Origin of the sequence: Enterobacter cloacae complex sp. SYL003 (assembly GCF_049236925.1) — a bacterium.
In the GTDB taxonomy this organism is placed as follows: domain Bacteria; phylum Pseudomonadota; class Gammaproteobacteria; order Enterobacterales; family Enterobacteriaceae; genus Enterobacter; species Enterobacter intestinihominis.
The window spans coordinates 1-114,013 of sequence record NZ_JBMKJK010000006.1; the positions used below are offsets into that span (position 1 = coordinate 1).

Genomic DNA, 114,013 nt, shown 5'->3' on the forward strand with positions numbered 1-114,013 from the left:
CGGAGATGGAGAATACGTCTTCGATTGGCAGCAGGAATGGCTTGTCAATCGCACGCTCTGGTTCTGGGATGTAAGAATCCAGGAAGCCAGCCAGTTCGATGATTTTCGCTTCCCACTCTGCGTCGCCTTCCAGCGCTTTCAGCGCGGAACCACGAACGATTGGGGTATCGTCGCCTGGGAAATCGTACTGAGACAGCAGTTCACGAACTTCCATCTCTACCAGTTCCAGCAGCTCTTCGTCATCAACCATGTCGCATTTGTTCAGGAACACGATGATGAAAGGAACGCCTACCTGACGACCCAGCAGGATGTGCTCACGAGTCTGAGGCATAGGGCCGTCAGTCGCAGCAACAACCAGGATCGCGCCGTCCATCTGCGCAGCACCGGTGATCATGTTTTTAACATAGTCGGCGTGGCCTGGGCAGTCTACGTGTGCGTAGTGGCGAGTCGGGGTGTCATACTCAACGTGAGAGGTGTTGATGGTGATACCACGAGCTTTTTCTTCTGGTGCGTTATCGATCTGATCGAAAGCACGAGCAGCACCGCCGTAGGTTTTAGCCAGTACGGTAGTGATTGCAGCGGTCAGCGTTGTTTTACCATGGTCAACGTGGCCGATAGTACCGACGTTAACGTGCGGTTTTGTACGTTCAAACTTTTCTTTAGACATCGATTGTCCCTCTAAGACACGGATAAATCGGTGATATCACCACATCAACCAGGCGAAAATGCCTGAACTGTTGAATACATTTACATTGAAACAGAGAGAAAGGGAGGGAGAAGTGAAGTGGTGCTGATACCCAGAGTCGAACTGGGGACCTCACCCTTACCAAGGGTGCGCTCTACCAACTGAGCCATATCAGCACGTATTGGAGCGGGCAGCGGGAATCGAACCCGCATCATCAGCTTGGAAGGCTGAGGTAATAGCCATTATACGATGCCCGCATCCTGAAACTCGGCTACCCAGTTCTTTCTGTAACAAAAAAAGAGATTTCTCTCTTTTCTGTTCGAGCTGGTCAATTTTTCCAACCAGCTCCGGCGGCGTTGACGCTGCCAGAAAGTGGTGGTGGGGGAAGGATTCGAACCTTCGAAGTCTGTGACGGCAGATTTACAGTCTGCTCCCTTTGGCCGCTCGGGAACCCCACCGGACTTGATGGTGCCGACTACCGGAATCGAACTGGTGACCTACTGATTACAAGTCAGTTGCTCTACCTACTGAGCTAAGTCGGCATCAAGTAGCGCGCATTCTATGGAGACCTGCGCAGTCATGCAACTAAAAAATTGCATAAAACGTTCTTTCGCTCACATTTTATTCGAAACCAGGGCTAACCGCTGTAAATTCATCCGCTCGCGATTAAAAATCCAACATGAACGCCTGATTTCGGCACGCTATAGCCCCGGGTGATGCCTGCCCGGTTAAGCATCGCTTTCCCATATTTTTTCTTATTATTCCTCTCATCTGGTGTTAACCTCCTGCCCATTGTCCAAAATTAACTATGTGATGAGCCCGCACCCGCCGTTTCGTGATGGTTCACAGAAGCATGCTTATGAGCAAAAAAGAGCAAACGTTAATGACGCCCTATCTTCAGTTTAACCGTAGCCAGTGGGCAGCCCTGCGTGACTCCGTCCCTATGACACTGACGGAAGGTGAAATCGCACGGCTAAAAGGGATAAACGAAGATCTCTCCCTGGAAGAGGTGGCAGAAATCTATCTCCCCCTCTCTCGCTTGCTTAACTTTTATATCAGCTCCAACTTGCGTCGTCAGGCCGTACTGGAACAGTTCCTCGGCACGAACGGTCAACGTATTCCTTATATCATCAGTATTGCGGGCAGCGTGGCAGTGGGTAAAAGTACCACCGCGCGCGTGCTACAGGCGCTGCTGAGCCGCTGGCCGGAACACCGCAGCGTGGAGCTGATCACCACCGACGGCTTCCTGCATCCCAATGAGGTGTTGAAAGAACGCGGCCTGATGAAGAAGAAGGGCTTCCCGCTCTCTTATGATATGCACCGCCTGGTAAAGTTTGTCTCTGATTTAAAATCGGGCGTGCCGAACGTTACCGCACCGGTCTACTCGCATCTGATCTACGACCGCATCCCGGATGGTGACAAAACGGTGGTGCAGCCCGACATCCTGATTCTGGAGGGCTTAAACGTACTGCAAAGCGGGATGGATTACCCTCACGATCCGCATCACGTGTTTGTCTCTGACTTCGTCGATTTCTCAATTTATGTGGATGCGCCTGAAGATCTGTTGCAACGCTGGTATATCAACCGCTTCCTGAAGTTCCGTGAAGGGGCGTTCACCGACCCGGATTCTTACTTCCACAACTACGCTCAGCTCTCTGAAGAAGAGGCTATCAACGTGGCGACCGGGCTGTGGAATGAGATCAACTACGTCAACCTCAAAGAGAACATCCTGCCGACGCGCGAACGTGCAAGCCTGATCCTCACCAAGAGTGAGAAACACGCCGTTGACCAGATTCGTTTACGGAAGTAGATCTCAGACGTAAAAAAAAACCGGCTAATCGCCGGTTTTTTCCTTTATGCATGCGGCTTTTCGCCGTTTTCATCCTGATCGACCGCGAAGCAGGCCACCAGCTGTCCGCCATAATCTTTCAGTTGTGGCTGCAACTGCGTACACGGACCGAAGCGGCGACGGCAGCGAGCGTTGAACGCACATCCCGGCGGCGGGTTAAGCGGGCTTGGTAACTCGCCGGTCAGCTTAATGCGCTCACGGCGGTCATCCGGGTTCAGTCGCGGCGTCGCAGACAGTAGTGCCTGAGTATATGGATGACGCGGGTTATTAAAGATCTGATCTTTCGTCCCCTTCTCTACGCAGCGTCCCAGATACATCACCATCACCTCATCGGCAATGTGCTCAACCACAGACAGGTCATGGGAGATGAAAACGTACGACAGCCCAAGATCCTGCTGTAAATCCATCATCAGATTCAGCACCTGCGCACGCACGGATACGTCGAGCGCCGAAACCGGTTCATCGGCAATCACCACGTCCGGGTCGAGCATCAGACCACGGGCGATGGCGATACGCTGACGTTGACCGCCAGAGAACATATGCGGATAGCGATCGTAATGCTCGGTTTTCAGGCCCACCTTCGCCATCATCGCCAGCGCTTTTTCACGACGCTGCTCTTTGCTCAGGTTGCTGTTGATCAGCAGCGGCTCTTCCAGAATCTGCCCCACTTTTTTTCGCGGGTTCAGCGAACCATACGGATTCTGGAACACAATCTGGATTTTCTGACGTCGCAGTTTCTGCGCCTGCGGATCGTGCTTGAGCAGATCCTGGCCCTGATAGTAAAGCTCGCCGCCAGTCGGAACTTCAATCATCGTTAACAGACGGCCCAGCGTGGACTTCCCACAGCCAGATTCCCCTACCACCGCCAGCGTTTTTCCGCGTTCGAGAGTAAAGGAGACACCATCCAGCGCTTTTACCAGGCGCTCAGGAGCAAAGAGGCCCTTCTTCACCGGGTAATGTTTTTTCAGGTCGATGGCCTGCAACAGCATTTGTTGCGTACTCATAGTGTTGGCCTCCCGGCATCATCGAGTGGGTAGTGGCATTTCGACTGACGTCCGTCAGCTAACAGGTTCAGCTCCGGCTCGTCGACGCGGCATTTATCCGTCGCATACGGGCAGCGCGGGTTAAGCAGACAGCCCTGAGGACGGTCATATTTACCCGGTACCACCCCCGGCAGCGAGGCCAGACGCGCTTTATCCTGCGCGAACTCCGGCAGCGCGCGCAGCAGCGCCTGCGTATAGGGATGACGCGGGGCCCGGAAGATATCGTGTGAACTCCCGGTCTCCACCACCTGGCCTGCATACATCACAATGATTTTGTGTGCCGCTTCAGCCACCAGCGCCAGATCGTGCGTAATCAGCACCAGCGCCATATTCTCTTTCTGCTGCAACTCCAGCAGTAGCTCAATAATTTGCGCCTGAATGGTCACGTCCAGCGCGGTTGTCGGTTCATCGGCAATCAGCAGTTTTGGACGACAGGCAATGGCCATCGCGATCATTACACGCTGACTCATCCCACCGGACAACTGGTGCGGATAAACGTCCAGACGCGATGCCGGATCGGGTATACCCACCTGCGTCAGCAGGTCAATAGCGCGCTGGCGACGGGTTTGCTTGTTACCGCCCTGGTGCACCTTAATGGCTTCCATAATCTGGAAACCCACGGTGTAACACGGGTTCAGACTGGTCATCGGGTCCTGGAAGATCATCGCCACTTCCGCTCCCACCAGTTGGCGGCGCTGTTTTTCGGAAATGCGCTGCAGATCCTGACCATTGAACTCCAGGCTTTCCGCCATTACGCGGCCGGGATAGTCAATCAGCCCCATGATTGCCAGTGAACTCACTGACTTACCGGAACCGGACTCCCCAACGATACCAACCACTTCGCCCTGATTTACGCTATAGCTGATGCGGTCCACAGCACGAAACGGTGTGCCTTCATCGCCGAAGTGCACCGATAATTTATCTACATTTAATAACGCCATCTCGTGCCTCTTACTGCTTCAGTTTGGGATCAAGTGCATCACGCAGACCATCACCCATCAGGTTAAATGCCAGCACCGTCAGCAGAATCGCCAGACCCGGGAAGGTGACGACCCACCAGGCGCTTTGTGCGAACTGCAACACGTCGGAGAGCATGGTGCCCCATTCCGGTGTTGGCGGCTGCGCACCCATGCCAAGGAAGCCAAGAGCGGCCATATCGAGAATGGCGTTAGAAAAACCGAGCGACGCCTGAACAATCAGCGGTGCAAGGCAGTTAGGAAGAATATTGACGAACATCTGGCGCATCGCCCCCGCACCCGCCACTCGAGATGCCGTCACATAATCGCGGTTCACCTCGACCAGCACGGCCGCACGGGTTAATCGGACATAGTGAGGAAGCGCAACGAACGTTAGCGCGAGCGCGGCATTGCCTATCGAAGGACCAAAGACCGCGACCAGCACCAGGGCCAGCAGAAGGCTTGGCAATGCCAGCATGATATCGACGATACGCATGATAACGTTATCAACGATGCCGCCGAAGTAGCCCGCCACCAGACCAAGCACAACGCCCATGATCAGCGACAACACCACCACGAGACAGCCAACCAGCAGAGAGAGGCGCGCGCCGTACATCAGACGAGACAGCACATCGCGGCCAACGTCATCAGTACCGAGCAGGTGCGTCAGGCTACCACCTTCCTGCCAGGCCGGTGGCGCGAGCAGCGCATCACGGAACTGGTCCGCGGGGTTATACGGCGCAAGGAAGTTCGCAAACACCGCAATCAGGATCATGATGGAAACATATACCAGCCCGACGACCGCGCCTTTGTTGCGCTTGAAGTAGTGCCAGAATTCCTGCATCGGCGTCATTGGCACCGGTGCGGTAACCGCTTTATTTTGAGTAACTTGTGACATGATGGCCCCTTACTTCTTATGACGAATACGCGGGTTCACCACGCCGTACAGCAAATCGACCAGCAGGTTGACGAGGATAATCATCGTCGCGACCAGCAATACACCGCCCTGCACAACCGGATAGTCACGGCGTTGCAGCGCATCAATTAGCCAGCGTCCAAGGCCTGGCCAGGAGAAGATGGTTTCGGTCAGGATCGCCCCGGCCAGCAGCGTACCGACCTGCAAACCGATAACGGTCACCACCGGCAGCATGGCGTTACGCAGGGCATGAATGATGATGACGCGCATACGGGTCAGACCTTTAGCGCGGGCAGTACGAATATAATCTTCGCCCAGCACTTCCAGCATGGAGGAACGAGTCATACGCACGATCACCGCAAGTGGGATGGTGCCAAGCACCATTGCAGGCAGGATCATGTGCGCAACCGCATCAATGAAGTTGCCCTCTTCGCCCCAGATCGCCGTATCAATCAGCATAAAGCCGGTTAACGGGTTGGTGTCGTCAAGGAAAACCATATCGCTGACACGTCCGGAGACCGGCGTCAGGTTCCACTGCACCGAGACCAGCATGATCAGCATCATGCCCCACCAGAAGATAGGCATGGAGTAGCCGGTCAGTGCCAGGCCAACGGCGGTGTGGTCGAAAATAGAGCCACGCTTAACGGCAGCCAGCACGCCGACGGGAATCCCCACCGCGGTCGCGAAGATCATGGCGCAGATGCCGAGTTCCAGCGTCGCCTGGAAACGCGGCACGAACTCGTCCCACACCGGAAGACGGCTTTTCAGTGAAATCCCTAAATCGCCGTGTAATACGCCCCAGATGTAGTGGAGGTACTGCTGCCACATCGGCTTATCAAGGCCGAGTTCAGCCAGCAGTTGCGCATGACGTTCAGGGGAGATACCACGCTCGCCCGCCATAATCATCACCGGATCACCCGGGATCATATGGACGAAGGCAAAAGTGAGAAGGGTGATACCGATAAACGTCGGGATAACCAGTCCCAGACGTCGGAGGATGAACTGCAACATAACCCGGATTCTCTCTGATGACGCACGCTCAGTAGCGTGACGTCTGTATTGCTCACAAATGTAAATTCCCTCTCCCTTCGGGAGAGGGTTAGGGTGAGGGGATGCATGCACGCCCCTCACCCCTGCCCTCTCCCACAGGGAGAGGGAGAACACCCTACTTATTATTCAACAGACACGTTTTCGAAGTGGTGTTTGCCCAGTGGATCGACCACGTAGCCCTTCACTTCTTTACGCACTGGCTCGTACACGGTGGAGTGAGCAACAATCAGCGCCGGAGCCTGATCGTGCATGACAACCTGCGCTTGCTTGTACAGTTCGATACGTTTGTTGTGATCATCGGTCGCACGCGCCGGCTGGATCAGGTCTTCAAACGGCTTGTAGCACCAGCGAGAGTAGTTGGAACCGTCTTTCGCTGCCGCACAGCTGAACAGGGTCGCGAAGAAGTTGTCCGGATCCCCGTTGTCGCCGGTCCAGCCCATCATGACCGCCTGGTGTTCGCCCGCTTTGGCGCGTTTCAGGTACTCGCCCCACTCGTAGGTCACAATTTTGGCCTGTACGCCAATCTTCGCCCAGTCAGCCTGAACCATTTCCGCCATACGACGTGCGTTCGGGTTGTAAGGACGCTGTACCGGCATCGCCCACAGCTCAACGGTGAAACCTTTATCCTGGCCCGCTTCTTTCAGCAGCGCTTTCGCTTTCTCAGGATCGTAGGTGTAGTCCTTAATGTCGTCGTTATAGCCCCACATGGTTGGTGGGATCAGGTTCTTGGCCGCAACGCCAGCGCCCTGGTAAACGGCTTTGATGATCGCTTCTTTGTTCACCGCGTAGGTCAGCGCCTGACGCACTTTCACGTCATCGAACGGTTTCTTCTCGGTGTTGAAGGAGAGATAACCCACGTTCAGGCCCGCCTGCTCCATCAGGTTGATATTTTTATCCTGCTTCATGCGCGCGATGTCAGCCGGGTTTGGATACGGCATCACCTGACATTCGTTTTTCTGCAATTTTGCGTAACGCACGGATGCGTCAGGCGTGATGGAGAAGACCAGACGGTCGATCTGCGGCTTGGTGCCCCAGTAGCCCGGGAAGGCTTTATACAGAATACGGGAATCTTTCTGGTACTGAAGCAGCTGGAACGGGCCGGTACCGATTGGGTTCAGGTCCACTTTTTCCGGCGTGCCGGCTTTCAGCATGTTGTCCGCGTACTCTTTAGAGAGAATAGAGGCGAAGTCCATCGCCAGGTCAGCGAGGAATGGCGCTTCCGGACGCGTCAGCACGAACTGAACGGTTTTATCGTCCACTTTTTTCACTTCAGCAATCAGGTCTGGCAGACCCATCCCTTCGAAGTATTCATAGCTGCCGCCAGACACTTTATGGTACGGGTTCTGGGCATTTTTTTGACGGTCGAAGGAGAACACTACGTCGTCGGCGTTAAAGTCGCGCGTAGGTTTGAATTCTTTGCTGTCCTGCCACTTCACGCCCTGACGCAGGTGGAAGGTATAGGTTTTACCGTCTTCGCTGATATCCCACTTTTCAGCCAGGCCAGGAATCACTTCCGTGGTGCCGGTTTTAAATTCAACCAGACGGTTATAGATCGGTACAGAGCTTGCGTCGTAAGTCGTACCAGAGGTAAAGAGCTGTGGGTTGAAGCCTTCCGGAGAGCCTTCAGAACAGTAAACCAGGGTTTTTGCCTGTACGCTTGCTGCGACGGTCATGGCCACCAGGCTCAGACCAAGCTTCAGCATCCCTGACTTCTTCAAGGAAATACTCATTATTGTGCTCCAATGTGATGTTTTGCTTTGTTGTGTTACGCCGCCTGACCTTTATTTATTTTTTACCCGGTCCGGTCGGTGATGCCCGAGGGCGTTAAAAGGGATAGAGAATCCTTTCAGAAGAGCGTTTGAGTTGCAGCGCAGATCCTCCCTGAAATGCCCCTCGTGCCCTACAATCTGTCAACAGAATGTGAAAACGTCAATACAGGTGGCGGGGATTTACGTGGAGTGTGAGAAACCGCAAACAAAGATTAAAAAAACTCTGAGTGCCAGTTTTCAGCAGAGAAATTTATGCTACTCGCCATGTTGCAGCACAAACCCCTCCCTATTTCGCAACACCCAGTGATTAAGTTTTATTCAGAATGGGTAAATTTTCTTACAGAATGGTGATTATCTGAGCACTAAATACCGCGAACGTTAAAACGCACAGCGAAAAATGCTGAGGTTATCCATAAGCAACGCGAAAAAAGATCAAACTATATATAAAAAAATACAATGGATTATGTCACAAAACCGCAAGCAGGCAGGGGGAAGCAGGGCTAAGGGGTATTTTGAGGACTCGGGTGGGGTAACGCGTTAATGCAAAAAGGGCTAACCTTGCGGTTAGCCCTTTTTAGAATGTGGTCGGCGAGAGAGGATTCGAACCTCCGACCCACTGGTCCCAAACCAGTTGCGCTACCAAGCTGCGCTACTCGCCGAATGCGGAGCGCATCTTACTGCTGAGGTGCGCCCTCGTCAATCCCTTATTTTCAAAAAGCCATTCAACTGGCGATATTCTCGCCAGACCAGCTACTGCGCGGCTTTTGTGGTGTTATCAGGGAGTTTACACCAGTTGTTGTTTTCGTTAATCCCACCGTTCGGTGAGGTATAGCCGAGACAGCCCATAATAGTGTCGTACAGCTCAACGTGACGGCGCGGTACCTTAATCTCTGCCTGCTGTTTCAGGTGGGCAAACATTTTGGCTTTGTCCGGGTTTTCCAGATACTTGTCCGACATCCACATGATCATCGGCACGCGGAACTGCTCTGGTGGCGCCAGCTTACGCGGCGTACCGTGTAAATGCTCTTTCTCGTTGATGGACTCGCCGTGGTCGGCCGCGTAGATCACAATCGCTTTCTTATCGCGAAGCTGGTCAATCACCCGGCTGAGGAAGGTATCCACATACAGAATCGAGTTATCATAGGCATTGATCAACTCCTGCTTGCTACAGTTCTTGTTAATGCCGACGCACTCAGGCGTCCATTTGGCGAAATCGCGCGTGTAACGCTGATAGTAGCTGTAGTGTGACCCTTTGGTATGCAGAACAATAAGGTGCTTACCCTGCGGATGGTTTTTCAGCGACTGTTCCATCTCAGAGAGCAGCAGCATGTCATCAACGTTCTTTCCGCGGTTACGCGGCTCGGCGCCAATCTGCTCGCGGTAGGCGATGTTATCCGCCATGGTGTTGGTGTAGAACCACATCTCACTTTGCATGGCGAACAGATCGGAGCTAAATCCAAGCTGCTTCAGAACAGCAAACACGTTTTGCTCTTTGAGAGTGCGCTGAGGGTTATCACTCGCACCGCCCTCGCGAACAAACATACAGCGCAACGAGAGCTTCGTGGCGGTATCGCAGGAGTAGCCGCGGTATGCCACCAGATTCTTTTCCTGCGCCAGTTTCGGGGTGGTATCGCGGTCATAACCGAGAATACCCATATGATCCCAGCGCGTCGTTTCGCCGATAACGAAGACCACGTAAGTATCATCCAGCCCGTCAGCCGGAGCCTGGTAGGTGAACTTTTTGGTCGGGTTAATCAGCGATTTCACATCGCTGGATTCGTCCGCCTGAGCCCAGGCATAAAGACCTAACGCCGACAGCCAGTTAGACGGCAGGTACGAGTTAGCCACCACGCCGCCGTAGCTTGGCATATCCACGCCTGTCGCTTTTTCGATCCGTTTTTGCTGCTTTTCCATCAGGCGAATAGGCGCCCATACCAGCAGACCCGCCAGAAGAACGACGGCGACGTTGCGGATGCGCTGTCCCCGGGTACGCAGCTGGCGTAACAGGGTGTAGCGACAGGTGTTACTCCAGATAAAGAAGAGCGGGATCAGGCAGGTCAGAATCGTCCACAGGATGAACCCTTGACCCACCACCTCTTTCGAGAGGTCGATGTCCGTGGTCATCACCGAGGCCACAATACCGTAGCCAATGACCACGTTCATGAATGTCATGTAATAGCTTGCAGCGGCGGAGATAATCACCACCAGCGAGGCCAGAATTTGCCATGTACGACGGCCAAAGAGAGAGAGCAGGCGTAACAGGAAGAAGGTCGCCAGAATTGAGCCAAACACTTCAATCGCGGCAAAAATTCCATTTCTTACAGTGAGGTGTTCGAAATAACCTTCCACTCGTCTGAACAGCACCGCGCCATTCAGAAACAAACCGATATAGACAGCCAGCATCAGACACAATCTTTGCTGGGTAAGAGACCTAATATATTTCATGCAAACAACCCTGGGGGAAGGGGTATAAAAACCCGCCGAATCTCAGTGAGAAAGCTGACAGAGTAAGTAGATGCGAGAGAAACCGTTATCAGAAACGTCTACAAGCGCGATAAGTAGACCACAGCAGGGAAGAAAAGTGGCAGCAGAGAATGTGAATCGATGAAGATTTTTACAAAATAGCAAGTCCGGAAGCGATTTAGAAATAAATAAAAGAGGCCCTGCGGCCTCTTTTCATCGCATCATACATGCGCTTCTTTATACAGTTCGCGCTGCGGCTGACGGATCGTGGTGGACAGCGCCAGCGAAATAATCAGCAAAGCGAATATCACGCAGAAGGTCACGTAGAAGCCGCCAAACAGCGAGGCAATCAGTGAACCGCAAATACTGCCGATACCGAAGCCGAGATAAATGACGCCGTAGTTTTTCGCCAGGTTGTTCAGGCCGAAGAACTCGCTCACCAGTGACGGGAAGACGGTAATAGTGCCGCCAAAGTTAAAGGCTACGCAGGCAATTGCTGCAAAGAATGTCGCCTCGTTCAGCGGAGCGAACAGCAGAGCTGCCATACCCACCAGGGAGATGACCTGCCCCAGCGTAATCACACGGATACGGGCGATTTTGTCAGACAGGATACCCAGTACCAGACGACCCGAGAGGTTAGCGATGGAGATGACCGTTACCGCGTTTGCCGCCGTCGCCGCGTCCAGTTTTACCATCCCCTGCGCGATATCTTTCGCCACACCGATGACATACAGACCGCTCATGCAGGCCGTCAGGAACATCACCGCCAGCATCCAGTACTGCGGCTTACGCATGGACTGAGCGAGGGTGAAATCGTTCTCCACCACGCCGTTAACGGTTTTCACTTCCTGCTGCGGCGCATCTTTCATCAGCGTGGCGCCGAAGAGGATCATTACCAGCACAATCACGCCCCAGATCATAAAGGTTTTCTCAAGCCCAACCGAGGCCAGCAGATGGGAGTCAATGAATTTGAACCCCAGGCTGCCCAGGCCATATGAACCAATGGCAAACGCGGAGATAAGCCCTTTACGCTCCGGGAACCACTTCACGCAGTTAGACAGCGTCAGCAGATAACCTGCGCCGTCCGCCAGACCCACCAGCACCCCGGCGCTTAGCCACAGCATCATCAGGTTGTTTGAATGTGCCGTCAGGAAGAAGCCCACGCCCAGCAGGATCCCGGAGGCCATGGTTACGCGCTTCACGCCGAAGCGCTCCTGAAGTTTGCCCGCCACGGAAGAGGAAATCGCTAATCCAAGGCTCAGCAAGCCGAAGGAGAATGCCACCTGGCTTATCGGTGCGCCGAGCTTATCGGACAGGGCGCTGTTAAACAGGCTCCAGGTATAGACCGAGCCCAGTGCGAACTGGGTAACGATGGTGCCGAAAAGCGTCAGCCAACGCGTGCGGTTATAAGTTGATGTGTTCATGGCAGTGTCCTGCAAGAGAAATTAAGGAAGTTCGCTGAGGACACGATAAACAAAACCCCAAAACGCCAGGGGTAAAACGGCACGAAATGCAGGAGATACGGAATGAAATGCCTGGAAGCGGGAATGAATGACCTTGCCGGAAAAGAAAACGCTTAAAGGTGAGTGACCACTATCACCACAGCCCGCGCCGTTATTGTATTAAATATGTTACCGCAGCGTTTAAAAAAGTAACAACCCTAAAATTTGGCGCTTAAGCCCAGGGTGTACAAATATTCTTCCTCCGACTGCTGGTTGTAGCTGATCTTCGCCCAGGGATGTAAATCACCATACTGCGTATCAACGCGCCACCCCAACGAGTTCACGCTGGCATGCCAGAGGGGATCGGTAAGCGGCTGCGTGGTAGTTACCTCACCAAATGCATTCACCGTTGCAGGGGGAGCGCCATCAGTGCGCCACGCCATGACGGGGCCGGTGGTAAAATGTCCCGCCACGGGAAAATTCCAGCCAACGCTCAGAACGGTTTCCGCATCTGAACCGGATGGGTCGTTCAGGGCAAAGCCCGCAGCATTCTGCGAATGGTTGATACGCTCCGCGAGAATATCTTCATAACGAGGTTGGTGATCGGCGTCCCATGTATAACGTTCCGTCGTATTACTTTGTGCATCTGAAACGATATATTCCTGTTGCCACGCAAAAGCGGTGTTACATATAAGCAGGCAGGCTGAGACACCCACCAGGCCAGAAGCAGCATGGCGACCACTGATTTTTTTTAACATCATCAAAGCGACTCCAGAAAGAGCCGAGTTCGGCGATATATGTCATTGTTCGAAGAGGTATTAGGGCGTATAGCCCTGTATTAACTATTGTCTCTTTAGCAAACACGTCAAGCCGGGCAGATTGAAATTTTTGCGTTTACCGTATCAGGAAGGGAGATGACCTATGCAACGTTGCGGCTGGGTAAGCCATGATCAGCTTTATATCGATTATCACGACAAGGAATGGGGCGTGCCGGAAACCGACGGTAAAAAACTGTTTGAAATGATTTGCCTTGAAGGCCAGCAGGCCGGGCTGTCGTGGATCACCGTTCTGAAAAAGCGTGAGAACTATCGCAAGGCCTTCCACCATTTCGATCCGGTTGCGGTGGCCGCCATGACCGACGAAGACGTGGAAAGGCTGGTTCTGAATACCGGTATCATCCGCCATCGCGGTAAAATTCAGGCCATTATTGGTAACGCGCGTGCTTATCTGGCGATGGAGCAAAACGGCGAACCCTTCTCAGCTTTTGTCTGGTCGTTTGTGGATAACGAGCCGAAGGTGACGCAGGCCGCCACGCTTGCAGAGATCCCAACGTCGACCCCCGCCTCAGATGCCCTGTCAAAAGCACTGAAAAAACGCGGCTTTAAGTTTGTGGGCACCACCATCTGTTACTCCTTTATGCAGGCCTGCGGGCTGGTCAATGACCATATTAAGGGCTGCTTCTGCCACCCGGAGGGCCACCATGATCCGCAAATGGCAAAGTGAGGATACCGCTCCGCTTTTGAGTCTGTGGCTGGAGAGCACCACCGAGGCGCATCCGTTTATCGACGCAAGTTACTGGCAAGCGAATGAAGCGGTAGTGCGGGATGATTACCTTCCCGCCGCCGAGACCTGGGTCTGGGAGGAAAACGGTACCCTGTGCGGTTTTATCAGCGTCATGCAGTTCCAGTTCGTGGGGGCGTTGTTTGTCGCCCCGGCGTTCATCGGAAGGGGGATCGGGCGTGCGCTGCTGAACTATGTTCAGCAGCACTACCCGTATTTAACCCTGGAGGTGTATCAGAAAAACGTGCGGGCGGTGAATTTCTATCATGCTCAGGGTTTTCGCATCGAAGACAGCGCCTGGCAGGATGATACCCAACACCCGACGTGGATCATGAGCTGGCAGGCGGATCAAATGCCGTAAGGGGAAGCGCCGGTCCCTCATATTTCTCCACCCATGCCAGCGCCGTATTCCCCGCACAGCCATTCCCCAGCTTCGAGCTGGGGAGATCTTTGGTCAGGACGTTTACGGCGCCGTTCTTACAAATACCGCCCTCGTCCAGCGCCAGATCCGGCCATGCTCCCTGATGAATGCAGAACACGCCTGGGCGGATCCCGTCACTCACCACGGCGCCAGCCAGCACCTGCCCGCGTGCGTTCCAGACGCGAACGAGATCGCCGTCGTTAATCCCCCGCGCCTTTGCATCGTCGCTATTCAGCGCGATCGGCTCACGACCCGCCACCGCATACTGCTCGCGCAGAGCCGAATAGTTAAGCTGGCTGTGCAGACGATGGGCAGGATGGGCAGACAGCAGCTGAAGCTGCCCCGGCTGCGCATTGCCATGCCATTCGTCCGGCTCCAGCCACGCCGGGTGCGGCGGACAGTCCGCGTAGCCAAAGCTGGCGATGCGCTCGCTGTGGATCACAATCTTCCCGCTTTCGGTTTTTAACGGGTTATTCTCCGGATCGCGACGGAAGTCAGCAAAGCGCACAAACCGCGCGTTCTGCTCGCTTTCCGGCATTTCGAAGAGTTGATTCGCTTCCCAGAATTCAGAAAATGGCGGCAGCGTCACGCCCTGCGCAGCCCCGCGCTGGCAGGCAATCTGGTAAAACGTTTCCAGCCATTGCAGATCCGTTTTGCCCTCGGTGAAACGCTCCCGTCCGCCCGCTTCCCATAATTCACTCAGGTCAGCAAAGACGTCATAATCATCCCGCGCTTCATCCCGGGGAGCCACGACGCGCTTCATCGGTACCATATGCTGGTTGCTGTAATCCCCCGTCATGGTGAGATCGTTACGCTCGAACGAGGTCGTGGCGGGCAAAACGATATCGGCATGTTTCGCTGACGCGGTCCAGAAGCACTCCGAGATCACCACCAGCTCCGGTTTCTGCCAGGCGCGGATCAGGCGGTTGGTATCCTGGTGATGGGTGAAGTTGGCCCCACCCGCCCACCAGACAAACTTAATATCCGGGAAATGGCGATCCTGACCGTTGTGCTGATAAAACCCGCCGGGGTTCTCCAGAGCTTCAACAATGCGTGCCACCGGAATTTTATCCACAGCGTCCACGCCACCCTGCACCGAGCCCTGCATGGACGCCAGCACCGCCGCTTTACGCGTCGGGTTGCCGCCGTTGGCAAAGTGATAGGAAAGGCCAAAACCGCCGCCGGGTGTGCCAATCTGCCCAAGCATCGCGGCGAGCGTCACCAGCATCCAGTGCTTCTGCTCGCCAAACTGCTGGCGCTGCATCCCCCATCCGGACATGAGCATCGTGACATGGCTATGGAATAACGCTGCCAGTTCGCGGATTTTAGCGGCATCAACGCCGCAAATCGCCGCAGCCCACTCTGCGGTTTTGGCGATACCGTCGGTTTTGCCCGTCAGATAGTCGGCAAATTTATCGAACCCCGTTGTGCAGCGCGTCAGAAATTCCGTGTCGTGCCAGCCGTTCTCCACCAGGGTGTGGGCGATACCCAGCATCATCGCCACGTCGGTGCCCATATGCGGCGCGATCCACTCGGCGCAGTCGCCGAAGAAATCAAGCGTTTCAGAACGCATCGGATCGATACAGATGATGCGCTTGCCGCTTTTGCGCAGCGCATCGAAGTAGGAAACGCCCTGCTCGTCGGACGCATTCCAGGCAATTTTAAGGGTATTGAGCGGGTTGGCGCTCCACAGCACCACCACCTCTGTATGCTCCAGCACCAGCGGCCAGCTGGTCTGCTGCTGATAAACCTCATTCCCGCCCACGACATACGGCATGATCGCCTGCGCCGCGCCGGTCGAGTAATCACCCAGATGGCCGGTATATCCTCCAGCCAGGCTCATATAGCGTTGCAGCAGGGTTGCGGCCTTATGCAGCACGCCGTTTGAGCGCCAGCCATAGGAGCCGGCAAAAATGGACGACGGGCCATAGCTGTCGCGGATGCGTTTATGCTGCGTATGGATCAGCGCCAGGGCATCGTCCCAGCTCACGCGCACGAACTCATCCTGCCCGCGAATACCTTGCGGTTTATCCGGTGACGCCAGAAAGCCTTTACGCACCATCGGCCAGCGTACGCGAGTTTTGCTATGTACCTGATCGCGAACGACGGTCTGTAAAGAGTTGAGATGGCGCGAAGGCAAAGCCCCGCGAGACGACAGCACGGTGTCGCCATCGGTTTCGACCAGCATCGGCCCCCAGTGGGCGGCGGTCAGAATGGTTTTTGTTGAGGTGCTCAAAGCGTGCGCTCCTGGTTGCGTGCAGGTATGACGGCCTTTCATTGAGGCAGTTTATCGTTTGTGACAAATTTCAGAGTTATACACTGAATTTTCTCCGTATTCGGACGTCATAATCCACTGCCACGTCCGTCGTGGCAAAGAATAAAAAGGATTAAGGAAATAAGATGAAAAAACGCGTACTCGTTATTGCCGCTCTGGTGAGCGGTGCTCTGGCTGTTTCAGGCTGCACAACCAACCCTTACACCGGCGAACGCGAAGCGGGTAAATCCGGCATTGGCGCGGGTATTGGTTCCCTGGTGGGCGCTGGCGTTGGCGCACTCTCCTCCTCCAAGAAAGATCGCGGTAAAGGTGCGCTGATTGGCGCAGCGGCAGGCGCAGCCCTGGGCGGCGGCGTGGGTTATTACATGGATGTGCAGGAAGCAAAACTCCGTGACAAAATGAAAGGTACAGGCGTGAGCGTGACGCGCAGCGGTGACAACATCATCCTGAACATGCCAAACAACGTGACCTTTGACAGCAGCAGCGCGACGCTGAAACCCGCAGGCGCGAACACCCTGACCGGCGTGGCCGCGGTGCTGAAAGAGTACAACAAAACTGCCGTGAACGTGATTGGCTACACCGACAGTACCGGCAGCCAGGATCTGAACATGCGTCTGTCGCAGCAGCGTGCCGATTCCGTGGCCAGCTCGCTGATCACCCAGGGCGTAGAAGCGAACCGCATCCGCACCAGCGGCATGGGTCCGGCTAACCCGATCGCCAGCAACAGCACGGCGGAAGGCAAAGCGCAGAACCGCCGCGTTGAGATTACGTTGAGCCCTGTGCAGTAGGTAAAAGCAAAACGGCAACCCTGTTGCCGTTTTAGTGTTTGCGCCCTCTCCCGTGGGAGAGGGTTGGGGTGAGGGCATCAGACCGCCACCCGGCAAATTGCTTGATTCGTCAGATTTTCCCGCTAAGGTATTCTCACTAATTTCAGGGAAATCAGCGATGAGCAAACCAACCCGGGCCACCATCAGCGACGTGGCGAAAGCCGCCAAAACCGGTAAAACCAGCATTTCACGCTACCTCAACGGCGAGAAACACCTGCTTTCCGATGCACTGCTGGCGCGAATTGAACAGGCCATTGCCGATCTCGACTACCGTCCCAGCCTGATGGCGCGCGGCCTCAAACGGGGTCGTACCCGTCTGATTGGCCTCATCATCGCCGATATCACCAACCCTTACTCCGTTAACGTCCTCAGCGGCATTGAGGCGGCGTGCCGTGAGAAAGGCTTTACCCCGCTGGTCTGTAACACCAATAACGAAGTTGATCAGGAGTTGCACTACCTCGATCTGCTGCGCAGCTATCAGGTGGAAGGGATCGTGGTCAATGCCGTCGGGATGCGCGAAGAGGGACTGAATCGCCTGCAACAATCGTCGCTGCCGATGGTGCTTATTGACCGCAAAATCCCGGAATTTGCCTGCGATGTGGTCGGGCTGGATAACACCCAGGCGGCCACCACTGCCACCGAACATCTGATTGAACAGGGCTTCGAAGCCATTTTATTCCTGAGCGAACCGCTGGGTATGGTTAACACCCGCCGCGACCGCCTGGCTGCATTTCGTGCCACGCTGGCGCGATATCCCGGCATGATCGCCGAGAATGCCGAAATCCCCCTGCATGAAGCCGGGCAGCTGGATAATACCCTGCGCCAGTTCCATACCCGCCATCGGGGTATGCGCAAAGCGGTGATCTCCGCGAACGGGGCGCTGACGCTTCAGGTTGCCCGCTCGCTTAAACGCATTGACCTGCACTGGGGCAGCGACATCGGCTTACTCGGCTTTGATGAACTGGAGTGGGCAGAACTTGCTGGCGTAGGCATCACCACCCTCAAACAACCCACCTGGCAGATCGGCTATGCCGCGGTTGAACAAGTGGTTCGCCGCATTGAAGGCACCCGCGACGCCGTACGCGAGCAGGTGTTTTCCGGCGAGCTGATCGTTCGCGGCTCTACTGCCCGTTAATTTCCCCTTCGTGACAGCGATCATAAATTCAGCATCCCGATCTTTTCTTTGGAACCGGTTCCATCTAGCGTAATACTATCGATTACGCTCTGGAGTCAGGAAATGAGCAGGAAAATTATGGTGGTCACCGCCGCGTATGGTGCGGATCAGGTGCGACAGGCAGGCGGTCAACGGGCAATGCTTCCCGTTATTGCCGGCGCGGGAGCTGATGGCGTTGAAATCCGCCGCGAGCTCTTCAGCAACGACGAGTTAATGGCCCTGCCTGCGCTCGGCGAGTCCATTGAACTGCTGGGTTTACTGGCGTGCTACTCCGCCCCGGCCCCCCTGTTTATGCCCGATGGCACCCTCAACACAGATCTCCCGCGCTACCTTAGCGAAGCCAGCGCCCTAAACGCGCTGTGGCTTAAAGTCTCGCTGGGTCATTTCAGCGACAAACAGCCGCTTGAAGCCCTGCGCGCACTGCTGGATGAAAGCGGCATGACGCTGGTGGTGGAAAACGACCAGACCGACTGCGGTCAGCTCGCTCCGATGCAGCGCTTCAAAGCCGCCTGCCGGGTAATGGCGCTGCCGGTCACGCTGACGTTCGATATGGGCAACTGGCTGTGGGTTGGCGACTCCCCGGAAGAGGCTGCACGTCAGTTGGCTCCCGCCGTGAGCTACATTCATGTGAAGGCCGCGATCCCGCATAAGGCGCAATTCCGCGCCGTCGCGCCGGATCAGACCGATTCTCGCTGGCGGGATCTGCTTAATCAACTCCCTGCCGATGCGCCACGCGGTATCGAATTTCCGCTGGAAGGGACGGATCTCACCGCCGTCACCCGCCATTACGTCAACCTGCTGCGCGAGGAGTAAACCATGCACAAGACGCTGGATGTCATCACCATCGGCGAGGCCATGGCGATGTTTGTCGCCACCGAAACAGGCGAGCTGAGCGCAGTGGAGCACTTTATCAAACGCGTTGCAGGTGCTGAGCTGAATGTTGCTACCGGCCTTGCGCGGCTGGGGCTGAATGTTGGCTGGGTAAGCCGCGTGGGAAATGACAGCTTTGGCCATTTCGTACTCGACTCGCTGAAAAAAGAGGGCATTGATGGCGCAGGCGTGACTCTCGACGGACGCTTCCCGACGGGCTTTCAGCTGAAATCTAAAGTTGAAAATGGAACCGATCCCATCGTGGAGTATTTCCGTAAAGGCTCAGCGGCAAGCCATCTCTCCGTGGATGATTATCACGCCGCGTATTTCTCCTCTGCGCGCCACCTGCACCTGAGCGGCGTGGCGGCGGCACTCTCGGCCAGTTCGTACGATTTACTCGATCATGCCGCTTCGGCAATGAAAGCGCAGGGCAAAACGATCTCCTTTGATCCGAACCTGCGTCCGGTGCTGTGGAAAAGCGAAGCGGAGATGGTTGAGAAACTCAACCGACTGGCGTTTCAGGCGGACTGGGTACTGCCGGGGGTAAAAGAGGGAATGATCCTCACTGGCGAGAGCACGCCGGAAGGCATTGCTGATTTTTACCTCAACAAAGGAGTAAAAGCCGTGGTGCTGAAAACCGGTGCTGACGGTGCATGGTTCAAAACTGCCGACGGCGAGCAAGGCGCCGTCGCTGCGGTAAAAGTCGACAACGTGGTCGATACCGTGGGTGCGGGCGATGGGTTTGCCGTCGGGATCATCAGCGCCCTGCTGGAGGGCAAACCGCTGTCGCAGGCCGTGGCGCGAGGCAACAAAATTGGTTCGCTGGCGATTCAGGTGCAGGGCGACAGCGAAGGATTACCAACACGAGCAGAGCTCGGAATCTGAATTCCCCCTCCCTGTGGGAGAGGGCCAGGGTGAGGGCAGCAATCCGCACCAGATAATTAAGCCACCGTGTACCCTACAGACAACGGCGGCAACAACCTCAACAACAGAGGCAAGCCTATGAACAGTTCGACCAATGCAGTAAAACGCTGGTGGTACATCATGCCAATCGTGTTTATCACGTACAGCCTGGCGTACCTGGATCGTGCCAACTTCAGTTTTGCATCCGCCGCCGGGATCAACGAAGACCTCGGGATCACCAAAGGGGTTTCCTCCCTGCTGGGCGCCCTCTTCTTCCTGGGTTATTTCTTCTTCCAGATCCCCGGCGCGATTTACGCTGAACGCCGCAGCGTGCGAAAGCTCATTTTCATCTGCCTTATCTTATGGGGTGCCTGTGCATCGCTTACTGGCGTGGTGAATAACATTCCTGCTCTGGCGGCTATTCGCTTTATTCTCGGCGTGGTTGAGGCGGCCGTCATGCCAGCAATGCTGATTTACATCAGCAACTGGTTCACAAAATCTGAGCGTTCACGTGCCAATACGTTCCTGATACTCGGTAACCCGGTCACCGTGCTGTGGATGTCGGTGGTTTCCGGCTATCTGATCCAGTCCTTCGGCTGGCGCGAGATGTTCATCATCGAAGGGGTTCCCGCGATTATCTGGGCCTTCTGCTGGTGGGTGCTGGTGAAAGATAAGCCAGCCCAGGCAAAATGGCTTTCTGAAGACGAAAAAGCCGCACTCCAGGCGCAGCTGGATAAAGAGCAGCAAGGGTTGAAAGCGGTGCGTAACTACGGCGAAGCCTTCCGCTCCCGGAACGTTATTCTGCTATGCGCACAGTATTTTACCTGGAGTATTGGCGTGTACGGCTTTGTTCTGTGGCTGCCGTCGATTATCCGCAGCGGCGGTGAAAACCTTGGCATGGTGGAAGTGGGCTGGCTGTCATCAGTGCCTTACCTGGCTGCAACCATCGCGATGATTATCGTCTCCTGGGCATCGGACAAGCTGCAAAACCGTAAGCTGTTCGTCTGGCCACTCCTGCTGATCGCTGCTTTTGCCTTCATTGGCTCCTGGGCCGTAGGCGCGAACCACTTCTGGGCCTCGTATACGCTGCTGGTGATTGCGGGTGCGGCCATGTATGCCCCGTATGGTCCGTTCTTTGCCATCATCCCGGAAATGCTGCCGCGTAACGTCGCAGGGGGCGCGATGGCGCTGATCAACAGTATGGGTGCGCTGGGTTCGTTCTTTGGCTCGTGGTTTGTGGGCTATCTGAACGGCGCCACCGGCAGCCCTTCAGCTTCTTACATCTTTATGGGGGTGGCGCTTTTTGCCTCGGTATGGCTTACTCTGATCGTTAAGCCTGCTAATAATCAACAGCTACCCGTCGGCGCACGCCACGCCTGAATCCTTTTAAATCAACGGAGATTAGCATGAAGCCGTCCGTCATTTTGTACAAAGCACTGCCTGAAGATCTGCAAAAACGCCTGGAGGAACACTTTACCGTTACCCGGGTAAAGAACCTCAGCCCGCAAACCGTGGCACAGCACGCCGACGCGTTTGCCTGCGCCGAGGGCCTGCTGGGTTCAAGCGAAAAGGTGGATGCAGCGCTGCTGGAGAAAATGCCGAAGCTTCGTGCAACCTCAACCGTTTCTGTGGGCTACGACAATTTCGACGTGGATGCGCTTAACGCGCGCAACATCCTGCTGATGCACACGCCACATGCTCTGACGGAAACCGTCGCCGACACGCTGATGGCGCTGGTGCTCAGCACTGCTCGTCGCGTGGTGGAGGTGGCTGAGCGCGTGAAAGCGGGCGAATGGACGAAAAGCATTGGCCCGGACTGGTTCGGCGTGGACGTACATGGCAAAACGCTGGGGATTGTTGGGATGGGCCGTATCGGTCTGGCGCTGGCACAGCGCGCCCATTTCGGCTTCAACATGCCCATTCTGTATAATGCCCGCCGTCATCACGCTGAAGCTGAAGAACGTTTCAACGCCCGTTACTGCGAGCTTGATACGTTGTTGCAGGAAGCCGACTTTGTCTGCCTGATCCTGCCGCTGACGGATGAAACGCGTCATCTCATCGGCAGGGCGGCGTTTGAAAAGATGAAGAAATCGGCCATTTTCATCAACGCAGGTCGCGGCCCGGTGGTCGATGAGAAGGCGCTGATTGAGGCACTGCAAAACGGTGAGATCCACGCCGCCGGTCTGGACGTGTTTGAACAGGAGCCACTGCCGGTGGATTCTCCGCTACTGAACATGCCAAACGTCGTCGCCCTGCCCCACATCGGCTCTGCAACTCATGAAACACGCTACAACATGGCGGCGACCGCCGTGGATAACCTGATTGCCGCGCTCGGCGGTAAAGTGGATAAGAACTGCGTTAACCCGCAGATACAACAGTAGAAACGAAAAAACCCGCCAGAAGGCGGGTTTTTGAATTTTGTGCTACTGGGTTGGAAGCTTACAGGCTTACAACGTTACCAGCTGCTGGGCCTTTAGCGCCGCTTTCGATGGTGAAGGAAACTTTCTGACCTTCATCCAGAGATTTGTAGCCATCGTTCTGGATAGCAGAGAAGTGTACGAACACGTCTTTAGAGCCATCGTCAGGAGTGATGAAGCCGAAACCTTTATCAGCGTTGAACCATTTTACCAGACCAGTCATTTTAGCAGACATAGAAATTACCTTATTAACAAATATATTGTGCCTTCCGGCTTGATGGATTGCGTTACAGATTTTTAAGCGATGAAGGAAGGGTCACTACGAAGGGTATCTATGGATAACAATCTGGACTGCTTTACTAAACTGCTTTAGGTCTGTGTAACAAACCGACGAAGATAGTTATACCGATATGGTAGAAGAATGACAAGCGTTATTTTCATCATGCATAAAAAAACCCCGCCGAAGCGGGGGTTTTTCTTATTCCGTTGCAGCGACCGCTGCGCTCCAGGCCTGGCTAAAGGCCTGATGCTGGGACGCCAGCGGCCCTATCAGCGTATTGTACTGACTCGCCTGCTGGGAGGTCGGGAACTGGATACCGTTAGAGACGAAGCTCACCTGCGTACCCTGCTCATTAATAAAGTCACCCACCTGAACCAGCTGCTGAGTAAAGACTTGCGCCGCCGGGATCAGTGGTTGCAAGGCGTTTGACGGCTTGGTCACGACTTTCTCATACACCTGGTCATAAACCGGCTTGAGATCCTCGTCCTGCTTCAACGCGGAGCGCGACGCATCAGCCTGCATTTTGGCATTTTGCAACTGCTGGCTCAGCACCCCAAGGGCGCCGTTGGACTGGCGCAGCGGTTCGCGCTGGGTCATATAATCCTGTGGAACGCGAATGGCATTGACGCTATCCACGACCGGGCGAATGCCCGAATCCATCGCCTGGCTTACCTGCTGTGAATAGCCATACAGAATGGCGTAATCCGACACGAATGGACCAAACTGTTTTTTCTGATCCGCAGTCAGCGTTGGTAAACGCTCGCCGCTACGCATCACTGTATTCTGTAAAAAATCGATAAACGCTTTGCGCTGATCGCCTTCTTTATCGAAACACCCACTCAGGCTAACAACCATCAACAACGCCGCAATAGGCGCAAACCAGCGAGAGCAGGACTTTCCTGTCGCCATTTTATTACTCCTTTCACCCAAAAAGCGCACACCGGCACACGCGTGCCCAACGCTGACAAGGATAGTCCAGGTCAGCCTTGCAAGATAGAGTTTTCATGCAAAACGGGTATTGCCGTTTTTGTACTGACTATTTACAAAAAAATACCTGTGCATCCCTACATATGATTAATCAGGTAATTAGCATAACTATCCATATAGCTGAAACGGGTAAAGCGATCGTTATCGCACAATTAATCACAACCGTGACGATCCTGTGTTTGGTTTAAGGACTATTCTTAACATGCTCTCTGATGTTCATGATCCCGATGTGTGATTTATGAGGAGTTCTCAATGGAATTAAAAGATCCTGAGTTTGAGCTGCTGAGCAGCCTGGAACAGATTATTTTTAAAGATGTACCGCCGACAGTTACCCTGAATCAAAAGTCCAATCCTTTTAGTGAATTTGAGCGTTTACGCAAAGGGTCGGGCCTGAAAACAGATGAATTCGCAAGAGCGATGGGTGTCAGCGTAGCGATGGTGCTGGAGTGGGAGTCAAAGCGTGAAAAACCTACCCCAGCCGAGCTAAAGCTGATGCGCCTGATACAGGCAAACCCTGACCTTCGCAAGCAGTTAGCCTGATAAAGTTTGTTTGCCCCCGCCCTTGCGGGGGCTTGTGTTTAGAGGCTTTCACATCGCCATCCCGACTCTTCCCACACCAGCTCATGCGTCAGCTTTAATCCTGCTAAAAACGCTTCATCGTGCGACACCACCAGCAGCGCGCCGGGATAATCGGCCAGGGCCGCTTCAATGGCCTGAACGGAAGCCAGATCGAGGTGGTTGGTCGGCTCATCCAGAAGCAACAGCTGCGTTGCCGCTTCACGCCACAATACGCAGGCTAGCGCGGCCTTCAGGCGCTCGCCGCCGCTTAGATCGGCCAGTGGAAGTGTCACTTTCTCCGCGCCCAGCTGAAGCTGCGCTAAACGGGTACGCAGCGCCCCCTCTTCGAGCGGCGTATTGCCCAGGCTAAGGTGTGTCATCACCGACTGCGACAGATCCAGCCGGGAAAGATGCTGATCGAGATAAGCACATCTGACGGAGACCTTACAGGTTCCCGTAACAGGGGCGGTTTCGCCCAACATCACTTTCAACAGCGTGGATTTCCCACAGCCGTTCGGCCCGCGTAGCGCCACGCGCATCGGGCCATCCATTCGCCAGTTTATCGGGGAGACAGGCACGTGCGGAAGCACCAGTTCTTCCAGCACCAGCACCAGCACCTGTTTTCCCTCCGGGATTTCACTGCCCGGCAGGGTAAACATCACCGCGTTATCCTCTTCAACCCGCTCGCGTGCCTGGTTAACCGCAGCGTTCAGGGCATGATTTTGATCGCTATGCTTTTTTTTCCAGGAACCAATCCGCTCTTTCGCCGCCCCTTTGTATTTGACCCGTTCAAACGAGGCGATGTTAAGGCTGTCGACCGTGCGAAGCGTTTTGGCCGAACGACGCTGGCTGTCGTCATGTTCTTTATGCATACGGGCGCGGGTACGCTTGCGTTCGGTGGCAGCATGCTCCAGCGCGGCGCGGGCAGCCAGTTGCTCAGCATCACGCTGGGTTCGATAGTCAGCATAATTCCCGCCGTAGCTGCGCAAGCCCAACGCGCTCAGTTCAAGGATACGCGGTACCTGGGCCAGCAACTCACGGTCGTGAGAGGCCACCAGCACCCCGCCCTGATACCGGGAAAGCTGCTCGTAGAACCACACGCGGCCTTGCCTGTCGAGGTGGTTGGTCGGTTCGTCCAGCAGCAGGTAATCAGCATCCGCGGTGAATGCGCCGCACAGCAAGGCACGAATGCGCTCGCCGCCGCTTAGCTCTGCCGCGCGTTTGTTCGGCTCAAAAGCGGGAAGTTTTGCAGCGATAAAAGCCTGGCTTAGCCGTTCAGCCAGATCCCAGTAACCATCGAGCGTGTCGAGATCGTCGGGTTCATAATGACCGCCGTCGATGCGCGTGCGCGCCGCAAAGATCGCGTCGTAACCAAGCAGTCCGGCAAGAGTCGTATCCGCAGAAATATCCTGCTGCTGCGCCACATAGACGTGTGTACCAAAGCGCTCAACGTGACCGCTGGCGGGTTCATCAACCCCTGCCAGCAGACGCAGAAGGCGTGTTTTACCGCTGCCGTTGCGGCCAACCAGCGCACACACTGACGCATCCAGAGAAAGATTCAGTGGACCAAAAAGGATATCGCCCGTCGCAAACTGACAGGTGACCTGATGCAAAATAAAAGAGGGGGATTGCGCAAAATGAGCCATAAGCACTCCTGAATGAAATCAAAACATCCCCTGCCGACGCGATGCGTTGAGCAAGGATCGAAATTCATCAGTCGTGTTTGTTCATTTTTGGGGGGCGCTCCTGAGGGAGAAATTTAACGGGAACAAGAATAATGGCAATGCGCCGCTCATTTCAAGGTTAAATTTTCACCAGCGCTATTGCCCGAGCGTAAAAAACCCGCCGAAGCGGGTCTCACAATCAGATAAACGCAAACGCATCGCCAAACAGACGATCTTCCCGCGCGTCACGCTCATTGCAGAACAGGTCGCGGGCAATTTTCGCCATTTCAAAGCGACCGGCAATGTAGATATCGTGCCCGGCCAGCGTTCCGTGATCCTGCAATACCGCAGTCAGCACCGTACCGCTGCGCCCGCGCCAGCCCTCTTCCGGCTGCTCGACAACCGGCTCGATGCGCAGGTTTGGATGATTGACGCTCAGCGCTTCCAGCTCAGACAGATCGTAAAGGTGCTTCTCTTCACGGCCGCCCCAATAGATGGTGATATCGCGATTTGGATTACGCGCCAGCGCCGTCAACAGAATAGAGCGGACATAGGAGAAGCCTGTACCACCGGCAATCAGGATCAGCGGACGGTCTTCGTCTTCACGCAGCCAGGCCTCGCCGTGAGGAATATCGACCACGATTTCACGCTCTTTCAGGATGCGATCCATCACGGCCATCGCGTACAGGTTAAGCTCAGACGCACCAATATGCAGCTCAATAAATTCCTTCTCTGCTGGCGTTGAGGCCATAGAGAAAGGACGCTTATCACGCTCGTCCATCACGACCATCAGGTACTGACCGGCACGGAATGAGAATGCCGCTTCAGGAACCAAACGGACGCGATATACGGTGTCGGTAATAGCATCTACCGACGTCACTTTACAGCTTAAGGTTGTCATTCGCTCTCTCTGTCGGGAAGTCTATAGGGCTAAACGGTCTTATTCTGCCTTACCGTTATTCATTATGGCCAGCTCGTCCCAGATCGCGTCAATTCGCGCGGTCACGGCAGGATCTTTTTCGATCGGGCGACCCCATTCACGGTCGGTTTCGCCAGGCCATTTGTTCGTGGCATCCAGTCCCATTTTTGAACCAAGGCCGGAAACCGGCGAGGCAAAGTCCAGATAATCAATCGGCGTGTTTTCCACTAACACCGTATCACGCGCCGGATCCATACGCGTGGTGATGGCCCAGATGACGTCATTCCAGTCGCGGGCATTGACGTCATCATCGCAGACAATCACAAACTTGGTATACATAAACTGGCGCAGGAAAGACCATACGCCCATCATCACGCGCTTAGCGTGACCGGCATACTGCTTCTTCATCGTCACCACCGCCAGGCGATACGAACACCCTTCCGGCGGCAGATAAAAATCAACAATTTCCGGGAACTGCTTTTGCAGGATCGGCACGAACACTTCGTTCAGCGCCACGCCAAGTACCGCCGGTTCATCCGGTGGGCGGCCGGTGTAAGTTGAATGATAAATGGCATCTTCACGCTGGGTAATGTGCGTGACGGTGAATACCGGGAAGTTATCCACTTCGTTGTAATAGCCGGTGTGGTCGCCGTACGGTCCTTCGGGTGCCAGCTCGCCCTGTTCAATGTAACCTTCCAGCACGATCTCTGCGCTGGCTGGCACTTCCAGGTCATTGGAGATGCACTTCACCACTTCGGTTTTGGTGCCGCGCAGCAGCCCTGCAAAGGCATATTCAGACAGCGTATCAGGAACAGGCGTCACCGCGCCCAGAATGGTTGCCGGATCGGCACCCAGCGCGACGGAAACCGGGAAGCGTTCGCCCGGATGGGCCGCGCACCACTCCTGGAAATCCAGCGCGCCACCGCGGTGGGACAACCAGCGCATGATGAGCTTGTTCTTGCCAATCAGCTGCTGGCGATAAATGCCGAGGTTTTGACGCTCTTTATGCGGCCCACGCGTCACGGTGAGGCCCCAGGTAATCAGCGGTGCGGCATCTTCAGGCCAGCACTGCATGATGGGAATTTTGGTCAGATCAACCGCATCGCCTTCCAGCACTTTTTGCTGGCATGGCGCGCCGCGCAGGCGTTTGGTGGGCATATTCAACACCTGCTTAAACTGCGGCAGCTTGTCGAACAGGTCGCGGAACCCTTTTGGCGGCTCCGGCTCTTTCAGAAAGGCCAGCAGTTTGCCCACTTCACGCAGCGCCGTGACATCTTCCTGCCCCATGCCCATCGCCACGCGGCGAGGTGTGCCAAACAGGTTGCACAGTACAGGCATAGCGTAGCCTTTTGGGTTTTCAAACAGCAACGCCGGGCCGCCCGCGCGCAGGGTGCGGTCAGCGATTTCTGTCATTTCCAGATACGGATCAACAGGAAGCGTAATGCGTTTGAGTTCGCCCTGCTTTTCCAGCAGCGCCAGGAAGTCGCGTAGATCGTGGTATTTCATGCAGTTAATCATGGCCTCTCTGTAAGCGCTTCATTATACGGCGTAAGACCGCGTGATGCTGTAATTTTGTTAAATTAGCGTGAACTTCCACGACTTACTCTCTTTTTCGCCATTATAATCACCTTAGCGATCCCGCCAGGGTTTTGGTATGCTTGCGCCCCGAACAATGGGAAGAGTGATTATGCAGGCCTGGTATTTACTGTATTGCAAACGCGGGCAACTTCAGCGCGCACAGGAACATCTTGAACGTCAGTCTGTTAACTGCCTGACGCCCGTGATCACGCTTGAAAAAATGCAGCGTGGAAAACGCACGACCGTCAGTGAGCCTCTGTTCCCGAACTATCTGTTCGTTGAGTTCGACCCCGAAGTGATCCACACCACGACGATCAGCGCCACGCGCGGCGTCAGCCATTTTGTGCGTTTTGGTGCCCATCCGGCAAGAGTACCGTCATCGGTTATTCATCAGCTCTCTGTCTACCAGCAGCCTGAAGATATTACCGATCCGGAAACCCCTTATGCCGGGGACAGCGTGGTGATCACCGAAGGCGCTTTTGAAGGGTTACAGGCCATCTTCGCTGAACCAGACGGTGAAGCGCGTTCTATGCTGCTGCTCAACCTGCTGAACAAAGAGGTGTTGCAGAGCGTTAAAAACACCGATTTCCGCAAAGTTTAGAACTGCACGCCGAACAGACGACGCACGTTGTCATCGGTTTGGGCTGCCAGCCACTGCGCATCTTCCCCGCGCCAGTACGCCACTCGCTCAGCAATGTGTCCCAGATAAGCCGGTTCGTTACGTCGTGATGCCGGTTTGGGCTGCATATCCCGGGGCAACAGATACGGCGCATCCGTTTCCAGCAACAAACGATCGGCCGGGATTACGGATAACAGCTCGCGCAGCTCCAGCCCACGACGCTCATCGCACACCCAGCCCGTGATACCCAAGTAAAGCCCGCGGTTCAGGCAATCCAGCGCTTCCTGACGGGAGCCCGTAAAGCAGTGCAACACCGCGCCTGGCAGTTTCTCCAGCCAGGGGTCCAGTAGCGCCAGAAAACGTTCATGCGCATCGCGACAGTGCATAAACACCGGCATCCCCAGCTCTGCAGCCAGCGCGAGCTGGGCGGTAAATGCCTTCTCCTGCTCTTCAGGCGTCGAGAAATTACGGTTGAAATCAAGCCCGCATTCGCCAATGGCAACCACTTCTGGCGTAGCCGCCAGACGATGAAGCGCCTCAGCGCTTTCATGCGTCCACTGGCTGCTGTCATGAGGGTGCACGCCTGCGGTGGACCAGCAGTGTTGATAGCGTTGCGCCAGCTGCCGTGCCTGCTCACTCTCATGCAGATTTGTTCCCGTCAGTAACAGCCCGTTCACGCCGGCGGCAAAGGCGCGCGCCACCACCTCATCGCGGTCTTTCGCAAACTGGGCGCTGGTCAGGTTAAGCCCGATATCAAACATACGTATCCCCATATGACAACCGCCCTGACGGGCGGTTGGTTTTATTCTTTAGTGGTCTCTTCAGACGGCTCGTCTTCTTCGTCCCGGGTACGCCCCTTTCCGACGTAGAAACGAGCGAAGAATACGCCGACTTCAAACAGGCAGTACATGGGTATCGCCAGTAAGGTTTGTGAGAAGACGTCCGGTGGCGTTAACAGCATACCAACGACAAATGCCCCTACCAGGATGTACGGGCGCTTCTTACGCAGATCGTCAGGCGTGGTCACCCCCACCCAGCAGAGCAGGACAATCGCGACGGGCACCTCGAAGGCGACACCAAAGGCCATAAACAGCGCCATCACGAAGCTGAGGTAGCTGGCGATGTCCGTCGACACCTGTACCCCTTCCGGCGCGGTATGCGTCAGGAAGCCAAAGGCCAGCGGGAAGACAACGAAGTAGGCGAACGCCATACCGATATAAAACAGCAGCGAACTGGACACCAGCAGCGGAATAACCAGCTTGCGTTCATGCCTGTACAGCGCGGGTGCCACAAATGCCCAGACCTGATACAAAATGACCGGCGCAGAGGCAATCAACGACACCCAGAAGGTCAGCTTGATCGGGGTAAAGAACGGCGAGGCAACGTCCGTTGCAATCATCGTTGCGCCCAGCGGCATCTGCTTAATCAGCGGTGCGGAAACCACCTGATAGATATCGTTGGCAAAATAGACCAGACATAAAAAAATGAGGAAAACCGCAATAATGCAGTTTAACAGACGCTTACGCAGCTCAATGAGGTGCGTAATCAGCGGTTGAGTATCATCTACTGCCATGTTTACGCTTTATCACTCGACGAGGGGGATGATTCGGAAACGGGCGCGGCGGGTTTTACCTCAGCCGTTTTGACCACGGGCTCTTCCGGCGGCACCTGCTTTTTCACTTCGGGCTTCTGCGGCGATTGCTCTGGCGAAGCAGCCTGATGCTCCGCGCTGGAAGGCGTCACACCCTCGCGCTGCTCTTCGCTGCCCTTCACCACCGGATTATGGATGGTGTTTGCTTCATCACTCGCCTTCTCAGGATCGTTAACGCTGTATGAGCGCTTCATGGATTCAGCCGCTTCGCGCAACTCATCCATGGATGCTTTCAGCTCCGGCGTCAGGTTATCCATGCTCGCCTTTTCAACCTTTTTCAGGCTGTCCTGAAATTCCTGAAGCTTCAGTTCCTGCGCCAGCTCGTTCTGCACGGTCGTTGCCAGCGAACGGAGCGCACGCACCCAGCCCACGACAGTTTTTACCGCAACGGGTAAACGCTGCGGCCCCAGCACAATCAAACCAATCACAAAGACCAGCAGTAACTCACCAAAACCAATGTCGAACACGAATTACACCTGCTCTTTATCGTGACGTTTGGCCTCTTCCTTTTTGGCTTCGTCCTGCTTATCGGCGATAGATTTAGCGGTAAAATCAGCGTCCTGACCGCTTTTTTCCTGCTTATTCTCATCATCGCTCATGGCTTTCTTGAAGCCTTTGATTGACGCGCCCAGGTCGGAACCAATTGATCCGAGTTTTTTCGTGCCGAACAGCAGCACAACGATGACGGCAATGATCACTAACTGCCAGATACTGATACCACCCATGCGTGTTCCCCAGTGATAGATGATTAATTAGTCAGATCGCATTATACGTATGCAATCCCTCGATAGCGACGCTAATTCAGCGTGTTTTTTGCCAGCCAGCAAGCCAGACAACCACACCGGCAGCCATAATCCAGGCTGGCATCATTTCCCAGTCCGGACGATTGATCAACAGCAACGTGCCGCTTATCAGCAGCGTCGCGCCAATTCCGAAGAGATAGCGGGACTGCCCCTGACGCACGCGACTGGATTGAAGCTCGTGCGCGATTTTATCCATGCTGTGCTGAAGGTTCTTGCTCTGACGCAAACTGTCGTAAACCAGTTCAGGAATTTCTGGCATTTTTTCAATCCAGAACGGGCCTTTCTCTTTAAGCGAGCGAACCAGGGCTGGAATACCGACCTGATCCTTAATCCAGGATTCGAGGAACGGTTTCGCGGTTTTCCACAAGTCTAACTGAGGATAGAGCTGGCGGCCTACGCCCTCAACGTAAAGTAATGTTTTCTGAAGTAAAACTAATTGTGGCTGCACTTCCATATTAAACCGGCGTGCGGTGTTGAACAGGTTGAGCAGAACATGCCCGAAAGAGATCTCTGAGAGCGGCTTTTCAAAAATTGGCTCACAGACGGTACGGATCGCAAATTCAAACTCTTCCACGTTGGTATCTGGCGGAACCCAGCCTGAATCCACGTGCAGTTCGGCCACCTTACGGTAGTCGCGATTGAAGAAAGCGATAAAGTTCTCGGCGAGATAACGCTTATCCTCTTTATTCAGCGAGCCGACAATACCGCAGTCGATGCCGATGTATTTCGGATCTTCCGGGTGCTCATAGCTGACGAAAATGTTGCCCGGATGCATGTCAGCATGGAAGAAGCTGTCGCGGAAAACCTGAGTAAAGAAGACCTGCACGCCGCGCTCGGCCAGCAGCTTCATGTTGGTGCCCTGTTTTTCCAGCGCTACCACGTCCGAGACCGGGATGCCATAGATACGTTCCATCACCATCATGTTCTGACTGCAATAGTCAGAATAGACTTCAGGAACATACAGCATCGGGCTGTCTTCAAAGTTTCGACGCAGCTGAATGGCGTTCGCCGATTCACGCAGCAGGTTAAGTTCATCGATGAGCGTTTTTTCGTATTCCCGTACCACTTCCAGCGGACGCAGACGGCGGCCATCCGGCAACAGACGCGGCACCCAGCGAGCCAGGCGATAGATCAGCTTCATGTCCGCTCTGATAACCGGCAGGATATCCGGGCGAATCACCTTAATGACCACCTCTTTGCCATTCTCCTTCAGGCGCGCGGTGTGAACCTGCGCAATAGAGGCAGAGGCCAGAGGCTGAATGTCGAAATCATCAAACCAGGTCTCGATGGGGATATTGCCCATCGCTTCTTCGATTTGTTTCTTCGCTCTCTCTCCGTCAAACGGAGCGACGCGGTCCTGCAATAGCGCGAGCTGATCGGCAATCTGCGGCGGGAAAAGGTCGCGACGCGTTGAGAGCATCTGCCCAAACTTGATCCAGACCGGTCCCAGCTCCTGCAACGCAAGACGCAGGCGTGCGCCCAGCTCCTGATCCTTATGGCGATTCGGCATCCAGAACAGCGTGCGACGCCAAAGCCGAAGCGGCAGGGTAATACGCATTCTGGGGATAAGCTCGTCGAGCCCGTAGCTCAAAAAGGTGCGAACGATAAAATAGAGGCGCCGAATTTCACCAGGCGTCATTTGCCCTCCAGTTTTTCCAGCCGTTTGGTTAACGCATCAACTGCGCGCTCAACTGCCGCGGTCTCTTCTGCAAACCAGGCGACTTCTAAAGGCCCAGGCGCCATACGCCACTCTTCGGTCAGCACCTCGGCAGCATAGCGCTGTTGACGGAGCAGGCCTTTACGCAGGAAAGTGGAACCCGTGCGCAGCGTTTTGCTTATCCCTTCAGCCGCGATGTCGCCGATATAGGGCGCCAGCAGTTCCGCGGGGTCAAATTCAGCCTGATCGCTGAGTGCAACGAAGTTCTGTACCACCTGAATATCGCCCTCGACCTCCAGCTCACCGCTGCGAATAAGCGCCGTCATCTGCTGACGGTCACGCAGTTTTGGCAATACGCTCATGTGCGTAATCACCGAGCAGTCAGCCTCGCCTTCCCACTCCCCCAGAACGTCAAGCTGGCGTTCGCTGAAGACCAGCACAAGCGGCGTCGAGAACTCTTTTAAAACGATACGCAGCACCTTTCCGTTAAGCCGCTGACGTGCGGTTTTCAGCGCCGGGGCGCGATACAGAAAGGCATTCAGTACATTCTCGATGCCTGCGGTGACTAAGGGTTTAATGGGCACGGGAAACCTCCACTCAGAACTTGTAACCACGATGCAGCGCGACGACACCCGCCGTCATATTGAAGTATTCCACGTTTTCAAACTCCGCATCCTGCATCATCGCTTTCAGCGTGTCCTGATCCGGGTGCATTCGGATGGATTCGGCCAGATAACGGTAACTTTCTGCATCGTTTGCCACCAGCTCGCCGATGCGCGGCAGAACGTGGAAGGAATAGGCATCGTAAGCTTTGCTCAGCGGGTCGATAATTGGTTTAGAAAACTCGAGAACCAGCAGTCGGCCACCCGGCTTCAGCACGCGGTACATAGAGCGCAGCGCTTTATCTTTATCGGTCACGTTACGCAGGCCGAAGGAGATGGTGATGCAGTCGAACGTATTGTCCGGGAACGGCAGCGCTTCGGCGTTGGCCTGAACATATTCAACGTTGCCTACCACGCCGATGTTACGCAGCTTTTCGCGTCCCATTTTCAGCATGGAGTCGTTGATATCTGCCAGCACCACGCGACCGGTTTCGCCAACCAGACGGGAGAATTTAGCGGTCAGATCCCCTGTGCCGCCGGCTAAATCCAGTACCTTTTGTCCACGGCGCACGCCGCTGCAATCAATAGTGAAGCGCTTCCACAAGCGATGAATGCCAAATGACATCAAATCATTCATCACATCGTACTTCGCCGCCACGGAATGAAATACGTGGGCCACCATGTCAGCTTTCTGCGCTTTGGCGACAGTCTGAAAGCCAAAGTGCGTTGTGTCTTGTGAATCGTCAACCATCTCAGAGCCTGCTAATCAGTCAAATGTTCGTGAAGTGTAACAGATTGGGCGCATTTGCCCTACGTTTCAACCACCGCGAAAGAAACGCGCCGACTGCGCTTCGGGGGATAAACTCGCCGCTAACCCATTGTCTTCATTGCGGCTATTTTGCTCACCATCGCCTTCACGCAAACGAAACTCCTCGTCCTGAGCCGTAGCCTGCTCCACCAGTTCCGGATTAATCTCGCGTTTAACTTCCACCCCCAGGCTGCGAAACGCCTCCGCCTGCGCCAGCAAATTGCCGCGCCCGGAGGAGAGTTTTTTCATCGCCTGGCGGTAGTTATCCTGCGCGCGATCCAGGCTTTGCCCCACCGAGGACATATCATCCACAAACAGCCGCATTTTGTCGTACAGCTTGCTGGCGCGATCGGCAATCTGCTGCGCGTTACGGCTTTGGTGCTCATAACGCCACAGGTTGGCAATGGTACGTAACGCCACCAGCAGCGTGGTGGGGCTGACCAGCATAATGTTATTTTTCAGCGCTTCGGTGATCAGTTCGGGCTGTCTGTCGAGCGCCAGCAGGAAGGCAGGCTCAACCGGAATGAACATCAGCACATAATCCAGCGATCGCAGCCCCGGCAATTGTTGATAATCTTTTCTGCCCAGCAGACGGATATGGTTACGCACGGAGGCGATATGCTCCTGCAACGCTGTCTCGCGGATATAGTCATCTTCCGCGTTGAAGTAGCGCTCATAGGCCACCAGCGTCATTTTGGCGTCGATAACCACATCTTTGCCCTGCGGCAGACGAACAATGACATCCGGCTGCATTCGCGAGCGCGCATCGTTTTCAATGCTGACCTGCGTTTCGTATTCGTATCCTTCACGCAGGCCAGAGGCCTCCAGCACGCGCGTCATGACCACTTCGCCCCAGTTTCCCTGCGCTTTGTTATCACCTTTCAGTGCGCGCGTCAGGTTAACCGCCTCCTGAGCCATCTGCGCATTCAGCTGCTGGAGATTACGGATCTCATGCGCCAGCGTGTGGCGCTCGCGAGCCTCCTGACCAAAGCTGTCCTGCACCTGACGGCGAAAGCCGTCCAGCTGTTCACGCAGCGGCGTCAGAAGGCTGTTCAGGCTCTGGCGGTTCTGCTCATCCACGCGGCGATTGCTGTGCTCAAAAATGCGGTTCGCGAGGTTCTCAAACTGCTCGCTAAGACGCTGCTCGCTGTTGATCATCTGACGGATTTTGTCTTCGGCGTGCAGTTGGGTGGATTCAAGGCGGGTGGTCACTTCCCGGAGATCGGCCTCCAGCGAGGTGTTAATGTCGCGAAGATTGCGCAGTTCGTTATTGAGCAGTTCACACTCATCGCGCCAGTGGTCACACAGCGCAAGCTGTTGTTTCGTCGCGCTGAGTTCGGCGACGATCTCTTCGCGCTCTGCCAGCTGATCGGCTTTCTGCTGAGCATGTTGGTAGCCGCAAATGAGCCAGCCAATCCCCACGCTCACCAGCGCAACTACCGCATAAACCAGGATTGAGATATCCACAATGCCCCCTGCATCCACGTGTAACCCGCACAAAATAGAATTGTGCTGTATGAACGTCCAGTTTGAAAGGGTTTTCCTGCGAGGCGTTACGCAAAAAAGAAAGGCCGAGCATGTCGGCCTTTTAGCACTGAAGAGAGAATTAGATCAGACGGCGCGCCGCTTCAACCACGATTTTCACCGCATGGCTTTCAGTCTGCTTCATGGTTTCAGCGTTCGGGATCTCCTGCTGGGTACGGTTGACGATAACGCCCGCCACCATACCGGCACGCAGACCCTGGCTTGCGCACATGGTCAGCAGCGTCGCAGATTCCATTTCGTAGTTCATGACGCCCATCGACTGCCACTCTTCCATTGAGCCTTTGAAACGGCTCACCACGCGACCAGAGAAGGTGTCGTAACGCTCCTGGCCCGGGTAGAAGGTATCGGAAGATGCAGTGACGCCCACGTGGGTGGTGGCGCCCACGGATTTCGCCGCTTCAACCAGCGCGGTGGTGCATTCGAAATCAGCCACTGCCGGGAATTCCATCGGTGCAAAGTGCAGGCTTGCCCCGTCCAGACGCACGGATGCGGTGGTAACCAGCACGTCGCCCACGTTGATGTGCGGCTGAATGGCGCCTGTGGTGCCAATGCGCAGGAAAGTACGAATGCCCAGCTGTGCCAGCTCTTCAACGGCGATAGAGGTAGACGGGCCACCGATACCGGTAGAGCACACGATCACCGCTTTACCGTCCAGCTCTGCGCGCCAGGTGGTGAATTCGCGATGCGCTGCCAGCTTAACCGGCTTATCCATCAGCGCGGCGATCTTTTCCACACGCTCAGGATCGCCAGGGACGATAGCAAGCGTAGCCCCTTGTAAATCGTTTTTAGTGAGGCCGAGATGAAAAACATCAGACTTAGACATAGGTGACTCCTCTGTGGGTCGGTTTGTCAGAAGAAGTAAAACGGTACTTTACAGAAGCAATGTGCATTATTTCGTGACACACCTCACCATGAATGAAAATGATTGCAGTTAATTTCCATAAAATGGTGATTCACATCACATTAACAAGTTATATCGCCGGGTGCTGCACAAAAGATAGACGCTATAAGGCACTGTGGGTTGTTAACCTGGTGTCTATATTTATCTTTGCGCTAATCCATTCATTGGTACGGAGAATGCCATGACTGAAAAAACCGGTTTTGCACCAGCTGCGGCCCCGCATGCTTCAACCATCGTCTCAACCCCTGAAGAGGCCATTACCGCAGGCGAGACCTCCATTCCCTCCCAGGGAGAGAACATGCCAGCGTACCACGCGAGGCCAAAATCCGCCGATGGCCCGCTGCCCATCGTGATCGTGGTGCAGGAAATATTTGGCGTTCATGAACATATTCGCGACCTCTGCCGCCGTCTGGCGCTGGAGGGTTACCTGGCCGTTGCGCCGGAACTCTATTTCCGTCAGGGCGATCCGAATGATTACAGCGACATCCCGACGCTGTTCAGCAACCTGGTCAGCAAAGTGCCGGACGCGCAGGTGCTGGCCGATCTCGACCACGTTGCCAGCTGGGCAGCGCGCAACGGTGGCGACCCGCACCGTCTGATGGTGACTGGCTTCTGTTGGGGCGGACGCATTAGCTGGTTGTACGCCGCGCATAACCCGCAGCTAAAAGCGGCTGTGGCCTGGTACGGCAAGCTGGTGGGTGAAAAAACGCTGAATTCACCGAAGCAACCTGTTGATATTGCCACGGATTTAAATGCGCCTGTGTTGGGGCTCTATGGCGGTCAGGATACCGGGATCCCGCTTGATACGGTCGAGACCATGCGCCATGCGTTGCGCGCAGCAAACGCGAAGGCGGAAATTGTGGTGTATCCGGAAGCCGGGCACGCCTTTAATGCCGATTATCGTCCGAGCTATCATGCGGAATCGGCGAAAGATGGCTGGCAGCGGATGCTGACATGGTTTAGCCAGTACGGCGGGAAAAAAGCGTAAAAGCAAAAAGCCCGGTGGCGGCTACGCCTGACCGGGCCTACATTTCATCAAGCCTGACGCAAATTCTGCGCCGCCTGCACCATGTTCGCCAGCGCCGCGCGGGTTTCAGGCCAGCCACGGGTTTTCAGGCCGCAGTCCGGGTTTACCCAAAGACGTTCCGCCGGGATGCGCTGGGCCGCTTTTTGCAGCAGCGATTCAATCCACTCCACGCTTGGCACATTCGGGGAGTGAATGTCGTACACGCCCGGCCCGATTTCGTTCGGGTAGTCGAACTCTTCGAACGACTCCAGCAGCTCCATGTCTGAACGCGAGGTCTCGATGGTGATCACATCGGCGTCGAGCGCGGCAATGGAGTCCATGATGTCGTTAAATTCGCAGTAACACATGTGGGTGTGGATCTGCGTATCGTCCTTCGCGACAGCCGCGTTGAGGCGGAACGCCTCCACGCCCCACTGTAAGTAAGCATCCCAGTCGCTGCGACGCAGCGGCAAACCTTCACGCAGCGCAGGTTCGTCGATCTGAATGATGCCAATCCCGGCCGCTTCCAGATCCGCAACTTCATCGCGCAGCGCCAGGGCGATCTGTTTGGCGATGGTTTCCCGGGTTACGTCTTCACGCGGGAACGACCAGCAGAGAATGGTCACCGGACCCGTCAGCATGCCTTTTACCGGTTTGTCGGTCAGAGACTGGGCATACTTCGCCCACTCCACGGTAATCGCTTCCGGGCGGCTGACGTCGCCGATTACCACCGGCGGCTTCACGCAGCGGGAGCCGTAGCTCTGCACCCAACCGTTCTGGGTAAAGACAAACCCGTCCAGGTGCTCACCGAAGTATTCCACCATGTCGTTACGCTCGGCTTCACCGTGCACCAGCACGTCCAGACCTAAACGTTCCTGCTCGACAATCGCCTGTTTGATGTGTTCCGCAATACCGGTGCGGTAGTGATTCGCATCCAGATTGCCCTTTTTGAAGTCCAGGCGCAGGCTGCGGATCTCGGTAGTCTGCGGGAAGGAGCCGATTGTCGTGGTCGGCCACGCGGGCAGGTTAAAGCGCGCACGCTGGGCTTCGGCGCGCACTTCATACGGGCTCTGGCGCTGGCTGTCCCGGGCGGTGATGGCCGCCAGACGTTTTTCCACTGCCGGGTTATGCACGCGCGTCGAGTGACGGCGCGCCTGGATCGGAGCGCTCCAGTCGCTAATCGCTGCCGTGTCGCCGCTGTTCAACGCGTCGCGCAGCAGAGCCAGCTCCTCACACTTTTGCAGGGCGAAGGCAAACCAGCTTTTCACCTCAGGGTCGAGTCGGGTCTCCACGCTCAGGTCAATCGGGCTATGCAGCAGGGAACAGGAAGAAGCCACCCACAATTCACGTTTACCGACTATGTCTTTAATTTGTGCATATTTCTCGGTGAGATCGGCACGCCAGACGTTACGACCATTCACCAGACCGGCAGAGAGCAGCCAGTCCACTGGCAGACGCTTGTGCAACTCTGCTACATCGTCTTTGCCGTGAACGAGGTCAACGTGCAGACCCTGAACCGGCAGCGCGGTAATGGTTTTCAGGTTCGGCGTGACGCCTTCGAAGTAGGTGGTCAGCAGCAGCTTCACCTGCCCGGTGAGCGCGTTATACGCCGGTTTGAAGGCGTCCAGCCACGCCTGCGGCAGCTCAAGCACCAGCGCCGGTTCATCGATTTGCACCCACTGAATGCCGCGTTTGCCCAGCTCAATCAGCACCTGCTTATAAACCGGCAGAATGTCGTTCAGCAGGCTGAGGCGGTCGAACTGTTCGCCTTTCACTTTGCCCAGCCACAGGTAGGTTATCGGCCCCAGCAGCACGGGTTTCACCTGGTGACCCAGCGCCAGCGCTTCGTCCACTTCATCCAGAAGCTGGGTCCAGGTCAGTTTGAACTGCTGGCCTTTAACGAACTCCGGCACCATATAGTGATAGTTGGTGTTGAACCACTTGGTCATTTCCGCCGCTGCCGCTGGCTCACCCGTTGGCGCGCGGCCACGGCCGATGCGGAACAGGGTATCGATATCCACCGATCCATCGTTGTTCTGATGACGAGCCGGCACGTTGCCAAGCAGCAGGCTGGTGGTCAGAACATGGTCGTACCAGGCGAAATCGCCCACCGGCAGCAGGTCAATGCCCGCCTGTTTTTGCTGATCCCAGTGACGCGCGCGCAGCTCACGTCCCACCGCCAGCAGTTCTTCACGGGTGGCGTTACCTGCCCAGTAGCTTTCTTGCGCTTTTTTTAGCTCGCGACGCAGGCCAACGCGAGGGAAACCGAGAGTGTGAGTGCGGATTGTCATGGTATGCCCCTTGTGAAATTCGTTATTTAGACGTCCAGATGTTTACACATCTATAATTGGCAGGTACTGTATATTCCTCAAGCGCAAAATGTTCATGGCGAAGTGAAGGACTTTCATGATCGAGATAAAACACCTGAAAACGCTACAAGCGTTGCGGAACTGCGGTTCTCTTGCGGCGGCAGCGGCCACGCTGCACCAGACTCAGTCTGCCCTTTCTCACCAGTTCAGCGATCTGGAACAACGCCTCGGCTTTCGTCTTTTTGTGCGTAAGAGCCAGCCTTTGCGCTTTACGCCGCAGGGCGAAATTTTGCTTCAGCTGGCGAACCAGGTGCTGCCGCAGATTGCCAGCGCGTTGCAGTCCTGCAACGAGCCGCAGCAGACCACCCTGCGCATCGCCATTGAGTGTCACAGCTGTATTCAGTGGCTGACCCCCGCGCTTGAGAATTTCCGCCAGAAGTGGCCGCAGGTGGAGATGGACTTCAAGTCCGGCGTCACGTTTGATCCGCAGCCGTCGCTTCAGCAGGGTGAGCTGGATCTGGTGATGACCTCTGATATTCTGCCGCGCAGCGGTCTGCACTATTCGCCAATGTTTGATTTTGAGGTACGTCTGGTGCTGGCCCCGGACCATCCGCTGGCCGCCAAAACGCGTATCACGCCGGAAGATCTGGCAACGGAGACGCTGCTGATTTACCCGGTACAGCGCAGTCGTCTGGATATCTGGCGCCATTTCCTGCAACCCGCAGGCATCAGCCCACAGCTGAAAAGCGTGGATAACACGCTGCTGTTAATTCAGATGGTGGCGGCCAGAATGGGAATTGCGGCGCTGCCGCACTGGGTGGTCGAGACGGTTGAACGCCAGGGTCTGGTGGTTACCAAAACCCTGGGTGAAGGACTGTGGAGCCGGCTGTACGCCGCCGTGCGCGACGGCGAGCAGCGTCAGCCGATTACGGAAGCGTTTATTCGCTCAGCGCGGAACCACGCGTGCGACCATCTTCCGTTTGTGCGGAGCGCGGAGCGACCCAGCGGCGATGTACCCACAGCGAAGCCAGGATCACCGTTCCCCCAATAAGGAAACTCGGCCAGTGCGGCTGTTCCTGCCAGATGGCGAGGTTCACCAGTAGCCCCGCCGGCACGTGCACGTTGTTCATGATCCCCAGCGTTCCGGCGTCTACCTGCGTCGCGCCGTAGTTCCACATAAAGTAGCCCAGCCCCGAGGCCACCACGCCCAGCCAGACCAGAACGCTCCACTGCACGGTGGTGGTCGGCAGCTTTTGCGGGTTGCCGAGCATAAACCATGCCGCAATCGCGACAATCGCCGCGCCCATATAGAACCACGCAAACGCGTTATGCTGCGGCATCGGGCGGGTCTCCATCAGGCGTTTATAGCCCACCATCCCGATGGCGAAGCTGATATTGGCGAGCTGGACGAACATCAGCCCGGTCCAGAAGTGATCGCTCACCTTGTCATAGCGAATTATCGCCGCGCCAATGACTGCCAGCGCCGCGCTCAGCAGATATCCCCAGCGCAGGCGGCGCCTGCTGAGCAGGTCGTAAATCAGCGTGATATAGAGCGGCGTGAGCACGGTAAAGAGCAGAAATTCCGAGACGGAGAGGTAGACGTAAGCCCGGAAGCTGAACAGGTACATGATGCCGAGCTGCATTGCGCCTACCAGCATGTACAGCAGAATGGTTTTCAGCGATTGCCCGCGGGTACGCAGGAACGGCAGGAACACCAGCGCCGCCAGCCCCACACGCATCAGCACCGAAAAGTAGCTGTCGACCGATCCGGCAAGGTATTCGCCAATCAGGCTAAAGGAGAAGGCCCACAGGATAGTGGTGATAATGAGTAGCGCCACAATGCTTGTCTCTCAGAAAGAAGGAGAGGCATTGTAGCGAACTCTTTAGTTGACATCTGAACAATAAATAATCAAATGAAGATTATTCAAGGAACAGTTTGCGCAAATACTTAGGTACCGCGTTGTCTGCGTTGGTGCCAATCACTTCCAGCTCCGGGTGCAGATCTTTCAGGCGCTGGTGCGCGTTCTGCATGATGCAGCCTTTGCCCGCCATGGAGAGCATCTCGGCATCGTTCATGCCATCGCCGAACGCGATGCAGTCTTTCAGATCAAAGCCCAGACGCTTCGCGACCGCTTCCAGCGCGTGACCTTTGGACACCCCGCCCGCCATCACTTCCAGACAAGTCAGCGTGGAGAAGCTCACGTTCACGCGGTCTCCCCAGCGGGCGTTGATCGCCTGCTCCAGCGGAAGCAGCGCTTCGTGACTTTCGCAGGTAAAGAACACCTTGCTGATCCCTTCAGGATCCAGCAAACCCGGTTCATACAGGGAGTAGTTGAAGACGGCTTCCTTGAAGAAACGCATTTCGTCCGGGCGATGACGGTTCATAAACCACTCGTCGTCGCGATAAACGTTAGTGACGATATCCGGGTTGTTATGCACAATGCCGAACAAATCAGTGGCGATGTCGCGATCGAGATTGTGGGTAAAAATCAGGTTGCCGTCCGTGTCGTGTACGCGCGCACCGTTGGAGGTGATCATGTACGACTTGATCTCCAGGTTATCGCGGATCTGCCCCACGTCCACGTGGTGGCGGCCGGTGGCGAACACAAAGTTCACGCCACGGGCAGTCAGGAGTTTTAAGGTCTCTTTCGCATAAGGCGACAGGGTGTGGTCGGGGGAAAGCAGCGTGCCATCTAAATCAGATGCAACAACCTGGTACATAGGGATTTCAACCTCTGGTGGAAAACAATAATCAGTTATGCCTGTTGAAAAATTCAACAATGGCGTTGAGCGCGACTGAGCGCATAGCGTCCTTTTCAAAAAGGATCTCATGGTACGCACCGTTGATGACCAGCGGTTTACCCCCTTCACAGGGATGGCCCGCCGCGGCGCGAAGTTCACAATAGCGGTCATGCATGCGGTTATCCACCACACGCTCTTCTTCCGCCTGGATCAGAAGCGTCGGCGTGTCATCATCGCCTACGCCCGCCAGCACCTGCTCACCGGCATGAATACCTTCCCGCACCCAGTGCCAGGTGGGGCCGCCGACCCGTAGACGCGGTTCATCAGCATAAAAACGCAGGTTGCGGCGATAACGCTGCCGACTGTGGGTTAACACGTTGATGGCAAACGGCAACGCCCGCCAGCGTCCTGTTCCGATGGCATAGCCTTCACGAATGCGCTGATGGCCCTCAGCCCAGTCGAGAAGATGGCGCACCATCCAGTCAGGAAAACGAATCACAATGCCGTACATCGGCGCGGTCAGCGCAATGGCGTCGCACTGGTGCTTATGGCGCTGCAAAAACAACGTCGAGATCGCGCCCCCCATGGAGTGGGCAAGAATATAACGCTTGCGCCACGGTCCGGGCTGCACTTCCTGCTGCCAGAACGCGGCCAGATCGTCGACGTAATCGCTGAAGTTATCCACGTGGCCGCGATGGGTATCCGGCAGCATCCGGCCGGATAGCCCCTGCCCGCGATGGTCGATAATTAACACATCAAAGCCCAGATGGAACAGGTCATACGCCAGCTCGGCATATTTGATATAGCTTTCGATGCGCCCGGGGCAAACCACAATCACCCGGTCATTTTTTTCATCATGGAAACGAACGAAGCGTACCGGGATATCCCCGACGCCCATAAACTCATCTTCCTCACGCTGGCGCCAGAAATCGGTCAGCGGCCCCATGGAGAAAGCAGCAAATGCGTTTTCTCGTGTTTCCCAGTCCTTTTTCTGCTGAAACATTGGGTTTCCACCCCCCGTAATTCAGGGAATATCGTTTTTTTCGTCACCGGTCACAAAATGACTCAACAATAGCGTATTGTGGCATAAAAACAGACGATCCGGGAGTTTCAAATGACCTTCGAGTGGTGGTTCGCTTACCTGCTGACATCCATCATCCTCAGCCTTTCACCTGGCTCGGGCGCAATCAACACCATGACCACCTCCATTAATCACGGCTATCGCGGCGCGGCGGCGTCAATTGCCGGTTTACAGACAGGGCTTGGCATTCACATTGTGCTGGTGGGGATTGGTCTGGGCACGCTGTTCTCCCGTTCGGTGCTGGCCTTCGAAGTGCTGAAATGGGCTGGCGCAGCGTATCTTATCTGGCTGGGCATTCAGCAGTGGCGCGCCGCAGGCTCGATTGATCTGCATACGCTCTCCCGAACGCAAACACGCGGCCACCTGTTTAAGCGCGCGGTATTCGTTAACCTGACCAACCCGAAAAGCATTGTGTTCCTCGCCGCCCTGTTCCCGCAGTTTATCGTGCCGCATCAGCCCCAGGTGATGCAGTACGTGGTGCTGGGCGCGACCACCATAATTGTCGATATCATTGTGATGATTGGTTACGCGACGCTGGCGCAGCGAATTGCGGCGTGGATCAAAGGGCCTAAACAAATGAAGGCCCTGAACAAAGTCTTTGGTTCGCTGTTTATGCTGGTTGGCGCGCTGCTTGCGTCAGCGCGTCATGCTTAGCGAGAAATGATGAGATGAATGCCGAAGCCGGCGAACAGTGCGCCGGCAAAGCCGTCGATCCACTTCGCGATGCGCTGGTAGCCGCGACGCATCGCCGGTAAAGCAAACAGGCTTGCCACAACGGTAAACCAGGCGAACGTCTCAACAACGATTAGCAGGAAGATCCCCCAGCGCGCGCCCGCACCGACGTTATCCCCCACAAACAGCGAGAACACAGAGCCGAAGTAAATAATCGCTTTCGGGTTCGCCAGGTTAGTCAGCAGCCCTTTCACAAAGCTACGGCCACCCGTTGCCAGCTCAACCTTTGGCTCTTCCGGCTTTTTCTCTTCTTTCTTCAGCGCCCCGCGCAGCATCTGGTAGCCCATCCAGCACAGGTACAGACCGCCGCCAACCATGATGATGTTATGCAGCCACGCCATTTTCGCCAGGATCAGGTTCAGACCAAGCAGCGCAACCGCCGCCCAGACCATAACGCCCATGGTGATACCGAGCACACCCATCATCGCCTCTTTGCGGGAGCGGCTGACGGCCGTTTGTGACACGAAGAAGAAGTCAGGGCCAGGGCTCATCAGCGCAACGATGTGCACTAACGCCACGGTGAGAAATAGCATTAACATAATTAGCTCGCGGGGAAATAATGAAGTGAGTCATCATCCTGGCACTTTTTCGCCCGGCTGACTACTCCTCATCATCACCATCAGCGTGGGAACGGATAAGCGCCATAAACTCTTTACCAAAGCGCTCCAGTTTGCGCGTGCCGACGCCGTTGACGCTGAGCATCTCGCTGGCGCTGAGTGGCATTTGCTCGGCCATCTCGATCAGCGTCGCGTCATTGAACACCACGTATGGCGGGATGTTCTCTTCATCGGCAATGGCTTTACGCAGCTTGCGCAGCTTGGCGAACAGCTTGCGATCGTAGTTGCCGCCGTAGGATTTCTGCATCACGCGCGGCTTCAGGGCGACGACGCGCGGAACGGCGAGCTTTAGTTCAACCTCACCGCGCAGGACCGGTCGCGCCGCTTCGGTAAGCTGAAGCGCAGAGTGCTGAGCAATATTTTGCGTGGCAAAGCCGAGATGGATCAGCTGGCGGATGATGCTTACCCAGTGCTCGTGGCTCTGGTCTTTCCCGATGCCGTAAACCGGCAGCTTGTCGTGCCCCATGTCGCGGATACGCTGGTTGTTAGCCCCGCGCAGCACTTCGACGACGTAGCCCATCCCAAAGCGCTGGTTCACGCGTCCGATAGTCGAGAGCGCTTTGCGCGCGTCCATCAGACCGTCGTACTGCTTCGGCGGGTCGAGGCAGATATCGCAGTTGCCGCACGGCGCCTGACGCCCTTCACCAAAGTAGTTGAGCAGCACCAGACGGCGGCAGGTTTGCGCTTCGGCGAAGGCACCCATCGCGTTAAGCTTGTGGCGTTCGATATCCTGCAACTGCCCCTGCGGTTTCTCCTCGAGACAGCGGCGCAGCCACGCCATATCCGCCGGATCGTAAAACAGCATCGCTTCCGCAGGCAGGCCATCACGCCCGGCGCGGCCGGTTTCCTGATAGTAGGATTCGATATTGCGCGGGATATCAAAGTGCACCACAAAGCGCACGTTAGGCTTGTTGATCCCCATCCCGAACGCCACCGTTGCGACCACGATTTGCAGGTCGTCGCGCTGGAATTTTTCCTGAACGTCGGCGCGGATGTGGTTTTCTAACCCGGCATGGTATGCCGCCGCGCTAAAGCCGCGATTTTGCAGACGCGCAGCGGTGTCTTCCACCTTCGCGCGGCTGTTGCAGTAGATGATGCCGGACTTGCCGCGCTGCTCCTGCACGTAGCGCAGGAGCTGATCCAGCGGCTTGAACTTTTCCATCAGCATATAGCGGATGTTCGGCCGGTCGAAGCTGCTGACCTGAATATAGGGGTCTTTCAGCCCCAGCAGGCGAACGATATCCTGACGCGTGGTGTCATCCGCCGTGGCGGTAAGCGCCATAAACGGCAGCTCAGTGAAGCGCTGACGCAGCTGGCCGAGGGCGGCATATTCCGGGCGGAAATCGTGCCCCCACTGGGAGATACAGTGCGCTTCATCCACCGCCAGCAGCACCGGGTTCCAGTGCGCCAGGTGATCGAGGAAGTTGTCCAGCATCAGGCGCTCTGGCGCGATATACAGCAGGCGGATCTGCCCGGTGCGGCACCCGGCCATCACCTCTTGCTGCTGCTCGCGGGTTTGCGTCGAGTTAAGACAGGCCGCCGCCACGCCGTTGGCAAGCAGCTGGTCGACCTGGTCTTTCATCAGGGAAATAAGGGGGGAGACCACAACCGTCAGGCCATTAAGTACCAGCGCGGGCACCTGATAGCAGAGCGATTTTCCGCCGCCGGTCGGCATGACCACCAGGCAATCGCGGCCTTCCAGCACGGTTTCAATGATGGTTTCCTGGCCAGGACGGAACTGCTGGTAGCCAAAGGTTTCATGCAAAACCTGTTTAGCCAGCGATTCCTGATTCAATACTTCCGCCTGCGCCACGTTAACCCCATATGCCAGAAATGAAACAGGCGCTATTTTCAGCGCCTGAGAGAGAAACTTCAACGTTTAACGCAAAAACATTCGAGCAGCTTAGAAAATATCGTTCAGCATGACGCCCACACCAACGCGGGTCTGGTTGAAGTTATAGTCGATCAGCGATTCGCCATAACCGCTATACACCTGGGTATAGAGACGAACGTGTTTCGTCACCGGGTAGCTCAGGCCCAGCTCTGCGCCGCCGTAGCCGGTATTCCAGTTGTACTGCCCTTTGGCGCTCAGCACCGCGTCACCCAGCTGATAGCCCACTTTAAGCTGATAATAGCCCATGTATTTGGTGATATCCGGGTTGTCATCGGTGCTGCCCACCACGTACCACGGCTTCACTTCCACCATGAAATTGCCGTTCTGCGCCATCAGACGCGTATAGACGCGATTCCAGCTGCGTGAGGTTGGGTCGGAACGACCGTTGGAATCGTGGTTATAGCCCACCTCCACGTCGCGCAGCTTCCAGCCTGCAAACTCATAATCAGTGGCGAAACCGAGGAACAGCTGCGGTTCATAGTTGGTTTCGCGGAACGGTGAAGATTCCCCGCTGTTGGAGAGCTGCCACCATGATTTCTGCGTGTAAGATGCACCAAGCACCGAGTTCGGCCCCAGGATGCCGCGCCATAACGGGAAGGCCAGGCTGAGCTGGAACTTCACCTCATCTTTACGCGCATTGTCAGACCAGTTATAGGAACTTATCGCCTCTTTGTTGAGATCGCTGGTCTGGGTATAGATCACGTAGTTTGTGTCATAGGGGTAGAGCGTGAACGGATTATCATGCTCCTGAAGCATATTGGCGATGATGCTGCCCTGAACGGCAGGTTTATCATGCACTTCTTTGATCGTCGCTTCCTGCGCATATGCTGTGAGGGGCAGCGCAACCGCCGCCAGTAACCAACCCAGATACGTCCGCATCGGTGGTGTTCTCCTGAAATTGTGACATTTAATGAATAGTTTTGTCCGGGCATTCTACAGACTTCTGCGATAACTTCCGCTTCCTCGTTTCTTAAAGTGGCATTCCTTTATCCTGAAGCATAAAATCAACATTTTGTTAACAACAAGGATGCCACGTCAGATGTCAGCCACACTCACCGCCGAAGAAACCTTAAAGCTCGTGGGCGAGATTTTTGTGTACCACATGCCATTCAACCGTGCACTGGGTCTTGAGCTGGAGCGATACGAAAAAGACTTCGCTCAGCTGAGTTTCAATAATCAGCCAATGATGGTCGGTAACTGGGCACAAAGCATTTTGCACGGCGGGGTGATTGCCTCTGCGCTGGACGTGGCGGCCGGTCTGGTGTGCGTGGGCAGCACGCTGACGCGCCATGACACCATCAACGAAGATGAGTTACGCCAGCGCCTCTCGCGCATGGGAACCATCGATTTACGTGTCGACTATCTGCGTCCGGGACGCGGAAACCGCTTCACCTGCACCAGCAGCCTGCTGCGCGCCGGGAATAAAGTTGCCGTCGCCCGCGTTGAGCTGCATAACGAGGAGCAGGTTTATATCGCCAGCGCAACCGCCACTTATATGGTGGGTTGAGACGGCAAATTCGGGTAAAATTACTTCACTTTTTTGTAACGGATTTTCCCGATGGATGCTAAACAGACGCGGCAGGGCGTTTTACTCGCCCTTGCCGCTTATTTTATTTGGGGTATCGCGCCGGCGTACTTCAAGCTTATCGCCTATGTCCCGGCGGACGAGATCCTCACTCACCGCGTCATCTGGTCGTTTTTCTTTATGATTGCGCTGATGAGCATCAGCCGTCAGTGGTCAGGCGTCAAAACGCTACTGAAAACCCCGAAGAAGGTCTGCCTGCTTGCCCTCTCTGCGGTGCTGATTGGCGGAAACTGGCTGCTGTTTATCTGGGCGGTGAATAACCATCACATGCTCGAAGCCAGCCTGGGCTACTTCATTAACCCGCTGGTGAACATCGTGCTGGGGATGATTTTCCTCGGCGAACGTTTCCGCCGGATGCAGTGGGTGGCGGTGATTCTGGCCCTCTGCGGCGTGCTGGTACAGCTGTGGACCTTCGGCTCACTGCCGGTTATCGCCCTGGGGCTGGCGTTCAGCTTTGCCTTCTACGGCCTGGTGCGTAAAAAAATCGCCGTGGAAGCGCAGACGGGAATGCTGTTTGAAACCCTGTGGCTGCTGCCTGTCGCCGCGATCTACCTGTTCGGTATTGCCGACAGCGCCACCAGCCACATGGGCAGCAACCCATGGTCGCTGAACCTGATGCTGATGGCGGCGGGCGTGGTCACGACGATTCCCCTGCTGTGCTTCACCGGCGCGGCAACGCGTCTGCGTCTCTCGACGCTTGGCTTCTTCCAGTACATCGGCCCGACGCTGATGTTCCTGCTGGCGGTGGTGTTTTACGGCGAGGTGCCGGGTGCGGATAAGATGGTGACGTTTGCCTTTATCTGGGTGGCGCTGGCGATTTTCGTTGCGGATGCAATTTATACCCAGCGCAGGACTCGCAGAGGAATTTAGGTGCTTTGTAGGGCGGGTAAGCGCAGCGCCACCCGCCTGATTTTTACAACCAGTTCTTCCGCTTGAAGTACAGGTACGGCGCCAGCCCGGCGAGGATCATAAAGATAATCGCCCCCGGGTAGCCAAAGCTCCACTTCAGCTCCGGCATAAACTCAAAGTTCATCCCGTAGCTGGATGCCACCAGCGTCGGCGGCAGGAACACCACGGAAACCACCGAGAAGATCTTGATGATGCGGTTCTGCTCGATGTTGATAAAGCCCATTGCCGCCTGCATCAGGAAGTTGACCTTCTGGAACAGGGATTCGTTGTGCGGTAGCAGGGATTCAATATCGCGTAAGATCTCACGCGCCTGCTCCAGCTGACCGCCCGGCAGACGCGCCTTGCGAACCAGGAAGTTCAGCGCGCGCTGGGTATCCATCAGACACAAACGCACCTTCCAGCCGATATCTTCCAGCTCTGCAAGCGTGGACAACGCTTCGTCGTACTCATCGCCCTGATGGCCTTCCATGATCACGCGGCTCAGCTTTTCCAGGTCGCTGTAGATGTTTTCGATTTCATCCGCCAGCTGTTCGATTTTGGTTTCGAACAGATCCAGCAGCAGCTCATAGGCGTTACCGTCCATCATCGCCTGGCTGCGGGCGCGCATGCGGTAGAGACGAAACGCAGGCAGTTCACGCTCGCGCAGGGTGAACAGGCGGCCATCGCGGATGGTAAACGCCACGGTGGAGTTCCCCGCGTGGTCTTCGGCATCTTCGAAGAAGAAGAAGGAGTGAATGTGCAGGCCGTCTTCGTCTTCAAAAAAACGGGCGGATGCTTCGATGTCTTCCAGTTCCGGGCGTGTCGCCAGGCTTTGCCCCAGTTCAGATTGTACGCGAAGGCGCTCATCGTCGTCCGGCTCGACCAGATCCACCCATACGGCATCAATGAGGGGCTGTGACTCTTCGGCTTCAAGCCGAGTCAGTCGGTTATTTTCGAGTTGAAATGCGCTCAACATGACCGGGACTCCCAATGCAAAAAATATCGGACAGTTCGGTGGGCACACAGAAACAAATTGGGTTTCAGACCATTAAACAGCCTGACTCAGCGCGACGGGAATGATGCAGTCGCTGACAACCACTAAGGCCATCAGCAAGAGGAGATAGCCTTAGGAGTTGTTCCTGGATGACAGGGAATTGAGCCAGTATCTACTGGGTGTGTCCAAGGCGAATGTCCTCTTAGCGTAATCGTGCGCGCATGTTACGCCAGCAATAACTGTGGCGTCAACACGCAACGGAACGCTGAAGGGCATTAATTGACCTTCAACGTATAAGGCTAGCAGATTATTACAAAATAGTGATATTTTTCTGAAAGTTACACACTTTCCAGCTTGGCATAGGCTGCCACCAGCCATTTGATCCCCTGCCCCTGGAACGCGACCTGCAAACGGCTGTGCTCGCCGCTGCCTTCCAGATTGACGATGGTGCCTTCGCCAAACTTCGAGTGGCGCACGCGCTGGCCCAGCTTGTAACCGGTATCGGTTTCCGAGATTGGCGAGCCCATACGCTGATGACTGACCGGACGGCTGATGCTGGCGCGCAGGCGCACCTCTTCCACACACTCTTCCGGCAGTTCGCCGATAAAGCGCGACGGACGGTGATACACTTCTTTCCCGTACAGGCGGCGGGTTTCCGCGTAGGTCAGGGTCAGTTTCTGCATCGCACGGGTCACGCCCACGTAGGCCAGACGACGCTCCTCTTCCAGACGCCCGCCTTCATCCAGCGACATCTGGCTCGGGAACATCCCCTCTTCCATCCCGACGATGAACACCTGCGGGAACTCCAGACCTTTCGCGGAGTGCAGGGTCATCAGCTGAACCGCATCCTGCCAGGTATCGGCCTGCCCTTCACCCGCCTCCAGCGCGGCGTGAGAGAGGAATGCCTGCAACGGCATCAGGTCTTCGTCTTCTTCGTTGTAGCTGAACTGGCGCGTTGCCGTCACCAGCTCCTCTAAGTTCTCAATACGGGTCTGGCCCTTCTCGCCTTTTTCCTGCTCGTACATGGTGCGCAGGCCGGAATCTTTGATTACCCGGTCAGTCTGGACGTGCAGCGGCATGTCGGCCGTTTCCTGCGCCAGCGCGTCGATTAACTCCAGGAAGCGCTGCAATGCGCTGGCGGCGCGCCCGGCGAGTGCTTTTTCCTGTAACAGCTCGCGGCATGCCTGCCATAGCGTGAGCTGACGATCGCGCGAGGCCTGACGCACCACGTCCAGCGTACGATCGCCGATGCCACGCGTCGGCGTGTTCACCACGCGCTCAAACGCCGCATCGTCGTTACGGTTGGCAATCAGACGCAAATACGAGAGCGCATCTTTGATCTCCTGACGTTCGAAGAAGCGCATACCGCCATAAATTCGGTACGGCATGCTCACCTGCAACAGCGCCTCTTCCAGCACGCGCGACTGGGCGTTGCTGCGATAGAGAATGGCACACTGCTCCAGCGCACCGCCGTTCTCCTGCCAGGTTTTAATGCGGTTCACCACGAAGCGGGCTTCGTCGAGCTCGTTGAAGGCGCAGTAAATCGAAATCGGTTCGCCGTCGACGCCATCGGTCCACAGCTTTTTACCCAGTCGCCCGTTGTTGTTCTCAATCAGGGCGTTGGCCGCGCTCAGTATGTTGCTGGTAGAACGGTAGTTCTGCTCCAGACGGATGGTTTGCGCGCCGGGGAAATCGTTGAGAAAGCGCTGGATGTTCTCCACCTGCGCGCCGCGCCAGCCGTAGATAGACTGGTCGTCATCGCCCACGATCATCACCTTGCCGGTATCCCCGGCCAGCAGGCGGATCCACGCGTACTGAATGTTGTTGGTATCCTGGAATTCGTCCACCAGAATGTTGGTGAAGCGTTCACGGTAGTGTTGCAGGATATGTGGTTTGTTCAGCCACAGCTCGTGGGCGCGAAGCAGCAGTTCGGCGAAATCCACCAGACCGGCGCGATCGCACGCTTCCTGATAGGCCTTGTAGACGTTCTGCCAGGTCTGCTCGACCGGGTTACCGAAGCTCTGAATGTGGTGCGGACGCAGCCCTTCGTCTTTCTGACCGTTGATGTACCACATCGCCTGACGCGGCGGCCACTGCTTCTCGTCGAGGTTCATCGCCTTGATCAGACGTTTCAGCAAGCGCAGCTGGTCTTCGCTGTCGAGGATCTGGAAATCCTGCGGCAGGTTAGCGTCCATATGGTGCGCGCGCAGCAGACGGTGCGCCAGGCCGTGGAAGGTGCCAACCCACATGCCGCCCTGGCTGGTGCCCATTAGCTGTGCGATACGGTGGCGCATCTCCGCCGCCGCCTTGTTGGTGAACGTCACGGCCATAATCGAGTACGGCGAGCAGTTCTCCACGCTCTGTAGCCAGGCGATACGGTGAACCAGCACGCGCGTCTTACCACTGCCCGCTCCAGCCAGTACCAGCAGGTTTGTACGCGAGGCGGCAACCGCGTCACGCTGTTTGTCATTAAGGCTGTCGAGCAGGTAAGAAACGTCCATTGGCACCGTCACGTCATGTCGGGCGGGCAAATGTTTCCATTCGCCAAAACCCTGTTAATTTATACAGAACAATTGATGATTATATCAGCGTCGTGAGGGATGCCAACCGTGAAATTTCCACGTGCGGCAGAAGACGGCTATCCGGGGTAGTCATCAGATCGGCATTTTCCGGCTTGATCCAGCAGGCCTGCATGCCGCAGCGGATCGCCCCGGCGACGTCCGTGGTCAGGTCGTCGCCCACGTGCAGGATCTCACCGAGCGGCAAATCCAGTTTTTCCGCCGCCAGATGATACATATCGTTGAACGGCTTCGAGCGTCCGTGCGGGCCCGCGCGCAGCACGAACTGAAAATAGTTCCCCAGACCAAACAGTTCAGGCTGAGCGTTGCCGTTGGTAATGGCGACCAGCGGCCACTTTTCGGCGAGCTTCGCCAGCGTGTCGTGGGTCTCCTGCGGCACGTCGATTCGGCTGCGCCATTTGGCGAAGTTTTCCATGGCCGCTTCAGCACCCATGGCCGCGTCCTGCGCGCTCAGGCCGGCATTGAGCATCGCCTGCTCAACCGCACGGCGGCGCCATTCGGTCACGTCATGGTAAATTTCCGGCTCGGTTTCCCGCAGGGACTGACGCAGCTTCTGGAACTCTTTGTTCTGGATCGCTTTCAGCGCAGGATGGTAGTTTTGCACAAACGCCAGCGACTCCTGCTCGGTACGCAGGATCACTGGGCGGTTGTCGTAAAGGGTGTCATCAAGATCAAACGTCAGGGCTGAGATCTGACCGAGTGGGCGGTAAAAACGCATTATTTCCCCCGTTTGGCGCGTGGATGCGCCGCGTCATACACCGAGGCAAGGTGTTGGAAGTCTAAGTGGGTATAGATTTGGGTGGTCGACAGATTCGCGTGACCAAGCAGCTCCTGTACGCCGCGCAGGTCGCCGCTTGATTCCAGCATGTGCGTCGCAAAAGAGTGGCGCAGCTTATGCGGGTGAACGTGGCTGTTCAGCCCCTGCTTAATGCCCCACTCCGCAAAGCGCTTCTGCACGTTACGCGCCGAGATCCGCTTGCCGAGCTTCGACAGGAACAGCGCATCCTCTTCCGCGCCAAACAGACCGCGCAGATCCAGCCAGTGCTCAATCCAGGAAACCGCATTGCGGCCGATCGGCAGGCGGCGCTCTTTGCTGCCCTTGCCCATCACCCACACTTCGCCAGATTCCAGATCGAGGTGCTTTAAGTCGAGGTTCACCAGCTCAGAGAGACGCAGGCCCGCGCCGTACATCACCTCCAGCATCGCGCGGTCGCGCACGGCCAGCGGATCGTTAAGATCGATATCCAGCAGGCGGTTTACGTCGTCGACGTCGATATTTTTCGGTAGATGACGCGGGGCCTTTGGCGTGGCGATCCCTTTTGCCGGGTTGGCTTTCAGACCGCCCTGGCTGACCAGCCAGTCGAAGAAACTGCGCAGGGCAGAGAGCCGGAGCGCCAGGCTCGCCGGGCTTAAGTTTTTTTTACGGCTACGCACAACGAAGCCGCGAACCGTGGCGGCGTCACATTGTTGCCAGCTTTTCAGGCCGATTTCATCGGCAATCTGCATGATGGCATCAAGCTGACGCTGATAGTTGAGCAGCGTAATAGGGCTAAGCTGGCGCTCAACGCCCAGATAGCGCAGAAAACGGGTGACGTCAGTGGCGAGCAGTCCGTCCGTCATACGCGCTCAATCCAGCGCTCCAGCAGCTCAGGCAGCATCAGGGCGATCTCCTGCAACAGTTGCGTGCCCTGCCCCTGTTCATAATGATGCGCGTCGCGGCTGGTAAATAACATCACGCCCAGGTCACCATCGCGCCCCATCAGCGACATCGCCACCGAGCCGATAGCTTTGGCTTCCGGCAGCACCACCAGCAGTTCTGGCCCGTTAAGCGGCCCCAGATAGTGGTGCTCATTGCCCAGACGCTGAATGCGCAGCGGCTCAAACGCCTGACGGCTCAGCGCCAGATGGGTAAACCCGGACGGCGCGCCAATGCGCCAGCGGTCGGGAAAGAGACGGATCGTCGCGCCTGCCAGCCCCAGCTCGCGCGCCCAGCGGTGGAAGCGGTTGAGGAACTCTTCGAGACTGTGCGCGGAAGCCAGACGCGCCTGAAGGTGCAGAAGACGATAGAACAGGCTTTCGTTATTGCTGGCCTGCTCCATCAGCAGCGTCATGTTCTCTTCGAGCTGATTGATGTGGTTGCGCGAGCGCGCCATGTGCCATTCAACCAGCGACACGGTCTCGCGAACCGGATGCGGCACGCGCATCCTTTCGACGACGCGTGCATTGCGGATAAAAAACTCAGGATTGTGCAGCAGGTAATCCACAACAGCGCTGTCGTCCAGCTCCGTTACAGGTTCCCGCAGTTCTTCCCCTGGTTGCTTCATAGATGGATAAACCCGTCATAAACATGTGTCGCCGGGCCAGTCATGTACAGTGGATGACCCGCTCCTTTCCAGGCGATATCAAGACGCCCGCCCGGTAATTCCACGCGAACCTCTTCCGCCAGTAACCCCTGTGAGATACCGACGGCCACCGCCGCACAGGCACCGCTTCCGCAGGCCTGGGTTTCGCCCGCGCCGCGCTCGTAAACCCGCAGGCGAATGTGTTCACGCTTCACCACCTGCATGAAACCGATGTTCGCCCGCTCCGGGAAGCGCTCGTGGCTTTCCAGCACCGGGCCGAGCGTTTCAACCGCCGCAGTTTGCACATCATCTACCTGAATCACGCAGTGCGGGTTACCCATCGAGACGACGCCGCACAATACTGTCTGCTCGGCGGCACGCATAATATAGGTCTTTTCCGCTTTGTTGGCGCGAAACGGCACGGCAGCGGGTTCGAAGTTCGGCTCGCCCATGTTCACGCGCACCAGTTCGTCGTCGGTGACGCTGAGCACCATCCGGCCATTGGCGGTGCTGACGCGGATATCGCGCTTGTTGGTCAGCCCTTTCAGCCGAACAAAGCGGGCAAAACAGCGTGCGCCATTGCCGCACTGGGAAACTTCGCTGCCGTCGGCGTTAAAAATGCGATAGTGGAAGTCCAGGTCAGGATCGTAAGGCGGCTCCACCACCAGCAGCTGGTCAAACCCCACGCCCACGTGTCGATCCGCCAGGCGACGGATCAGTTCCGGGGAGAAAAAGACATTCTGCGTTACCGCGTCGACGACCATAAAGTCGTTGCCAAGGCCATGCATTTTAGAGAACTGCATCATTTGCTCCATTGCGCGGGTACAGAACGTAATTGTCAGAGATTGACCTGAGTCGGGCCGCCGTTATTGCCGCGATCGTTGGTATCCGGCGTAGATGACTCGATACCACTTTGCACTGGTTTTGTCGGCGGTGGTGCGTTTTTATCCTCTGGCGGGAAGTACAGTGGTCCCTTCAGTCCACAGCCGGTCAGGCTAAACAGAGTGACAAGAACGACAAGCGTTCGGAAGACGTTTTTCATGTAGAGGTTGCCCGTAAGTTCAAATCTGTTTCTATCATCGCAGGAGAAGACACAAAAGCAAGAGTTTGCCGCTTTCCTGCAACGGGAATTATTTAGCGTTATACTGCCGCCATCACGAAAAACAGGAATAAAACCATGAACGACAGTGAATTTCATCGCCTTGCCGATACCCTGTGGATGACCATCGAAGAGCGTATCGACGAGTGGGACGGCGACAGCGATATCGATTGTGAAATCAACGGCGGGATCCTGACCTTAAGCTTCGAAAACGGCAGCAAGATTATTATTAACCGTCAGGAGCCGCTTCACCAGGTGTGGCTGGCGGCGAAACAGGGCGGCTATCACTTTGATCTAAAAGGTGACGAGTGGATCTGCGACCGCAGCGGCGAAACGTTCTGGGATCTGCTGGAGCAGGCGGCGACCGCGCAGGCGGGCGAGGACGTGAGTTTCAGGTAGTTTTGTTGCCCGGTGGCGGCTACGCCTTAGCGGGCCTACAACGGCTCGAACCATAGTCCGGGTAAGCGTGAGCGCCAACCGCAACAGCAGCTCGGACCGTAGGCCGGGTAAGCGTGAGCGCCACCCGGCAACAGCAGCTCGGACCGTAGGCCGGGTAAGCGTTAGCGCCACCCGGCAACAGCAGCTCAGACCGTAGGCCGGGTAAGCGTTAGCGCCACCCGGCAACAGCAGCTCGGACCGTAGGCAGGGTAAGCGTTAGCGCCACCCGGCGAAAAGGGTCAGGAGAAATACTGCTGCAACAGCGGCGCAGTTTCCTGGTTAGCGGGCACCGCAGGGGTAATCGCCTGCGTACGGAACGGGATCACCTGCGCTCGTCCATCCACATTCACAATCTGGTAGAACTGCGGCAGGTTGAAGTTGATAAAGCTTGAGCCGTAGGTAAAGCGATCGTGCGAGGATGAATAGAACCGGCTGACGTCGCGCACCAGCTCCTCTTTGCTGCCTTCACAGTGGTGATACACCTCGGCACGGTTGGTTTCATCCAGAATGTAGATATTAAACCCGGCGTTATCGCCCGACTCCTCGAAGAAGAACTGAATAATCCCTTCACTCGCAAAGCCATCCACCACCTGCGGCAGCTTAACGTGGTTGGTTTCCACCTGAACCGACAGGCCATGCAGTTTGTTGTGTGAAATCGCGCCGTAGAATTCAATGGCGTTCTCCAGCTTCTGCACCGACACGTTCAGGCGCTCAAAGAACAGCCCCCAGGTCTGGCCGGAGACGCGCAGCGCTTTAAAGCGTCCGGTTTCATTCCGGGTGCTGGAAAGACGCAATTCGATGCACTCAGACACCAGCTGCTGCACGCGGGTACGAATCAGGCCGCGAAGGTGCTGGCTGTAGCAGAACACCTCCACGCTGTCCGGCGGCGCGGCGTCCTGGTGCATCTTGCCGAGGATCGTTTTCAGCGCCTCGATCATCGCCTGCTCGCCGTTAAAGTGCAGGGTACGCACTTCGTTCCACGAGTTGCGGTACAGCAGATCCACGCTGCCCACCAGGCAGTTTTGCTGCTCACCGAAGCTAAAGACGTCCAGCTTACGGAAGTCAAAGTGAACCACCTGATTGCGGAAGGCCGCCGTCGGGTCGTATTCCAGGTTGACGATGATCGCCAGATGGCGAATCTCACACGGGCTGTAGAGCGCTTTTGGCGTCGGCGCAGGCAGACGCAGTGGGAAGTGGTGCGAGACATCCGCCACCATCTCCTGCAATTTGGCTAAATCGACCACCTCGTTGCCCTTGATAAACAACCGGGTGCGTGAGGTGAGAAGGCCGTTAAACCAGGCCCAGGCCACCAGCTTGTTAAGGTAGCGGTTATACTCCAGCGGCTGATGGCTGATGATCGAATCCATGCTTGGCGCACGGTTGTACAGATACCACCCGGTGCGGTTTGCGCGGCCCGGCGGCACGTAGATAAAGGTCAGATTCGGTTCAGACAGGTCAGGCGAAATCTGTGGGTTCACCAGCGTTACCTTGCCCGGCAACGCTTCAAACGCGGCGTACAGTTTACGGGTCAGCACCCCGATATCCTGTGGGCTGGCAGAAACGCTAAGGTTGTTACGGCGGGCAAAGCGGATCAGGTTGCGGTAGCTCTGCATCATCGCATCAAGCAGCTCGTTGTGCGCCTCGCGCACCTGATCGATTTTCCAGTTGGCGCGGTTGTCAAGCATGGCGAGACGCGCTTCGTCCCATCCCCACTCTTTGACTAACTGGCTGACCACTTCGCGGCGCCAGCCAACGCAGGCGCGCTCGCGGCTCAGTTTTTCACAGACTTTGAGATAGAAACATCGACGCACCAGGTCAAGACGCGTGGCGTCATCAATGGCCGTCAGGTATTCGGTGACGCGTTCCAGCATCATGCAGTAGGCATCAAGCCCGTAGGAGACGATCTCCCCGTCGTGCAGACGCTGCTTAATGTCTTTCGCCAGCAGACGCGGGGTGGGGTATTCCCAGGAGTAGGCTTCCAGCAGCAGGGTTTTCAGCACCGCTTTGTACGGTGAATCAATGCTCTTATAGAGCTGCCAGAGGCTTGCACCAAAGTACTCTTCGGCGGACAGGGAGCTCAGACCGCCCAGATCCAGCCACTCGTTTGGCGTCAGTACGCCCTGCGAGTAAAGCGACATGACGTAGTCGTCATAATTCTCTTCTTCATCGCACGGCACCATATTCCACAGAATACGTTTTCCGGCCAGGCGAACCGCAGTACGGTAAAACTCATCCAGCAACAGAATGTGCTGAGTCGAGCCGCAGTCTTCACCACCCAGACTGCCGCTTTCGTTATGGCGGAAACGGTTTTCATCAATCAGGAAGAAGCTCACTTCCACGCCGAGCGACGCCGCCCAGCTCTCCAGCAGACTGCATTTACGCTGCAACAGCTGGCGCTCTTCATTGTCGAGCCAGGACTGATGGCAGACCCAGATATCCAGGTCAGAAGAACAACTTTGCCCAACCGATGACGTGCTGCCCATGGAGTAAACCCCGGTAATCGGCAGCTCGCCTTTCGGCGAAACCTGCGGCGGCATACCACGGTAAAGCTCAAGTTCAGTCAGATAGTGCTGTTGGGTTTCATCAGGCGTGAAGAGGCAAATGCCCTGGGGAACGTTACCATCGAGGTAACCCGGCATTAGCGGATGGTGATAGTGCAACAATGTCGGCAGTAGACTGTATACCTGCTGGAAAGCAGGGCCCATGGCAGCAAGCGCGCGATCCACACGCAATTGATTGATGGCATCCAGTCTCTGTTTCAGAGTCTCAATATAGAGGTACAAGACGTATCGCCTGATGTTTCCGGGTGTCGCACGCCAGTCAAAACAGAACAAGCAGCGGACCCGCAGTATTTCAAAAAATAACCGTTACCCTTTTTCGCCTTGTTGTTTTCTGGTGGTACAGACGAAAAAATGGTCTAAAACGTGATCAATTTAACACCTTGCCGGTTGACCGTAAAGAAAGATGCGCTACATACAAGTGTAGCACCGTTCTGTACGTGTAAATTCCTGAATACGGCGGTGGCTGACGCGAACGCCGCCCTGTCCCTCTCACTCTTCATCAACCGTAAAACTGCCATCCGAGTGTCAACAATGTTAGGATGGTTAGCGATTGATAATGACGGTAACAAGCATGTTAGACAATGTTTTGAGAATTGCCACACGCCAAAGTCCTCTTGCGCTCTGGCAGGCACATTATGTTAAGCAGCGCCTGGAAGCCTGCCACACCGGATTACGCGTTGAGCTGGTGCCAATGGTCACGCGTGGCGATGTCATTCTTGATACGCCGCTGGCCAAAGTGGGCGGAAAGGGTCTGTTTGTCAAAGAGCTGGAACTGGCATTGCTTGAGAACCGCGCCGATATCGCCGTGCATTCGATGAAGGATGTGCCCGTTGAGTTCCCGGAAGGGCTGGGGCTGGTGACCATCTGCGAGCGCGAGGATCCGCGCGATGCGTTTGTCTCTAATCGCTATGACTCGCTTGATGCGTTGCCGGCAGGCAGCGTGGTCGGCACGTCAAGTTTACGCCGCCAGTGTCAGCTGGCTGAACGTCGCCCGGATCTGGTGATTCGCTCGCTGCGCGGGAACGTCGGCACACGCCTTGGCAAGCTGGATAACGGCGACTACGATGCCATTATTCTTGCGGTTGCGGGCCTGAAACGCCTGGGGCTGGAAGAACGTATTCGCGTGGCGTTGCCGCCGGAGCTGTCGCTCCCCGCCGTCGGCCAGGGTGCCGTCGGCATTGAGTGTCGTCTGGATGATGCGCGTACTCAGGCACTGCTCGCGCCGCTGAATCATGACGATACCGCCGTTCGCGTAAAAGCCGAGCGCGCGATGAATACTCGCCTCGAAGGAGGCTGTCAGGTGCCAATTGGCAGCTATGCTGAATTAACTGACGGTGAGCTGTGGCTGCGTGCGCTGGTTGGCGCGCCGGACGGCTCGCAGATGGTTCGCGGTGAACGTCGCGGCAAGCCGCAGGATGCCGAGGCGCTTGGCGTATCGCTGGCGGAAGAGCTGCTGAATAACGGCGCGCGTGAAATTCTGGCTGAGGTCTATAACGGAGAGCCCCCTGCATGAGCATACTTGTCACCCGCCCTTCTCCCGCAGGAGAGCAGTTAGTGAGCCGTCTGCGCGCACTGGGGCAGGTGGCCTGGAGTTTTCCGTTGATTGAATTCTCCCCCGGTCGCGAGCTGCCTACGCTCGCTGACCAGATGCGTGCCTTGCAGGAAGGTGATCTGCTCTTTGCGCTATCGCAGCATGCCGTGGAATTTGCCCATGCGCAGCTGCAACAGCAGGGCGTTAAATGGCCCCACGCACCCCGCTATTTCGCCATCGGGCGCACCACGGCGCTGGCCTTACATACCGCGAGCGGAATCGATGTTCGTTACCCGTTAGATCGGGAAATCAGCGAAGTCTTGCTACAATTACCTGAATTACAAACTATTGCCGGAAAGCGTGCGCTCATTTTGCGCGGCAACGGTGGCCGCGAACTGCTGGGCGAAACGCTGCGCGAACGCGGCGCAGACGTGACGTTTGTGGAGTGCTATCAGCGCTGTGCGAAACACTATGATGGCGCGGAAGAAGCCATGCGCTGGCACGCGCGCGGCATTAATACGCTGGTGGTTACCAGCGGTGAAATGTTACAACAGCTTTGGTCGCTGATTCCGCTTTGGTATCGCGAAAACTGGTTACTCCGCTGTCGGCTTCTGGTCGTCAGCGAGCGTCTGGCGAACCACGCCCGGGAACTGGGCTGGCAGGATATTCGGATCGCTGATAACGCCGACAACGATGCGCTGCTGCGCGCATTACAATAACTCTCAAATGGGAAGCCATAATGACGGAACACGAAAAATCCTCCGCCGTGGTTGAAGAGACCAGGGAGACTGTGGACACCACGTCACAGCCAGAGACGACAGACAAAACCGTTGAGAAGAAAAACGGCAGCAATAAAACCAGCCTCACGCTGAGCGTGATTGCCATCGCGATTGCGCTGGCCGCAGGCGTGGGTCTCTACGGACTGGTGAAGAAACAAGGCACCAACCAGACGGCCACCAGCGACGCGCTGGTTAACCAAATCACCGCCCTACAGAAAGCGCAGGAGACGCAAAAAGCTGAGCTGGAAGGCGTGATCAAACAGCAGGCTGCCGCCCTCGCCGACGCGAACAGCAAACGTGAAGAGTTGACCAAACAGCTGAGCGAAGTGCAGGAGAAAGTCGCCACGATTTCGGGAACCGATGCCAAAACCTGGCTGCTCTCACAGGCCGATTTTCTGGTGAAGCTGGCCGGGCGCAAGCTCTGGAGCGATCAGGATGTCACCACCGCCGCCGCGCTGCTGAAAAGCGCCGACGCAAGCCTGGCCGATATGAACGATCCGAGCCTCATCAACGCACGCCGCGCTATTACGGAAGATATCGCCAGCCTGTCTGCGGTTTCTCAGGTCGACTATGACGGTATCATCCTTAAGGTAAATCAGCTCTCCAACCAGATTGATAACCTTCAGCTGGCCGATAACAACGACGATGACTCCCCGATGGATTCTGACGGCACCGAGCTGTCCAGCTCCCTGAGCGAATGGCGTATCAACCTGCAAAAGAGCTGGCAGAACTTTATGGACAGCTTTATTACCATTCGCCGCCGCGATGAAACCGCCGTGCCGCTGCTGGCACCGAACCAGGATGTCTATCTGCGCGAAAACATTCGCTCCCGCCTGCTGGTGGCTGCCCAGGCCGTACCACGTCACCAGGAAGAGACCTACAAACAGGCGCTGGATAACGTTTCAACGTGGGTACGTGCTTACTACGATACCAATGACGCAACCACGACCGCGTTCCTGGAGGATATCGACAAGCTGAGCCAGCAAAACATCACCATGAACGTGCCGGACAAGCTGGAAAGCCAGCCGATTCTGGAGAAGATCATGCAGACGCGCGTGCGTAACCTGCTGGCCCAGCCGGGCGTTCCGGCAGAGCGCCCGGCTGAAGCACCTGCCGCCGCGCCAGCGCCTGAAAGCGCGCCGCAAGGAGAGTGATGATGCTAAAAGTCTTCTTACTCTTCATCCTGCTGATCGCCGGAATTGTACTGGGGCCGATGCTCGCGGGTCACCAGGGTTACGTATTGATCCAGACCGATAACTACAACGTCGAAACCAGCGTGACAGGGCTGGTGATCATCCTTATCCTGGGTGTGGTCGTCCTGCTGGCAGTGGAATGGATCCTGCGTCGGATTTTCCGTACCGGGGTTCACACGCGCGGCTGGTTCGTTGGCCGTAAGCGCCGTCGCGCCCGTAAGCAGACCGAGCAAGCGTTGCTGAAGCTGGCCGAAGGCGACTATCAGCAGGTTGAAAAGCTGATGTCGAAAAATGCCGACCATGCAGAACAGCCGGTTGTTAACTATCTGCTGGCCGCTGAGGCGGCGCAACAGCGAGGCGATGAGGCCCGCGCCAATCAGCATCTTGAACGCGCATCTGAGCTCTCAACTAAGGATCCGATTCCGGTTGAGATCACCCGCGTTCGTCTGCAACTGGCGCGCAATGAAAACCATGCCGCACGTCACGGCGTTGACCGTCTGCTGGAAATCACCCCTCGTCATCCGGAAGTGCTGCGTCTTGCGGAGCAGGCATACATTCGGACAGGTGCCTGGGGTTCGCTGCTGGACATTATCCCTTCCATGGCGAAAGCCGACGTGGGCGATGATGAACATCGTGATGAACTTCAGCGTCTGGCCTGGATTGGCCTGATGGATCAGGCGCGCGCCGATCTTGGCAGCGACGGCCTGAAAACCTGGTGGAAAAACCAGAGCCGCAAAACGCGCCAGCAGGTTCCCCTTCAGGTGGCGATGGCAGAACATCTGATTGAGTGTGACGACCATGACACCGCGCAGGAGATCCTTCTCGACGGTCTCAAGCGACAGTATGATGACCGCCTGGTGATGGTCATCCCGCGTCTGAAAACCAACAATCCGGAACAAATAGAAAAAGCACTGCGCCAGCAGATCAAAACCGTGGGCGATCGTCCGCTGCTGTGGAGTACGCTTGGCCAGTCTTTGATGAAACACGGCGAGTGGCAGGAGGCGAGTCTCGCCTTCCGCGCTGCGCTGAAGCAACGCCCGGACGCATTTGATTACGCCTGGCTTGCTGATTCGCTGGACAAGCAGCACAAGCCGGAAGAGGCCGCAGCCATGCGGCGTGATGGGCTTCTGCTTACGCTACACAATAACGGAACGCAGCAGTAATTATCCAGGAGGCCAGATGGCCTCCTTTTTTGTACCCATAAAAAAACGCCTGCTATAAAAGCAGGCGTTAAAACAGGTCTGTAAGACAACATATTTGGTGCTTCACTCAACGTTATGTCCATGGTGTTTGATGAGGCCAAAGCGACATCTGTCAGTGGACGATAAGCACCGTAAACGGCTCTGCGTCATTCCTGAGTTTATGAGGCCTTAGGGCGAACATAAGAGATGGAATGAGCATCTACACGCATATTATTGCATGTAATGTGCCAGGTTTACACGCATAACTTTTACATCGCGCAACATTTTAAGATAAAAGGAAATTATGTTGTTAAGAGCCGCCTTACGCCATACAAACTCGCGCTAAGGGCGGCAATCTGTCGTCACCAGGAGACAGGTTAAGAGAGAAAATAATAAATTCTTTATTATTAACAGCTTATATGTCGCTGAATCGCGACAAGGATATAGAGTGTTGTCGGGGAATGGCTACAGGATGAAAAAGCGCAGAAAACAAAAAACCCCGCCGAAGCGGGGTTCAAAATTGGTCGGCGAGAGAGGATTCGAACCTCCGACCCACTGGTCCCAAACCAGTTGCGCTACCAAGCTGCGCTACTCGCCGATGTACTGCTTTTTTGAATTTTTAGTTCAACTCATTAAAAGTCGTGGTGCGAGGGGGGGGACTTGAACCCCCACGTCCGTAAGAACACTAACACCTGAAGCTAGCGCGTCTACCAATTCCGCCACCTTCGCAATTCACAACTCTTTCAATAATGGGGTGGCTAATGGGATTCGAACCCACGACAACTGGAATCACAATCCAGGGCTCTACCAACTGAGCTATAGCCACCACTGTATTCTTTCACGCGGTTCTGACTACTTCTCAGACCACCGCAGCTCTAGCGCCGGGACTAAAATGGCGCGCCCGACAGGATTCGAACCTGAGACCTCTGCCTCCGGAGGGCAGCGCTCTATCCAGCTGAGCTACGGGCGCTTAGCGCCGTTGCGGGGCTGGATATTACGTACCTCCGACCCCGCTGTCTAGTGCTTTTTTGAAAAAAATGCGCGTTTGGTTATGGTTTGCACATTTTGCCGCTTATTCCTCCACTTTATGGGCGGAGCCACGGCGACCCAGGCCAAAAAGTTTATATGCAGCTGTGACGGCAGCCAGGAAGATCATCCCGACAAACAGCGACATGCGGGTATCTTCATTAAAGTACATTCCAATTAATACGCAAATCAGGAACGCCATCGTCAAATAGTTCGCATACGGGAACAGAATGGAACGGAATGGATGGCTGGCGATCGCTTCTTTGTGCGCCTGTCGGAAACGCAGCTGGCTAATCAAAATGACAAACCACGGTACCATCCCCGGCAGCACGCTGGCGCTATAAACATAAACAAACACGCGCTGCGGATTCGGGATGATGTAGTTCAGGCAAGAGCCAATCAGCAGAATCACAATCGACACCGCTACGCCCGCCACCGGTACACCCACGCGGGAGACTTTACCCATCACCGCCGGCAGCTGTTTGTTTTGCGAGAGCGCGTAAAGCATACGCCCACAGCTGTACATTCCGCTGTTACAGCCGGAGAGCGCCGCCGTCAGCACCACAAAGTTGATAATGGCGGCTGCCGCCGTGATGCCAATCTTAGCGAAGGTTAAGACAAACGGGCTGCCGGTGGTGCCGATCTCGTTCCATGGGAAAATGGTCACGATAACGAAGATCGCGCCCACATAGAAAATCAGGATACGCCACAGTACCTTGCCTACCGCGCTACGCAGCGTGACCTGCGGGTTTTTCGCCTCACCAGCGGTAATGCCGATCAGCTCAACGCCCTGATAGGAAGCGACAACGATACAGAGCGCCGTCAGAAAGCCCTTCCAGCCGCCCGCAAAGAAGCCGCCGTGCCCGGTCAGGTTACCAAAACCGATAGCGTGCCCGCCGTTACCGAAGCCAAAGAAGATGACCCCAAGGCCAACGACAATCATCACGATGATGGTGGTGACTTTGATCATCGCAAACCAGAACTCGATTTCGCCGTAAAGACGAACGGCGGCAAGGTTCGCCAGCGCCACCAGCCCTACGGCAATAAGCGCGGGTATCCACTGGGCCATCTCCGGGAACCAGAACTGCACGTAGACCCCGATGGCGGTGATCTCCGAAATCCCCACGGCCATCCACATAAACCAGTACGACCAGGCCGTGAGATAACCAAAGAACGGGCTCATATACCGGTGGGCGTAAACGGCGAAAGAGCCCGTCACCGGCTCCAGGAACAGCATTTCGCCCATTGAGCGCATAATGAAGAAGACGAACAGTCCGGCAATAATATACGCCAGCAGGACGGAAGGCCCCGCCCACTTCAGCGTGCTTGCCGAGCCCATAAACAGGCCAACGCCGATAGTCCCGCCCAGCGCGATCAGTTCAATATGTCGAGCTTCCAGCCCACGCTGAAGCTCCGGTTTTTTCTCTGCCATAATTCCTCGGTTGTGTTTGCTGTTTCCCGACTTGTTGCCGGGTATTGTTTTGAGGGGTACTGAAATACGGAGCGAATGGTTTCTTAAATTCTGGCAAATGGCAAACAATGCATTAAAAAAATGAATGCATTGCACATAAACTCAGCAGTTTTGCGGGGGGCGTTGCAGCGCGAACAGCAGATCGCGCTGCATATTGATTACATTTTCCCGGTGTAGTGCCAGGCGAGGTAGCGCAGAAGGCGAATCTGTCGTTTTATACGCGTCGGTTGGGAGAGCAGGCGGTAGAGCCACTCCAGCCCCAGATTTTGCCAGACTTTGGGCGCACGCTTAACGTGGCCGGTAAAGACGTCGTAGGTGCCGCCAACGCCCATATAAAGCGCATCCGGGCTGACCAGACGGCAATCGCGCATCAGTATTTCCTGGCGCGGCGACCCCATAGCGACAGTGACAATTTTCGCCCCGCTGTCGCGCACGCGCTCATATAACGCCAGGCGATCTTCCGGCCTGAAATAGCCATCCTGGCTGCCCACTATGTTAACATTCCACTGGTTACGCAGCTTTTGTTCGGTCTGCGCCAGCACCTCTGGCTTGCCGCCGATCAAAAATACCGGCGTGCCTTCAGCGCCTGCGCGCTCCATAAGCCGCTCCCAAAGGTCAGCACCCGCCACGCGAGACACATTAGCGTCTGGAAACTTTTTACGAATTGAACGTACCACGCTAATACCGTCTGCGTATTTAAACTCCGCGGCTTCAATCAGGCTTTTCACTTCCGCATTATCTTCAACCGCCAGCATTTTTTCTGCGTTGATGGCCACCAGCGTGCCCGACTTCATCTGCCCGTCCGCGAACAGAAAATCCAGCGCGTGCTGCATGTCACGCCAGCCAATCAGCTGTAGCCCGCGCAGTGCATAACGCGGGGCTGAAGTTGTATCCGTCATGATAATCCCTACTCAGACTTGCGACAGCGTTGTGCTGCCCTGTGGCTCACGTCTGTGCACAAGCCCTGCACTGTCAAACAACCAGTACAGCAGTTTTGCCAGCAGCAGACAGAGTCCGAAAACGACCATAAAGAACACCACGCGTGAGACGAATGAATCCAGCCCCTCGCGCGCCAGAACGATCATATTGAAAATGGCACCGAAACAGAAACTGTGCAAAACAGCGGCTTTGTAGCGGTTGGTCTCTTCGTTACCCAGCGTATATAGCCAGTCGAACCATTTTATTATCAGCCCTACCGCGATCGCGCCAGGCAGGATAAACCACGTTCCGCCCATCACTACCAGCGAGCCAATCAGGGTTGGGGAAATCGCCAGACCCGAATGGTTGTTCAGCACTTCCCAGGTGAAGTAGTTCGCCGTGTTCAGGACAATGCCGGGACGATCGGGCCACAGCCACGTCGGTATAAAGACATAGAAATCGCGAACAATCGGCGCCAGCCCCTGGAATTCGATTTTGTCGTAGTTTTGCAGCAGTAATGCCAGGTTTTCCCACGGCGAGAAGGTGTCGCGCGTCAGATACAGGAAGGTGTAAAACGCTTCGTCGCCGGCCACGTTCAGCCCGTAGCGCTTCAGCGCCAGCCAGAACATCCCCACAATGCCAAAGACGCCTGCCGCCGCCAGCATCCACAGCGAGATCCAGCCGCGAATAATGCCGATAAACAGGAAAATCGCGAAGGCGATAATGATGTTGGCGCGGGTGCCGCCGACGATCATGTAGGTCAGAATGCCAAATGCGACGGTGCTGACCAGGAAGAACAGCCAGGCTTTGCTGTCCTGACGCAGGAAAAAGACCACCAGCATCGCCGGGATAAAGAAATAGAAGAAACGCTTGAGCGCGACGCCGGAGACTTCGGCGGAGAAAATCTGGCTATAGGACTGCAACTTAAACAGTAAAAAGCCGTTATGCATGAAGAAAATCGCCACGCTGACGAGGGCGATAGTCATCAGCATAACCCACGTCAGATGGGTTTCTACCCGGTTCATGGTAAACAGCGGACGACGAGGGGTGGTGTCTTTTGCCGCGTGCAGGCGCGTTTTATAAGTGACGTAGTACACCGCGTAGAAGCAGGTCGCAGAGAGCAGCGCCTGCAACAAGATTTCCGGCGGCGCGACGCCAACATCAAAGCGGAACACGAGGATGCTGGTCAGCGGGAAGCCAAAGAAAAAGGTCAGCAAAAACAGCAGCGAGAAGAATACGTTGAAGTTAAAACGTACCCGCCGGAATTCAAACCAGGTGAGCGTGGCGATAAACAGCGTGCTCAGCAGCCAGACCACCAGCAAGCCGCTAAACTGCAACTGGCTCATGCGTTGTCTCCTGAAGCAATACGCAGCGCGCGGTGCCACGGCGTGAGGTAGTTCGGGCTGAAAAAGTCGATGCTATTTTTATCCACCAGCGTGAGCTGACGCTGCGCTTCCCGTACCACCTCGACATTAAGCGTGTCAGAGGTAAACAGCACCGGAATATGCTGCTCGGCCATGTCCTGCCAGAACGGGTTTTCGCGGTTGAGCACGCAGGGTACGCCCGCCTGAATCAGCAGACACAGCGTGCCAATCCCCTGCTGACGGGCAAAGATGAAATAGCCCAGATCGCATTTTCGCAGCAGCGCGAGATAGTCATCAAATTCCAGCTTATCGCTGAGAATGTGCAGGTTTTCCGCGCTAAACAGCGCAAGCCCCTGCTGGCGAACTTCATCGATGTAGGCGTCGTTATTGGCGGGATAGCCCATCGGCACCACCACGTTCACCGTGTCGCCAAACTGCTGATGCACCGCCCTCAGCGCCGCGACATGCTCGTTACTGCGATCGCCGGAATTCCCCACCAGGATGGTCAGCTTGCCCTCTCGAACCGTGTCATTCGCCATGGTGTTCAGCGCCGGATCCATACGGGTCGGGAAATAGAGCAGCTCCCCGCGAACCTTCGGGTGCTGTTTAGCAAAATAGTTGAGATCGCCTCGGGTAGCAAAAACGCAGCCCACGCGCGCCTGCGCCAGACGACGCAGCGGATAGAAAAGTCGGAACTTCCAGCCACGGGAGACTTCGTAGAGATCCGCTCCCCAGATATGCCAGCTGAACTGAGAAGGTTTGATCCCGCCGCTTAACAGCGCCAGCCACAGTCCGGTATTGAACTGTCCATGGAAGAAGAAACGTTGGCTTCGATCCGCTTTGGCTTTAGCAACCACGGCCTTCGTCAGCGCCGCTTTGTCTGGCCAGAAGGTGATATGCAATGCCGGACACGCCGCGCTCAGGCCGTTATCGCATCCAACGACCATAAACTCACGCGCATCGGGCGTGCCGGATGCCAGTTCATCGTTGAAGAACCGCAGAACGGTCTGGTTATGATGCGGGATATCCGATCCCAGTATGTGTATCAGTGCAGTCATGCGCGTTTACGCCAAAGTAAAAATACGCCGCAACAGGCAGCGAAATAAACGATATAAGTTGCCATATAGGCCTGCGCCGCCCCCAGCGCACCGTGGGTGGGGATCAGCCAGTGAGAAAATGCCGTTAGCAGCGCAAACTGGCCGATCTCTGCCAGGATATACAACCGCAGCGAAGCCTTCGCAATCACCAGATAGCCGAAAACGTATGCCCCCACTTTCAGCACATCGCCGACCAGTTGCCAGGCAAACAGATCGCGCATGGCGGTAAACTTCGCCGAAAACAGCAGCCAGATGGCGAAATCACGCAGTAACCAGACGGTAAAGCTGGCGATCGCAACGGCCGGCAACACGAAACGCAGGGCGCGAAAAATCTCGCGGGTAATATCCTGCCTGGACGTCAGGCGCGATAAGGTTGGCAGCAAATAGACGCTAAAGGAAGCCGTAATAAATTGGAGGTAAGCATCTGAAATGCTGCTTACGCCCTGCCAGATCCCCACTTCATCCCAGCTGTAATGCGCTGCCAGCAGGTTTCGCATCATCACGTAAGCCACGGGAAGCGTTACCGAAGTGATGAGCGCCATCAGGGTAAACTTTCCTAGCTGCCCCGCCAGCATCTTGTCCCACTGCGGTTTCAGGTAACTCAGCGGGACATTGCCTCTGCGCATCAGCATAAACGCTGCCGGAATGACAACGAGCGCAGGCACCAGCGCCAGCCCCAGCAGCGCGCCTTCATAGCCGCCCAGCCGATAGCAGAAGTAGTAGGCAATAACGCCGATAATGCTGCCGAGGATCAGCGCCAGCGCATTCCCGGCGGCATCACGGAAGCCTTTCATCAGCGCCAGCAGCAGGTTCGCCCAGGCGATCCCCATCTGAACGAGCGCCACCAGGCGCACCAGCCCCTGATAGTGTGTGTGTCCGAACAGTCCCTGGCTGATGGGTGCCGCCGCCAGCAAAAAGACGACGGCCAGCAACGTAGAGAAGCCCAGCACCATAGCAGAGGAGGTGCCCACCACCGTGCGGAGCTTTTCGGCATCGTCATGATGCTGCGCGACGTATTTGGTGACGCCATTGAATATCCCGGCTCCCGCCAGCACGCCAAGCACCGTGACCAGCTGGCGGAAGTTCCCTGCCAGCCCAACGCCTGACGGACCAAATGAGACGGCCAGCAGCTTGACGACCAGTAACCCGGCGCCAATTTTTACAAGCGTGGACGCTGCCGTCCACACCGACGCTTTTGCCAGAGACATATCAGGCGAAATAACTCAGAAGCGAATTGATCACCGTACGCTGGTTCACCGGCGCGAGGTTGTAGAACAGGGGCAGGCGGAGCAGACGTTCGCTCTCTTTGGTGGTGTAGCGGTCTTCACCGGCAAACATCCCGAAGGCTTCGCCAGCCGGGCTGGAGTGCAGCGGAATATAGTGGAATACCGCCATAATTTCCGCCTCTTTCAGCCAGGCAATCAGCTTGCTGCGATCGTCGTTATCGCGCAGCTTGATATAGAACATGTGGGCGTTGTGGATGCAGTCTGCCGGAATAGTCGGCAGTTCAATACGTCCGGCTTTAGCCAGCGACTCCAGCGCGTCGTAGTAGGTTTGCCACAGGGAGAGGCGTTGCAGATTGATTCGCTCTGCCGCTTCCAGCTGCGCCCAGAGATACGCGGCCTGCAAGTCCGCCATCAGGTAGCTTGAGCCGATATCGCGCCAGGTGTATTTATCCACCTGACCGCGGAAGAACTGGCTGCGGTTGGTCCCTTTTTCACGGATCACTTCCGCACGCTCGACAAGGGCACGATCGTTAATCAGCGTCGCGCCGCCTTCGCCGCCTGCGGTGTAGTTTTTGGTTTCGTGGAAGCTAAAGCAGCCGATATGACCGATGGTTCCCAGCGCGCGACCTTTGTAGGTGGACATCACGCCCTGCGCGGCATCTTCCACCACGAACAGGTTGTGCTTTTTGGCGATGGCCATGATGGTGTCCATTTCACAGGCCACGCCCGCGTAATGCACCGGAACAATCGCCCGCGTTTTGTCGGTGATCGCCGCTTCAATCAGCGTTTCGTCGATGTTCATGGTATCCGGACGGATATCCACAAACACGATTTTCGCCCCGCGCAGGACAAACGCGTTCGCCGTGGAGACGAAGGTGTAGCTCGGCATGATCACTTCATCGCCGGGCTGAATATCCAGCAGCAGCGCGGCCATTTCGAGCGATGCGGTGCAGGACGGCGTCAGCAGCACCTTGGCACTGTGAAAACGTTGCTCCATCCACTGCTGGCAGCGACGGGTAAAACCACCGTCGCCACAGAGCTTGCCGCTGCCCATAGCCGACTGCATGTAATCAAGTTCATTGCCCACAACGGGAGGCGCGTTAAATGGAATCATCTTGTCACCTGTATAACCAGTAGGCGGTGGCGTCAATGCTGGCACCACTCGCAATATAACGTTTAAGCGCAGCGGTGTTGCCCATCTGGGTTGCGACCCGCAGCGTCGATACCTGTTGTTGCTCCGCCCAGTGCAGCGCCGCCTGCATGAGTTTTTCGCCCATGCCGCGCCCGGCTAACAAACCGATGCGCGCCTCGTGCTCGTTGAGCCTGCGAAGCGAAACAAAACCCTGAATCTGCCCACCGGCAGTACGGAACACCAGACAGACGTGGTCAAACGTGCCTTTAACCGCATTCTCTATCCACCGGGCATAAAAGCGGCCGCTGTCATCGGGCGCATACCAGGGCGCCCGGAAACGGCTTTGAGCGAAAGCCAGCGCCGCCATCTTGCGCAGCGCGGGGATATCCTGCTCCGTTGCAATTTCCGCGCCCGGTGAGCCGTGGCGGGCCACGGTAACAGAGAGATCAACCTCGCCCTCGACCAGCCGGAATCCGTGCTGCTGGAGCGCGTCCAGCAGATCGGCGCGGTCCGCCGGGATCTTAGCCTGAACGCGCTGCCAGGCGCTGAAGTCTGCGTCCTGCAACGCAGGAGCGTTATCGCGCAGACGCACTATCGCTGAGGGGAGCGAAAAAAATACGCTTTCCCACTCAAGGGACTCCAGCACGCCGTTGAGAGTAATCAACGCCAAACGCCCTTAGTATCAACAATATACTGCTGACGCACGGCATCAGCGGAGACCGCTTTAAACGCATTGTGATCCACCAGCAGCACCAGCACATCCGCCGTCGCCAGCGCGTCATCCAGTGCGGTAAGGGTGCAGTGACCGGCAAGTTTTGCCGGCAACGCATGAATATTCGGCTCAACCACCAGCGTTTCACCGCTGTGCCAGGCTGCGATCGTTTCGGCAATTTCCATTGCCGGGCTTTCGCGAAGATCGTCAATATTCGGTTTGAATGCCAGACCAAAGCATGCAATTTTCAGCTCACTGGCACGTTTACCGCTGTCGGCGAGGCAATCCGCCACCGTGGCTTTCACCTGGTTGATAACCCAGTGCGGTTTGTGGTCGTTTACTTCGCGCGCGGTGCGAATCAGGCGTGCCTGTTCCGGATTCTGCGCCACGATAAACCACGGATCGACCGCGATACAGTGCCCACCCACACCCGGCCCCGGCTGAAGGATGTTCACGCGTGGGTGACGATTGGCAAGGCGAACAAGTTCCCAGACGTTAATCCCCTGATCGGCGCAAATCAACGACAGTTCATTCGCAAATGCAATGTTAACATCGCGGAAGCTATTTTCGGTCAGTTTGCACATCTCGGCGGTGCGGGAGTTGGTCACCACGCATTCGCCTTCAAGGAAGATCTTATACAGCTCGCTGGCGCGCGCGGAGCAGACTGGGGTCATGCCGCCAATCACGCGGTCATTTTTAATCAGTTCCACCATCACCTGGCCTGGCAGTACGCGCTCAGGGCAGTAGGCGATGTTGATATCGGCCTGGTCGCCCGCCTGCTGGGGGAAGCTGAGATCGGGACGCGCCTCGGCCAGCCACTGTGCCATCTGCTCGGTTGCCCCAACAGGTGAAGTGGACTCAAGAATAACCAGTGCCCCTTTCTTCAGCACAGGCGCAATGGATTTTGCCGCCGCCTCGACGTAAACCATGTCAGGCTCGTGATCGCCTTTAAAGGGCGTAGGCACCGCAATCAGGTACGCATCGGCTTCTACCGGCGTGGTGCTGGCGCGCAGGAAGCCACCGTCCACCGCCTTTTTCACCACACGATCGAGATCGGGCTCCACGATATGAATTTCGCCACGGTTGATGGTTTCTACCGCATGCGCGTTGATATCTACGCCAATAACCTGCTTTTGACGAGAGGCAAAGGCCGCCGCAGTAGGCAGCCCGATATAGCCGAGACCAACAACAGAGATGGTAGTAAAACTCATAGCGTTACCCGATTGTGTTTAAGTGCGTGCAAAATACGTCCACAAGCCTGCCCGTCCCCGTACGGGTTATGGGCACGGCTCATCGCCTGATACTCTTCTTCGTCATGCAGTAAGCGCGTGACCTCTTCGACAATACGATGCGGATCCGTTCCCACCAGACGCACGGTACCGGCAGTGACCGCTTCCGGACGTTCAGTGGTTTCGCGCATCACCAGTACCGGCTTACCGAGGGAAGGCGCCTCTTCCTGAATGCCGCCAGAATCGGTCAGGATCAGCCAGGCGTGGTTCATCAGCCAGACAAATGGCAGATAGTCCTGCGGCTCTATCAGGAGCACGTTTTCCACGTGGCCCAGGATACGGTTGACCGGTTCGCTGACGTTAGGGTTAAGGTGCACCGGATAGACAATCTGCACATCCTCATTCTGCGCGGCGATTTCAGCCAGCGCGTGGCAGATTTGCTCAAAGCCACGGCCAAAACTTTCGCGGCGGTGTCCCGTCACCAGAATCGTTTTCTTGCCGTTGTTCAGGAACGGATAGCGCGCAGCGAGTTCTGCCTGAAGCTCGCTGTTAGCCAGCACGCGGTTACGCACCCAAATCAGCGCATCAATGACCGTATTGCCGGTAACGAAGATTTTGCTGTCGCTGATGTTTTCGCGCAGCAGGTTCTGACGTGAGTTCTCGGTTGGCGCAAAATGGTACATCGCCAGGTGACCGGTGAGCGTACGGTTGGCCTCTTCCGGCCACGGGGAATAAAGATTGCCGGTACGCAGTCCCGCTTCGACATGGCCAACAGGGATACGCTGATAGAACGCGGCCAGGCTGGTCGCCACGGTGGTGGTGGTGTCGCCGTGCACCAGCACTACATCCGGCTTGAACGACTCCAGAATAGGCTTTAATTCTTGCAGAATACGGCAGGTGATTTCCGTCAGTCCCTGTCCCGGTTTCATTATATTGAGATCGTAATCCGGGACGATAGAAAAGAGGGTTAAGACCTGATCGAGCATCTCACGGTGCTGGGCAGTCACGCACACTTTCGCTTCAATATCAGGATCTCTGGCCAGCGCATGAACCAGAGGCGCCATCTTGATGGCCTCCGGCCTGGTGCCAAATACGGTTAGTACTTTCACATCGATTCTCTTCGATTAGACGATGAAGGCCGCAGCCTTCATCGTAGACGGCGTTCTTAGTTTGTGCGGCGACGCAATAACGCTACGCCAGCGCCAGTCAGTGCGCCCACAATCCCCCACATGATCATCAGGAATGCGCGACGCGGACTATCGCGTTTTACAGGCTCTTCAGGCGTTCTTAAATAACGATAGGTCTGAAAACGCGGGTCCAGCGTTGGACCGACGTTGAGCGTATTGAGCATGGCGCGGTTTTGGTCGTAATCAAGGTCAAAGTCAGGGCCTACGGCCTGGATATTTTCCAGACGTGCCTGAAGCATTGGGCGACCAAGAAGGAACATTTCTGAATCAGGGAGTTCGTCAGCCGGAACATCCGTTTCGCTACGGGAAATATTGTGCTGTTCCGCAATCTTCAGCGCCTGCTCAATATTATGCACGCGACGGGCGAAGATGGCCTTAGCGACCTCTTCCTGACGTTTGACCTGCGCTTTCATCTGAATAGTACGCGCAGCCCAGGCGCCTTTCAGCTCGTCATTCAGATGACTGGCCGCACGCTGGCTGGCAAAAGCAACGTACTGACGCAACAGGTTATTGGCGTCCGGCGCCGTTTCCGCAATCAGCTTCACGCTGTCGCTAACGTTACGGAGCACATCGCCAGGCATAAACTGAATGTTGTTGATTAAATCATCCAGCAGCGCGGCATCCGCTTTGCTGTTACCGACCATGCGCTGCTTGTAGTAGTCTGTCTGGGACCAGAAATCGCGACGTGTATCCCACGACGCCAGCTGCATCACAAACTCTTTGTAGGACTCATCCATCACCGAGGCCTGATCCGGGGTCGCCAGATTGGCCTTGACATCAAGATTACGCAGGAATTGCTGCTGGGAGTAGTAGCCTCCAAGCATATTCACCGTTGGTCGGTCTGTGATCGCCGTGGCGCTCCACTCTTGTTTCGCAAAGAAGGTGTAGGCAAGCGCTAACAGCGCGAACCCCAGGCCAATCCCCACAATCCACAGTTTGCCCTGCCATAACACTCGAAACAAACCACGAATATCCAGCTCGTTCTCAGTGCCCACTGATTTCGCTCCCGCCAACGGTTGAGTCATCATAGTCCCGGTTTTACTTAGTTAAAGTTGTGTTTTTGCCACTGTTCCGACGCATCCTGCGTTTTAAACGTTTAATAAAACGCGCGACTTTCCATGCACGCTTGATGCAGTAACCGTACATGAAAAATGCTAGCAAGAATAATACCAACATTACCCATTCAGGAATGAAATGAGCGTATTCCGCAGCAACGCCAATCGCAGCCAGAATAGCAGCCGCTAGCGTAATCAGCACAAACGCCTGACGAGACGTGAAGCCGGCGCGCATAATCAGATGATGAATATGCTGCCGGTCCGCAGAAAATGGGCTCATTCCTTTACGCAGACGACGATACATAATCGCCACCATATCCATCAGCGGAATGGCAATGATCCAAAGCGCTGTAACCGGGCTGATTGGATGTGTTTTACCCTGAGTGGTTTCCAATAAGATCCAGATAATAGTGAAACCAATCAATGTGCTACCCGCATCGCCCATAAAGACTTTATAGCGACGGCCCAGCGCGCCAAGATTTAAAAGAATATAGGGCAGAATGGCCGCAATCATAGCAAAACACCACATTGCCAGGCTGTATTGACCATCAAACCATAAGATTATGCCAATGGCAGCAAATGAAACACAAGATAGTCCGCCCAATAAACCATCAATCCCATCTACCATATTAAATGCATTGATGGCGACCCATACGGCAAAGAGTGTAAGGAAGTAACCAAACGGCCCAAGTACCATCTCCCAAGAACCAAAAATGTATCCAAGACTGCTAAGGTGAAGGTTTGCCGCCACCATCATGGCAAGAGCAACTGCAGCCTGCACGAAGGCTCGAATTTTTACACTGATATCGTAGCGATCATCAAGTGCCCCCACAACAACCAGAACAGACGCACAGCACAGGTACAGCCTGGCATGTGGGATATAGTAATCCGCGATAGCAAAAGTGAAAGAAACACCTGCAAAAACGGAGATTCCTCCCACCAAGGGAATCATACCTTGGTGCCGTTTACGGAAGTTAGGTTTGTCCACTAAACCGACATATTTTGCTACCTTACGTGCTAAAAAAAGAAAGCAAGTAGTGAACAAAAAAATACTGGTGAGTTCAGCAAACGTATCGAATAGGTTCACAACGGATGTTCTCAACATATGTTAGTCAAAGAAGTATAACCATGATGGCATCAAGCCAGAAGGCATAAAGCACACCTCTTGCGACCCATTTGTTTATTATTCAAGCTATTAATATTTTTACTGTGCGAATTTTCTTATTGTCGCACCGACCGGTCAAAATTGGGAGTGTGTGGTAATAGCGTATAGTCCATAAATAAAAAACGCCACGTAAAAACGTGGCGTTTACTGGGATTATTTGCGTTACGAGCGTTTCATCATGTCGAAGAAATCGTCGTTCGTTTTAGTCATCGCCAGTTTGTTAATGAGGAATTCCATTGCGTCGATTTCGCCCATTGGATGGATGATTTTGCGCAGGATCCACATTTTCTGCAGCTCTTCCTGAGTGGTAAGCAGCTCTTCTTTACGGGTACCGGAACGGTTGTAGTCGATCGCCGGGAAGACGCGTTTTTCTGCGATTTTACGAGAAAGGTGCAGTTCCATGTTGCCTGTACCTTTAAACTCTTCGTAGATAACTTCGTCCATTTTGGAGCCGGTATCGATCAGCGCCGTCGCGATAATGGTCAGGCTACCGCCCTCTTCCACGTTACGCGCCGCACCGAAGAAACGCTTCGGACGGTGCAGGGCGTTGGCGTCCACACCACCGGTCAGTACTTTACCGGAAGCCGGCACCACGGTGTTGTAGGCACGCGCCAGACGGGTAATGGAATCGAGCAGGATGATCACGTCTTTCTTGTGCTCAACCAGGCGTTTCGCCTTCTCGATAACCATTTCCGCAACCTGAACGTGGCGGGAAGCAGGCTCGTCGAAGGTTGACGCAACCACTTCCCCTTTCACCAGACGCTGCATCTCGGTCACTTCTTCCGGACGTTCGTCAATCAGCAGCACCATCAGCACACAGTCTGGATGGTTGTAAGCAATGCTCTGCGCGATGTTTTGCAGCAGCATGGTTTTACCGGCTTTTGGCGGCGCCACAATCAGACCACGCTGGCCACGACCAATTGGCGATGCCAGATCCAGCACACGAGCGGTTAAGTCTTCAGTAGACCCGTTACCACGCTCCATACGCAGACGAGAGTTCGCGTGCAGCGGCGTTAAGTTCTCGAACAGGATCTTATTGCGGGAGTTTTCCGGTTTGTCGTAGTTGACTTCATTAACCTTCAACAGCGCAAAGTAGCGTTCACCCTCTTTTGGAGGACGAATCTTACCTGAAATGGTGTCACCAGTGCGGAGGTTGAAACGGCGGATTTGGCTAGGGGATACGTAGATGTCGTCAGGGCCGGCGAGGTAGGAGCTGTCTGCAGAGCGGAGGAAACCAAATCCGTCTTGCAGTATCTCCAGCACACCGTCGCCAAAGATATCTTCGCCACTCTTAGCGTGTTGCTTCAGGATGGCGAAAATGATGTCCTGCTTGCGCATACGAGCCTGGTTTTCCAGTCCCATATTTTCGCCGAGAGTGATCAGCTCAGAAACCGGCGTATTCTTTAATTCGGTAAGATTCATAATGGTGTGGGTTCTTAAACTCGGGGTGATTCTCGAACTTAATGTTGTGAATGGTATGGCAGGGTCATCCATGCCTGTTTAGCGGCCATCACCTCATGTCTGTTCGCTGTCTGGTCACAGGGAAAGAACGCAGAACTGAAACGACAAGACGGATTGAGTGACAAGCCCGGAATCTAGCAACTTCACGCACTGTTTAAGTTAACAACGGGAAGTATCGGGTAAAACAAGATTCAAACAACAAGATATGTTTAAAACGTAGTCATAGCTAACTTAGCACGACTAAAGCCGGGCGTCCAGAGCTCACCATTAATTAGGCGCTCTGGACGCTCAGCGGAGAAACCTTACGCCAGGTTAGCGTCCAGGAACTCTTTCAGTTGACCTTTGGACAGTGCGCCCACTTTGGTCGCCGCCACGTCACCGTTCTTGAACAGCAGCAGGGTCGGGATGCCACGGATACCGTATTTTGGCGCGGTGCCCGGGTTCTGGTCGATGTTCAGCTTGGCAACGGTCAGTTTGCCCTGATATTCGTCAGCGATTTCATCCAGAATCGGAGCGATCATTTTGCAAGGACCACACCATTCAGCCCAGAAATCAACGAGGATCAGCCCGTCAGCTTTAAGTACGTCCGTGTCAAAACTGTCGTCAGTCAGGTGAATAATTTTATCGCTCATATATAACTCCACAGGAATAAGCCTGGTACGTTGGTTTTGTCTCCACCAACGACGTGTTGATGTCGCATTAACCAACTAAAGGTTGACTTTATTTCACCGGATACGCTTTCGTAAAGCAATAGTAAGCTGATATTCTACCACACTATGAGCAAAACACATTTAACAGAACAGAAGTTTTCCGACTTCGCCCTGCACCCAAAGGTGATCGAAGCCCTTGAAACTAAAGGGTTTCATAACTGCACGCCCATTCAGGCTCTCGCCCTGCCGCTGACGCTGGCCGGTCGTGATGTTGCAGGGCAGGCGCAAACCGGTACTGGCAAAACGATGGCGTTTTTAACGTCAACGTTTCATTATTTACTTTCTCACCCAGCGATTGCAGACCGCAAAGTTAACCAGCCGCGCGCGCTAATTATGGCCCCGACGCGAGAACTGGCGGTACAGATCCACGCAGACGCTGAGCCCCTGGCGCAAGCCACTGGCCTGAAACTTGGCCTGGCCTATGGCGGCGACGGCTACGATAAACAGCTGAAAGTGCTGGAAAGCGGCGTGGATATCCTGATTGGGACCACAGGCCGTCTTATCGACTACGCTAAACAGAACCATATCAACCTCGGCGCAATCCAGGTCGTGGTGCTGGATGAAGCAGACCGCATGTACGATCTGGGCTTCATTAAAGACATCCGCTGGCTGTTCCGCCGTATGCCTGCGGCAAACCAGCGTCTGAACATGCTGTTCTCCGCAACCCTTTCATACCGCGTACGTGAACTCGCATTCGAGCAGATGAACAATGCGGAATATGTGGAAGTAGAACCGGAGCAGAAAACCGGGCACCGCATTAAAGAAGAGCTCTTCTATCCTTCTAATGAAGAGAAAATGCGCCTGCTACAAACCCTGATCGAAGAAGAGTGGCCGGATCGCGCGATCATCTTCGCGAACACCAAACACCGCTGTGAAGATATCTGGGGCCACCTGGCGGCAGATGGTCACCGTGTGGGCCTGCTGACCGGCGACGTGGCGCAGAAAAAACGCCTGCGCATTCTCGACGAATTTACTCGTGGCGACCTTGATATTCTGGTCGCGACCGACGTGGCGGCCCGTGGCCTGCACATTCCAGCCGTGACGCACGTCTTTAACTATGACCTGCCAGATGACTGTGAAGACTATGTACACCGTATCGGTCGTACCGGTCGTGCCGGCGCAAGCGGTCACTCCATCAGCCTTGCATGTGAAGAGTATGCGCTGAACCTTCCGGCCATTGAGACCTATATCGGTCACTCTATTCCACAGAGTAAATACAATCCGGACGCGCTGATGAGCGAACTGCCGCCACCTAAGCGCCTTACCCGTCCACGTACCGGTAATGGCCCGCGTCGTTCCGGCGGTGCGCCGCGTAATCGTCGTCGTTCAGGTTAAAAAATGATGCTCAGTTCCACCTCGCTCTATGCGGCAATTGATCTCGGTTCGAATAGTTTTCATATGCTGGTTGTACGCGAGGTGGCGGGAAGCATACAGACGCTGACGCGCATCAAGCGCAAGGTCCGCCTGGCGGCGGGCCTGAGCAGCGATAATCACCTCTCTCCCGAAGCCATGGAACGTGGCTGGCAGTGTCTGCGCCTCTTTGCAGAGCGTCTGCAGGACATACCGCATGCCCAAATCCGCGTTGTCGCGACCGCGACGCTCCGTCTGGCGGTTAATGCCGTCGATTTTATTGCCAAAGCGCAGGAAATTCTCGGCTGCCCGGTGCAAGTCATCAGCGGTGAAGAAGAAGCGCGTCTGATATATCAGGGCGTGGCGCACACTACCGGGGGCGACGATCGCCGTCTGGTGGTGGATATTGGCGGAGCGAGTACTGAACTGGTGACCGGCACGGGTGCCCAGGCGACCTCGCTGTTCAGTCTGTCGATGGGCTGCGTAACCTGGCTTGAGCGCTACTTTACTGACCGCAATCTCGCGCAAGAAAACTTCGACGAGGCTGAAAATGCCGCGCGTGAAGTGCTGCGTCCGGTCATGGACGAACTGCGCTACCACGGCTGGAAAGTGTGTGTTGGGGCGTCAGGAACTGTACAGGCGTTGCAGGAAATCATGATGGCGCAGGGGATGGATGAGCGGATCACGCTTGCTAAACTCCAGCAGCTTAAACAGCGCGCCATTCAATGTGGTCGTCTGGAAGAGCTGGAAATTGAAGGGCTGACGCTCGAACGTGCGCTGGTCTTCCCCAGCGGGCTAGCCATTCTCATCGCCATTTTCACCGAGCTAAACATCCAGTGCATGACCCTGGCAGGCGGCGCACTGCGCGAAGGTCTGGTCTATGGGATGCTGCATCTTTCGGTGGATCAGGACATTCGAAGCCGTACGCTACGTAACGTCCAGCGCCGCTTTATTGTGGATACCGATCAGGCGCAGCGAGTGGGCCAACTGGCATCGCTCTTTGCGGATCAGGTTAAACCACGTTGGGATATCGAACCGTTAAGCCGCGATTTGCTGCTAAGTGCGTGTGCGTTGCATGAAATTGGGCTTAGCGTTGAGTACAAACAAGCGCCGCTACACGCAGCCTGGCTGGTGCGTAATCTCGATTTGCCGGGCTACACTCCCGCGCAGAAAAAATTGCTCGCGACCCTGCTGCTGAATCAAACCAACGCCGTTGACCTCTCTTCACTTCATCAGCAAAACGCTGTACCGCCGCGCGTGGCCGAACATCTCTGCCGCTTACTTCGTCTGGCGATTCTGTTTGCCAGCCGGCGTCGCGACGATCTCCTCCCGGCCATTACGCTGGTGGCAGACGATGAAAAACTGACGCTGACGCTGCCGGAAAATTGGCTAGAAGATCATCCGCTTGGAGCAGAGTTGATCGAGCAGGAGTGCCAGTGGCAGAGCTATGTGCACTGGGCGCTTGATGTGAAGTGACCCTTTGAAGCGTGCCGGGGGGCGGCTTCGCCTTACCCGGCCTACAAAATTGTTATCCTTTCTCTTTGGCTTTCGCCAGCATGGCGCGTATGTTCGCCACGTTGGCTTGACCCTTGTGCATCCGCTCTTCAGCGGTAATAGCTTTACGCTCCTGCTCCCAGATAAGATCGTCCTGAGGCAACTCCAGCAGGAAACGGCTCGGCTCCGGGCGCACCAGCTCACCATACTGTCGGCGCTCTTTGCACAGCGTAAACGTCAGCTCTTTCTGCGCACGGGTGATCCCCACGTAGGCCAGACGGCGCTCTTCGTCGACGTTATCTTCATCAATGCTGCTCTGGTGCGGCAGCAGGCCCTCTTCCATCCCCACCAGATAGACATACGGGAACTCCAGCCCTTTCGAGGCATGCAACGTCATCAGCTGGACCTGATCGGCTTCTTCTTCACTCTCGCCGCGCTCCATCATATCGCGCAGCGTGAACCGGGTGACCACCTGCGTCAGGGTCATCGGCTCGTCAATCTCAGATCCTTCAAGCATTTCGGTCATCCAGCTGAAGAGCTGGTTAACGTTTTTCATGCGCATTTCTGCCGCTTTCGGGCTGGCGGAGGTTTCATACAACCAGGATTCGTAATCAATGCCGTGGATCAGATCGCGTACTGCCGCCACGGGCTCGCGCTCTGCCAGACGCTGCACCTCACCCAGCCAGTGGGTAAAGCGGGTTAAGGCGTCATAGCCGCGCCCGGTCAGGGTCTGGCTCAGCCCCATATCGAAGCTGGCGGTGAACAGACTTTTGTTGCGGGTCATCGCCCATTCACCCAGCTTTTGCAGCGTCGCAGAGCCAATCTCGCGCTTCGGCGTATTTACAATGCGCAGGAAAGCGCTGTCGTCATCCGGGTTGGTCAGCACGCGCAGATAAGCCAGCAGATCCTTGATTTCCGGACGCGAAAAGAACGACGTACCGCCGGAGATTTTGTAGGGGATGCGGTTCTGCATCAGCATCTTTTCAAAGACGCGCGACTGGTGGTTTCCGCGATAGAGGATCGCGTAATCCTTGTATTCAGTTTTGTTGACGAAGTGATGGGCAATCAGCTCGCCGGTTACGCGCTCCGCTTCGTGCTCTTCGTTATTGGCGCTAAGGACTTTCAGCTCGGTCCCGTAACCCAGTTCAGAGAACAGGCGCTTCTCAAAGACGTGCGGGTTGTTGGCAATCAGGATGTTCGCCGCCTTCAGGATACGCCCGGAAGAACGGTAGTTCTGCTCCAGTTTAATCACCTGCAACGCCGGGAAGTCTTTGCTCAGCAGCACCAGGTTTTGCGGACGTGCGCCACGCCAGGAGTAAATCGACTGATCGTCATCACCTACGACGGTAAAACGCGCGCGCTGTCCTACCAGCAGCTTCACCAGCTCGTACTGGCTGGTGTTGGTATCCTGGTATTCATCCACCAGCAGGTAACGAATTTTGTTCTGCCAGCGCTCGCGCACCTCTTCATTCCGCTGAAGCAGCAGCGTCGGCAGCAGGATCAGATCGTCGAAATCCAGTACGTTGCAGGCTTTCATATGCGCGTCGTACAGGCCATAGCAGTGGGCAAAGATGCGGTCACGCTCGCCTTTGGCACTTGCCGCTGCCTGGGCCGGCGTCATCAGATCGTTTTTCCAGTTCGAGATCGTTGAGATCAGCTGTTGCAACAGCACTTTGTCATCTTCGATCAGCCCTTCCGTCAGCTCTTTGAGCAGCGCCACCTGGTCGGTGTCATCAAAGAGCGAAAAGTTGGACTTCATTCCCAGCGCCGCGTATTCGCGCTTGATGATATCCAGACCCAGCGTATGGAAGGTGGAGATCATCAGCCCGCGCGCCTCTTTACGGCCCAGCGTCTGGCCGACGCGCTCTTTCATCTCACGCGCCGCTTTGTTGGTAAAGGTGACCGCCGCGATATGGCGCGCCTGGTATCCACAACCCCGAATTAAGTGGGCGATTTTGTTGGTGATCACGCGTGTTTTACCGGATCCCGCTCCCGCCAGCACCAGGCAGGGTCCGGTGACGAATTCGACAGCTTGTTGTTGTCCGGGGTTTAAACGCATAAATGATCACTCAATGAAAGTCGGGAGAGGAGGAAAAACGCGTGGTAGTATACCGATCGTAAACTCGTTGACTCAAGGCACGATCATGGCAAAAACAGCAGCAGCACTGCATATCCTTGTTAAAGAAGAAAAACTGGCACAGGATCTGCTCGAACAGATTAAAAACGGCGCCGACTTCGGCAAACTGGCGAAGAAACACTCGATTTGCCCGTCAGGCAAACGCGGTGGTGACTTAGGCGAGTTCCGCCAGGGCCAGATGGTTCCGGCGTTTGATAAAGTGGTCTTCTCCTGCCCGGTGCTGGAGCCAACCGGCCCACTGCATACGCAGTTCGGCTATCACATTATCAAAGTGTTATACCGCAACTAATCAAAAGCCCGGTGCATTAACTCACCGGGCTTTTTTATTTGAGTGTTCCAGCGTTCAGATACCGTCGCCGTATTCGAAGGTGTGGTGAATACCGTTAAAGTGCTGATCCATATCCATCGACGGTTTATCGCTGTCTGGCTTACCGACGATGCGCGCCGGGACGCCAGCGGCGGTGGTGTGCGGCGGTACAGGCTGGAGCACAACCGATCCCGCGCCAATCTTTGCGCCGCGTCCGACTTCAATATTGCCAAGGATTTTAGCACCCGCGCCGATCATCACCCCTTCACGAATTTTCGGATGGCGATCGCCGCTGGTTTTACCTGTACCGCCCAGCGTAACGGATTGCAGAATCGACACGTCATCTTCGATCACCGCCGTTTCACCGACAACAATGCCGGTGGCGTGATCGAGCATGATCCCGCGGCCAATTTTCGCCGCCGGGTGAATATCGACCTGGAAGGTCACGGAAACCTGGTTTTGCAGGAAGATGGCCAGCGCGCGGCGTCCCTCATTCCATAACCAGTGGCCGATGCGGTACGCCTGTAAGGCGTGGAAGCCTTTGAGATACAGCAGCGGCGTGGAGTATTTATCCACCGCCGGGTCACGCGTGCGCACGGCCTGAATATCGCAGGCGGCAGAAGCAATCATTTCCGGATCGGCAGCGTAGGCCTCTTCCACCACCTCGCGAATAGCGATAGCAGGCATGATAGGGGAAGCCAGTTTATTGGCGAGCATGTAGCTCAGGGCGCTGCCGAGATTTTCGTGCTTGAGTAGCGTCGCGTGATAAAAACTGGCCAGCATGGGCTCACAGTCGGCCAACGCTCGGGCTTCGGCTTTAATATTATTCCAGACGATATCCAGTTCTTCACACGGCATTGCTTGCTCCAGACGATAGTTAATGACCAGCCAGTTCTGCGCTGGCTGGGTCATTCAGGTGACGATACTTCCCGGCTAATTGCTGCTGCGCTCGTCCTTGCGCGCACGACCTAATAAGGTCAATGCTGCCTCGCGCGCATTTTTTCCGCAATACAATACCTGATAAATTTCCTCGGTTATTGGCATTTCGACACCGAAACGGTGCGCCAATTCGCGAACTTCTTTGGTATTGCGATAGCCTTCAACCACCTGACCAATCTTCTCCTGCGCGCTTTTTACATCGCTGCCCTGTCCGAGCATCATGCCAAAGCGGCGGTTACGCGACTGGTTGTCGGTGCAGGTCAGCACCAGATCGCCCAGCCCAGCCATTCCCATAAAGGTGGCCGGATCGGCGCCCAGCGCTTCGCCCAGGCGTGACATTTCGGTCAGGCCACGGGTGATCAGCGCCGTACGCGCATTCGCGCCGAAGCCGATGCCGTCAGACATCCCGGCCCCGATGGCAATGACGTTCTTCACCGCACCGCCCAGCTGTACGCCGATAAAATCAGGGTTGCTGTACACGCGGAAGCTTTTGCCGCAGTGCAGCAGTTGCTGAAGATCGTCGGAAAATGCCTGGTCGGTGGACGCCAGCGAGATCGCCGTCGGCAAGCCCGCAGCCAGCTCTTTGGCGAATGTCGGCCCGGAGATCACCGCCAGCGGGATCGCTGTTCCCAACGCTTCGCGGGCAACGTCCTGCAACAGACGTCCGGTTTCCGCTTCCAGCCCTTTCGTCGCCCACACAATACGCGCATCCGCACGCATCAGCGGCTTAATCTGACGCAGGACTTCGCCAAACACATGGCTTGGCACCACAATCAAAATATTGCGGCTGGCCGCCAGCGCGGTCGCGAGGTCGCTTTCCAGATACAGTGAGTCAGGGAACGGAACGTCCGGGAGAAACGCCACGTTGCAGCGGTCGTGTTGCAACGTCGCGATATGTTTTGGATCGTGGCCCCACAGGACCACGTCGTGACCATTTCTTGCCAGTGTGATGGCAAGAGCGGTGCCGTAAGAGCCGGCACCGATCACAGTCATTGACGCATTAACAGTGCTCATCAGGCATCCTGATGTTGTTCGGCACCTTCGCCAGCCTGCTGCTGTAGATAGTTCATAAACAGCGCATCAAAGTTGACTGGCGCAAGGTTCAGTTGCGGGAATGTACCGCGAGAAACCAGGCTGGTGATGCATTCACGCGCATACGGGAACAGGATGTTCGGGCAGTATGCACCCAGGCAATGCGCCATCTGGTTACCTTCGATGCCGCCGATAGAGAAGATACCGCCCTGCTGGACTTCGCACAGGAATGCAGTTTCTTCGCCCAGGGAGGCGGTCACGGTGACACGCAGTACGACTTCATACACGTCATCCGCCAGTTGGGTGGATGCGGTATCCAGATCAAGTTTAACCTCTGGCTGCCAGTCTTTCTGGAAAACGTGCGGCGCATTTGGCGCTTCGAAAGAGACATCCTTGGTGTAGATGCGCTGGATCTGGAAAGTCATCTCGGTGTTGTTTTGTTCTGACATGGAAAAACCCTTTTTAATTGTCCTAAAGTCTCTAGCTCAGCAGCGGATCGAGTCCACCGCGGGCGTCGAGCGCATACAAGTCATCACAGCCGCCAATGTGCTGCGCATCAATAAAAATCTGTGGAACCGTTGTGCGACCACTGCGTTGGATCATCTCTTCGCGTTTAATCGCGTCACCATCAATCGGCAGTTCCTTAAACGTTACGCCTTTGCTGGACAGCAGCGCTTTCGCTCGGTGGCAGAACGGGCACGTTGCTTTGGTGTAGATCTCAATATTGGCCATCACTTAACTCCTTATTTACCGCGCACTAAAGGAAGATTCTCCCCGCTCCAGCCGGAGATGCCTTCTTTCAGCACCGTTACGTTTTCAAAGCCTGCTTTATGCAGTGCGTTGGCAGATTCCTGCGCCTGCATGCCAGTGCCGTCAACAACAATAATCGGCTGGGCTTTATGCTTCTCCAGCTCACCAATGTTGTTCGCTTTAATTTCCGCTGGCAGCAGGTTGATAGCACCTGCAATATGGCCCTTGCGGAAATCGTCGCGCTGACGCAGATCGACAACCACGGCGTCCTCTTTGTTGATCAGACGTGTCGCTTCACCGCGGGTGATCACCTTAATTTTAGACGTCAGTCCCTTAAATGTGGTGAACAGTACAGCGACCAGCAGGCCAATCCACGCGATGCTCAGAACCGGGTGGCGGCTAACGAATTGCATAATTTCTTGCATGGGGGGTAACAACTCCCGACTAAGTGATTAAAAAAACCAGGACAGGAGTATACCTGTGCGCTGTGGCAAATACAGCCAGCGACATAAAGCTAATCTATTTTCTGCGGCATGCCACGTAAAAAAAGCCTCAAAATGGCCTGAGAACAGCCTTGCCCCCGCGCTTTCTTTGATCTTCTGCGGCTATTTTATCGATTCAGCTGTAGTAAAATTACGCAAATTTTTTGTCTCTTGAGCATGAGGTTGTCGCAATGTCGGTTTCTAAAAAACCTATGGTACTGGTGATTCTGGATGGCTATGGCTACCGTGAAGATCAACAGGATAACGCCATTTTCAACGCCAAAACCCCGGTTATGGATGCGCTATGGGCAAAACGTCCCCACACCCTGATTGATGCGTCTGGTCTGGAAGTCGGCCTGCCGGATCGTCAGATGGGCAACTCTGAAGTGGGTCACGTTAACCTGGGCGCAGGCCGTATCGTTTATCAGGACCTGACGCGCCTGGACGTTGAAATCAAAGAACGTACATTCTTTGCCAACCCAACGCTCACCGGAGCGGTTGATAAAGCCGTTGCCGCAGGCAAGGCCGTGCACATTATGGGCCTGCTCTCTGCAGGCGGCGTGCACAGCCACGAAGATCACATCATGGCGATGGTAGAGCTGGCCGCTGAGCGCGGTGCGGAAAAAATCTATCTGCACGCCTTCCTGGATGGTCGCGATACGCCGCCACGCAGCGCAAAAGGTTCTCTGAAAGCCTTTGAAGATAAATTTGCCGCACTGGGCAAAGGCCGCGTGGCATCCATCGTTGGTCGTTACTATGCCATGGACCGCGACAACCGCTGGGACCGCGTTGAGCAAGCCTATGATCTGCTGACCCTGGCAAAAGGCGAGTTCCAGTTCCCGACCGCCGTTGAAGGCCTGGAAGCGGCTTACGCGCGTGATGAAAACGACGAATTTGTGAAGGCAACCGTGATCCGCGCTGAAGGCCAGGCCGATGCCGCTATGGAAGATGGCGATGCGCTGATCTTCATGAACTTCCGTGCTGACCGCGCGCGCGAAATCACCCGCGCCTTCGTCAACAGCGATTTCGACGGTTTCGCCCGTAAGAAAGTGGCGAAGATCGATTTCATCCAGTTGACCGAGTATGCAGCGGATATCAAAGCCCCATGCGCGTATCCACCCGCTTCCCTGGAAAATACCTTCGGCGAGTGGATGGCGAAAAACGATAAAACGCAGCTGCGCATCTCCGAAACTGAGAAGTATGCGCACGTGACCTTCTTCTTTAACGGCGGCGTAGAAGAGCCGTTTAAAGGCGAAGACCGCATCCTGATTAACTCGCCGAAAGTCGCCACTTACGATCTCCAGCCAGAAATGAGCTCTGCGGAGCTGACCGAAAAACTGGTGGCCGCGATCGAAAGCGGTAAATACGACACCATCATCTGTAACTATCCGAATGGCGACATGGTGGGCCACACCGGCGTGATGGAAGCTGCCGTTAAAGCGGTTGAAGCGCTGGACCACTGCGTTGAGCAGGTCGCGAAAGCGGTTGAATCCGTGGGCGGCCAGCTGCTGATCACCGCTGACCACGGTAACGCAGAACAGATGCGTGACCCGGCAACCGGTCAGGCGCATACCGCCCATACCAACCTGCCTGTTCCACTGATTTATGTAGGTGATAAGTCAGTGAAAGCAGTGGAAGGCGGCAAGCTTTCCGACATCGCGCCAACCATGTTGTCGCTGATGGGTATGGAAATCCCTGAAGAGATGACTGGCAAGCCGCTGTTCATCGTGGAATAATCGCTCCCCATGAGGGGAAAGGCGATTTTTTCAATCACATGGGTCGTGAAGCCGTTTCGGTTATCAGTCAGACCTCTGCTTTGCGCCAGCGCACTCAGCGCTGGCGTATTGCTGTGCGCCGCATCTGCCCACGCGGATGACCGCGACCAGCTCAAATCCATTCAGGCCGATATCGCCGCCAAAGAGCGTGTGGTACGCCAGCAGCAGCAGCAGCGCTCTGCCCTGCTTGCCCAGCTTAAAAAGCAGGAAGAGGCTATTTCCGCCGCCGCGCGTAAGCTGCGTGAAACACAAAACACCCTTGCCCAGCTTAATAAGCAAATCGATGAAATGAACGCATCGATTGCGAAACTGGAGCGTCAGCGCGATGCCCAGGAGCGGAACCTTGCTGCACAGCTTGATGCCGCTTTCCGCCAGGGTGAGCACACAGGCCTTCAGTTGATCCTCAGCGGTGAAGAGAGCCAGCGCGGTCAGCGTTTACAGGCCTATTTCGGCTATCTCAACCAGGCTCGTCAGGAGACCATTGCGCAGCTGAAACAGACGCGCGAAGAAGTCACCACGCAAAAAGCCGAGCTGGAAGAGAAGCAGAGCCAGCAGCAAACGCTGCTCTACGATCAGCAGGCGCAGCAGGAGAAGCTTGAGCAGGCGCGCAATGAGCGTAAGAAGACGCTCGCCGGGCTGGAGTCCTCTATCCAGGCAGGACAAAGCCAACTGAGCGAAATGCGCGCCAACGAATCCAGACTGCGTAACAGCATTGCCCGGGCAGAAGCCGCGGCCAAAGCGCGCGCCGAAAAAGAAGCGCGCGAAGCGCAGGCGGTGCGTAATAAGCAGCAGGAAGCCTCCCGGAAAGGCACCACCTACAAACCGACTGAAAATGAACGTTCCCTGATGTCGCGTACCGGCGGCCTCGGCTCCCCGCGTGGTCAGGCTTACTGGCCCGTTCGCGGTACGATCCTGCATCGCTATGGCGAACAGTTGCAGGGTGAGCTACGTTGGAAGGGGATCGTTATCGGTGCGTCTGAAGGTAGCGAAGTGAAAGCCATCGCCGATGGCCGCGTGATCCTGGCCGACTGGCTACAGGGTTACGGGCTCGTGGTGGTGGTCGAGCACGGTAAAGGCGACATGAGTCTTTACGGCTACAACCAGAGCGCGCTGGTCAGCGTTGGCACTCAGGTGCGCGCGGGTCAACCCATTGCCCTTGTGGGCAGCAGTGGCGGTCAGGGCCGCCCGTCACTCTATTTCGAAATTCGTCGTCAGGGTCAGGCGGTCAATCCACAGCCGTGGTTGGGAAGATAAGTTTTGCTTCAATTTCGTCGAATTGTTTTTTCCGTCGTCAGCGCACTGGCGCTGGCTGCACCGGTTTATGCAGGCAAACTCGCGATTGTGATTGATGACTTCGGTTATCGACCACACTATGAAAATCAGGTGCTGGCGATGCCGTCAGCCATCTCTGTCGCCGTCCTGCCTAATGCGCCTCACGCGCATGAAATGGCGACCAAAGCGCACAATGGCGGCCATCAGGTTCTCATCCATCTGCCGATGGCCCCTCTCAGCAAGCAGCCGCTGGAAAAAGATACCCTGCGTCCGGACATGAGCAGCGACGAGATCGATCGGATCATCCGCGATGCGTACAATAAAGTGCCGTATGCCGTGGGTCTGAATAACCATATGGGCAGCGCGATGACCTCCAGCCTGTACGGTATGCTGAAAGTGATGCAGGCCCTGGAGCGTTACAATCTCTACTTCCTCGACAGCATGACCATCGGCAATAGCCAGGCGATGCGTGCCGCTCAGGGGACGGGTGTAAAAGTCATCAAGCGCAAAGTCTTCCTGGACGACTCCCAGAACGAAGCGGATATCCGCGTGCAGTTCAACCGCGCGGTACAGCTGGCGCGCCGTAACGGTTCGGCGATTGCCATTGGGCATCCGCATCCGTCTACCGTTCGCGTTTTGCAGCAAATGTTGCCGGGCTTACCCGCCGATATCACGCTGGTACGTCCGAGCGATCTGCTCAATGAACCTCAGGTGGATACTTCCCGTCCGGGTAGCGCGCAACCACCCACAACGCAGCCGCGTAATCCATTCCGCGGCGTGAAGAACTGCTCGCTGAAACAGCCGCCTGAACCGGTCTATGCAACCCGCTTCTTCACGGTGATTGGCGAAAGCATCAGCAGCAGTACGCTGGTTAAATACGTCCAGCAACAGTGGCAGGGTTGGGGGAAAAAAGCCTGATCGGCTAACGCCTATTCTGCCAGATAAGAGTCCGACTGCTCTTTTGCAACGGACTCTTTCTTTTCTCGATCCTGATACCAGGCCTTGAAATACTTCAAAAAACTGTACGCCGTGGCATAAAACCCTGTCACCACACCCACTTTGCCCTGACGCCACGCACCGCTAAACAGATACCATTTGAAAAATGCGCCGATAGCGCTGATCGCGCCGCGACCAAGAGAGGGACGTATCGTCTGATATTGAACCAGGCGAGTGGTATATCCGTTTAATTTATTGAAAAGTTCATTTAGTGAATAAAACGTATCATGTCTGACATAGCCAGGAATACGTTCAGAACGGAGAAAACCTTCAACCTGATCGTCTACTGGCCGGTTATTAAATCGCGACTGCGTACGGTTAAAAAGACGCACCGGATAATCCGGAGATGAGACTGGATAAATCGTTCGGACATTTTCTCCCAGAACAAACCAGTGACGACATATCCGCCACGCCATATCCGGTTCGGGTTCATCGCCCATTTTTAATTTTAAAATAGCACCAACGGTTTCTTGATCGAGTATTTCGTCACTGTCCATGCACAGCACCCAGTCGTTGTGCGCATGGGATACGGCATGATTCATCTGCTCGCCGTGCCAGCTGTATTTTTTGAATATGGGCGACAATCCATAACTCTGGCAAATATATATCGTTGCGTCTGTACTGCCGGAATCAACTACAACGAATTCATCCGCTATTTTTAAAAGAGGAGGAATAACATCGTGCAACGTTCTTTCGGAGTTAAACGTTAATAAGCAAACCGTTATTTTAAACATATTCTCACTCTCTCAAAAACAACATAAATTTTTTGCGCTAATACTATCGAATTGAGAAGAGGCGATTAAAGTCTTAAATCGCACTTTTAAAATAAGCGCGTTTAAAACCTTTCCTTATAAAAAGACAAAGAAATACAAAAAATCTATTTTATTTCAGTAAATTCTTTATAATGCGGTCAGATGAAGGGTAGCATACGGATTCAGACATGCCGCAAAAACGTAAAATCCTCCTCCTGGACACAGGCAAAGAATGGGGGGGAGGTACCAACAGTATGCTTGAGCTTCTGAAGCGAATCAACCGCGACAAATTCGACATTACCTGTTGTTTTTACAGTGATTATAGTCGTGCTGAAGGTCAAACGATAGGCCAGGTGCTCAACAGCATTGGGATCCCATTACTCGTTATCCCTCAACGTAAGCAACCGGCATGGGCAAAACTCCTGAAAGAAGCGGGACGTGGTCTGCTGTTTTTCTCGCGTTCGGCGCGCAAAGCATTTACGCGGCATATTGATACCCTGTGGCGTATCCGGCCCAACGTCAGCAAGATCGAGACCATTTTCAGGGAAGGTGGATTCGATACGCTGTATATGAACAACCAGCCAGGCTCTAATGAAGAAGGGTATCTGGCGGGCGCAAACCTGCGTGCACGGATAATCCAGCACTGCCGGATTGAACCAGTGCTGACCCCGCCGCTGGTGAAGCTGGTGAATGCCCATGCCACAAAAATCATTGCCGTCTCGCACGGCGTTGAACGCGTGCTACTTCAGCATGGCGTCCGGCCAGAGCTGTGTACCACGGTCAACAATGCCATCGACATCCATCAGCCTTTGCCGGACCGATGCGCGATGCGCCAGCGACTGAATATTGAAGACGATACGTTTGTATTCGGCAGCATTGGCTCGTTAATCCCTCGTAAGGCCAACCACCACACGCTGGAGGCGCTGGCACAGTTCAGCCAGAGACACCCGCAGGCAAAATGGAAAATGGTGCTGGTCGGTGAAGGGGCTGAACGCGGCGCGCTGGCTGCACAAGCTGATGCATCAGGTATTGCTGAGCACGTCATTTTTACCGGTTTCCAGAACACGCCTTTTGACTATCTCGCCACTTTTGACGCGTTCATTCTGGCCTCGCAGAGCGAAGGCTTGCCCCGCGTCGTGCTGGAATCAATGCTGCTCAACATCCCCGTGATTGGTTCAAAAGTGACCGGCACGGCAGAATTGATCGACCATGAGTCGACCGGGCTGCTGTTCCCCTGGAGCGACGTGTCGCAACTTGCTCAACATCTGGATAATATCTGGCAGGATCCTGCTCTGCGCGCCCGGCTCGCCGCAGCCGCGCACCAGAATGTCTGCAACATGTATGCCATTGAAAGCTATGTTAACGGTGTCGAGGCCGTTCTTGGCGCGCAATAACCAAACGAGAAGAACATGTTTAAATTCCTGAATGCTCGCTACCGCCACATTACCGGGCGTCATAACATTCCTTACGCTTCCCTTCCGGTCACGCGCGATCTCGTTGCGGTTGATTCCATTGTGATCCCGTGTACGGGCGCGGATTTCGTCGAAGAGGCGTTATTGTCAGCGACCTTTGCAGAGCGTTATGCCTCTGACGTCAGCGAGATTGTTATCGTCAGCGATCAGCCTGAATCCGCTTTCGGCGAACTGCCGCCAAAAACCCGCGTTGTTACCCTCACGCTTCCAAAACGTGAAGAAGGTTACCGCTATAAGCAGATCTACCTCAGTCGTCTGGTGAAGCTTAACGCTCCGTTGCAGGCGCGCGGTGAAGGTGTGCTGATGATCGACTCCGATCTCAACCTGCTTAAAATGCCAGAGATCAACATGGCGGATATGCACATCTACTCCAGCTTCCGTCAGGGCAAAATGATTGCCAAGCTGGACGGTGCGCCAGCGGAGAAAGTGCCGGCGTATTACAAAGAAACGGTGCGCCCGTATCTGGTCGATCACGTTAACGGCGCGTTTCTTGCCGCCACCAAAAAGACCTGGCGCCGTATCTGCCCGCTGTGGCTGACGCTGTTCCAGGATACCTGGGAGCTGATGGACGATACGCAGCCGCCGACCGATCAGCTGCCGCTCGCTGCGCTGCTGGACATGCTGGATGTCAAAACGGTTAACCTGGGCGACTGGATGAACTGGCCGGTCTCCAAGAAGATCGGCGGACAGGAAGCCGTTGTGCCGAAAGAGGTGATTGGCGCGCACGGCGGTTTCCCGCTTTCCGAATGGCAGAAGTATCTGGAATCACCGGATAATAAGCTGCTGTTCAAAGGTCAGGATTACACCCGCAAGGTGCGTTACCTGACGGACGAAGAGAAAAAGAATCAGTAAAAAAGGGGCCTCAGGCCCCTTTTTGATTACTTATCCCAGCTCAGGATCACTTTCCCTGACTGGCCGGAACGCATTGCGTCGAAGCCCTGCTGGAACTCATCGATGGAGAAACGGTGAGTGATAATCGGGGACAGATCCAGACCGGACTGGATCAGCGCAGCCATCTTGTACCAGGTTTCGAACATCTCGCGGCCATAAATGCCCTTAATGAACAGCCCTTTGAAGATGACTTTGTTCCAGTCGATGGACATATCTGACGGCGGAATACCCAGCATCGCGATTCGGCCTCCGTGGTTCATGGTGTCGAGCATGGTGCGGAACGCCGGTGGCGCGCCGGACATCTCCAGACCCACGTCAAAACCTTCGGTCATGCCCAGCTCTTCCATCACGTCTGTCAGGCTCTCTTTCGAGACATCCACCGCGCGGGTGACGCCCATTTTGCGCGCCAGCGACAGGCGGTATTCGTTCACGTCGGTGATCACCACGTTGCGCGCACCCACATGCTTCGCCACGGCTGCCGCCATAATGCCGATTGGGCCCGCGCCGGAGACCAGCACGTCTTCACCCACCAGGTCGAAGGAGAGCGCCGTGTGTACCGCGTTGCCGAACGGGTCGAAGATGGAGGCCAGGTCGTCAGAGATATTGTCCGGGATTTTGAACGCGTTAAACGCCGGGATCACCAGGTATTCCGCGAAGCAGCCCGGACGGTTCACGCCCACGCCGACGGTGTTGCGGCACAGGTGCGTACGCCCACCGCGACAGTTGCGGCAGTGACCGCAGGTAATGTGGCCTTCACCGGAGACACGGTCGCCAATGTTGAAGCCTTTCACTTCCTGGCCAATGCCGACCACTTCGCCGACATATTCGTGGCCGACAACCATTGGCACGGGAATGGTTTTTTGCGACCACTGGTCCCAGTTGTAGATGTGAACGTCAGTACCGCAGATGGCGGTTTTACGAATTTTGATCAGCAGATCGTTATGACCGACTTCCGGCTCCGGCACGTCGGTCATCCAAATCCCTTCTTCCGCTTTCAGTTTGGATAACGCTTTCATCACACGTCCTCAGGCAATTACGCCCAGCTGTTTGCCGATGCGGGTAAAGGCTTCCACCGCACGTTCAATTTGTTCAGGCGAGTGCGCCGCAGACATCTGGGTGCGGATACGCGCCTGACCTTTTGGTACCACCGGGAAGAAGAACCCGGTCACGTAAATCCCTTCTTTCTGAAGCTCACGAGCAAATTTCTGCGCGACAACCGCGTCGCCCAGCATCACCGGAATGATCGCATGGTCAGCGCCGGCCAAGGTGAATCCTGCGGCACTCATTTTTTCACGGAACAGGCGGGCGTTAGCCCACAGGCGGTCGCGCAGCTCAGCACCGGATTCCACCATCTCCAGCACTTTAATAGAGGCGGCCACAATCGCCGGCGCCAGGGAGTTGGAGAACAGGTACGGGCGGGAGCGCTGACGCAGCCACTCAACCACCTCTTTGCGCGCAGCAGTGTAGCCGCCAGACGCGCCACCAAGCGCTTTGCCCAGCGTACCGGTGATGATATCTACGCGGCCCATTACGTCGCAGTATTCGTGGGAGCCGCGGCCATTTTCGCCGACAAAGCCAACCGCGTGAGAGTCATCCACCATCACCAGCGCGTCGTATTTATCCGCCAGATCGCACACGCCTTTCAGGTTGGCGATCACGCCGTCCATGGAGAACACGCCGTCGGTGGCGATCAGCACGTGGCGGGCACCGGCTTCACGGGCCTCTTTCAGGCGGGCTTCCAGCTCAACCATGTCGTTGTTGGCGTAGCGGAAACGCTTTGCTTTGCACAGGCGCACACCGTCGATGATGGAGGCGTGGTTCAGGGCGTCGGAGATAATCGCGTCTTCTGCACCGAGCAGGGTCTCAAACAGACCGCCGTTGGCGTCGAAGCAGGAGGAGTACAGAATCGCGTCTTCCATTCCGAGGAAGTTCGCCAGCTTTTGCTCAAGCTGCTTGTGGCTGTCCTGGGTACCGCAGATAAAGCGAACGGAGGCCATGCCGAAGCCGTGGGTATCCATGCCGTTTTTCGCCGCGGCAATCAGCTCAGGGTGATTCGCAAGACCTAAATAGTTGTTCGCGCAAAAGTTGATCACATGGCTGCCGTCGGCAACGGTGATGTCCGCCTGCTGGGCAGACGTGATAATACGCTCTTCTTTGAACAACCCTTCCGCACGTGCGGTGTCGAGGTCGCTGTTTAACTGTTTGTAAAAATCACCACGCATTGCAATTCTCCAGACTCGGCAAATTTTGGCACATATTACCCAAACCAATAGTTCATGACGAGATGACGCCGTATCTCTTCTCGTTTTTGCAGCATAAATCACGTGTACCCCTGCTGCATATCGGTGAATGGCTGAAGACCGGGCATTGTGATGATATGATAGAGAGATTAGCGTTCGGGATGTTCCCCGGACTCCACACTTCAAAGGTTACAGTTATGATCATCGTTACCGGCGGCGCGGGCTTTATCGGCAGCAATATTGTTAAGGCCCTCAATGACAAAGGCATCACCGACATCCTGGTGGTGGACAACCTGAAAGACGGCACCAAGTTCGTAAACCTGGTGGATCTGAACATCGCTGACTACATGGATAAAGAAGACTTTCTTATCCAGATTATGGCGGGTGAAGAGTTCGGCGAGATCGAAGCCATCTTCCACGAAGGGGCCTGTTCCTCCACCACCGAGTGGGACGGCAAGTACATGATGGATAACAACTATCAGTACTCCAAAGAGATCCTGCACTACTGCCTGGAGCGTGAAATTCCGTTCCTGTACGCCTCTTCCGCGGCAACCTACGGTGGACGCACTTCAGATTTCATCGAATCCCGCGAGTATGAGCAGCCGCTGAACGTTTACGGTTACTCCAAATTCCTGTTTGATGAGTACGTGCGTCAGATCCTCCCAGAAGCCAACTCTCAGATTGTCGGCTTCCGCTACTTCAACGTCTACGGACCGCGCGAAGGCCACAAAGGCAGCATGGCGAGCGTGGCGTTCCACCTGAACACCCAGTTAAATAACGGCGAAAGTCCGAAACTGTTCGAAGGCAGCGACGGCTTTAAGCGTGACTTCGTCTACGTAGGCGACGTGGCGGCAGTGAACCTGTGGTTCCTGGAAAACGGCGTGTCCGGCATTTTCAACCTGGGCACAGGCCGCGCGGAATCCTTCCAGGCGGTGGCAGACGCGACGCTGGCTTACCATAAGAAAGGCAGCATCGAGTACATTCCGTTCCCGGATAAGCTGAAAGGCCGCTACCAGGCATTCACCCAGGCGGACCTGACTAACCTGCGCGCCGCAGGCTACGACAAGCCGTTCAAGACCGTTGCCGAAGGCGTAACGGAATATATGGCCTGGCTGAACCGTGACCGCGATATAAATTCACAAAATCATTCGAGCGGTATCAAGGCGGCAACTAAGTGAATCTCCGGGAGCTTACAAAAGTAAGTGACTGGAGTGAACGCAGGCAGCCAACGCAGAGACAGCTTGAAGGATGAAGTGAATGAAAATACTGGTGATCGGCCCGTCCTGGGTGGGCGACATGATGATGTCGCAAAGTCTCTATCGCACGCTCAAGGCGCGTTATCCCCAGGCGATAATCGACGTGATGGCACCCGCATGGTGCCGTCCGCTGTTATCGCGTATGCCGGAAGTGAACGAGGCGATCCCGATGCCGCTCGGCCACGGGGCGCTGGAAATCGGTGAACGCCGCAAACTCGGCCATAGCCTGCGCGAGAAACGCTATGATCGCGCATATGTCCTGCCAAACTCCTTCAAATCCGCTCTCGTGCCCTTCTTTGCGGGCATCCCGCACCGTACCGGTTGGCGCGGTGAAATGCGCTACGGCCTGCTTAACGACGCCCGGGTGCTGGATAAAGAGGCCTGGCCGCTGATGGTAGAACGCTACGTGGCGCTGGCCTACGACAAAGGCGTGATGCGCAGCGCGAAAGATCTGCCGCAGCCGCTACTGTGGCCGCAGCTCCAGGTAAGCGACGGGGAGAAATCCCACACCTGCAACGCGTTTGGCATTTCGTCCGAACGCCCGATGATTGGCTTCTGCCCCGGCGCGGAGTTTGGTCCGGCAAAACGCTGGCCGCACTATCACTACGCAGAGCTGGCGAAACAGCTGATCGACGAAGGCTATCAAATTGTGCTGTTTGGCTCGGCGAAAGATCACGAGGCGGGCAATGAAATTCTCGCCACGCTCAGCACCGAGCAACAGGCCTGGTGCCGAAACCTGGCCGGGGAAACGCAGCTCGAGCAGGCGGTTATTTTGATTGCCGCCTGTAAAGCCGTTGTCAGCAACGACTCTGGCCTGATGCACGTCGCCGCCGCGCTGGATCGTCCGCTGGTGGCGCTGTATGGCCCGAGCAGCCCGGACTTCACGCCGCCGCTGTCGCACAAAGCGCGCGTGATCCGTTTGATCACCGGCTACCACAAGGTACGTAAAGGTGATGCCGCAGAAGGCTACCATCAGAGCCTGATCGACATTACGCCGCAGCGCGTTCTCGAAGAGCTCAACGAACTTCTGTTGAGCGAAGAAGGATAACGAATGCGGGTATTGATCGTTAAAACCTCTTCGATGGGCGATGTGCTGCATACGCTGCCGTCACTGACGGACGCGATGCAGGCCATTCCCGGCATTCGTTTTGACTGGGTGGTGGAAGAAGGCTTCGCGCAGATCCCCACCTGGCACGAAGCGGTTGACCGCGTGATCCCGGTGGCCATTCGCCGCTGGCGCAAAGCATGGTTCTCCGCACCGATTAAAGCCGAACGTAAAGCCTTCCGCGAAGCGGTGCAGGCCCGGCGTTACGACGCGATCATTGACGCTCAGGGCCTGGTGAAAAGCGCCGCGCTGGTCACGCGTCTGGCGCACGGCGTAAAGCACGGCATGGACTGGCAAACCGCCCGCGAACCGCTGGCGAGCCTGTTCTATAATCGTCGCCACCATATTGCGAAGCAGCAGCACGCCGTGGAACGTACCCGCGAGCTGTTCGCGAAAAGCCTGGGCTATGCAAAACCTGAAGCCCAGGGTGACTACGCTATTGCACAGCATTTTTTGCGCGAGACGGAGGAGCATGCTGAACCGTATCTGGTGTTCCTGCATGCCACAACGCGCGACGATAAGCACTGGCCGGAAACGCACTGGAGAAGGCTGATTGAACTAATGCAACCTTGCGGTATCCATATTAAACTCCCGTGGGGTGCAGAACATGAGCGGCAGCGTGCGGAGCGTCTGGCAGCAGGCTTTTCCCACGTTGAGGTGTTACCCAAACTCACGCTGGCGCAGGTTGCCGCACAGCTGGCGGGCGCTAACGCCGTCGTTTCTGTGGATACAGGGTTAAGCCATTTAACCGCCGCACTGGATCGTCCTAATATCACGATTTTCGGCCCGACCGATCCGGGGTTGATCGGGGGTTACGGTAAAAACCAGCATCAGATGGTCAGCCCTACGCAACAAACGAAGGATATTAGCGCAGATGCTATTTTTTCATTTTTACAGGGCAGCCATCGGCTTTCCAACAGGGATATTTAACCCATGAGTTATGTATTTCTGCTGATTTTACTCTTTCCGGTGAAACTCCTCCGGAAGCTGTTTCGAAAAGACACGGGCAAAAACCTTGTCATTCAGACAGCCAAAATCGGTGACTTTATTAATGCGACACCTCTACTGGCATATCTGCAAAAAAGCGATGTGTTGGTCAGTCGCAGCGTTGGTGCGCTGGCGAAGCATGATGAGACTATCGAGCAGATCTATTTTATTGAGCAGCATAAGCGCAACCTGTGGCGTAAACTGTGCTTCGCGTGCAGGATCATGAACCGCTACGACAACGTCTACCTGCTACAACCCAACAGCGTGAACCTCTTTTTTGCCGCCGTCTGCAATGCTAAAAACAAACAATTTTTAACCATTTACACGCGCAGGTGGTATCACGGGATTTTCTATCTTGCGGCTGACGGTACCGTTGAGCATGGCAAAAAAACGCTTTCGGTGACGAACTACCTGAAACTGGCCGACCGCGCACTCACATGGCAAGACTCTCCCAAGCACGCCACAAAGCCGCTCTTTGAACCGACGACCTGGCCGGCCATTCTTGATAAACCTGACGTTATCCGCATCGGCATCAGTATTGCGGCGGGCAATAAAGCTAAAACCGTTCCTCCGGTTATCTGGAAGCGGATTGTTGATCAACTCGCTGATTTACCCTGCGAGTTTTATGTCTTCGGCGCGCCAAATGAACAGTCGTGGATGGACGATATCACCCGCCTTTACGGTGAAATCCCTAATTTTATCAATCTTATTGGCAAAATTTCGCTGGAAGAGCTTCCCTGGGCCATTTCTAAGATGGACTGTTATATCGCGTCTGACTCGGGGAATGTGTATATCGCAGACGCCGTTGGCGTTCCGGTAGTCCTGCTGTTTGGTCCGTGTTGTCACTATGAACAACGTCCGCTTGGCAATGTGTTGCTGATCGGGAATGACGACAACATTTGTTCTTATGTGTTTGAAACGCGCTATTACTTCCCGCAAGAACGGGAAGCACTATTCTCTGTCACTGACTCCGCGTTACACGATCTTCAGCAGTTTATCCGTACATTACCCAAAGCCCGCTCACTGGCTAGCGCTACCGACGCTCAAGGAAACTAATTTTTATGGCTTTTTTAAGCGTCATTATTGCTGCGCATAACGCTGAAGCTACGCTGCATGCCACGCTTTCAAGCCTGCTGGCAGCCACCGTTCAAGGCACTGAAATTATTATTTTTAATGACAGTTCTGAGGATACCACGCAGGCAATAATTGAAGAGTGGTCACCTAAATTTCCTCAGATCATAACGCGCACCGTGAACTTTCGTAACGTCGGCCGGGTACGAAACAGTGCTGTCGCACTGGCATCCGGTGAATATATTACGATGCTCGACAGTGACGATTGCTTAAAGCCGGGCAGCCTCAGGGACGCAATTACCTTTCTGAAAGCGCAACGTCCGGATATGTTACTGACACGTTTGCTTGAGATTCGCGATCCCCGGAAAATGACTTCAGACTGGCAGGGATTCAACCCTGTGCCATTGTCACAACATGAAGCAGTCGCTCGTTTCTTACGCCATAAAGACTTTCAGGCGCATCTCATTGGCCAGTTTATTCATCGTAGCCTGTACGAGAGCAACCCTATTCCTCCAATGTTATGTTATGAGGATTTCGCTGTCTTCCCCGGAATGTTGATGCAATCGAGCAAAATAGTCTATCAACGCCAGGGGCATTATTATTACGTCAAGCGTCGCGACAGTTTGTCGAGCAGTCTGGACGCCAGCAAAATTTCAACGCTTGTCGAATGCACGTTACAGATGGAAAGAACATTTCCGTCAAGCTACAGGCATCTTGTCAATTGCCACTGGTTTGATATTTACAGCAACCATCGGTCCTGTCTTACAGACCAACAATTGCAACTCGTGAAACAACGCGTAAAGGCCATGTACACATTGTCTTTTTTCCTGTCCACCGATGTTCGTTTTAGCTACAAAAAAAGGGTTATTGAGGCGTTATGGAAAAAATAAAACCACGGCTATATCAACTGACGATTGCTTTGAGCCTCATCTCTTTGATGCTGGCATTAGTCAGTTCAGGGAAGCAAAGAGAGTTTTTCTATATTGCTATTTACGTCAGTATTATTGGCCTGGCTTTCGAATATAAAAAAATCACTCTTCGACCTTTTACTATAGCGCTGCCCATTCTGCTGATTGGGTTACTTAACCTCGGCTGGTACTTAATCTATGAGTATCATAACGAGGGACTCAACCTTTACAGCGACTATCTAGGCGCCAGCAAAAAGTTAATTTTAGCGAGTATCCTGATTTTCTATATTGACCGCTTTAAGTTTTACATTGATAAAGACAACTTCAGGAAATTTTTCTTCTACGCAGCGGCCTTAGGGTTTGTGCTCGCCACAGGATATGGCTTGTGGCAGGCCTCGCAAGGTATGACTCGCGTTGAGATGGCAATTAACCGTGCCACCGTTTCAGCCTATGTTTATTCTGTCCTGTCACTGGCTTTCGTATACAGTCTTTACCTTCAGCAGAACGTGAAGCTGTATGTTGTTGCGGGCTTCACTATATTAATCTCTTACTTCGTCATACTGTTGACGGGTACCCGTGCTGCGATGGGTTTATATCTGCTTCTGGCGGTTGTGCTCACGCTGTATCATTTCAGAAAGATTCATCTCAAATCCACTCTCATTTTTTTATGTATTGTGGCCGGCATTGTCGTCGTGAGCTACAAGCCGTTGATTGCACCGAAAATAACGCAAACCCAAATTGAAGTTGAGAATTATCAGAAAGGCTATGACCGCACGTCACTTGGCGCACGTTTTTCGATGTGGACTGTCGGGATCGCTAATGGTCTTGCACATCCGTTGGGGCAATCACTTGAAGACCGTGAAACGTGGACACGGCAGTATATAAAAGACGGGCATCCTCACCTTGGCAGTGCACTCGAATACATCAAGGTCCACCTGCATAATGAATTTATTGAGAAATACTCTTTGCAGGGGATCCCCGGCGTGGCGGTAATGCTCTTTTTCTTCGTTTCGATGATTGTGTATGCCTTACGAAACAGAAACGCACTGCTCCTAACCTCAATGCTACTTTTGATTTTGTATGGACTGACGGATGTCATACTGCTCAGTTCAGAAGCCTTAATCTTCTTTATGGTTTTGTTTGCATTAAGTACACCTTTCACCCAAACAAAGCAGCATTAACAAATATGCCCGCCTGGCGGGCATAACTATTTTTTGTACTGGTAAAACTCCGCCAGCGTCTTCCCCACGGTCTTATCTGATAACCAGGTAAAGAGCTGCTCCAGATCCTGATAAAGCCCCTCAATCGCGGCCTCGTCTTTAAAAGTAGGGCTCCCGCCAGGCATAAATTCCGACGAATGCAGCATGAACTCTACGTAGTCATTTCCCTGAGACAGGCACTGCTGCGCAACCTGAATCATCTCCTGCGCGTTACCGCCGGACGGGCGTAACCAGTTAACTGACGGAGAACGGTATTTACCGCGCAGACGATCGTAACCCTGCTTCAGGGAATTCAGCCATGCCGGGTGTTTATACTGGATACTCATCGGAACTTCGAGTAAGGGGCTATTTCCCGGCCGGGAAATGTCGTCTACGTCCAAAAAGTAGGCACGATCGGGAAAATGCTGGTAATTCGTTCCGCCATTACCCTGCGGGGCACCTTTCGCGTTGCGCCAGTTCACGCGCGGCGTAACGGAACAATCTACCTGATACCCCAGCTCAATCAGCAACCGGGCGTAACGGCTGTCGAATGCCCAGCGCCCGGCGCGATGGCTGAGCATTTTTGTCTGGAAGGTCTCTTCCAGTAGGCGGGTCATGAACAGCACTTTCTCACGCATGACCTCGTCTGAAAACTCAATCAGATAAGGCTGCCAGCGCCAGTCATCACCGGTCAGATCGTGCTCCGGAGGGCTGTTCCAGGCATGGAGATGCATTCCTACCTCGCCCTGCCCCCGGGCTATGACCTCTTTCGCGAACTCAATGAACACCGGTTCGACGGCCATCTCGTAGTTGGTGAGCCAGACAGGCTTAAAGCCGAAACGCTCGCAAAGCGTCTGAAACCGCGCCAGGTAGCGCGCGTTTTCCGTTTTGATGACCCGGTGGTTCTGCCAGAGATTATCCCCTTCGGTATCGATCGTGATGATAAACGCTGGTTTTTTCATAATGAGTCCGCAAGAGAAAATAGTTAGCGCTATGTTACGCACGCCCGAAAGCTGGAGTAAACCCTTCCAGGGAAATTCCTGACATTATGGAGAAAGAGTGCAAGTCGTTACCAGGTCTATTAGAATTGCCAACAGTACAACGCCGATAAGATGATGATGAATAACTTACCTGACACGCCTGATTTGCGCATTTTACTGATTAAACTTCGCCATCATGGTGACATGTTACTCACCACCCCCGTCATCAATTCATTGCGCCAGAAATGGCCTGAAGCCCAAATCGACGTGCTTCTCTATGAAGAGACGCGAGACATGCTCGCCGCGCATCCGGCAATCGGTACGATCTATGGTATCGATCGTAAATGGAAGCAGTTGGGGACGCTGAAACACCTGCAAAAAGAGTGGCTGTTGCTTCGTGCTTTACGCGCTCAGCATTATCATCTGGTGATCAATCTTGCCGATCAGTGGCGCAGCGCACTGGTTACCCGCTTCACCGGCGCACCGGTTCGGCTCGGGTTCGCTTTTAACAAGCGCAATAATGCCTTCTGGCGTTTTTGTCACAGTGAACTGGTCTCGGTCGCCAGCCATCAGTCGCTGCACACCGTTGAACAAAACCTGTCCATACTGAAACCATTACCCGTTGCCGCCAGACCCGCCGTCACCATGGCTTACAGCGCGGATGACTGGAACCATGCTCATCACAAGCTGACACAAAAGGGCGTGGGAGAACGCTATATCGTTATTCAACCCACTTCACGCTGGTTCTTTAAGTGCTGGGACGAAGGCAAAATGGCGCAAACTATCGCCGCATTGCAGCAGGACGGCCACACTATCGTCCTTACGGCGGGACCGGATAAGAAAGAACTGGCGATGATTGACCGCATTCTTGCCGCCTCCCCGCAGACGGGTGTTGTGTCGCTGGCAGGGCAGTTAACCCTGCGCCAGCTGGCCTCGCTTATCGATCACGCAGCCCTGTTCATTGGCGTTGACTCCGTCCCCATGCACATGGCCGCCGCCCTTCAGACGCCCTGCGTGGCGCTGTTTGGCCCATCAAAATTGACGTTCTGGTCGCCATGGCAGGTTAACGGCGAGGTCATCTGGGCTGGTAACTACGGCCCGCTTCCCAACCCTGACGCCATTGATACAAAAACGACGGAACGTTATCTCGACGCCATCCCCGTTGATGCTGTCGTCTCCGCCGCAAGGAGATACCTGCAATGAAGCTTCATCGTCTGGCCATTGTGCGCCAAAAATATCGGCCGGATGGGGGAGCAGAACGTTTTGTCTCCAGGGCACTCACCGCGCTGAGCAATCAAAATCTTGAGCTCAACGTCATCACCCGCGAGTGGCAGGGCGAAAAGCAGGACGACTGGCATATTCATATCTGCGATCCACGAAAGTGGGGCCGCATCAGCCGTGAACGCGGCTTTGCACACGCCGCGCGCGCGCTGTGGCAGCAACAGCAGTTTGATATTGTACAGAGCCACGAACGTATTCCGGGCTGCGATATTTACCGCGCCGGAGATGGTGTACATCGACGCTGGCTGCTACAGCGTACGCGTATTCTTCCCGCCTGGCGCGCGAAGCTGCTTATGCACGATCGCTATCACCGCTACGTGATGAACGCCGAACGTGAAATGTACCAGGCTCCCGAGTTGAAAGCCGTTATCTGTAATGCGGAGATGATCAAGCGCGAAATCGTCGAAGACTTTGATATTGACGCAAAAAAGATACATGTGATTTATAATTCAATAGATTCCCGCCGCTTCGTTCCGGCAGAAGAGAGACAGCGCGCTGTACTGCGTAAGCAATTTGGCTTACCCGCTGATGCCGTCATTTTCTGCTTCGTGGGTTCAGGGTTTGAACGCAAGGGGCTGGCAAGCGCAATTCGGGCTATAGCAGGAACATCGACGTGGCTGGTTGTGGTCGGTCAGGATAAAGCGGAAAGCCGTTATCGCGACCTCGCCCGTTCATTAGGCTGTGAGGGGCAAATCCGTTTCCTGGGGATGCAAAAAGAGACGCTGCCATTTTATCAGCTTTCTGATGGTTTACTGCTGCCGACGCTGTATGATCCTTTCCCTAACGTCATACTTGAAGCAATGGCCTGTGGATTGCCCGTCATTACGTCAGAGAGTTGCGGTGGTTCAGAATTTATTGAGCAAGGCCAGAACGGGTTTTACTGTGATGCACTTGATATCCGCACATTGAAGGAGGCCGTCATGTCCATCCCTTCACTGGAAAAAAATAACAATATGGGGCTTGTGGCGCGTGAACGCGTCAGAGAAGCAACCCCTGAAAAACTATCAAGTCAGCTTATTTCGCTTTATCAAAAATTACTGGATTAATAATGCGCATCCTAATGATTATTGATGGTTTACCCGGTGGAGGAGCCGAAAAAACGGTTCTCACCCTCTCCAGCGGACTGACAGAACTGGGGCATCAGGTCACCCTTTTCTCCTTACGGAAGGTGTGCGACTACGCCATTCCGGAAGGCATCGATTTTCAGGTCGTGCAGGATACCTGTAAAAAACCCTGGCGGAAGCTGACCGAGATCCCGCGTCGCGCCCGTTTGCTGGATCGCGCCATTGAGCAGGCAGAACGCAGCGGTAAATTTGACGTTGCCTTCTCGCATCTGCATAAAACCGACCGTATCGTGGCGCACAGCCGCGTGCTGGATCGGGATAAGGTCTGGTTCTGCATACACGGGATGTTTTCCTTTTCCTATTTGCGCCATCGCAGCGGGCTTTCTCGCTGGTTTAAGCATTATAAAATTCGTCATACCTATGAAAACCGCAACGTGGTGGCGGTATCCGGCGCCGTGCTGCACGATCTGTCTGAAGTACTCGCGATCCCCCTGCGGCGCAAAGCGGTTATCCATAACCCCTTCGATATCCCTGAAATTCAGCGTCTGGCGGAAGCGCCCTTTGAGATGCAGGGGCAGAATTATATTATCCACGTTGGTCGTTTTCATGAGCACAAACGTCACGACCGGCTGCTTCGCGCGTTCGCGATGAGCAAGATTGACGCATCGCTGGTGTTGATGGGCAAAGGCTCTGACGTGAAAATAAACCAGCTCAAACAGCTTGCCGCTAAGCTGGGAATTGAAAACAAGATCGTCTTCCGCCCGTTTGAAACCAATCCTTATCCGTGGATCAAAGGTGCACGCCTTTTAGTGTTAAGTTCCGACTGCGAAGGTTTTGGTAATGTACTGGTAGAGTCCATTATCTGTCAGACCCCACCGGTGAGTACAAACTGCCCTGGCGGCCCTGCTGAGATCCTTACTGGCCCCCTGGCGCGCGGTCTGACCGCGTTAACCGACGAATCACTGGCGAATACCCTGGCAGAACTGTATGCCTCTCCGCCGGTTGTTGATCGCGAAACGATCGCATCGTTCGGTATCAACGCCATTTGCCAGCAATACATTGCTTTGGTCGACAACCAAAAATAATCAGGTTTCATATGCAAAATTCAGCGCCTTTATTAAGCGTGGTGGTTGCCGTTTATAACGGTGAAGCTTTTCTCGATCAGTTCTTTACCTGCCTTGTAAATCAACACATCGACAGTATGGAAGTCATCATCGTGAATGACGGCTCCACTGACCGCTCGATGCAGATTGTCGAAAAATGGCGCGAACAGCTGCCACAGATGCAGGTCATTGAACAACCTAATCAGGGCGTGTCCATCGCGCGTAATACCGGCCTGGCCGTTGCGACCGGCCAATATCTCTCTTTTCCGGATATTGATGATGTCTTCAAACCCGGCATGTACCAGCGTCTGCTGGATATGGCCGTCACGCAGAACCTGGATGTCGCCACCTGCAATGGCAACTACGTCTGGGAAAATAACAAAAAACCGTCTCGCCCTATCTTCCCTGAAGATAAGCTCGCCTCAACGGGCGTCATGAATGGCGCGGCATGGTTAAAAACGGCGCTGGATTCACGTAAGTTCCTGCATGTGACCTGGCTGAATATCTATCGTCACGATTTTATTCGTCAGCACGGCTTCCGTTTCGAGCCTGGCCTGCGCCATCAGGATATCCCGTGGACGACTGAGGTGCTGCTTGCTGCGGAACGCGTTCAGTACACCAGCGAACGCTTTTACGACTACTACATTCACTCCGCCTCGGTATCGCACACCCCGGATAATGACGACACGCTGATTCGCTCAGCGCGCCATTACATGAAGATCCTGAAGATGCTAGATGCCATTAACCAGCGCTACCCGGATAAAGTGAAAAATATCCCGGCCTGTCACTGGCAAATCGCCAAAGAGGGTCTGGGAATTATTCATACCTTCGACAACATGAAGGATGAAGCGAAGAAATCAATGATAATCAAAGAGTTCTTCGACACCGGGATCTGGAAGCTCATCTGGAAAAGTGCCAAAAGCCCGCGTTTGCGCTGGCGCCTGGGCCGACGCTACTTCCGTTTAAAACGGTATCTGGCATAAGAGATAGCTTTAGCACGCTTAAATGCTTAGAATTTCCCGGCCGAAACTAAAAAAACGGATAATCGCTTGGAATTGTTGTATACCGCCCTGCTCTACATCATTCAGCCACTGGTGTGGCTGCGACTGTTGCTTCGTAGCCGTAAAGCGCCTGCGTACCGTAAACGCTGGGCCGAACGCTATGGCTACTGCCGCAATAAAGTGGCGCCGGACGGTATTCTGCTGCATTCCGTGTCAGTCGGGGAAACGCTGGCCGCCATTCCACTGGTGCGTGCCTTACGCCACCGTTATCCGTCACTGCCCATCACCGTCACCACGATGACGCCAACCGGCTCAGAGCGCGTGATGTCTGCCTTCGGTAAAGACGTGCATCACGTCTACCTGCCGTACGATCTTCCCTGCGCCATGAACCGTTTCCTGAATACCGTTCGCCCTAAACTGGTGATCGTCATGGAAACTGAACTGTGGCCGAATATGATTTCCGCCCTGCATGCCCGTAAAATTCCTTTGGTTATCGCCAACGCGCGTCTGTCGGAACGCTCGGCGAAAGGGTACGGCAAGCTGGGTAAATTTATGCGTCGCCTGCTCAGCAAAATTACGCTGATCGCCGCGCAGAACGAAGAAGATGCCGCGCGCTTTATCGCCCTCGGCCTGAAGCGCAACCAGCTTGCGGTCACGGGTAGCCTGAAGTTCGATATTTCCGTCACCCCTGAACTCGCCGCCCGTGCGGTAACGCTGCGTCGTCAGTGGGCGCCGCGTCGCCAGGTCTGGATTGCCACCAGCACCCATGACGGCGAAGAGGCCATTATTCTTCAGGCTCACCGCCAGCTGCTGGAAAAATTCCCTGATTTACTGCTGATTCTGGTTCCTCGACATCCTGAGCGTTTTAAAGATGCCCGGGAGATGGTGCAAAAAGGTGGTTTCAGCTTCACCCTGCGCAGCAGCGGCGAAATCCCCTCTGGCAGCACGCAGGTGGTGATTGGCGATACGATGGGCGAACTGATGCTGCTGTACGGGATTGCCGATCTTGCTTTCGTTGGCGGAAGTCTGGTGGAGCGCGGTGGTCATAACCCGCTGGAGCCGGCAGCCCACGCCATTCCCGTGCTGATGGGGCCACACACGTTTAACTTCAAAGATATCTGCGCGAAATTGCAGCAAGCCGATGGCTTAATCACCGTGACCGATGCGGACTCGGTGGTCAAAGAGGTCTCAACCCTTCTGACTGACGAAGATTACCGCCTGTGGTACGGTCGTCACGCCGTTGAAGTCCTGCATCAGAACCAGGGTGCACTGACCCGTCTGCTGCAACTTTTGCAACCTTACCTGCCGCAGCGGAGCCACTAATGTCAACGCGTCTGTCGGTCGTGATGATCGCCAAAAACGCCGCCGACCTGCTTCCGGATTGCCTGGCCTCTGTTGCCTGGGCTGACGAAATCGTCATTCTCGATTCCGGAAGTACGGACAATACGGCGGACGTTGCCCGTGCAGCCGGGGCAAAAGTCTTTACCGACACCGACTGGCAGGGCTACGGTATTCAGCGTCAGCGTGCGCAGAGTTACGCCACGGGCGATTACGTGTTGATGATCGATACCGATGAGCGCGTCACCCCGGAACTCCGACAGGCCATTCAAACGGTGCTTGCCGCGCCACAGCCCGGCGCGGTCTACAGTATCGCGCGTCGTAACTATTTCCTGGGCCGCTTTATGCGCCACAGCGGCTGGTACCCCGACCGCGTGATGCGCCTCTATGCCCGCGAGCGTTATCAGTACAACGACAACCTGGTCCATGAGTCTCTGGCCTGCGATAACGCTCAGGTCATCCCCCTGACGGGCGATCTGCTTCATCTGACCTGCCGCGATTTCGCCAGCTTCCAGCGGAAACAGCTGAACTATGCCACCGCCTGGGCACAGGAGCGGCATGCGCGCGGCAAGAAGGCCACGCTGACCGGCATCTTCACCCACACGCTGGGCGCGTTTCTGAAAACGCTGCTGCTACGTGGTGGCGTGCTGGACGGCAAACAGGGCTGGTTACTGGCGGTAGTGAATGCCCAGTATACTTTCAATAAATACACCGAGCTGTGGGCGCTGAACCGCGGCTACTCAGAGAAAACGTGAGCCATGAGCACAAAAGCGATTTATCCGGGTACCTTCGATCCGATCACTAACGGTCATCTTGATATCATCACCCGTGCGGCGTGTATGTTCGACAAAGTGATTCTGGCCATTGCCGCCAGCCCGAGCAAAAAGCCGATGTTCGACCTGAACGAACGCGTGCAGCTTGCCACCGATGCGATTTCGCATTTGTCGAATGTTGAGGTCGTCGGATTCAGCGATTTGATGGCAAACTTTGCCCGTGCTCAGCAGGCCAATATCCTGATCCGCGGTCTTCGCGCGGTAGCAGACTTCGAATATGAGATGCAGCTGGCGCACATGAACCGCCATCTGATGCCGGAGCTGGAGAGCGTATTCCTGATGCCCTCCAAAGAGTGGTCCTTCATCTCTTCTTCGCTGGTGAAAGAGGTGGCGCGCCATCGCGGGGACGTTACCCACTTTCTGCCGGTTAACGTCCACCAGGCGTTGATGGAAAAGTTAAAGTAACCCTACTTCTGGCACTGACGGCAGTAAAACGTGGCGCGCTGAGCGTGCTTCGTGGCAATAATCGGCGTCCCGCATGCTCTGCACGGTTCCCCCTTACGACCATAAACCTGCAACTCCTGCGCAAAATAGCCCGGCTTCCCGTCGCTTTGCAGAAAATCCTTCAGCGTCGTCCCGCCCTGCTCAATTGAGCGCAGCAGTACCGCTTTAATCACTCTGACCAGCAGCTCGCACTCCTGCGCAGACAGCGAAGAGGCCAGCCGATCGGGATGGATCCCGGCGGCAAACAACGATTCGCTGGCATAGATATTCCCCACGCCCACGACCAGCTTGTTATCCATCAGCCAGGGTTTAATCGGGGTTTTCTTTTTCGCGCACTTCTCTTTGAGATAATCTGCGTTAAACGCTTCTGAGAGCGGCTCAGGTCCAAGATGCGCCAGCACGTTGTGCCCTTCCAGCTCTTTGGTCCACAGCCATGCACCAAAGCGACGCGGGTCGGTGTAACGCAGCACCTTGCCGTTACTCATCACCAGATCAACGTGGTCGTGCTTTTCCGCAGGCAACTCTTCGGTGAGGATGCGCAGGCTTCCCGACATGCCCAGATGGATAATGATCCAGCCGTCAGGCAGCTCCAGCAGCAGGTATTTCGCGCGGCGCTGTACGCTCAGGACAGGTTTATCGCTTAACGCGTGGATCTCATCGGACACCGGCCAGCGCAGACGCCCGTTGCGAACGACAGCATGAAGAATAGTCGCGCCAACCAGATGGGGCTCAATGCCGCGGCGGCTGGTCTCTACCTCAGGTAATTCAGGCATGGTTCCTCCGTTGAGATGCAGAATGCAAAAAACCCCGCAGTTGCGGGGTTTTTCAATACAAGGAGACTAAAATTATTTGATTTTAGCTTCTTTGTACAGTACGTGCTGGCGTACAACTGGATCGAATTTTTTCAGTTCCAGTTTTTCCGGCTTAGTACGTTTGTTCTTCGTGGTGGTGTAGAAGTGACCTGTACCAGCAGAAGAAACCAGCTTGATTTTCTCGCGAATACCTTTAGCCATGATTTATTTCCTCTTTAAGTACTTAGTACTTTTCGCCACGGGCAC

At 55.2% G+C, this 114,013-nt stretch carries 108 protein-coding genes and 9 tRNA genes (1 of these 117 cut by a window edge); 42 read left to right on the forward strand and 75 right to left on the reverse strand.

From position 1 onward, the window contains the following. The 5 genes from ACOT1A_RS09210 to ACOT1A_RS09230 form a co-directional block, all read right to left on the reverse strand. Positions 1-667, reverse strand: a 667-nt coding sequence (locus ACOT1A_RS09210) for a GTP-binding protein (protein ID WP_421625515.1), incomplete at its 3' end; no start/stop codon positions are given. Positions 668-785: 118 nt separating this feature from the next. Next, positions 786-861, reverse strand: a tRNA-Thr gene (locus tag ACOT1A_RS09215). A gap of 6 nt (positions 862-867) precedes the next feature. Further along, positions 868-942 (reverse strand) — tRNA-Gly (locus ACOT1A_RS09220). Positions 943-1,058: 116 nt separating this feature from the next. Next, positions 1,059-1,143 (reverse strand) — tRNA-Tyr (locus ACOT1A_RS09225). A gap of 8 nt (positions 1,144-1,151) precedes the next feature. Continuing rightward, positions 1,152-1,227: transfer RNA gene (locus tag ACOT1A_RS09230), tRNA-Thr, on the reverse strand. A gap of 317 nt (positions 1,228-1,544) precedes the next feature. Between ACOT1A_RS09230 and coaA the strand changes: the two genes are divergently transcribed. Next, complete coding sequence (gene coaA, locus ACOT1A_RS09235) at positions 1,545-2,495, forward strand: type I pantothenate kinase (protein ID WP_032622068.1); 951 nt, start codon at positions 1,545-1,547, stop codon at positions 2,493-2,495. Positions 2,496-2,539: 44 nt separating this feature from the next. Here the strand turns inward: coaA and dppF are convergent, their stop codons facing one another. The 9 genes from dppF to ACOT1A_RS09280 form a co-directional block, all read right to left on the reverse strand. Further along, positions 2,540-3,538 (reverse strand): dipeptide ABC transporter ATP-binding subunit DppF, encoded by a 999-nt coding sequence (gene dppF, locus ACOT1A_RS09240; protein WP_022646698.1) that lies wholly within the window; start codon positions 3,536-3,538, stop codon positions 2,540-2,542. After that, positions 3,535-4,518 carry a dipeptide ABC transporter ATP-binding protein gene (dppD, locus tag ACOT1A_RS09245; protein WP_010426220.1) on the reverse strand — a complete coding sequence of 328 codons (984 nt, stop codon included), beginning with the start codon at positions 4,516-4,518 and terminating at the stop codon, positions 3,535-3,537. Before dppD ends, dppF begins: the two co-directional genes overlap by 4 nt. Before the next feature lie 10 nt (positions 4,519-4,528). Next, positions 4,529-5,431, reverse strand: a complete 903-nt coding sequence (dppC, locus tag ACOT1A_RS09250; RefSeq protein ID WP_022646697.1) for a dipeptide ABC transporter permease DppC — start codon at positions 5,429-5,431, stop codon at positions 4,529-4,531. A gap of 9 nt (positions 5,432-5,440) precedes the next feature. After that, complete coding sequence (gene dppB, locus ACOT1A_RS09255; protein WP_022646696.1) at positions 5,441-6,460, reverse strand: dipeptide ABC transporter permease DppB; 1,020 nt, start codon at positions 6,458-6,460, stop codon at positions 5,441-5,443. Between the two features lie 161 nt (positions 6,461-6,621). Continuing rightward, positions 6,622-8,229: a dipeptide ABC transporter periplasmic-binding protein DppA gene (dppA, locus tag ACOT1A_RS09260; RefSeq protein WP_022646695.1), complete on the reverse strand. Its 1,608-nt coding sequence runs from the start codon at positions 8,227-8,229 to the stop codon at positions 6,622-6,624. A gap of 621 nt (positions 8,230-8,850) precedes the next feature. Beyond that, positions 8,851-8,927: transfer RNA gene (locus tag ACOT1A_RS09265), tRNA-Pro, on the reverse strand. 91 nt (positions 8,928-9,018) lie between these two features. Continuing rightward, a complete protein-coding gene (eptB, locus tag ACOT1A_RS09270) occupies positions 9,019-10,713 on the reverse strand; it encodes a kdo(2)-lipid A phosphoethanolamine 7''-transferase (RefSeq protein ID WP_022646694.1) in 1,695 nt (564 codons plus the stop codon). Between the two features lie 239 nt (positions 10,714-10,952). Then, entirely contained in the window at positions 10,953-12,155 is a 1,203-nt protein-coding gene (locus ACOT1A_RS09275) for an L-lactate MFS transporter (protein WP_023299065.1), read from the reverse strand. Positions 12,156-12,391: 236 nt separating this feature from the next. Next, on the reverse strand, positions 12,392-12,934 hold the full coding sequence (locus ACOT1A_RS09280; protein WP_023299064.1) for a lipase: 543 nt from the start codon (positions 12,932-12,934) through the stop codon (positions 12,392-12,394). 160 nt (positions 12,935-13,094) lie between these two features. Here ACOT1A_RS09280 and tag point away from each other — a divergent pair, with 160 nt between their 5' ends. Together tag and ACOT1A_RS09290 are read left to right on the forward strand one after the other, a co-directional pair. Further along, the gene (gene tag / locus ACOT1A_RS09285; protein WP_105322902.1) at positions 13,095-13,676 is read left to right on the forward strand and encodes a DNA-3-methyladenine glycosylase I; all 582 of its coding nucleotides are present in this window, start codon (positions 13,095-13,097) and stop codon (positions 13,674-13,676) included. After that, positions 13,654-14,094 carry an N-acetyltransferase gene (locus tag ACOT1A_RS09290; RefSeq protein WP_022646690.1) on the forward strand — a complete coding sequence of 147 codons (441 nt, stop codon included), beginning with the start codon at positions 13,654-13,656 and terminating at the stop codon, positions 14,092-14,094. Before tag ends, ACOT1A_RS09290 begins: the two co-directional genes overlap by 23 nt. Here ACOT1A_RS09290 and ACOT1A_RS09295 read toward each other — a convergent pair. After that, the gene (locus tag ACOT1A_RS09295) at positions 14,063-16,432 is read right to left on the reverse strand and encodes a molybdopterin guanine dinucleotide-containing S/N-oxide reductase (protein WP_105322901.1); all 2,370 of its coding nucleotides are present in this window, start codon (positions 16,430-16,432) and stop codon (positions 14,063-14,065) included. The two genes, ACOT1A_RS09290 and ACOT1A_RS09295, sit on opposite strands and share 32 nt — an antisense overlap. Before the next feature lie 122 nt (positions 16,433-16,554). Here ACOT1A_RS09295 and ACOT1A_RS09300 point away from each other — a divergent pair, with 122 nt between their 5' ends. The 6 genes from ACOT1A_RS09300 (at position 16,555) to ghrB (ending at position 22,584) form a co-directional block, all read left to right on the forward strand. After that, positions 16,555-17,217 (forward strand): OmpA family lipoprotein, encoded by a 663-nt coding sequence (locus ACOT1A_RS09300; protein WP_022646688.1) that lies wholly within the window; start codon positions 16,555-16,557, stop codon positions 17,215-17,217. A gap of 157 nt (positions 17,218-17,374) precedes the next feature. Continuing rightward, positions 17,375-18,391 (forward strand): LacI family DNA-binding transcriptional regulator, encoded by a 1,017-nt coding sequence (locus ACOT1A_RS09305; protein ID WP_105322900.1) that lies wholly within the window; start codon positions 17,375-17,377, stop codon positions 18,389-18,391. 102 nt (positions 18,392-18,493) lie between these two features. Then, a complete protein-coding gene (locus ACOT1A_RS09310; RefSeq protein ID WP_105322899.1) occupies positions 18,494-19,243 on the forward strand; it encodes a sugar phosphate isomerase/epimerase family protein in 750 nt (249 codons plus the stop codon). A gap of 3 nt (positions 19,244-19,246) precedes the next feature. Further along, a complete protein-coding gene (locus tag ACOT1A_RS09315) occupies positions 19,247-20,185 on the forward strand; it encodes a sugar kinase (RefSeq protein ID WP_105322898.1) in 939 nt (312 codons plus the stop codon). A gap of 117 nt (positions 20,186-20,302) precedes the next feature. Further along, positions 20,303-21,583 (forward strand): MFS transporter, encoded by a 1,281-nt coding sequence (locus ACOT1A_RS09320; RefSeq protein ID WP_001089079.1) that lies wholly within the window; start codon positions 20,303-20,305, stop codon positions 21,581-21,583. A 26-nt stretch (positions 21,584-21,609) separates the two neighbouring features. Further along, the gene (gene ghrB / locus ACOT1A_RS09325) at positions 21,610-22,584 is read left to right on the forward strand and encodes a glyoxylate/hydroxypyruvate reductase GhrB (protein ID WP_022646684.1); all 975 of its coding nucleotides are present in this window, start codon (positions 21,610-21,612) and stop codon (positions 22,582-22,584) included. A 58-nt stretch (positions 22,585-22,642) separates the two neighbouring features. Here ghrB and cspE read toward each other — a convergent pair whose 3' ends face one another. Both cspE and ACOT1A_RS09335 read right to left on the reverse strand, forming a co-directional pair. Further along, positions 22,643-22,855 (reverse strand): transcription antiterminator/RNA stability regulator CspE, encoded by a 213-nt coding sequence (gene cspE, locus ACOT1A_RS09330; RefSeq protein ID WP_003860775.1) that lies wholly within the window; start codon positions 22,853-22,855, stop codon positions 22,643-22,645. Between the two features lie 243 nt (positions 22,856-23,098). Beyond that, on the reverse strand, positions 23,099-23,809 hold the full coding sequence (locus tag ACOT1A_RS09335; protein ID WP_023299059.1) for a DUF3053 domain-containing protein: 711 nt from the start codon (positions 23,807-23,809) through the stop codon (positions 23,099-23,101). A 330-nt stretch (positions 23,810-24,139) separates the two neighbouring features. Between ACOT1A_RS09335 and ACOT1A_RS09340 the strand changes: the two genes are divergently transcribed. Then, positions 24,140-24,427: an HTH-type transcriptional regulator gene (locus tag ACOT1A_RS09340; RefSeq protein ID WP_003860776.1), complete on the forward strand. Its 288-nt coding sequence runs from the start codon at positions 24,140-24,142 to the stop codon at positions 24,425-24,427. 38 nt (positions 24,428-24,465) lie between these two features. Here ACOT1A_RS09340 and ACOT1A_RS09345 read toward each other — a convergent pair whose 3' ends face one another. The 3 genes from ACOT1A_RS09345 to ubiD form a co-directional block, all read right to left on the reverse strand. Next, positions 24,466-26,091 (reverse strand): ABC-F family ATP-binding cassette domain-containing protein, encoded by a 1,626-nt coding sequence (locus ACOT1A_RS09345; RefSeq protein WP_276169994.1) that lies wholly within the window; start codon positions 26,089-26,091, stop codon positions 24,466-24,468. 217 nt (positions 26,092-26,308) lie between these two features. Further along, positions 26,309-27,010 (reverse strand): NAD(P)H-flavin reductase, encoded by a 702-nt coding sequence (gene fre, locus ACOT1A_RS09350; protein ID WP_003860778.1) that lies wholly within the window; start codon positions 27,008-27,010, stop codon positions 26,309-26,311. 39 nt (positions 27,011-27,049) lie between these two features. Continuing rightward, positions 27,050-28,543: a 4-hydroxy-3-polyprenylbenzoate decarboxylase gene (ubiD, locus tag ACOT1A_RS09355; RefSeq protein WP_088581798.1), complete on the reverse strand. Its 1,494-nt coding sequence runs from the start codon at positions 28,541-28,543 to the stop codon at positions 27,050-27,052. Between the two features lie 172 nt (positions 28,544-28,715). Here ubiD and rfaH point away from each other — a divergent pair, with 172 nt between their 5' ends. Beyond that, positions 28,716-29,207, forward strand: coding sequence for a transcription/translation regulatory transformer protein RfaH (rfaH, locus tag ACOT1A_RS09360; protein ID WP_032626529.1), 492 nt, complete (start codon positions 28,716-28,718; stop codon positions 29,205-29,207). Here the strand turns inward: rfaH and tatD are convergent. The 9 genes from tatD to udp all read right to left on the reverse strand — a co-directional run bounded on the left by tatD (position 29,204) and on the right by udp (position 37,114). Beyond that, entirely contained in the window at positions 29,204-29,986 is a 783-nt protein-coding gene (gene tatD / locus ACOT1A_RS09365) for a 3'-5' ssDNA/RNA exonuclease TatD (RefSeq protein ID WP_023299055.1), read from the reverse strand. The genes rfaH and tatD overlap by 4 nt on opposite strands. A gap of 41 nt (positions 29,987-30,027) precedes the next feature. Beyond that, positions 30,028-30,798 (reverse strand): Sec-independent protein translocase subunit TatC, encoded by a 771-nt coding sequence (tatC, locus tag ACOT1A_RS09370; protein ID WP_022646678.1) that lies wholly within the window; start codon positions 30,796-30,798, stop codon positions 30,028-30,030. 2 nt (positions 30,799-30,800) lie between these two features. Beyond that, positions 30,801-31,343: a Sec-independent protein translocase protein TatB gene (gene tatB, locus ACOT1A_RS09375; protein WP_038415050.1), complete on the reverse strand. Its 543-nt coding sequence runs from the start codon at positions 31,341-31,343 to the stop codon at positions 30,801-30,803. A gap of 3 nt (positions 31,344-31,346) precedes the next feature. Then, entirely contained in the window at positions 31,347-31,601 is a 255-nt protein-coding gene (tatA, locus tag ACOT1A_RS09380) for a Sec-independent protein translocase subunit TatA (protein WP_022646676.1), read from the reverse strand. A 76-nt stretch (positions 31,602-31,677) separates the two neighbouring features. Next, positions 31,678-33,318, reverse strand: a complete 1,641-nt coding sequence (gene ubiB, locus ACOT1A_RS09385) for a ubiquinone biosynthesis regulatory protein kinase UbiB (RefSeq protein WP_022646675.1) — start codon at positions 33,316-33,318, stop codon at positions 31,678-31,680. Then, on the reverse strand, positions 33,315-33,920 hold the full coding sequence (ubiJ, locus tag ACOT1A_RS09390; RefSeq protein ID WP_022646674.1) for a ubiquinone biosynthesis protein UbiJ: 606 nt from the start codon (positions 33,918-33,920) through the stop codon (positions 33,315-33,317). Before ubiJ ends, ubiB begins: the two co-directional genes overlap by 4 nt. A gap of 13 nt (positions 33,921-33,933) precedes the next feature. After that, positions 33,934-34,689 (reverse strand): bifunctional demethylmenaquinone methyltransferase/2-methoxy-6-polyprenyl-1,4-benzoquinol methylase UbiE, encoded by a 756-nt coding sequence (ubiE, locus tag ACOT1A_RS09395; RefSeq protein WP_022646673.1) that lies wholly within the window; start codon positions 34,687-34,689, stop codon positions 33,934-33,936. 66 nt (positions 34,690-34,755) lie between these two features. Next, on the reverse strand, positions 34,756-36,213 hold the full coding sequence (gene rmuC / locus ACOT1A_RS09400) for a DNA recombination protein RmuC (protein ID WP_105322895.1): 1,458 nt from the start codon (positions 36,211-36,213) through the stop codon (positions 34,756-34,758). A 139-nt stretch (positions 36,214-36,352) separates the two neighbouring features. After that, entirely contained in the window at positions 36,353-37,114 is a 762-nt protein-coding gene (gene udp / locus ACOT1A_RS09405) for a uridine phosphorylase (protein ID WP_003860792.1), read from the reverse strand. A 259-nt stretch (positions 37,115-37,373) separates the two neighbouring features. Here udp and ACOT1A_RS09410 point away from each other — a divergent pair, with 259 nt between their 5' ends. Continuing rightward, entirely contained in the window at positions 37,374-38,180 is an 807-nt protein-coding gene (locus ACOT1A_RS09410) for a dienelactone hydrolase family protein (RefSeq protein WP_022646671.1), read from the forward strand. Between the two features lie 47 nt (positions 38,181-38,227). Here the strand turns inward: ACOT1A_RS09410 and metE are convergent, their stop codons facing one another. Beyond that, positions 38,228-40,489: a 5-methyltetrahydropteroyltriglutamate--homocysteine S-methyltransferase gene (gene metE, locus ACOT1A_RS09415; RefSeq protein ID WP_063853761.1), complete on the reverse strand. Its 2,262-nt coding sequence runs from the start codon at positions 40,487-40,489 to the stop codon at positions 38,228-38,230. A 115-nt stretch (positions 40,490-40,604) separates the two neighbouring features. Between metE and metR the strand changes: the two genes are divergently transcribed. After that, the gene (metR, locus tag ACOT1A_RS09420) at positions 40,605-41,558 is read left to right on the forward strand and encodes an HTH-type transcriptional regulator MetR (RefSeq protein ID WP_015570000.1); all 954 of its coding nucleotides are present in this window, start codon (positions 40,605-40,607) and stop codon (positions 41,556-41,558) included. On the opposite strand, the gene ACOT1A_RS09425 is transcribed toward metR, so the two are convergent. From ACOT1A_RS09425 to pldB, 3 genes are all read right to left on the reverse strand, one after another. Next, positions 41,446-42,345, reverse strand: coding sequence for a carboxylate/amino acid/amine transporter (locus ACOT1A_RS09425; protein ID WP_045309031.1), 900 nt, complete (start codon positions 42,343-42,345; stop codon positions 41,446-41,448). The genes metR and ACOT1A_RS09425 overlap by 113 nt on opposite strands. A gap of 82 nt (positions 42,346-42,427) precedes the next feature. After that, positions 42,428-43,228 carry a sugar/pyridoxal phosphate phosphatase YigL gene (gene yigL / locus ACOT1A_RS09430; RefSeq protein ID WP_023299050.1) on the reverse strand — a complete coding sequence of 267 codons (801 nt, stop codon included), beginning with the start codon at positions 43,226-43,228 and terminating at the stop codon, positions 42,428-42,430. 31 nt (positions 43,229-43,259) lie between these two features. Continuing rightward, positions 43,260-44,252 (reverse strand): lysophospholipase L2, encoded by a 993-nt coding sequence (gene pldB / locus ACOT1A_RS09435; RefSeq protein WP_022646668.1) that lies wholly within the window; start codon positions 44,250-44,252, stop codon positions 43,260-43,262. Positions 44,253-44,363: 111 nt separating this feature from the next. Here pldB and rhtB point away from each other — a divergent pair, with 111 nt between their 5' ends. Beyond that, positions 44,364-44,984: a homoserine/homoserine lactone efflux protein gene (gene rhtB / locus ACOT1A_RS09440; RefSeq protein WP_006812363.1), complete on the forward strand. Its 621-nt coding sequence runs from the start codon at positions 44,364-44,366 to the stop codon at positions 44,982-44,984. Here the strand turns inward: rhtB and rhtC are convergent. The 3 genes from rhtC to pldA form a co-directional block, all read right to left on the reverse strand. Beyond that, the gene (gene rhtC / locus ACOT1A_RS09445; protein ID WP_006179256.1) at positions 44,981-45,601 is read right to left on the reverse strand and encodes a threonine export protein RhtC; all 621 of its coding nucleotides are present in this window, start codon (positions 45,599-45,601) and stop codon (positions 44,981-44,983) included. The genes rhtB and rhtC overlap by 4 nt on opposite strands. Before the next feature lie 61 nt (positions 45,602-45,662). After that, positions 45,663-47,492 carry an ATP-dependent DNA helicase RecQ gene (gene recQ, locus ACOT1A_RS09450; protein ID WP_105322894.1) on the reverse strand — a complete coding sequence of 610 codons (1,830 nt, stop codon included), beginning with the start codon at positions 47,490-47,492 and terminating at the stop codon, positions 45,663-45,665. A gap of 90 nt (positions 47,493-47,582) precedes the next feature. Beyond that, positions 47,583-48,452 carry a phospholipase A gene (pldA, locus tag ACOT1A_RS09455; RefSeq protein ID WP_276169993.1) on the reverse strand — a complete coding sequence of 290 codons (870 nt, stop codon included), beginning with the start codon at positions 48,450-48,452 and terminating at the stop codon, positions 47,583-47,585. Between the two features lie 160 nt (positions 48,453-48,612). Here pldA and yigI point away from each other — a divergent pair, with 160 nt between their 5' ends. Beyond that, complete coding sequence (yigI, locus tag ACOT1A_RS09460; protein ID WP_006812366.1) at positions 48,613-49,080, forward strand: acyl-CoA thioesterase YigI; 468 nt, start codon at positions 48,613-48,615, stop codon at positions 49,078-49,080. Positions 49,081-49,131: 51 nt separating this feature from the next. Further along, positions 49,132-50,028: an EamA family transporter RarD gene (gene rarD, locus ACOT1A_RS09465; RefSeq protein WP_105322893.1), complete on the forward strand. Its 897-nt coding sequence runs from the start codon at positions 49,132-49,134 to the stop codon at positions 50,026-50,028. A gap of 43 nt (positions 50,029-50,071) precedes the next feature. On the opposite strand, the gene corA is transcribed toward rarD, so the two are convergent. The 8 genes from corA to lptM all read right to left on the reverse strand — a co-directional run bounded on the left by corA (position 50,072) and on the right by lptM (position 57,003). Further along, positions 50,072-51,022, reverse strand: a complete 951-nt coding sequence (corA, locus tag ACOT1A_RS09470) for a magnesium/cobalt transporter CorA (RefSeq protein WP_003860807.1) — start codon at positions 51,020-51,022, stop codon at positions 50,072-50,074. 150 nt (positions 51,023-51,172) lie between these two features. Then, complete coding sequence (gene ysgD / locus ACOT1A_RS09475) at positions 51,173-51,229, reverse strand: YsgD/CorL family protein (RefSeq protein ID WP_212743980.1); 57 nt, start codon at positions 51,227-51,229, stop codon at positions 51,173-51,175. A gap of 149 nt (positions 51,230-51,378) precedes the next feature. Continuing rightward, positions 51,379-53,541 (reverse strand): DNA helicase II, encoded by a 2,163-nt coding sequence (uvrD, locus tag ACOT1A_RS09480; protein ID WP_017383586.1) that lies wholly within the window; start codon positions 53,539-53,541, stop codon positions 51,379-51,381. Between the two features lie 79 nt (positions 53,542-53,620). Continuing rightward, the gene (gene yigB / locus ACOT1A_RS09485) at positions 53,621-54,337 is read right to left on the reverse strand and encodes a 5-amino-6-(5-phospho-D-ribitylamino)uracil phosphatase YigB (protein ID WP_022646664.1); all 717 of its coding nucleotides are present in this window, start codon (positions 54,335-54,337) and stop codon (positions 53,621-53,623) included. Next, complete coding sequence (gene xerC / locus ACOT1A_RS09490; RefSeq protein ID WP_022646663.1) at positions 54,337-55,239, reverse strand: tyrosine recombinase XerC; 903 nt, start codon at positions 55,237-55,239, stop codon at positions 54,337-54,339. Before xerC ends, yigB begins: the two co-directional genes overlap by 1 nt. After that, entirely contained in the window at positions 55,236-55,943 is a 708-nt protein-coding gene (locus ACOT1A_RS09495) for a DUF484 domain-containing protein (protein ID WP_105322892.1), read from the reverse strand. Before ACOT1A_RS09495 ends, xerC begins: the two co-directional genes overlap by 4 nt. Further along, positions 55,940-56,764, reverse strand: a complete 825-nt coding sequence (gene dapF, locus ACOT1A_RS09500) for a diaminopimelate epimerase (protein ID WP_023299045.1) — start codon at positions 56,762-56,764, stop codon at positions 55,940-55,942. Before dapF ends, ACOT1A_RS09495 begins: the two co-directional genes overlap by 4 nt. Positions 56,765-56,799: 35 nt before the next feature. Continuing rightward, positions 56,800-57,003 carry an LPS translocon maturation chaperone LptM gene (gene lptM / locus ACOT1A_RS09505; RefSeq protein WP_003860815.1) on the reverse strand — a complete coding sequence of 68 codons (204 nt, stop codon included), beginning with the start codon at positions 57,001-57,003 and terminating at the stop codon, positions 56,800-56,802. A gap of 135 nt (positions 57,004-57,138) precedes the next feature. On the opposite strand from lptM, the gene cyaY reads away from it, so the two are divergent. Next, positions 57,139-57,459: an iron donor protein CyaY gene (cyaY, locus tag ACOT1A_RS09510; RefSeq protein WP_023305228.1), complete on the forward strand. Its 321-nt coding sequence runs from the start codon at positions 57,139-57,141 to the stop codon at positions 57,457-57,459. A gap of 278 nt (positions 57,460-57,737) precedes the next feature. On the opposite strand, the gene cyaA is transcribed toward cyaY, so the two are convergent. After that, on the reverse strand, positions 57,738-60,281 hold the full coding sequence (gene cyaA / locus ACOT1A_RS09515) for a class I adenylate cyclase (RefSeq protein WP_022646660.1): 2,544 nt from the start codon (positions 60,279-60,281) through the stop codon (positions 57,738-57,740). Between the two features lie 349 nt (positions 60,282-60,630). Here cyaA and hemC point away from each other — a divergent pair, with 349 nt between their 5' ends. Genes hemC through hemY form a run of 4 tightly spaced genes read left to right on the forward strand, consistent with a single transcriptional unit; the run spans position 60,631 to position 64,725 of the window. Then, positions 60,631-61,572 carry a hydroxymethylbilane synthase gene (hemC, locus tag ACOT1A_RS09520; protein ID WP_023305227.1) on the forward strand — a complete coding sequence of 314 codons (942 nt, stop codon included), beginning with the start codon at positions 60,631-60,633 and terminating at the stop codon, positions 61,570-61,572. Further along, positions 61,569-62,309 (forward strand): uroporphyrinogen-III synthase, encoded by a 741-nt coding sequence (gene hemD, locus ACOT1A_RS09525; RefSeq protein ID WP_105322891.1) that lies wholly within the window; start codon positions 61,569-61,571, stop codon positions 62,307-62,309. Before hemC ends, hemD begins: the two co-directional genes overlap by 4 nt. Positions 62,310-62,329: 20 nt before the next feature. Beyond that, positions 62,330-63,523: a uroporphyrinogen-III C-methyltransferase gene (hemX, locus tag ACOT1A_RS09530; RefSeq protein WP_022646657.1), complete on the forward strand. Its 1,194-nt coding sequence runs from the start codon at positions 62,330-62,332 to the stop codon at positions 63,521-63,523. Positions 63,524-63,525: 2 nt separating this feature from the next. After that, positions 63,526-64,725, forward strand: coding sequence for a protoheme IX biogenesis protein HemY (gene hemY, locus ACOT1A_RS09535; RefSeq protein WP_032622057.1), 1,200 nt, complete (start codon positions 63,526-63,528; stop codon positions 64,723-64,725). 539 nt (positions 64,726-65,264) lie between these two features. Here hemY and ACOT1A_RS09540 read toward each other — a convergent pair. The 17 genes from ACOT1A_RS09540 to trxA all read right to left on the reverse strand — a co-directional run bounded on the left by ACOT1A_RS09540 (position 65,265) and on the right by trxA (position 80,418). Next, positions 65,265-65,341: transfer RNA gene (locus ACOT1A_RS09540), tRNA-Pro, on the reverse strand. Between the two features lie 44 nt (positions 65,342-65,385). Continuing rightward, positions 65,386-65,472, reverse strand: a tRNA-Leu gene (locus tag ACOT1A_RS09545). A gap of 21 nt (positions 65,473-65,493) precedes the next feature. Continuing rightward, a tRNA-His gene (locus tag ACOT1A_RS09550) sits at positions 65,494-65,569 on the reverse strand. A gap of 67 nt (positions 65,570-65,636) precedes the next feature. Continuing rightward, positions 65,637-65,713: transfer RNA gene (locus ACOT1A_RS09555), tRNA-Arg, on the reverse strand. Positions 65,714-65,815: 102 nt separating this feature from the next. Beyond that, positions 65,816-67,201: a bifunctional threonine/serine APC transporter ThrP gene (gene thrP, locus ACOT1A_RS09560; protein WP_023305225.1), complete on the reverse strand. Its 1,386-nt coding sequence runs from the start codon at positions 67,199-67,201 to the stop codon at positions 65,816-65,818. Positions 67,202-67,398: 197 nt separating this feature from the next. Then, complete coding sequence (gene wecG, locus ACOT1A_RS09565; protein ID WP_023299039.1) at positions 67,399-68,139, reverse strand: lipopolysaccharide N-acetylmannosaminouronosyltransferase; 741 nt, start codon at positions 68,137-68,139, stop codon at positions 67,399-67,401. Between the two features lie 12 nt (positions 68,140-68,151). After that, positions 68,152-69,504 carry an ECA oligosaccharide polymerase gene (gene wzyE / locus ACOT1A_RS09570; protein ID WP_276169992.1) on the reverse strand — a complete coding sequence of 451 codons (1,353 nt, stop codon included), beginning with the start codon at positions 69,502-69,504 and terminating at the stop codon, positions 68,152-68,154. Then, positions 69,501-70,580: a TDP-N-acetylfucosamine:lipid II N-acetylfucosaminyltransferase gene (locus ACOT1A_RS09575; protein ID WP_023305223.1), complete on the reverse strand. Its 1,080-nt coding sequence runs from the start codon at positions 70,578-70,580 to the stop codon at positions 69,501-69,503. Before ACOT1A_RS09575 ends, wzyE begins: the two co-directional genes overlap by 4 nt. Continuing rightward, positions 70,577-71,827, reverse strand: a complete 1,251-nt coding sequence (gene wzxE / locus ACOT1A_RS09580) for a lipid III flippase WzxE (RefSeq protein WP_276169991.1) — start codon at positions 71,825-71,827, stop codon at positions 70,577-70,579. The genes ACOT1A_RS09575 and wzxE overlap by 4 nt, the downstream gene beginning before the upstream one ends. Position 71,828: 1 nt before the next feature. Next, positions 71,829-72,959 carry a dTDP-4-amino-4,6-dideoxygalactose transaminase gene (rffA, locus tag ACOT1A_RS09585; protein WP_276169990.1) on the reverse strand — a complete coding sequence of 377 codons (1,131 nt, stop codon included), beginning with the start codon at positions 72,957-72,959 and terminating at the stop codon, positions 71,829-71,831. Positions 72,960-72,963: 4 nt separating this feature from the next. Next, on the reverse strand, positions 72,964-73,641 hold the full coding sequence (gene rffC / locus ACOT1A_RS09590) for a dTDP-4-amino-4,6-dideoxy-D-galactose acyltransferase (RefSeq protein ID WP_046621722.1): 678 nt from the start codon (positions 73,639-73,641) through the stop codon (positions 72,964-72,966). After that, positions 73,638-74,900, reverse strand: coding sequence for a UDP-N-acetyl-D-mannosamine dehydrogenase (gene wecC / locus ACOT1A_RS09595; RefSeq protein ID WP_023299034.1), 1,263 nt, complete (start codon positions 74,898-74,900; stop codon positions 73,638-73,640). The genes rffC and wecC overlap by 4 nt, the downstream gene beginning before the upstream one ends. Beyond that, positions 74,897-76,027 carry a non-hydrolyzing UDP-N-acetylglucosamine 2-epimerase gene (gene wecB / locus ACOT1A_RS09600; protein WP_105322888.1) on the reverse strand — a complete coding sequence of 377 codons (1,131 nt, stop codon included), beginning with the start codon at positions 76,025-76,027 and terminating at the stop codon, positions 74,897-74,899. The genes wecC and wecB overlap by 4 nt, the downstream gene beginning before the upstream one ends. Positions 76,028-76,083: 56 nt before the next feature. Beyond that, positions 76,084-77,130, reverse strand: a complete 1,047-nt coding sequence (gene wzzE / locus ACOT1A_RS09605) for an ECA polysaccharide chain length modulation protein (protein WP_105322887.1) — start codon at positions 77,128-77,130, stop codon at positions 76,084-76,086. A gap of 13 nt (positions 77,131-77,143) precedes the next feature. Continuing rightward, on the reverse strand, positions 77,144-78,247 hold the full coding sequence (gene wecA / locus ACOT1A_RS09610; RefSeq protein ID WP_022646645.1) for a UDP-N-acetylglucosamine--undecaprenyl-phosphate N-acetylglucosaminephosphotransferase: 1,104 nt from the start codon (positions 78,245-78,247) through the stop codon (positions 77,144-77,146). A 240-nt stretch (positions 78,248-78,487) separates the two neighbouring features. Continuing rightward, on the reverse strand, positions 78,488-79,747 hold the full coding sequence (gene rho / locus ACOT1A_RS09615) for a transcription termination factor Rho (protein ID WP_001054528.1): 1,260 nt from the start codon (positions 79,745-79,747) through the stop codon (positions 78,488-78,490). Positions 79,748-80,088: 341 nt separating this feature from the next. Continuing rightward, positions 80,089-80,418: a thioredoxin TrxA gene (gene trxA, locus ACOT1A_RS09620; protein WP_006812392.1), complete on the reverse strand. Its 330-nt coding sequence runs from the start codon at positions 80,416-80,418 to the stop codon at positions 80,089-80,091. Positions 80,419-80,562: 144 nt separating this feature from the next. Here trxA and rhlB point away from each other — a divergent pair, with 144 nt between their 5' ends. Both rhlB and gppA read left to right on the forward strand, forming a co-directional pair. Then, complete coding sequence (gene rhlB / locus ACOT1A_RS09625) at positions 80,563-81,831, forward strand: ATP-dependent RNA helicase RhlB (protein WP_022646644.1); 1,269 nt, start codon at positions 80,563-80,565, stop codon at positions 81,829-81,831. A gap of 6 nt (positions 81,832-81,837) precedes the next feature. Next, entirely contained in the window at positions 81,838-83,322 is a 1,485-nt protein-coding gene (gene gppA / locus ACOT1A_RS09630) for a guanosine-5'-triphosphate,3'-diphosphate diphosphatase (protein ID WP_038416966.1), read from the forward strand. 52 nt (positions 83,323-83,374) lie between these two features. On the opposite strand, the gene rep is transcribed toward gppA, so the two are convergent. Further along, entirely contained in the window at positions 83,375-85,399 is a 2,025-nt protein-coding gene (gene rep / locus ACOT1A_RS09635) for a DNA helicase Rep (protein ID WP_022646642.1), read from the reverse strand. Positions 85,400-85,484: 85 nt separating this feature from the next. Between rep and ppiC the strand changes: the two genes are divergently transcribed. Next, positions 85,485-85,766 carry a peptidylprolyl isomerase PpiC gene (ppiC, locus tag ACOT1A_RS09640; RefSeq protein WP_006812396.1) on the forward strand — a complete coding sequence of 94 codons (282 nt, stop codon included), beginning with the start codon at positions 85,485-85,487 and terminating at the stop codon, positions 85,764-85,766. A gap of 54 nt (positions 85,767-85,820) precedes the next feature. Here the strand turns inward: ppiC and cysE are convergent, their stop codons facing one another. The 5 genes from cysE to ACOT1A_RS09665 form a co-directional block, all read right to left on the reverse strand. Then, positions 85,821-86,642 (reverse strand): serine O-acetyltransferase, encoded by an 822-nt coding sequence (cysE, locus tag ACOT1A_RS09645; RefSeq protein WP_022646641.1) that lies wholly within the window; start codon positions 86,640-86,642, stop codon positions 85,821-85,823. 75 nt (positions 86,643-86,717) lie between these two features. Continuing rightward, positions 86,718-87,737 carry an NAD(P)H-dependent glycerol-3-phosphate dehydrogenase gene (gpsA, locus tag ACOT1A_RS09650; protein ID WP_006812398.1) on the reverse strand — a complete coding sequence of 340 codons (1,020 nt, stop codon included), beginning with the start codon at positions 87,735-87,737 and terminating at the stop codon, positions 86,718-86,720. Next, positions 87,737-88,204: a protein-export chaperone SecB gene (gene secB, locus ACOT1A_RS09655; protein WP_003860835.1), complete on the reverse strand. Its 468-nt coding sequence runs from the start codon at positions 88,202-88,204 to the stop codon at positions 87,737-87,739. The genes gpsA and secB overlap by 1 nt, the downstream gene beginning before the upstream one ends. Before the next feature lie 31 nt (positions 88,205-88,235). Further along, on the reverse strand, positions 88,236-88,487 hold the full coding sequence (gene grxC, locus ACOT1A_RS09660) for a glutaredoxin 3 (RefSeq protein ID WP_003860837.1): 252 nt from the start codon (positions 88,485-88,487) through the stop codon (positions 88,236-88,238). Positions 88,488-88,498: 11 nt separating this feature from the next. After that, a complete protein-coding gene (locus ACOT1A_RS09665) occupies positions 88,499-88,930 on the reverse strand; it encodes a rhodanese-like domain-containing protein (protein WP_003860840.1) in 432 nt (143 codons plus the stop codon). Between the two features lie 248 nt (positions 88,931-89,178). Between ACOT1A_RS09665 and gpmM the strand changes: the two genes are divergently transcribed. Genes gpmM through ACOT1A_RS09680 form a run of 3 tightly spaced genes read left to right on the forward strand, consistent with a single transcriptional unit; the run spans position 89,179 to position 92,952 of the window. Continuing rightward, positions 89,179-90,723, forward strand: coding sequence for a 2,3-bisphosphoglycerate-independent phosphoglycerate mutase (gene gpmM, locus ACOT1A_RS09670; RefSeq protein ID WP_017383605.1), 1,545 nt, complete (start codon positions 89,179-89,181; stop codon positions 90,721-90,723). A gap of 33 nt (positions 90,724-90,756) precedes the next feature. Beyond that, complete coding sequence (envC, locus tag ACOT1A_RS09675; RefSeq protein WP_230259580.1) at positions 90,757-92,016, forward strand: murein hydrolase activator EnvC; 1,260 nt, start codon at positions 90,757-90,759, stop codon at positions 92,014-92,016. A 3-nt stretch (positions 92,017-92,019) separates the two neighbouring features. Next, complete coding sequence (locus tag ACOT1A_RS09680; RefSeq protein WP_063150581.1) at positions 92,020-92,952, forward strand: divergent polysaccharide deacetylase family protein; 933 nt, start codon at positions 92,020-92,022, stop codon at positions 92,950-92,952. An 11-nt stretch (positions 92,953-92,963) separates the two neighbouring features. Here ACOT1A_RS09680 and ACOT1A_RS09685 read toward each other — a convergent pair whose 3' ends face one another. Beyond that, positions 92,964-93,764: a glycosyltransferase family 2 protein gene (locus ACOT1A_RS09685; protein WP_276169989.1), complete on the reverse strand. Its 801-nt coding sequence runs from the start codon at positions 93,762-93,764 to the stop codon at positions 92,964-92,966. Positions 93,765-93,970: 206 nt separating this feature from the next. Here ACOT1A_RS09685 and ACOT1A_RS09690 point away from each other — a divergent pair, with 206 nt between their 5' ends. Together ACOT1A_RS09690 and ACOT1A_RS09695 are read left to right on the forward strand one after the other, a co-directional pair. Further along, positions 93,971-95,176 carry a glycosyltransferase gene (locus tag ACOT1A_RS09690; RefSeq protein WP_276169988.1) on the forward strand — a complete coding sequence of 402 codons (1,206 nt, stop codon included), beginning with the start codon at positions 93,971-93,973 and terminating at the stop codon, positions 95,174-95,176. A gap of 15 nt (positions 95,177-95,191) precedes the next feature. Continuing rightward, positions 95,192-96,106, forward strand: coding sequence for a hypothetical protein (locus tag ACOT1A_RS09695; protein WP_023305215.1), 915 nt, complete (start codon positions 95,192-95,194; stop codon positions 96,104-96,106). Between the two features lie 26 nt (positions 96,107-96,132). On the opposite strand, the gene tdh is transcribed toward ACOT1A_RS09695, so the two are convergent. Together tdh and kbl are read right to left on the reverse strand one after the other, a co-directional pair. Then, positions 96,133-97,161 carry an L-threonine 3-dehydrogenase gene (gene tdh / locus ACOT1A_RS09700; RefSeq protein ID WP_017383610.1) on the reverse strand — a complete coding sequence of 343 codons (1,029 nt, stop codon included), beginning with the start codon at positions 97,159-97,161 and terminating at the stop codon, positions 96,133-96,135. 9 nt (positions 97,162-97,170) lie between these two features. Then, positions 97,171-98,367, reverse strand: coding sequence for a glycine C-acetyltransferase (gene kbl / locus ACOT1A_RS09705; RefSeq protein ID WP_015570030.1), 1,197 nt, complete (start codon positions 98,365-98,367; stop codon positions 97,171-97,173). 215 nt (positions 98,368-98,582) lie between these two features. Between kbl and rfaD the strand changes: the two genes are divergently transcribed. The 6 genes from rfaD (at position 98,583) to ACOT1A_RS09735 (ending at position 104,893) form a co-directional block, all read left to right on the forward strand. Continuing rightward, complete coding sequence (rfaD, locus tag ACOT1A_RS09710) at positions 98,583-99,563, forward strand: ADP-glyceromanno-heptose 6-epimerase (protein ID WP_022646634.1); 981 nt, start codon at positions 98,583-98,585, stop codon at positions 99,561-99,563. 79 nt (positions 99,564-99,642) lie between these two features. After that, positions 99,643-100,689, forward strand: a complete 1,047-nt coding sequence (gene rfaF / locus ACOT1A_RS09715) for an ADP-heptose--LPS heptosyltransferase RfaF (protein WP_023305214.1) — start codon at positions 99,643-99,645, stop codon at positions 100,687-100,689. A gap of 3 nt (positions 100,690-100,692) precedes the next feature. Beyond that, positions 100,693-101,676, forward strand: coding sequence for a lipopolysaccharide heptosyltransferase RfaC (rfaC, locus tag ACOT1A_RS09720; protein ID WP_105322883.1), 984 nt, complete (start codon positions 100,693-100,695; stop codon positions 101,674-101,676). 3 nt (positions 101,677-101,679) lie between these two features. Next, complete coding sequence (locus ACOT1A_RS09725) at positions 101,680-102,789, forward strand: glycosyltransferase family 9 protein (protein WP_023305213.1); 1,110 nt, start codon at positions 101,680-101,682, stop codon at positions 102,787-102,789. Positions 102,790-102,794: 5 nt separating this feature from the next. Then, on the forward strand, positions 102,795-103,694 hold the full coding sequence (locus ACOT1A_RS09730) for a glycosyltransferase family 2 protein (RefSeq protein ID WP_105322882.1): 900 nt from the start codon (positions 102,795-102,797) through the stop codon (positions 103,692-103,694). Further along, entirely contained in the window at positions 103,682-104,893 is a 1,212-nt protein-coding gene (locus tag ACOT1A_RS09735; RefSeq protein WP_045308211.1) for an O-antigen ligase family protein, read from the forward strand. Before ACOT1A_RS09730 ends, ACOT1A_RS09735 begins: the two co-directional genes overlap by 13 nt. Before the next feature lie 26 nt (positions 104,894-104,919). On the opposite strand, the gene ACOT1A_RS09740 is transcribed toward ACOT1A_RS09735, so the two are convergent. Continuing rightward, positions 104,920-105,873 (reverse strand): polysaccharide deacetylase family protein, encoded by a 954-nt coding sequence (locus ACOT1A_RS09740; RefSeq protein WP_105322881.1) that lies wholly within the window; start codon positions 105,871-105,873, stop codon positions 104,920-104,922. 150 nt (positions 105,874-106,023) lie between these two features. Here ACOT1A_RS09740 and rfaQ point away from each other — a divergent pair, with 150 nt between their 5' ends. From rfaQ to coaD, 7 genes are all read left to right on the forward strand, one after another. Beyond that, complete coding sequence (rfaQ, locus tag ACOT1A_RS09745) at positions 106,024-107,094, forward strand: putative lipopolysaccharide heptosyltransferase III (protein WP_105322880.1); 1,071 nt, start codon at positions 106,024-106,026, stop codon at positions 107,092-107,094. Continuing rightward, the gene (locus ACOT1A_RS09750) at positions 107,091-108,218 is read left to right on the forward strand and encodes a glycosyltransferase family 4 protein (RefSeq protein WP_032626581.1); all 1,128 of its coding nucleotides are present in this window, start codon (positions 107,091-107,093) and stop codon (positions 108,216-108,218) included. Before rfaQ ends, ACOT1A_RS09750 begins: the two co-directional genes overlap by 4 nt. Before the next feature lie 2 nt (positions 108,219-108,220). Beyond that, positions 108,221-109,321 (forward strand): glycosyltransferase, encoded by a 1,101-nt coding sequence (locus ACOT1A_RS09755; RefSeq protein WP_058646801.1) that lies wholly within the window; start codon positions 108,221-108,223, stop codon positions 109,319-109,321. A gap of 11 nt (positions 109,322-109,332) precedes the next feature. After that, entirely contained in the window at positions 109,333-110,322 is a 990-nt protein-coding gene (locus ACOT1A_RS09760) for a glycosyltransferase (RefSeq protein WP_058646800.1), read from the forward strand. 66 nt (positions 110,323-110,388) lie between these two features. Beyond that, positions 110,389-111,663 carry a lipid IV(A) 3-deoxy-D-manno-octulosonic acid transferase gene (gene waaA / locus ACOT1A_RS09765; RefSeq protein WP_003860874.1) on the forward strand — a complete coding sequence of 425 codons (1,275 nt, stop codon included), beginning with the start codon at positions 110,389-110,391 and terminating at the stop codon, positions 111,661-111,663. Beyond that, a complete protein-coding gene (locus tag ACOT1A_RS09770) occupies positions 111,663-112,433 on the forward strand; it encodes a glycosyltransferase family 2 protein (protein WP_022646623.1) in 771 nt (256 codons plus the stop codon). Before waaA ends, ACOT1A_RS09770 begins: the two co-directional genes overlap by 1 nt. A gap of 3 nt (positions 112,434-112,436) precedes the next feature. After that, positions 112,437-112,916, forward strand: coding sequence for a pantetheine-phosphate adenylyltransferase (gene coaD / locus ACOT1A_RS09775; protein ID WP_022646622.1), 480 nt, complete (start codon positions 112,437-112,439; stop codon positions 112,914-112,916). 2 nt (positions 112,917-112,918) lie between these two features. Here coaD and mutM read toward each other — a convergent pair whose 3' ends face one another. The 3 genes from mutM to rpmB form a co-directional block, all read right to left on the reverse strand. After that, complete coding sequence (mutM, locus tag ACOT1A_RS09780) at positions 112,919-113,728, reverse strand: bifunctional DNA-formamidopyrimidine glycosylase/DNA-(apurinic or apyrimidinic site) lyase (protein ID WP_003860879.1); 810 nt, start codon at positions 113,726-113,728, stop codon at positions 112,919-112,921. A gap of 72 nt (positions 113,729-113,800) precedes the next feature. After that, on the reverse strand, positions 113,801-113,968 hold the full coding sequence (gene rpmG / locus ACOT1A_RS09785; RefSeq protein WP_003024094.1) for a 50S ribosomal protein L33: 168 nt from the start codon (positions 113,966-113,968) through the stop codon (positions 113,801-113,803). Between the two features lie 22 nt (positions 113,969-113,990). Beyond that, on the reverse strand, positions 113,991-114,013 hold the final stretch of the coding sequence (gene rpmB / locus ACOT1A_RS09790) for a 50S ribosomal protein L28 (protein WP_002436699.1). 214 nt of this gene lie beyond the right edge of the window; only the last 23 of its 237 coding nucleotides appear in the window; the start codon falls outside the window, past its right edge; it ends in the stop codon at positions 113,991-113,993.

What these genes read in the sequence shown, in the direction of transcription:
- coaA (WP_032622068.1), top strand. Translation starts at nt 1,545, where the DNA reads ATGAGCAAAAAAGAGCAAACGTTAATGACGCCCTATCTTCAGTTTAAC.
- dppF (WP_022646698.1), bottom strand. Translation starts at nt 3,538, where the DNA reads ATGAGTACGCAACAAATGCTGTTGCAGGCCATCGACCTGAAAAAACAT.
- dppD (WP_010426220.1), bottom strand. Translation starts at nt 4,518, where the DNA reads ATGGCGTTATTAAATGTAGATAAATTATCGGTGCACTTCGGCGATGAA.
- dppC (WP_022646697.1), bottom strand. Translation starts at nt 5,431, where the DNA reads ATGTCACAAGTTACTCAAAATAAAGCGGTTACCGCACCGGTGCCAATG.
- dppB (WP_022646696.1), bottom strand. Translation starts at nt 6,460, where the DNA reads ATGTTGCAGTTCATCCTCCGACGTCTGGGACTGGTTATCCCGACGTTT.
- dppA (WP_022646695.1), bottom strand. Translation starts at nt 8,229, where the DNA reads ATGAGTATTTCCTTGAAGAAGTCAGGGATGCTGAAGCTTGGTCTGAGC.
- eptB (WP_022646694.1), bottom strand. Translation starts at nt 10,713, where the DNA reads ATGAAATATATTAGGTCTCTTACCCAGCAAAGATTGTGTCTGATGCTG.
- ACOT1A_RS09275 (WP_023299065.1), bottom strand. Translation starts at nt 12,155, where the DNA reads ATGAACACATCAACTTATAACCGCACGCGTTGGCTGACGCTTTTCGGC.
- ACOT1A_RS09280 (WP_023299064.1), bottom strand. Translation starts at nt 12,934, where the DNA reads ATGATGTTAAAAAAAATCAGTGGTCGCCATGCTGCTTCTGGCCTGGTG.
- tag (WP_105322902.1), top strand. Translation starts at nt 13,095, where the DNA reads ATGCAACGTTGCGGCTGGGTAAGCCATGATCAGCTTTATATCGATTAT.
- ACOT1A_RS09290 (WP_022646690.1), top strand. Translation starts at nt 13,654, where the DNA reads ATGATCCGCAAATGGCAAAGTGAGGATACCGCTCCGCTTTTGAGTCTG.
- ACOT1A_RS09295 (WP_105322901.1), bottom strand. Translation starts at nt 16,432, where the DNA reads ATGAAAGGCCGTCATACCTGCACGCAACCAGGAGCGCACGCTTTGAGC.
- ACOT1A_RS09300 (WP_022646688.1), top strand. Translation starts at nt 16,555, where the DNA reads ATGAAAAAACGCGTACTCGTTATTGCCGCTCTGGTGAGCGGTGCTCTG.
- ACOT1A_RS09305 (WP_105322900.1), top strand. Translation starts at nt 17,375, where the DNA reads ATGAGCAAACCAACCCGGGCCACCATCAGCGACGTGGCGAAAGCCGCC.
- ACOT1A_RS09310 (WP_105322899.1), top strand. Translation starts at nt 18,494, where the DNA reads ATGAGCAGGAAAATTATGGTGGTCACCGCCGCGTATGGTGCGGATCAG.
- ACOT1A_RS09315 (WP_105322898.1), top strand. Translation starts at nt 19,247, where the DNA reads ATGCACAAGACGCTGGATGTCATCACCATCGGCGAGGCCATGGCGATG.
- ACOT1A_RS09320 (WP_001089079.1), top strand. Translation starts at nt 20,303, where the DNA reads ATGAACAGTTCGACCAATGCAGTAAAACGCTGGTGGTACATCATGCCA.
- ghrB (WP_022646684.1), top strand. Translation starts at nt 21,610, where the DNA reads ATGAAGCCGTCCGTCATTTTGTACAAAGCACTGCCTGAAGATCTGCAA.
- cspE (WP_003860775.1), bottom strand. Translation starts at nt 22,855, where the DNA reads ATGTCTGCTAAAATGACTGGTCTGGTAAAATGGTTCAACGCTGATAAA.
- ACOT1A_RS09335 (WP_023299059.1), bottom strand. Translation starts at nt 23,809, where the DNA reads ATGGCGACAGGAAAGTCCTGCTCTCGCTGGTTTGCGCCTATTGCGGCG.
- ACOT1A_RS09340 (WP_003860776.1), top strand. Translation starts at nt 24,140, where the DNA reads ATGGAATTAAAAGATCCTGAGTTTGAGCTGCTGAGCAGCCTGGAACAG.
- ACOT1A_RS09345 (WP_276169994.1), bottom strand. Translation starts at nt 26,091, where the DNA reads ATGGCTCATTTTGCGCAATCCCCCTCTTTTATTTTGCATCAGGTCACC.
- fre (WP_003860778.1), bottom strand. Translation starts at nt 27,010, where the DNA reads ATGACAACCTTAAGCTGTAAAGTGACGTCGGTAGATGCTATTACCGAC.
- rfaH (WP_032626529.1), top strand. Translation starts at nt 28,716, where the DNA reads ATGCAGGCCTGGTATTTACTGTATTGCAAACGCGGGCAACTTCAGCGC.
- tatD (WP_023299055.1), bottom strand. Translation starts at nt 29,986, where the DNA reads ATGTTTGATATCGGGCTTAACCTGACCAGCGCCCAGTTTGCGAAAGAC.
- tatC (WP_022646678.1), bottom strand. Translation starts at nt 30,798, where the DNA reads ATGGCAGTAGATGATACTCAACCGCTGATTACGCACCTCATTGAGCTG.
- tatA (WP_022646676.1), bottom strand. Translation starts at nt 31,601, where the DNA reads ATGGGTGGTATCAGTATCTGGCAGTTAGTGATCATTGCCGTCATCGTT.
- ubiB (WP_022646675.1), bottom strand. Translation starts at nt 33,318, where the DNA reads ATGACGCCTGGTGAAATTCGGCGCCTCTATTTTATCGTTCGCACCTTT.
- ubiE (WP_022646673.1), bottom strand. Translation starts at nt 34,689, where the DNA reads ATGGTTGACGATTCACAAGACACAACGCACTTTGGCTTTCAGACTGTC.
- udp (WP_003860792.1), bottom strand. Translation starts at nt 37,114, where the DNA reads ATGTCTAAGTCTGATGTTTTTCATCTCGGCCTCACTAAAAACGATTTA.
- ACOT1A_RS09410 (WP_022646671.1), top strand. Translation starts at nt 37,374, where the DNA reads ATGACTGAAAAAACCGGTTTTGCACCAGCTGCGGCCCCGCATGCTTCA.
- metE (WP_063853761.1), bottom strand. Translation starts at nt 40,489, where the DNA reads ATGACAATCCGCACTCACACTCTCGGTTTCCCTCGCGTTGGCCTGCGT.
- metR (WP_015570000.1), top strand. Translation starts at nt 40,605, where the DNA reads ATGATCGAGATAAAACACCTGAAAACGCTACAAGCGTTGCGGAACTGC.
- yigL (WP_023299050.1), bottom strand. Translation starts at nt 43,228, where the DNA reads ATGTACCAGGTTGTTGCATCTGATTTAGATGGCACGCTGCTTTCCCCC.
- pldB (WP_022646668.1), bottom strand. Translation starts at nt 44,252, where the DNA reads ATGTTTCAGCAGAAAAAGGACTGGGAAACACGAGAAAACGCATTTGCT.
- rhtB (WP_006812363.1), top strand. Translation starts at nt 44,364, where the DNA reads ATGACCTTCGAGTGGTGGTTCGCTTACCTGCTGACATCCATCATCCTC.
- rhtC (WP_006179256.1), bottom strand. Translation starts at nt 45,601, where the DNA reads ATGTTAATGCTATTTCTCACCGTGGCGTTAGTGCACATCGTTGCGCTG.
- pldA (WP_276169993.1), bottom strand. Translation starts at nt 48,452, where the DNA reads ATGCGGACGTATCTGGGTTGGTTACTGGCGGCGGTTGCGCTGCCCCTC.
- yigI (WP_006812366.1), top strand. Translation starts at nt 48,613, where the DNA reads ATGTCAGCCACACTCACCGCCGAAGAAACCTTAAAGCTCGTGGGCGAG.
- rarD (WP_105322893.1), top strand. Translation starts at nt 49,132, where the DNA reads ATGGATGCTAAACAGACGCGGCAGGGCGTTTTACTCGCCCTTGCCGCT.
- corA (WP_003860807.1), bottom strand. Translation starts at nt 51,022, where the DNA reads ATGTTGAGCGCATTTCAACTCGAAAATAACCGACTGACTCGGCTTGAA.
- uvrD (WP_017383586.1), bottom strand. Translation starts at nt 53,541, where the DNA reads ATGGACGTTTCTTACCTGCTCGACAGCCTTAATGACAAACAGCGTGAC.
- yigB (WP_022646664.1), bottom strand. Translation starts at nt 54,337, where the DNA reads ATGCGTTTTTACCGCCCACTCGGTCAGATCTCAGCCCTGACGTTTGAT.
- xerC (WP_022646663.1), bottom strand. Translation starts at nt 55,239, where the DNA reads ATGACGGACGGACTGCTCGCCACTGACGTCACCCGTTTTCTGCGCTAT.
- ACOT1A_RS09495 (WP_105322892.1), bottom strand. Translation starts at nt 55,943, where the DNA reads ATGAAGCAACCAGGGGAAGAACTGCGGGAACCTGTAACGGAGCTGGAC.
- dapF (WP_023299045.1), bottom strand. Translation starts at nt 56,764, where the DNA reads ATGCAGTTCTCTAAAATGCATGGCCTTGGCAACGACTTTATGGTCGTC.
- lptM (WP_003860815.1), bottom strand. Translation starts at nt 57,003, where the DNA reads ATGAAAAACGTCTTCCGAACGCTTGTCGTTCTTGTCACTCTGTTTAGC.
- cyaY (WP_023305228.1), top strand. Translation starts at nt 57,139, where the DNA reads ATGAACGACAGTGAATTTCATCGCCTTGCCGATACCCTGTGGATGACC.
- hemC (WP_023305227.1), top strand. Translation starts at nt 60,631, where the DNA reads ATGTTAGACAATGTTTTGAGAATTGCCACACGCCAAAGTCCTCTTGCG.
- hemD (WP_105322891.1), top strand. Translation starts at nt 61,569, where the DNA reads ATGAGCATACTTGTCACCCGCCCTTCTCCCGCAGGAGAGCAGTTAGTG.
- hemX (WP_022646657.1), top strand. Translation starts at nt 62,330, where the DNA reads ATGACGGAACACGAAAAATCCTCCGCCGTGGTTGAAGAGACCAGGGAG.
- hemY (WP_032622057.1), top strand. Translation starts at nt 63,526, where the DNA reads ATGCTAAAAGTCTTCTTACTCTTCATCCTGCTGATCGCCGGAATTGTA.
- thrP (WP_023305225.1), bottom strand. Translation starts at nt 67,201, where the DNA reads ATGGCAGAGAAAAAACCGGAGCTTCAGCGTGGGCTGGAAGCTCGACAT.
- wecG (WP_023299039.1), bottom strand. Translation starts at nt 68,139, where the DNA reads ATGACGGATACAACTTCAGCCCCGCGTTATGCACTGCGCGGGCTACAG.
- wzyE (WP_276169992.1), bottom strand. Translation starts at nt 69,504, where the DNA reads ATGAGCCAGTTGCAGTTTAGCGGCTTGCTGGTGGTCTGGCTGCTGAGC.
- ACOT1A_RS09575 (WP_023305223.1), bottom strand. Translation starts at nt 70,580, where the DNA reads ATGACTGCACTGATACACATACTGGGATCGGATATCCCGCATCATAAC.
- wzxE (WP_276169991.1), bottom strand. Translation starts at nt 71,827, where the DNA reads ATGTCTCTGGCAAAAGCGTCGGTGTGGACGGCAGCGTCCACGCTTGTA.
- rffA (WP_276169990.1), bottom strand. Translation starts at nt 72,959, where the DNA reads ATGATTCCATTTAACGCGCCTCCCGTTGTGGGCAATGAACTTGATTAC.
- wecC (WP_023299034.1), bottom strand. Translation starts at nt 74,900, where the DNA reads ATGAGTTTTACTACCATCTCTGTTGTTGGTCTCGGCTATATCGGGCTG.
- wzzE (WP_105322887.1), bottom strand. Translation starts at nt 77,130, where the DNA reads ATGACTCAACCGTTGGCGGGAGCGAAATCAGTGGGCACTGAGAACGAG.
- rho (WP_001054528.1), bottom strand. Translation starts at nt 79,747, where the DNA reads ATGAATCTTACCGAATTAAAGAATACGCCGGTTTCTGAGCTGATCACT.
- trxA (WP_006812392.1), bottom strand. Translation starts at nt 80,418, where the DNA reads ATGAGCGATAAAATTATTCACCTGACTGACGACAGTTTTGACACGGAC.
- rhlB (WP_022646644.1), top strand. Translation starts at nt 80,563, where the DNA reads ATGAGCAAAACACATTTAACAGAACAGAAGTTTTCCGACTTCGCCCTG.
- gppA (WP_038416966.1), top strand. Translation starts at nt 81,838, where the DNA reads ATGCTCAGTTCCACCTCGCTCTATGCGGCAATTGATCTCGGTTCGAAT.
- rep (WP_022646642.1), bottom strand. Translation starts at nt 85,399, where the DNA reads ATGCGTTTAAACCCCGGACAACAACAAGCTGTCGAATTCGTCACCGGA.
- ppiC (WP_006812396.1), top strand. Translation starts at nt 85,485, where the DNA reads ATGGCAAAAACAGCAGCAGCACTGCATATCCTTGTTAAAGAAGAAAAA.
- cysE (WP_022646641.1), bottom strand. Translation starts at nt 86,642, where the DNA reads ATGCCGTGTGAAGAACTGGATATCGTCTGGAATAATATTAAAGCCGAA.
- gpsA (WP_006812398.1), bottom strand. Translation starts at nt 87,737, where the DNA reads ATGAGCACTGTTAATGCGTCAATGACTGTGATCGGTGCCGGCTCTTAC.
- secB (WP_003860835.1), bottom strand. Translation starts at nt 88,204, where the DNA reads ATGTCAGAACAAAACAACACCGAGATGACTTTCCAGATCCAGCGCATC.
- grxC (WP_003860837.1), bottom strand. Translation starts at nt 88,487, where the DNA reads ATGGCCAATATTGAGATCTACACCAAAGCAACGTGCCCGTTCTGCCAC.
- ACOT1A_RS09665 (WP_003860840.1), bottom strand. Translation starts at nt 88,930, where the DNA reads ATGCAAGAAATTATGCAATTCGTTAGCCGCCACCCGGTTCTGAGCATC.
- gpmM (WP_017383605.1), top strand. Translation starts at nt 89,179, where the DNA reads ATGTCGGTTTCTAAAAAACCTATGGTACTGGTGATTCTGGATGGCTAT.
- ACOT1A_RS09685 (WP_276169989.1), bottom strand. Translation starts at nt 93,764, where the DNA reads ATGTTTAAAATAACGGTTTGCTTATTAACGTTTAACTCCGAAAGAACG.
- ACOT1A_RS09690 (WP_276169988.1), top strand. Translation starts at nt 93,971, where the DNA reads ATGCCGCAAAAACGTAAAATCCTCCTCCTGGACACAGGCAAAGAATGG.
- ACOT1A_RS09695 (WP_023305215.1), top strand. Translation starts at nt 95,192, where the DNA reads ATGTTTAAATTCCTGAATGCTCGCTACCGCCACATTACCGGGCGTCAT.
- tdh (WP_017383610.1), bottom strand. Translation starts at nt 97,161, where the DNA reads ATGAAAGCGTTATCCAAACTGAAAGCGGAAGAAGGGATTTGGATGACC.
- kbl (WP_015570030.1), bottom strand. Translation starts at nt 98,367, where the DNA reads ATGCGTGGTGATTTTTACAAACAGTTAAACAGCGACCTCGACACCGCA.
- rfaD (WP_022646634.1), top strand. Translation starts at nt 98,583, where the DNA reads ATGATCATCGTTACCGGCGGCGCGGGCTTTATCGGCAGCAATATTGTT.
- rfaF (WP_023305214.1), top strand. Translation starts at nt 99,643, where the DNA reads ATGAAAATACTGGTGATCGGCCCGTCCTGGGTGGGCGACATGATGATG.
- rfaC (WP_105322883.1), top strand. Translation starts at nt 100,693, where the DNA reads ATGCGGGTATTGATCGTTAAAACCTCTTCGATGGGCGATGTGCTGCAT.
- ACOT1A_RS09725 (WP_023305213.1), top strand. Translation starts at nt 101,680, where the DNA reads ATGAGTTATGTATTTCTGCTGATTTTACTCTTTCCGGTGAAACTCCTC.
- ACOT1A_RS09730 (WP_105322882.1), top strand. Translation starts at nt 102,795, where the DNA reads ATGGCTTTTTTAAGCGTCATTATTGCTGCGCATAACGCTGAAGCTACG.
- ACOT1A_RS09735 (WP_045308211.1), top strand. Translation starts at nt 103,682, where the DNA reads ATGGAAAAAATAAAACCACGGCTATATCAACTGACGATTGCTTTGAGC.
- ACOT1A_RS09740 (WP_105322881.1), bottom strand. Translation starts at nt 105,873, where the DNA reads ATGAAAAAACCAGCGTTTATCATCACGATCGATACCGAAGGGGATAAT.
- rfaQ (WP_105322880.1), top strand. Translation starts at nt 106,024, where the DNA reads ATGATGATGAATAACTTACCTGACACGCCTGATTTGCGCATTTTACTG.
- ACOT1A_RS09750 (WP_032626581.1), top strand. Translation starts at nt 107,091, where the DNA reads ATGAAGCTTCATCGTCTGGCCATTGTGCGCCAAAAATATCGGCCGGAT.
- ACOT1A_RS09755 (WP_058646801.1), top strand. Translation starts at nt 108,221, where the DNA reads ATGCGCATCCTAATGATTATTGATGGTTTACCCGGTGGAGGAGCCGAA.
- ACOT1A_RS09760 (WP_058646800.1), top strand. Translation starts at nt 109,333, where the DNA reads ATGCAAAATTCAGCGCCTTTATTAAGCGTGGTGGTTGCCGTTTATAAC.
- ACOT1A_RS09770 (WP_022646623.1), top strand. Translation starts at nt 111,663, where the DNA reads ATGTCAACGCGTCTGTCGGTCGTGATGATCGCCAAAAACGCCGCCGAC.
- coaD (WP_022646622.1), top strand. Translation starts at nt 112,437, where the DNA reads ATGAGCACAAAAGCGATTTATCCGGGTACCTTCGATCCGATCACTAAC.
- mutM (WP_003860879.1), bottom strand. Translation starts at nt 113,728, where the DNA reads ATGCCTGAATTACCTGAGGTAGAGACCAGCCGCCGCGGCATTGAGCCC.
- rpmG (WP_003024094.1), bottom strand. Translation starts at nt 113,968, where the DNA reads ATGGCTAAAGGTATTCGCGAGAAAATCAAGCTGGTTTCTTCTGCTGGT.